Annotated in this window: 108 protein-coding genes, 1 pseudogene and 1 riboswitch (2 of these 110 cut by a window edge); of the genes and pseudogenes, 30 read left to right on the top strand and 79 right to left on the bottom strand. The window is 72.2% G+C overall.

Features of this window, described 5'->3' with window-relative positions; translation table 11 throughout:
• Positions 1-1,278 carry the 3' portion of a DUF5691 domain-containing protein gene (locus ACFYWG_RS16950; protein ID WP_389201972.1) on the top strand. It extends 417 nt beyond the left edge of the window, so the window shows 1,278 of its 1,695 coding nt (coding positions 418-1,695); its start codon lies off the left edge, out of view; it ends in the stop codon at positions 1,276-1,278.
• Between the two features lie 167 nt (positions 1,279-1,445).
• Here ACFYWG_RS16950 and ACFYWG_RS16945 read toward each other — a convergent pair whose 3' ends face one another.
• The gene (locus ACFYWG_RS16945; RefSeq protein WP_376334600.1) at positions 1,446-1,862 is read right to left on the bottom strand and encodes a cobalamin B12-binding domain-containing protein; all 417 of its coding nucleotides are present in this window, start codon (positions 1,860-1,862) and stop codon (positions 1,446-1,448) included.
• 635 nt (positions 1,863-2,497) lie between these two features.
• Between ACFYWG_RS16945 and ACFYWG_RS16940 the strand changes: the two genes are divergently transcribed.
• Both ACFYWG_RS16940 and ACFYWG_RS16935 read left to right on the top strand, forming a co-directional pair.
• Complete coding sequence (locus ACFYWG_RS16940; protein ID WP_389202746.1) at positions 2,498-3,475, top strand: esterase/lipase family protein; 978 nt, start codon at positions 2,498-2,500, stop codon at positions 3,473-3,475.
• Positions 3,476-3,694: 219 nt separating this feature from the next.
• The gene (locus ACFYWG_RS16935) at positions 3,695-5,284 is read left to right on the top strand and encodes a M23 family metallopeptidase (RefSeq protein WP_385421539.1); all 1,590 of its coding nucleotides are present in this window, start codon (positions 3,695-3,697) and stop codon (positions 5,282-5,284) included.
• 106 nt (positions 5,285-5,390) lie between these two features.
• Here ACFYWG_RS16935 and pcrA read toward each other — a convergent pair whose 3' ends face one another.
• On the bottom strand, positions 5,391-7,874 hold the full coding sequence (gene pcrA / locus ACFYWG_RS16930; RefSeq protein ID WP_376334604.1) for a DNA helicase PcrA: 2,484 nt from the start codon (positions 7,872-7,874) through the stop codon (positions 5,391-5,393).
• Between the two features lie 314 nt (positions 7,875-8,188).
• Positions 8,189-8,363, top strand: a riboswitch (cyclic di-AMP (ydaO/yuaA leader).
• 7 nt (positions 8,364-8,370) lie between these two features.
• On the opposite strand from pcrA, the gene ACFYWG_RS16925 reads away from it, so the two are divergent.
• Both ACFYWG_RS16925 and ACFYWG_RS16920 read left to right on the top strand, forming a co-directional pair.
• Positions 8,371-9,555, top strand: a complete 1,185-nt coding sequence (locus ACFYWG_RS16925; RefSeq protein WP_389201969.1) for an NlpC/P60 family protein — start codon at positions 8,371-8,373, stop codon at positions 9,553-9,555.
• Between the two features lie 77 nt (positions 9,556-9,632).
• A complete protein-coding gene (locus tag ACFYWG_RS16920; RefSeq protein ID WP_376334608.1) occupies positions 9,633-10,574 on the top strand; it encodes a hypothetical protein in 942 nt (313 codons plus the stop codon).
• Here ACFYWG_RS16920 and ACFYWG_RS16915 read toward each other — a convergent pair.
• Positions 10,552-10,905, bottom strand: coding sequence for a hypothetical protein (locus ACFYWG_RS16915; protein WP_383507957.1), 354 nt, complete (start codon positions 10,903-10,905; stop codon positions 10,552-10,554). The genes ACFYWG_RS16920 and ACFYWG_RS16915 overlap by 23 nt on opposite strands.
• 421 nt (positions 10,906-11,326) lie before the next feature.
• Between ACFYWG_RS16915 and ACFYWG_RS16910 the strand changes: the two genes are divergently transcribed.
• Positions 11,327-12,385, top strand: a complete 1,059-nt coding sequence (locus ACFYWG_RS16910) for an NlpC/P60 family protein (protein WP_389201966.1) — start codon at positions 11,327-11,329, stop codon at positions 12,383-12,385.
• A 28-nt stretch (positions 12,386-12,413) separates the two neighbouring features.
• Here ACFYWG_RS16910 and ACFYWG_RS16905 read toward each other — a convergent pair whose 3' ends face one another.
• Together ACFYWG_RS16905 and ACFYWG_RS16900 are read right to left on the bottom strand one after the other, a co-directional pair.
• Positions 12,414-13,148 carry a LuxR C-terminal-related transcriptional regulator gene (locus tag ACFYWG_RS16905; RefSeq protein WP_383507963.1) on the bottom strand — a complete coding sequence of 245 codons (735 nt, stop codon included), beginning with the start codon at positions 13,146-13,148 and terminating at the stop codon, positions 12,414-12,416.
• On the bottom strand, positions 13,145-14,437 hold the full coding sequence (locus ACFYWG_RS16900; protein ID WP_383507966.1) for a PspC domain-containing protein: 1,293 nt from the start codon (positions 14,435-14,437) through the stop codon (positions 13,145-13,147). The genes ACFYWG_RS16905 and ACFYWG_RS16900 overlap by 4 nt, the downstream gene beginning before the upstream one ends.
• 199 nt (positions 14,438-14,636) lie before the next feature.
• On the opposite strand from ACFYWG_RS16900, the gene ACFYWG_RS16895 reads away from it, so the two are divergent.
• Together ACFYWG_RS16895 and ACFYWG_RS16890 are read left to right on the top strand one after the other, a co-directional pair.
• Complete coding sequence (locus tag ACFYWG_RS16895) at positions 14,637-16,049, top strand: PspC domain-containing protein (protein ID WP_383507969.1); 1,413 nt, start codon at positions 14,637-14,639, stop codon at positions 16,047-16,049.
• Positions 16,036-16,257, top strand: a complete 222-nt coding sequence (locus tag ACFYWG_RS16890) for a hypothetical protein (RefSeq protein ID WP_376334860.1) — start codon at positions 16,036-16,038, stop codon at positions 16,255-16,257. The genes ACFYWG_RS16895 and ACFYWG_RS16890 overlap by 14 nt, the downstream gene beginning before the upstream one ends.
• A 38-nt stretch (positions 16,258-16,295) precedes the next feature.
• Here ACFYWG_RS16890 and ACFYWG_RS16885 read toward each other — a convergent pair whose 3' ends face one another.
• The 3 genes from ACFYWG_RS16885 to ACFYWG_RS16875 form a co-directional block, all read right to left on the bottom strand.
• Positions 16,296-16,829 (bottom strand): DoxX family protein, encoded by a 534-nt coding sequence (locus tag ACFYWG_RS16885; protein WP_383507972.1) that lies wholly within the window; start codon positions 16,827-16,829, stop codon positions 16,296-16,298.
• 155 nt (positions 16,830-16,984) lie between these two features.
• Positions 16,985-18,325: a hypothetical protein gene (locus ACFYWG_RS16880; protein WP_389201963.1), complete on the bottom strand. Its 1,341-nt coding sequence runs from the start codon at positions 18,323-18,325 to the stop codon at positions 16,985-16,987.
• 204 nt (positions 18,326-18,529) lie between these two features.
• Entirely contained in the window at positions 18,530-19,333 is an 804-nt protein-coding gene (locus ACFYWG_RS16875; protein ID WP_385421550.1) for a class II aldolase/adducin family protein, read from the bottom strand.
• 164 nt (positions 19,334-19,497) lie between these two features.
• On the opposite strand from ACFYWG_RS16875, the gene ACFYWG_RS16870 reads away from it, so the two are divergent.
• The gene (locus ACFYWG_RS16870; protein ID WP_389201961.1) at positions 19,498-20,124 is read left to right on the top strand and encodes a hypothetical protein; all 627 of its coding nucleotides are present in this window, start codon (positions 19,498-19,500) and stop codon (positions 20,122-20,124) included.
• Between the two features lie 41 nt (positions 20,125-20,165).
• Entirely contained in the window at positions 20,166-20,690 is a 525-nt protein-coding gene (locus ACFYWG_RS16865) for a pyridoxamine 5'-phosphate oxidase family protein (protein WP_389201959.1), read from the top strand.
• A gap of 24 nt (positions 20,691-20,714) precedes the next feature.
• Here ACFYWG_RS16865 and guaA read toward each other — a convergent pair whose 3' ends face one another.
• The gene (guaA, locus tag ACFYWG_RS16860) at positions 20,715-22,295 is read right to left on the bottom strand and encodes a glutamine-hydrolyzing GMP synthase (RefSeq protein ID WP_383507987.1); all 1,581 of its coding nucleotides are present in this window, start codon (positions 22,293-22,295) and stop codon (positions 20,715-20,717) included.
• Between the two features lie 342 nt (positions 22,296-22,637).
• On the opposite strand from guaA, the gene ACFYWG_RS16855 reads away from it, so the two are divergent.
• Positions 22,638-22,919: a chorismate mutase gene (locus ACFYWG_RS16855; RefSeq protein ID WP_376334871.1), complete on the top strand. Its 282-nt coding sequence runs from the start codon at positions 22,638-22,640 to the stop codon at positions 22,917-22,919.
• A 545-nt stretch (positions 22,920-23,464) separates the two neighbouring features.
• Here the strand turns inward: ACFYWG_RS16855 and ACFYWG_RS16850 are convergent.
• Positions 23,465-24,598: a hypothetical protein gene (locus ACFYWG_RS16850; protein ID WP_383509077.1), complete on the bottom strand. Its 1,134-nt coding sequence runs from the start codon at positions 24,596-24,598 to the stop codon at positions 23,465-23,467.
• A 214-nt stretch (positions 24,599-24,812) separates the two neighbouring features.
• Between ACFYWG_RS16850 and ACFYWG_RS16845 the strand changes: the two genes are divergently transcribed.
• A complete protein-coding gene (locus tag ACFYWG_RS16845) occupies positions 24,813-25,796 on the top strand; it encodes an LAETG motif-containing sortase-dependent surface protein (protein ID WP_385421559.1) in 984 nt (327 codons plus the stop codon).
• 125 nt (positions 25,797-25,921) lie between these two features.
• On the opposite strand, the gene ACFYWG_RS16840 is transcribed toward ACFYWG_RS16845, so the two are convergent.
• The 8 genes from ACFYWG_RS16840 to ACFYWG_RS16805 form a co-directional block, all read right to left on the bottom strand.
• Positions 25,922-27,709 carry a GMC family oxidoreductase N-terminal domain-containing protein gene (locus tag ACFYWG_RS16840; protein ID WP_385421561.1) on the bottom strand — a complete coding sequence of 596 codons (1,788 nt, stop codon included), beginning with the start codon at positions 27,707-27,709 and terminating at the stop codon, positions 25,922-25,924.
• Positions 27,710-27,779: 70 nt separating this feature from the next.
• Positions 27,780-29,417 (bottom strand): succinic semialdehyde dehydrogenase, encoded by a 1,638-nt coding sequence (locus ACFYWG_RS16835; protein ID WP_385421563.1) that lies wholly within the window; start codon positions 29,415-29,417, stop codon positions 27,780-27,782.
• Positions 29,418-29,553: 136 nt separating this feature from the next.
• A complete protein-coding gene (locus tag ACFYWG_RS16830; protein ID WP_389201954.1) occupies positions 29,554-31,425 on the bottom strand; it encodes a serine/threonine-protein kinase in 1,872 nt (623 codons plus the stop codon).
• A 72-nt stretch (positions 31,426-31,497) separates the two neighbouring features.
• Positions 31,498-33,156: a serine/threonine-protein kinase gene (locus ACFYWG_RS16825; protein WP_389201952.1), complete on the bottom strand. Its 1,659-nt coding sequence runs from the start codon at positions 33,154-33,156 to the stop codon at positions 31,498-31,500.
• 128 nt (positions 33,157-33,284) lie between these two features.
• The gene (locus ACFYWG_RS16820; RefSeq protein ID WP_389201950.1) at positions 33,285-34,466 is read right to left on the bottom strand and encodes a serine/threonine-protein kinase; all 1,182 of its coding nucleotides are present in this window, start codon (positions 34,464-34,466) and stop codon (positions 33,285-33,287) included.
• A 127-nt stretch (positions 34,467-34,593) separates the two neighbouring features.
• Positions 34,594-36,513, bottom strand: a complete 1,920-nt coding sequence (locus ACFYWG_RS16815; protein WP_389202744.1) for a serine/threonine-protein kinase — start codon at positions 36,511-36,513, stop codon at positions 34,594-34,596.
• A gap of 171 nt (positions 36,514-36,684) precedes the next feature.
• Positions 36,685-39,216 carry a protein kinase gene (locus ACFYWG_RS16810; protein WP_383509058.1) on the bottom strand — a complete coding sequence of 844 codons (2,532 nt, stop codon included), beginning with the start codon at positions 39,214-39,216 and terminating at the stop codon, positions 36,685-36,687.
• Between the two features lie 153 nt (positions 39,217-39,369).
• Positions 39,370-41,412, bottom strand: a complete 2,043-nt coding sequence (locus ACFYWG_RS16805) for a protein kinase (RefSeq protein ID WP_389201947.1) — start codon at positions 41,410-41,412, stop codon at positions 39,370-39,372.
• A gap of 172 nt (positions 41,413-41,584) precedes the next feature.
• Here ACFYWG_RS16805 and ACFYWG_RS16800 point away from each other — a divergent pair, with 172 nt between their 5' ends.
• On the top strand, positions 41,585-42,628 hold the full coding sequence (locus ACFYWG_RS16800) for a serine hydrolase domain-containing protein (protein WP_389201945.1): 1,044 nt from the start codon (positions 41,585-41,587) through the stop codon (positions 42,626-42,628).
• 330 nt (positions 42,629-42,958) lie between these two features.
• On the opposite strand, the gene ACFYWG_RS16795 is transcribed toward ACFYWG_RS16800, so the two are convergent.
• On the bottom strand, positions 42,959-44,665 hold the full coding sequence (locus tag ACFYWG_RS16795) for a glycerol-3-phosphate dehydrogenase/oxidase (protein ID WP_376329376.1): 1,707 nt from the start codon (positions 44,663-44,665) through the stop codon (positions 42,959-42,961).
• Between the two features lie 279 nt (positions 44,666-44,944).
• On the opposite strand from ACFYWG_RS16795, the gene ACFYWG_RS16790 reads away from it, so the two are divergent.
• Positions 44,945-46,153: a nucleotide sugar dehydrogenase gene (locus tag ACFYWG_RS16790; RefSeq protein WP_389201943.1), complete on the top strand. Its 1,209-nt coding sequence runs from the start codon at positions 44,945-44,947 to the stop codon at positions 46,151-46,153.
• 543 nt (positions 46,154-46,696) lie between these two features.
• Here the strand turns inward: ACFYWG_RS16790 and ACFYWG_RS16785 are convergent.
• The 4 genes from ACFYWG_RS16785 to ACFYWG_RS16770 form a co-directional block, all read right to left on the bottom strand.
• The gene (locus ACFYWG_RS16785; protein ID WP_376329371.1) at positions 46,697-47,821 is read right to left on the bottom strand and encodes a GuaB3 family IMP dehydrogenase-related protein; all 1,125 of its coding nucleotides are present in this window, start codon (positions 47,819-47,821) and stop codon (positions 46,697-46,699) included.
• Positions 47,822-47,928: 107 nt separating this feature from the next.
• Positions 47,929-49,431, bottom strand: coding sequence for an IMP dehydrogenase (gene guaB, locus ACFYWG_RS16780; RefSeq protein WP_389201941.1), 1,503 nt, complete (start codon positions 49,429-49,431; stop codon positions 47,929-47,931).
• Between the two features lie 152 nt (positions 49,432-49,583).
• Positions 49,584-50,171, bottom strand: a complete 588-nt coding sequence (locus tag ACFYWG_RS16775; RefSeq protein ID WP_376329365.1) for a sigma-70 family RNA polymerase sigma factor — start codon at positions 50,169-50,171, stop codon at positions 49,584-49,586.
• Positions 50,172-50,805: 634 nt separating this feature from the next.
• Positions 50,806-51,417 (bottom strand): response regulator transcription factor, encoded by a 612-nt coding sequence (locus tag ACFYWG_RS16770; RefSeq protein ID WP_003948568.1) that lies wholly within the window; start codon positions 51,415-51,417, stop codon positions 50,806-50,808.
• 380 nt (positions 51,418-51,797) lie between these two features.
• Between ACFYWG_RS16770 and ACFYWG_RS16765 the strand changes: the two genes are divergently transcribed.
• Complete coding sequence (locus ACFYWG_RS16765; RefSeq protein WP_184849078.1) at positions 51,798-52,127, top strand: WhiB family transcriptional regulator; 330 nt, start codon at positions 51,798-51,800, stop codon at positions 52,125-52,127.
• A gap of 128 nt (positions 52,128-52,255) precedes the next feature.
• Here the strand turns inward: ACFYWG_RS16765 and ACFYWG_RS16760 are convergent, their stop codons facing one another.
• Positions 52,256-53,152: a LysR family transcriptional regulator gene (locus tag ACFYWG_RS16760; RefSeq protein ID WP_376329361.1), complete on the bottom strand. Its 897-nt coding sequence runs from the start codon at positions 53,150-53,152 to the stop codon at positions 52,256-52,258.
• An 80-nt stretch (positions 53,153-53,232) separates the two neighbouring features.
• Between ACFYWG_RS16760 and ACFYWG_RS16755 the strand changes: the two genes are divergently transcribed.
• From ACFYWG_RS16755 to ACFYWG_RS16745, 3 genes are all read left to right on the top strand, one after another.
• Positions 53,233-53,901, top strand: a complete 669-nt coding sequence (locus tag ACFYWG_RS16755) for an MOSC domain-containing protein (protein WP_389201937.1) — start codon at positions 53,233-53,235, stop codon at positions 53,899-53,901.
• Positions 53,902-53,995: 94 nt separating this feature from the next.
• Positions 53,996-54,769 carry an SDR family NAD(P)-dependent oxidoreductase gene (locus ACFYWG_RS16750; protein WP_385419832.1) on the top strand — a complete coding sequence of 258 codons (774 nt, stop codon included), beginning with the start codon at positions 53,996-53,998 and terminating at the stop codon, positions 54,767-54,769.
• Positions 54,770-54,907: 138 nt separating this feature from the next.
• Positions 54,908-55,615, top strand: coding sequence for an ester cyclase (locus ACFYWG_RS16745; protein ID WP_389201935.1), 708 nt, complete (start codon positions 54,908-54,910; stop codon positions 55,613-55,615).
• 72 nt (positions 55,616-55,687) lie between these two features.
• Here the strand turns inward: ACFYWG_RS16745 and groL are convergent, their stop codons facing one another.
• From groL to ACFYWG_RS16725, 4 genes are all read right to left on the bottom strand, one after another.
• Positions 55,688-57,313, bottom strand: a complete 1,626-nt coding sequence (gene groL / locus ACFYWG_RS16740; protein ID WP_376329350.1) for a chaperonin GroEL — start codon at positions 57,311-57,313, stop codon at positions 55,688-55,690.
• A 116-nt stretch (positions 57,314-57,429) separates the two neighbouring features.
• The gene (gene groES, locus ACFYWG_RS16735) at positions 57,430-57,738 is read right to left on the bottom strand and encodes a co-chaperone GroES (protein WP_053135717.1); all 309 of its coding nucleotides are present in this window, start codon (positions 57,736-57,738) and stop codon (positions 57,430-57,432) included.
• Positions 57,739-57,907: 169 nt separating this feature from the next.
• On the bottom strand, positions 57,908-58,750 hold the full coding sequence (locus ACFYWG_RS16730) for a polysaccharide deacetylase family protein (RefSeq protein ID WP_389201932.1): 843 nt from the start codon (positions 58,748-58,750) through the stop codon (positions 57,908-57,910).
• Positions 58,747-59,673, bottom strand: coding sequence for a polysaccharide deacetylase family protein (locus ACFYWG_RS16725; protein WP_389202742.1), 927 nt, complete (start codon positions 59,671-59,673; stop codon positions 58,747-58,749). The genes ACFYWG_RS16730 and ACFYWG_RS16725 overlap by 4 nt, the downstream gene beginning before the upstream one ends.
• Positions 59,674-59,851: 178 nt before the next feature.
• On the opposite strand from ACFYWG_RS16725, the gene ACFYWG_RS16720 reads away from it, so the two are divergent.
• A complete protein-coding gene (locus tag ACFYWG_RS16720; RefSeq protein ID WP_389201930.1) occupies positions 59,852-61,030 on the top strand; it encodes a methyltransferase domain-containing protein in 1,179 nt (392 codons plus the stop codon).
• A 3-nt stretch (positions 61,031-61,033) separates the two neighbouring features.
• On the opposite strand, the gene ACFYWG_RS16715 is transcribed toward ACFYWG_RS16720, so the two are convergent.
• The 4 genes from ACFYWG_RS16715 to ACFYWG_RS16700 form a co-directional block, all read right to left on the bottom strand.
• Positions 61,034-62,311 carry an RNA polymerase sigma factor gene (locus ACFYWG_RS16715; RefSeq protein ID WP_389201928.1) on the bottom strand — a complete coding sequence of 426 codons (1,278 nt, stop codon included), beginning with the start codon at positions 62,309-62,311 and terminating at the stop codon, positions 61,034-61,036.
• 46 nt (positions 62,312-62,357) lie between these two features.
• Positions 62,358-62,714, bottom strand: a complete 357-nt coding sequence (locus ACFYWG_RS16710) for a YciI family protein (RefSeq protein WP_376329340.1) — start codon at positions 62,712-62,714, stop codon at positions 62,358-62,360.
• Between the two features lie 128 nt (positions 62,715-62,842).
• A complete protein-coding gene (locus ACFYWG_RS16705) occupies positions 62,843-63,889 on the bottom strand; it encodes an LCP family protein (RefSeq protein ID WP_389201926.1) in 1,047 nt (348 codons plus the stop codon).
• A 147-nt stretch (positions 63,890-64,036) separates the two neighbouring features.
• Positions 64,037-65,119, bottom strand: a complete 1,083-nt coding sequence (locus ACFYWG_RS16700; RefSeq protein WP_376329334.1) for a LacI family DNA-binding transcriptional regulator — start codon at positions 65,117-65,119, stop codon at positions 64,037-64,039.
• A 185-nt stretch (positions 65,120-65,304) separates the two neighbouring features.
• On the opposite strand from ACFYWG_RS16700, the gene ACFYWG_RS16695 reads away from it, so the two are divergent.
• Positions 65,305-67,611 carry a glycoside hydrolase family 3 N-terminal domain-containing protein gene (locus ACFYWG_RS16695; protein ID WP_389201923.1) on the top strand — a complete coding sequence of 769 codons (2,307 nt, stop codon included), beginning with the start codon at positions 65,305-65,307 and terminating at the stop codon, positions 67,609-67,611.
• Between the two features lie 89 nt (positions 67,612-67,700).
• Here the strand turns inward: ACFYWG_RS16695 and ACFYWG_RS16690 are convergent, their stop codons facing one another.
• From ACFYWG_RS16690 to tsaB, 4 genes are read right to left on the bottom strand one after another with little or no spacing between them, the layout of a single operon-like run.
• Positions 67,701-67,958: a hypothetical protein gene (locus tag ACFYWG_RS16690; protein WP_376329329.1), complete on the bottom strand. Its 258-nt coding sequence runs from the start codon at positions 67,956-67,958 to the stop codon at positions 67,701-67,703.
• A complete protein-coding gene (gene tsaD, locus ACFYWG_RS16685; protein ID WP_376329327.1) occupies positions 67,955-69,052 on the bottom strand; it encodes a tRNA (adenosine(37)-N6)-threonylcarbamoyltransferase complex transferase subunit TsaD in 1,098 nt (365 codons plus the stop codon). Before tsaD ends, ACFYWG_RS16690 begins: the two co-directional genes overlap by 4 nt.
• Complete coding sequence (gene rimI / locus ACFYWG_RS16680) at positions 69,045-69,518, bottom strand: ribosomal protein S18-alanine N-acetyltransferase (RefSeq protein ID WP_383500950.1); 474 nt, start codon at positions 69,516-69,518, stop codon at positions 69,045-69,047. Before rimI ends, tsaD begins: the two co-directional genes overlap by 8 nt.
• 29 nt (positions 69,519-69,547) lie before the next feature.
• Positions 69,548-70,201 (bottom strand): tRNA (adenosine(37)-N6)-threonylcarbamoyltransferase complex dimerization subunit type 1 TsaB, encoded by a 654-nt coding sequence (gene tsaB / locus ACFYWG_RS16675; RefSeq protein WP_389201920.1) that lies wholly within the window; start codon positions 70,199-70,201, stop codon positions 69,548-69,550.
• A 113-nt stretch (positions 70,202-70,314) separates the two neighbouring features.
• Here tsaB and ACFYWG_RS16670 point away from each other — a divergent pair, with 113 nt between their 5' ends.
• On the top strand, positions 70,315-70,878 hold the full coding sequence (locus ACFYWG_RS16670; protein ID WP_389201918.1) for a hypothetical protein: 564 nt from the start codon (positions 70,315-70,317) through the stop codon (positions 70,876-70,878).
• A 122-nt stretch (positions 70,879-71,000) separates the two neighbouring features.
• Here the strand turns inward: ACFYWG_RS16670 and ACFYWG_RS16665 are convergent, their stop codons facing one another.
• The 5 genes from ACFYWG_RS16665 to ACFYWG_RS16645 all read right to left on the bottom strand — a co-directional run bounded on the left by ACFYWG_RS16665 (position 71,001) and on the right by ACFYWG_RS16645 (position 76,391).
• Entirely contained in the window at positions 71,001-71,168 is a 168-nt protein-coding gene (locus tag ACFYWG_RS16665; RefSeq protein WP_376329319.1) for a hypothetical protein, read from the bottom strand.
• A 164-nt stretch (positions 71,169-71,332) separates the two neighbouring features.
• Positions 71,333-71,851, bottom strand: coding sequence for a tRNA (adenosine(37)-N6)-threonylcarbamoyltransferase complex ATPase subunit type 1 TsaE (gene tsaE / locus ACFYWG_RS16660; RefSeq protein WP_376329316.1), 519 nt, complete (start codon positions 71,849-71,851; stop codon positions 71,333-71,335).
• Entirely contained in the window at positions 71,820-73,076 is a 1,257-nt protein-coding gene (locus ACFYWG_RS16655; RefSeq protein WP_389201915.1) for an alpha/beta fold hydrolase, read from the bottom strand. Before ACFYWG_RS16655 ends, tsaE begins: the two co-directional genes overlap by 32 nt.
• 171 nt (positions 73,077-73,247) lie before the next feature.
• A complete protein-coding gene (alr, locus tag ACFYWG_RS16650) occupies positions 73,248-74,417 on the bottom strand; it encodes an alanine racemase (RefSeq protein ID WP_376329310.1) in 1,170 nt (389 codons plus the stop codon).
• Between the two features lie 534 nt (positions 74,418-74,951).
• Positions 74,952-76,391, bottom strand: a complete 1,440-nt coding sequence (locus ACFYWG_RS16645) for an NAD(P)H-hydrate dehydratase (protein WP_383500870.1) — start codon at positions 76,389-76,391, stop codon at positions 74,952-74,954.
• A gap of 145 nt (positions 76,392-76,536) precedes the next feature.
• On the opposite strand from ACFYWG_RS16645, the gene ACFYWG_RS16640 reads away from it, so the two are divergent.
• Positions 76,537-76,809: a hypothetical protein gene (locus tag ACFYWG_RS16640; protein ID WP_383500873.1), complete on the top strand. Its 273-nt coding sequence runs from the start codon at positions 76,537-76,539 to the stop codon at positions 76,807-76,809.
• Between the two features lie 12 nt (positions 76,810-76,821).
• Here the strand turns inward: ACFYWG_RS16640 and ACFYWG_RS16635 are convergent, their stop codons facing one another.
• A complete protein-coding gene (locus ACFYWG_RS16635) occupies positions 76,822-77,193 on the bottom strand; it encodes a holo-ACP synthase (RefSeq protein ID WP_376329301.1) in 372 nt (123 codons plus the stop codon).
• A 240-nt stretch (positions 77,194-77,433) separates the two neighbouring features.
• Entirely contained in the window at positions 77,434-79,281 is a 1,848-nt protein-coding gene (glmS, locus tag ACFYWG_RS16630) for a glutamine--fructose-6-phosphate transaminase (isomerizing) (RefSeq protein ID WP_383500876.1), read from the bottom strand.
• A gap of 479 nt (positions 79,282-79,760) precedes the next feature.
• On the opposite strand from glmS, the gene ACFYWG_RS16625 reads away from it, so the two are divergent.
• The 6 genes and pseudogenes from ACFYWG_RS16625 to ACFYWG_RS16600 all read left to right on the top strand — a co-directional run bounded on the left by ACFYWG_RS16625 (position 79,761) and on the right by ACFYWG_RS16600 (position 88,287).
• Positions 79,761-84,719 carry an RICIN domain-containing protein gene (locus ACFYWG_RS16625; RefSeq protein WP_389201911.1) on the top strand — a complete coding sequence of 1,653 codons (4,959 nt, stop codon included), beginning with the start codon at positions 79,761-79,763 and terminating at the stop codon, positions 84,717-84,719.
• 2 nt (positions 84,720-84,721) lie between these two features.
• Positions 84,722-85,387 carry a hypothetical protein gene (locus tag ACFYWG_RS16620; protein ID WP_383500882.1) on the top strand — a complete coding sequence of 222 codons (666 nt, stop codon included), beginning with the start codon at positions 84,722-84,724 and terminating at the stop codon, positions 85,385-85,387.
• 44 nt (positions 85,388-85,431) lie between these two features.
• Positions 85,432-85,575: pseudogene (locus ACFYWG_RS16615) on the top strand (hypothetical protein); the annotation flags it as partial.
• Positions 85,576-85,808: 233 nt separating this feature from the next.
• Complete coding sequence (locus tag ACFYWG_RS16610; protein WP_389201909.1) at positions 85,809-86,147, top strand: hypothetical protein; 339 nt, start codon at positions 85,809-85,811, stop codon at positions 86,145-86,147.
• A gap of 190 nt (positions 86,148-86,337) precedes the next feature.
• Positions 86,338-87,306 carry a type I pantothenate kinase gene (coaA, locus tag ACFYWG_RS16605; RefSeq protein WP_376329289.1) on the top strand — a complete coding sequence of 323 codons (969 nt, stop codon included), beginning with the start codon at positions 86,338-86,340 and terminating at the stop codon, positions 87,304-87,306.
• A 48-nt stretch (positions 87,307-87,354) separates the two neighbouring features.
• On the top strand, positions 87,355-88,287 hold the full coding sequence (locus tag ACFYWG_RS16600; protein WP_385419849.1) for a DUF389 domain-containing protein: 933 nt from the start codon (positions 87,355-87,357) through the stop codon (positions 88,285-88,287).
• 144 nt (positions 88,288-88,431) lie between these two features.
• Here the strand turns inward: ACFYWG_RS16600 and glmM are convergent, their stop codons facing one another.
• The 3 genes from glmM to rplM all read right to left on the bottom strand — a co-directional run bounded on the left by glmM (position 88,432) and on the right by rplM (position 90,954).
• Positions 88,432-89,790, bottom strand: coding sequence for a phosphoglucosamine mutase (gene glmM / locus ACFYWG_RS16595; RefSeq protein ID WP_383500891.1), 1,359 nt, complete (start codon positions 89,788-89,790; stop codon positions 88,432-88,434).
• A 165-nt stretch (positions 89,791-89,955) separates the two neighbouring features.
• A complete protein-coding gene (gene rpsI, locus ACFYWG_RS16590; RefSeq protein WP_389201906.1) occupies positions 89,956-90,468 on the bottom strand; it encodes a 30S ribosomal protein S9 in 513 nt (170 codons plus the stop codon).
• Positions 90,469-90,510: 42 nt separating this feature from the next.
• Positions 90,511-90,954 carry a 50S ribosomal protein L13 gene (gene rplM, locus ACFYWG_RS16585; protein ID WP_010036634.1) on the bottom strand — a complete coding sequence of 148 codons (444 nt, stop codon included), beginning with the start codon at positions 90,952-90,954 and terminating at the stop codon, positions 90,511-90,513.
• A 618-nt stretch (positions 90,955-91,572) separates the two neighbouring features.
• On the opposite strand from rplM, the gene ACFYWG_RS16580 reads away from it, so the two are divergent.
• Positions 91,573-92,442: a hypothetical protein gene (locus tag ACFYWG_RS16580; protein ID WP_389201903.1), complete on the top strand. Its 870-nt coding sequence runs from the start codon at positions 91,573-91,575 to the stop codon at positions 92,440-92,442.
• A gap of 8 nt (positions 92,443-92,450) precedes the next feature.
• Here the strand turns inward: ACFYWG_RS16580 and truA are convergent, their stop codons facing one another.
• From truA to ACFYWG_RS16415, 33 genes are all read right to left on the bottom strand, one after another.
• Positions 92,451-93,305 carry a tRNA pseudouridine(38-40) synthase TruA gene (gene truA / locus ACFYWG_RS16575; RefSeq protein WP_383500900.1) on the bottom strand — a complete coding sequence of 285 codons (855 nt, stop codon included), beginning with the start codon at positions 93,303-93,305 and terminating at the stop codon, positions 92,451-92,453.
• A gap of 140 nt (positions 93,306-93,445) precedes the next feature.
• Positions 93,446-93,937, bottom strand: coding sequence for a 50S ribosomal protein L17 (rplQ, locus tag ACFYWG_RS16570; RefSeq protein ID WP_376329276.1), 492 nt, complete (start codon positions 93,935-93,937; stop codon positions 93,446-93,448).
• Positions 93,938-94,101: 164 nt separating this feature from the next.
• Positions 94,102-95,124 carry a DNA-directed RNA polymerase subunit alpha gene (locus ACFYWG_RS16565; RefSeq protein ID WP_003966937.1) on the bottom strand — a complete coding sequence of 341 codons (1,023 nt, stop codon included), beginning with the start codon at positions 95,122-95,124 and terminating at the stop codon, positions 94,102-94,104.
• A gap of 151 nt (positions 95,125-95,275) precedes the next feature.
• Positions 95,276-95,680, bottom strand: coding sequence for a 30S ribosomal protein S11 (rpsK, locus tag ACFYWG_RS16560; protein WP_003956432.1), 405 nt, complete (start codon positions 95,678-95,680; stop codon positions 95,276-95,278).
• A gap of 64 nt (positions 95,681-95,744) precedes the next feature.
• A complete protein-coding gene (rpsM, locus tag ACFYWG_RS16555; RefSeq protein ID WP_004984507.1) occupies positions 95,745-96,125 on the bottom strand; it encodes a 30S ribosomal protein S13 in 381 nt (126 codons plus the stop codon).
• A gap of 193 nt (positions 96,126-96,318) precedes the next feature.
• Entirely contained in the window at positions 96,319-96,432 is a 114-nt protein-coding gene (gene rpmJ / locus ACFYWG_RS16550; RefSeq protein ID WP_003974245.1) for a 50S ribosomal protein L36, read from the bottom strand.
• A 68-nt stretch (positions 96,433-96,500) separates the two neighbouring features.
• Entirely contained in the window at positions 96,501-96,722 is a 222-nt protein-coding gene (gene infA, locus ACFYWG_RS16545; protein WP_003948620.1) for a translation initiation factor IF-1, read from the bottom strand.
• 241 nt (positions 96,723-96,963) lie between these two features.
• On the bottom strand, positions 96,964-97,800 hold the full coding sequence (gene map / locus ACFYWG_RS16540; protein ID WP_376329273.1) for a type I methionyl aminopeptidase: 837 nt from the start codon (positions 97,798-97,800) through the stop codon (positions 96,964-96,966).
• Between the two features lie 132 nt (positions 97,801-97,932).
• Positions 97,933-98,595 carry an adenylate kinase gene (locus ACFYWG_RS16535; protein ID WP_376329270.1) on the bottom strand — a complete coding sequence of 221 codons (663 nt, stop codon included), beginning with the start codon at positions 98,593-98,595 and terminating at the stop codon, positions 97,933-97,935.
• Positions 98,595-99,908, bottom strand: coding sequence for a preprotein translocase subunit SecY (gene secY, locus ACFYWG_RS16530; protein ID WP_376329267.1), 1,314 nt, complete (start codon positions 99,906-99,908; stop codon positions 98,595-98,597). The genes ACFYWG_RS16535 and secY overlap by 1 nt, the downstream gene beginning before the upstream one ends.
• A 235-nt stretch (positions 99,909-100,143) precedes the next feature.
• Positions 100,144-100,599: a 50S ribosomal protein L15 gene (gene rplO / locus ACFYWG_RS16525; RefSeq protein WP_030233862.1), complete on the bottom strand. Its 456-nt coding sequence runs from the start codon at positions 100,597-100,599 to the stop codon at positions 100,144-100,146.
• Between the two features lie 2 nt (positions 100,600-100,601).
• Positions 100,602-100,784: a 50S ribosomal protein L30 gene (gene rpmD, locus ACFYWG_RS16520; protein WP_003974250.1), complete on the bottom strand. Its 183-nt coding sequence runs from the start codon at positions 100,782-100,784 to the stop codon at positions 100,602-100,604.
• A 2-nt stretch (positions 100,785-100,786) separates the two neighbouring features.
• Positions 100,787-101,392 carry a 30S ribosomal protein S5 gene (gene rpsE, locus ACFYWG_RS16515; RefSeq protein ID WP_030860989.1) on the bottom strand — a complete coding sequence of 202 codons (606 nt, stop codon included), beginning with the start codon at positions 101,390-101,392 and terminating at the stop codon, positions 100,787-100,789.
• A 43-nt stretch (positions 101,393-101,435) separates the two neighbouring features.
• Positions 101,436-101,819, bottom strand: coding sequence for a 50S ribosomal protein L18 (rplR, locus tag ACFYWG_RS16510; RefSeq protein ID WP_010036704.1), 384 nt, complete (start codon positions 101,817-101,819; stop codon positions 101,436-101,438).
• A gap of 3 nt (positions 101,820-101,822) precedes the next feature.
• Positions 101,823-102,362 carry a 50S ribosomal protein L6 gene (rplF, locus tag ACFYWG_RS16505; RefSeq protein ID WP_383500906.1) on the bottom strand — a complete coding sequence of 180 codons (540 nt, stop codon included), beginning with the start codon at positions 102,360-102,362 and terminating at the stop codon, positions 101,823-101,825.
• 24 nt (positions 102,363-102,386) lie between these two features.
• Positions 102,387-102,785 carry a 30S ribosomal protein S8 gene (gene rpsH, locus ACFYWG_RS16500; protein ID WP_015658459.1) on the bottom strand — a complete coding sequence of 133 codons (399 nt, stop codon included), beginning with the start codon at positions 102,783-102,785 and terminating at the stop codon, positions 102,387-102,389.
• A gap of 213 nt (positions 102,786-102,998) precedes the next feature.
• The gene (locus ACFYWG_RS16495) at positions 102,999-103,184 is read right to left on the bottom strand and encodes a type Z 30S ribosomal protein S14 (RefSeq protein WP_003956452.1); all 186 of its coding nucleotides are present in this window, start codon (positions 103,182-103,184) and stop codon (positions 102,999-103,001) included.
• A 5-nt stretch (positions 103,185-103,189) separates the two neighbouring features.
• Positions 103,190-103,747, bottom strand: a complete 558-nt coding sequence (rplE, locus tag ACFYWG_RS16490) for a 50S ribosomal protein L5 (RefSeq protein WP_333932834.1) — start codon at positions 103,745-103,747, stop codon at positions 103,190-103,192.
• Positions 103,747-104,070 carry a 50S ribosomal protein L24 gene (rplX, locus tag ACFYWG_RS16485; protein WP_003992365.1) on the bottom strand — a complete coding sequence of 108 codons (324 nt, stop codon included), beginning with the start codon at positions 104,068-104,070 and terminating at the stop codon, positions 103,747-103,749. Before rplX ends, rplE begins: the two co-directional genes overlap by 1 nt.
• 2 nt (positions 104,071-104,072) lie before the next feature.
• On the bottom strand, positions 104,073-104,441 hold the full coding sequence (rplN, locus tag ACFYWG_RS16480) for a 50S ribosomal protein L14 (protein ID WP_003998823.1): 369 nt from the start codon (positions 104,439-104,441) through the stop codon (positions 104,073-104,075).
• A 102-nt stretch (positions 104,442-104,543) separates the two neighbouring features.
• A complete protein-coding gene (gene rpsQ, locus ACFYWG_RS16475; protein ID WP_010036717.1) occupies positions 104,544-104,831 on the bottom strand; it encodes a 30S ribosomal protein S17 in 288 nt (95 codons plus the stop codon).
• A complete protein-coding gene (gene rpmC, locus ACFYWG_RS16470) occupies positions 104,831-105,055 on the bottom strand; it encodes a 50S ribosomal protein L29 (RefSeq protein WP_010036720.1) in 225 nt (74 codons plus the stop codon). The genes rpsQ and rpmC overlap by 1 nt, the downstream gene beginning before the upstream one ends.
• On the bottom strand, positions 105,055-105,474 hold the full coding sequence (gene rplP, locus ACFYWG_RS16465) for a 50S ribosomal protein L16 (RefSeq protein WP_004984526.1): 420 nt from the start codon (positions 105,472-105,474) through the stop codon (positions 105,055-105,057). Before rplP ends, rpmC begins: the two co-directional genes overlap by 1 nt.
• A 5-nt stretch (positions 105,475-105,479) precedes the next feature.
• A complete protein-coding gene (rpsC, locus tag ACFYWG_RS16460; protein ID WP_369195975.1) occupies positions 105,480-106,301 on the bottom strand; it encodes a 30S ribosomal protein S3 in 822 nt (273 codons plus the stop codon).
• Positions 106,301-106,648, bottom strand: a complete 348-nt coding sequence (rplV, locus tag ACFYWG_RS16455) for a 50S ribosomal protein L22 (protein ID WP_033308966.1) — start codon at positions 106,646-106,648, stop codon at positions 106,301-106,303. Before rplV ends, rpsC begins: the two co-directional genes overlap by 1 nt.
• A 44-nt stretch (positions 106,649-106,692) precedes the next feature.
• Positions 106,693-106,974, bottom strand: a complete 282-nt coding sequence (gene rpsS / locus ACFYWG_RS16450; RefSeq protein ID WP_053759516.1) for a 30S ribosomal protein S19 — start codon at positions 106,972-106,974, stop codon at positions 106,693-106,695.
• Between the two features lie 12 nt (positions 106,975-106,986).
• Complete coding sequence (gene rplB / locus ACFYWG_RS16445) at positions 106,987-107,823, bottom strand: 50S ribosomal protein L2 (protein WP_369195974.1); 837 nt, start codon at positions 107,821-107,823, stop codon at positions 106,987-106,989.
• 38 nt (positions 107,824-107,861) lie between these two features.
• On the bottom strand, positions 107,862-108,281 hold the full coding sequence (gene rplW, locus ACFYWG_RS16440) for a 50S ribosomal protein L23 (RefSeq protein ID WP_333932837.1): 420 nt from the start codon (positions 108,279-108,281) through the stop codon (positions 107,862-107,864).
• Positions 108,281-108,949, bottom strand: coding sequence for a 50S ribosomal protein L4 (gene rplD, locus ACFYWG_RS16435; RefSeq protein ID WP_376329256.1), 669 nt, complete (start codon positions 108,947-108,949; stop codon positions 108,281-108,283). The genes rplW and rplD overlap by 1 nt, the downstream gene beginning before the upstream one ends.
• Before the next feature lie 7 nt (positions 108,950-108,956).
• Positions 108,957-109,601, bottom strand: a complete 645-nt coding sequence (gene rplC / locus ACFYWG_RS16430) for a 50S ribosomal protein L3 (RefSeq protein ID WP_010036739.1) — start codon at positions 109,599-109,601, stop codon at positions 108,957-108,959.
• A gap of 17 nt (positions 109,602-109,618) precedes the next feature.
• A complete protein-coding gene (gene rpsJ, locus ACFYWG_RS16425) occupies positions 109,619-109,927 on the bottom strand; it encodes a 30S ribosomal protein S10 (RefSeq protein WP_003948644.1) in 309 nt (102 codons plus the stop codon).
• A 450-nt stretch (positions 109,928-110,377) separates the two neighbouring features.
• The gene (locus tag ACFYWG_RS16420; protein ID WP_389201892.1) at positions 110,378-110,584 is read right to left on the bottom strand and encodes a DUF397 domain-containing protein; all 207 of its coding nucleotides are present in this window, start codon (positions 110,582-110,584) and stop codon (positions 110,378-110,380) included.
• Complete coding sequence (locus ACFYWG_RS16415) at positions 110,581-111,459, bottom strand: helix-turn-helix domain-containing protein (protein ID WP_383500919.1); 879 nt, start codon at positions 111,457-111,459, stop codon at positions 110,581-110,583. The genes ACFYWG_RS16420 and ACFYWG_RS16415 overlap by 4 nt, the downstream gene beginning before the upstream one ends.
• 153 nt (positions 111,460-111,612) lie before the next feature.
• Here ACFYWG_RS16415 and ACFYWG_RS16410 point away from each other — a divergent pair, with 153 nt between their 5' ends.
• Positions 111,613-111,759: the 5' portion of an ATP-binding protein gene (locus ACFYWG_RS16410; RefSeq protein ID WP_389201890.1), read on the top strand. It continues 318 nt past the right edge of the window; 147 of the gene's 465 nt are visible here — the first part of the coding sequence; it begins with the start codon at positions 111,613-111,615; its stop codon lies beyond the right edge, outside the window.

The following is a 111,759-nucleotide window of genomic DNA, read 5'->3' as shown; positions in this document are numbered from 1 at the left end:
CGGGGCCGGACGGATCTGCGTCCGGCGGCACTGGAGTTCGCCGGGCCGCGGGCCCTGTGGCTGGCGCGGCTGAACCCGGACTGGCGCTTCGCCCTGCGCTCGACGCCGGGCGGCGGAGCGGCGCTGCCGCACCTCGACGACGGCGAGGGGATCGAGCAGTTGTGGCAGGAGGGCCTGTTCGCCGAACGGGTCGCGCTGCTGTCGGCGCTGCGCTCCCGTGTCCCGGCCGCCGCCCGCGAGTTGCTCGCGACGACCTGGACGACCGAACGGGCCGAGGACCGGCTGATGTTCCTCGACTCCCTGCGCGCGGGCCTCGGTCCGGACGACGAGCCGTTCCTGGAGCAGGCCCTGGCCGACCGCAGCCGCAACGTCCGGGCGACGGCGGCGGAGCTGCTGTCGTCGCTGCCCGGTTCGGCGCTGGCCGCACGGATGGCGGTCCGGGCGGCGGCGTGCGTGGCCATCGACCACGCGCAGACGGCGGTGACCGCCCAGCCACCCACCGACAGCGCCGGACTCCCCGTCGCGGAGGCGCAGCAGCACGGGCCGGCGGCGGGACCATCGATCGTCGTTGAGGCGCCGCACGAGTGCGACTCCGGTATGGAGCGGGACGGTGTGGTGGCCAAGGCGCCCGCGGGACGGGGTGAACGGTCGTGGTGGTTCGGTCAGTTGGTGGAGGCGGCACCGCTGGGGATCTGGCCGGGGAGGCTCGGCGGCCGGACCCCCGCGGAGATCGTGGCGCTGCCCGTGGCGGACGGCTGGCAGGGCGAACTGCACGCGGCGTGGTGCCGGGCCGCGGTACGTCAGGCGGACGCCGAGTGGTCGCGGGCACTGCTCGGCGAGCCCACCGCTCCGGAGGCCGGCGGCCCCGGCGCGGTGTCCCTGGCCGAACGCGCCAAGCTGCTCGACACGCTGGGCGCCGGCGAACGGGCGGCGTGGGTGGCCGGCTTCATCGCCACGCACGGCCTGTCCGAGGCGTTCCAACTGCTCGGCGTGTGCGCGGTGCCGTGGGCTCCTCCGCTCGGCCGGGCGGTGGTGGACGCGCTCAACATCGCTCGGGACGCGGGGAGTTATCCATGGAGCTTCAGCGGAGTGATGGGACTGGCCGAACGCTGCCTGGACCCGTCCGAGGCGAGCCGCCTCGACGCGCTGCTGGCCGTGCCGGACGAAGCGGAGAACGCCTCCCCCGGGGCCGGCGGCTACTGGGCGGAGGCCTTCCAGCGCCTGGTCACGACCCTGCGCCTGCGCGCGGCCATGACGGAGGAACTGCTGACGCCCTAAGACCCGGGGCCCTGACGAAGAGCACCACGGCCGACCGCCCGGGCCGGGCCGTCGGCGTCTCTGCCGACTCCGGAGTCGAGACCGCCACACGCCGCACTGATACATGTCGGACCTGCACACGCCGGACCGGCGCACGCCGCCCGAACCGTGGCCCGGCCGCCGGAGATCTACGCTCCGGCAGGCTGGCGGACGTTCGTGCGAACCCAGTCGACGATCGACTGCGTGGTCGCGCCGGGCGTGAAGATCTCCGCGACACCCTTCTCCTTCAGCGGGGGGATGTCCGCCTCGGGGATGATCCCGCCGCCGAAGACCAGGATGTCCTCGGCGTCCCGCTCCTTGAGCAGGTCGATCACCGCCGCGAAGAGCGTGTTGTGGGCGCCCGAGAGGATGGAGAGCCCGATCGCGTCGGCGTCCTCCTGGATCGCCGTGCCGACGATCTGCTCCGGGGTCTGGTGGAGGCCCGTGTAGATGACCTCCATACCGGCGTCGCGCAGGGCCCGCGCGATCACCTTGGCCCCGCGATCGTGGCCGTCGAGCCCCGGCTTGGCCACCACCACGCGGATCGGACCGGCTGCCACACCCATCACTGCCTCCATGAAGCGACTACATCCATCCGTACCGACAAGTACCGCACAGATCCCCCGCGCGGTACACGCCGAACACACCGCTCGGGCCGCCGCCCACCGCACCTGCTGCGGCGCCACGGCACGGACGCCCCGCCCCGAACCGTCCGGGCAAGTGAACGAACGTTATCTCCAGGATCCCGCAACCGGCAGTTTCGCGGTGCAGACCGAGGGGGAAATCACATGGTGGGACAAGCGCAAGGGGAGCCGCCAGGAGGTCGCCCGACCGCACGCCACCCACGAGACCCGGCGGCGGTACGGCCACTTCGGCGAAGGCACACAGGGCCGGCACGACACGCAGGGCACGCACCGCGCAGCAGCGAGAAGCCTCGTCACCCCACCGATCGGGGACCTCGTCGCACCAACGGCGTCACTCACGCCGCATGCCGCGCGGCGTTCCCGCAGCCCACTGGGCTCACACCGCTCGGGCGGTCGTCGCCGGCCGTCTTCACGGCTGCTTTCCATGAGGGCACACGGGGGGCGGAGCCGCCCTCGGGCGTGCCGACAGGAGGTCGGCCGTGAAGGTCACCGGAATCGCCGGGATCAGCGCAGTCACTGGGGTCAGCGCGCTCGCAGCCGTCGGCCGGATCGGCGGAATGGCCCTGCCCTTCCTGCCTGCCGGCCGAGGCCCGCTGCCGAATGAGCCCACCGAGGCGAACGAGGCACAGGAGGCGAACGAGCCGGCTCAGCTCCCCGGCAGACCAGGACCGCCCGGCCTGCCGAAGCTGCCGGAACTGCCCGGGCTCCCCGGGCTGTCCGGGCTCCCGGGGCTGTCCGCCGCCCTGCTGAAGGCCACCGTCCTGGAGCTGGCGATCCTGGCCGGGCACCTCCTGCTCTACCCCTCCGGCATCACCCAGGAGCGACGCCCCCGGGTCCCGGCCCCCGCCGCCGAAGGGACCACCCGGCTCCCCGCGGAGGCGAAGCCGCCCGTGGTCCTGCTGCACGGCTTCGTCGACAACCGGTCGGTCTTCGTCCTGCTGCGCCGCAACCTCGCCCGGCACGGCAGACAGCGGATCGAGTCCCTCAACTACTCGCCGCTGACCTGCGACATACGACTGGCGGCCGAGCGGTTCGGCCGGCACGTCGAGGAGGTTTGCGAACGGACCGGGGCCGAGCGGGTCGACGTCGTGGGGCACAGCCTCGGAGGGCTGATCGCGCGGTACTACGTGCAGCGACTCGGCGGCGACACGCGGGTGCGGACCCTCGTCACGCTCGGCACGCCGCATGCGGGCACCCGTGTGGCGCGCTGGGCGGACGCGCACCCCATCGTGCGCCAGATGCGCCCCGGCTCACCGGTGCTCGAGGAGCTCACAAGGCCCGCCCCTGACTGCCGTACGCACTTCGTCGGCTTCTGGAGCGACCTCGATCATGTGATGGTCCCGCCGGAGACGGCCCGCGTCGACCATCCCGATCTGTCGGTGCACAACGTGCGGGTGACCGGCATCGGCCATCTCGCCCTGCCCGTGCACCCCGCGGTCGCCGACGCGATCCGGGAGGTTCTCGACACGGCGCTCCCGGGCGAACCGTCCGCGGACGGGCCCGAGGGGCGGGCCGGCGGTCTGACGGTGGCCTGAAACTCGTCATACAGCCGCCACAGGACTGCGCATCCCCGATCAGCTTCGAACAAACCTCGAACACAAGGCCAAACTCGCGCCCGCAGTCCGCCAAAACACGGCCGAATGCCCGTTTCCTGCGCGCGTGAAACCTGCGGAAGATTGTCGTGCCCGCGTACCGCCGGGTACAGTCGCCGCACTGCTCTGGCAGCCCCTGTTGTCGAGGCGAAAGAGAAGTTGGTGAACGACCGTCACCCGTCGGGGACCATGGCCCCGGCTCCGGCTTCCGACGCCGACTCGGCGCACTACGCGTCGTACGGCACCCAGGAAGCCCCGTACGGCGACTTCACCACGTACGGCGACCACACCGCCACCGGTTTTCCCGGGGCCGACGCGGGTCTCGACGCCTCCGCCCATGCCGCTTCGAGCTTCGCCACGGACCCCCTCTTCGGTGACATGCCGGGCAACGGCCACGGCACGGGTGCGTACGACTCCGGCCAGTGGTCCACGAGTACCCCCGAGAACGCGAACTATGACGCCTACGCGGCCCAGCATCACGCCGCCTACGACACCGGCGTCTACGACACGACCTCCTGGACGACCGGCGGGCAGCCGATGTCGGCGATCCCCTCGCCGACCCAGGCCCCGGACGCCACGGGCCAGTGGGACAGCGGTGCCTGGCTCCAGCCGGACCAGTCGGGCAACGGGGCCGGCCACACGCAGCAGTGGGACTGGGGCACGCAGACCTTCGACACCGGCGCCTACGACGCCACGCAGTGGAACTCCGACGGCTCGGTGGCCCCGGCCGGCGACGGCTACGAGCAGCCTGCCGAAACCTTCGAGCAGCACGAGCAGTCGCAGTTCGAGGGGCACGAGCCGACGCAGTTCGACGAGTCGGAGCAGGTGCCGTTCGACCAGCTCGAGACCGCGACGTTCGAGCACGTCGGCTACGACGACCCCGCGGGTCACGGCCCCGCCGCCGACGGCGACGAGACGGCCTCGATCGGTGAACTGCCCGCCGTGGGACCGCTTCTGGACGGCCAGGAAGAGGTCGTGCCCACCGGTTCCCGGGCGGCCTCGCGGGCCGGGTCCCGCTCCCGCCGCCGTACGCCGCCGAAGCGTTCGGCACTGCTGACCGTCGCGGTGCCCTCGGCGTGCGTGATGGGTGTCGCGGGGATCGCGGCCGCGTCGGTGGGCACCTTGACCGAGGACAGCGCTGCCGAGGCGCACACCACGGCCGCCGACGTGCAGCCGGTGAAGCCGGCCGCGGCCAACAACAAGCTGGACACGCAGCTGCAGAGCCTCGCCGCGGGCGCCGACGACTTCGCCGACCGGGCCAGCCGTACGCAGGAGCGCATCGACCTCAAGGCCCAGCAGGTCGCCGAGAAGAAGCGGGCGGCGGAGGAGGCGGCCCGCAAGGAGCGGCTGCGCCCCAAGTTCGCCCTGCCGGTCTCCCAGCACGGACTGAGCGCCTACTACGGCCAGTCGGGCATCAACTGGATGTCCCTGCACACCGGCATCGACTTCCCCGTCGCGTACGGCACGACCGTGATGGCCGCGACCGACGGCACCGTGCGCACGCAGTGGAACAGCGCCTACGGCAACATGATGATCGTGACCGCGAAGGACGGCACGGAGACGTGGTACTGCCACCTCTCCACCTACACCGTCCCCTCGGGTACGGCCGTGAAGGCCGGCGACCCGATCGCGCGCTCCGGCAACTCGGGCAACTCCACCGGTCCGCACCTGCACTTCGAGGTGCGCCCGGGCGGCGGCTCGGCGATCGACCCGTTGCCCTGGCTGCGCAGCCACGGCATCAACCCGGGCTAGCCACCCGGCACTCACCGGCACCGCCGAGGCTCCCGCACGCCGTGCGAACGGGAGCCTCGAAATCAGGCACTCCCCCGGAGAAGCCCCCGGGGAGTCCTCAGCAGGGTCAGAGCTTCTCCACCGGCGCGTAGCGCAGCAGCAGTCGCTTGGGCTTGGTGTCGCCGAAGTCGATCGTCGCCTCGGCGTTGGCGCCCGTGCCCTTGACCCCGACGACCGTGCCGAGCCCGAACTGGTCGTGGGTGACGCGGTCCCCGACGGCCAGCGCCACCACCGGCTTCTCGGCGGTGCGGCGCGTGGCGAAGCCGGACGCGCCGGAGGCCGAGGAGCGCGAGCGGGACGAGGACAGGGAGGCCGCGACCGCGGACACCGGCCCGGAGGACGCGGGCGCGATCGCTCCCGTGCGCTTCCATTCCACGTGGGCCGGCGGGATCTCCTCCAGGAAGCGGGAGGGCGGGTTGTACGACGGCTGACCCCAGGCGCTGCGCAGCGTGGACCGGGTCAGGTACAGCCGCTCCCGGGCGCGCGTGATGCCGACGTAGGCCAGGCGGCGCTCCTCCTCCAGCTCCTTGGCCTCCCCCAGGGCGCGCATGTGGGGGAAGACGCCGTCCTCCATGCCGGTGAGGAAGACGACCGGGAACTCCAGGCCCTTGGCGGTGTGCAGGGTCATCAGCGTGATGACGCCGTCGCCGTCCTCCTCGTCGGGGATCTGGTCGGAGTCGGCGACCAGGGCGACCTGTTCGAGGAAGTCGGACAGCGTGCCGCCGGTCTCCGCGTCCTCGCCGCGCTCCTGCTCGAACTCCATGGCGACGGCGGCGAGTTCCTGGAGGTTCTCGATGCGGGTCTCGTCCTGCGGGTCGGTGGAGGCCTGCAGTTCGGCGAGGTAGCCGGTGCGCTCCAGCACGGCCTCCAGGACGGTGGCCGGCCCGGCGCCGGACTCCACGATCGTGCGGAGGTCCTCCATCAGCGTGTTGAACCGCTTGACGGCGTTGGTGGAGCGCGCGGCCATGCCGTACGCCTCGTCGACGCGCTTGAGCGCCTGCGGGAAGCTGATCTTCTCGCGCTGGGCGAGGGCGTCGATCATCGCCTCGGCGCGGTCGCCGATGCCCCGCTTGGGCACGTTGAGGATCCGGCGCAGCGGCACCGAGTCCTCGGGGTTGGACAGCACGCGCAGGTAGGCCAGGACGTCCCGGACCTCCTTGCGCTCGTAGAAGCGGACGCCGCCGACGACCTTGTAGGGCAGGCCGACGCGGATGAAGACCTCTTCGAAGACACGGGACTGGGCGTTGGTGCGGTAGAACACCGCGACGTCGCCCGCCTTGGCCTCGCCCGCGTCGGTGAGGCGGTCTATCTCGTCGGCGACGAACTGGGCCTCGTCGTGCTCGGTGTCGGCGACGTAGCCGGTGATGCGGGCGCCGGTGCCCGCGTTGGTCCACAGGTTCTTCGGGCGGCGGGACTCGTTGCGCTCGATGACGGCGTTGGCCGCGGACAGGATGGTCTGCGTGGAGCGGTAGTTCTGCTCGAGCAGGATCGTCGTGGCGTCCGGGTAGTCCTCCTCGAACTGGAGGATGTTGCGGATGGTCGCGCCGCGGAAGGCGTAGATCGACTGGTCGGCGTCGCCGACCACGCACAGCTCGGCGGGCGGGACCTCGGCCTCGGGCGGTACGTCGACGGGGTGCTCGGAGGTGCCGACCAGCTCGCGGACCAGGGCGTACTGCGCGTGGTTGGTGTCCTGGTACTCGTCGACCAGGACGTGCCGGAAGCGGCGGCGGTAGTGCTCGGCGACGTCCGGGAAGGCGCGCAGCAGGTTGACCGTCGTCATGATCAGGTCGTCGAAGTCGAGGGCGTTCGCCTCGCGCAGGCGCGACTGGTACATCGCGTAGGCCTGGGCGAGCGTCTTCTCGAAGCCGTCGGTCGCCTGGGCGGCGAAGTCCTCCTCGTCGATCAGCTCGTTCTTCAGGTTGCTGATCTTGGCGCTGAAGGACTTGGGCGGGTAGCGCTTGGGGTCGAGGTCCAGGTCGCGGCAGACCAGGGCCATGAGGCGCTTGGAGTCGGCGGCGTCGTAGATCGAGAAGGAGGAGGTGAAGCCGAGCTTCTTGCTCTCGCGGCGGAGGATGCGCACGCACGCGCTGTGGAAGGTCATGACCCACATGGCGTTGGCGCGCGGGCCGACGAGCTGCTCGACGCGCTCCTTCATCTCGCCGGCGGCCTTGTTGGTGAAGGTGATCGCGAGGATCTGGCCCGGGTGCACGTTCCGCTCGGCGAGCAGGTGGGCGATGCGGTGCGTGAGCACGCGGGTCTTGCCGGATCCGGCGCCGGCGACGATGAGCAGCGGGGAGCCGGCGTGGACCACGGCGGCGCGCTGGTTGTCGTTCAGCCCTTCCAGCAGCGCGGCGGCGTCGATCACCGGACGGGGGGCGCCGTCCCGGTAGTGGGTGTCCCGGTCCGGCGGCACGTCGAACTTCCCGCCGAACAGATCGTCCGGAAGCGGCTCCGGAGCGTGATCGTCCTCGGGCGGCGGCGGGGGCTCGTCCGCGGGGCCGCGCTGGGCCTGGAGGTCCGCCAGGAAGCTGTCGTCAAAGAGGCTGCTCATCGCTCTCCGAGTCTAGGGCGCCCCACTGACAGCCCGCCGCCACCCCGAGAACATCACCCCGGACCACGGCCGCCAGGGCCGGGCGGATGGCTCGTTGTCACCCAGCAGGACCGCATGATCACGGTCCGCTATGTCCGCAACAATTCCGGACAACTGGCGACCAAACCGCCGCGATCATTCACTCCGGGCAACGCTTCCGGGAAAGGTCACGAAAATGTATCGGGCATATCACCCATCAACCTTCACAGGGGCCACACGAGTTGGCTACCGTGCGATCAGGCCGCACGACCCTCTCCGGCGAACGTCGCCGGGCCGCGCGGCCTCCGCCGAGTCCGGTGTGCCGCAGCGGCAGCCGGAGCCGGGGACCCAACCGAGAACCCCGGGGTGAATCGGCCCGCCTCCGCATCCGGAGAAGGCCGTAGGGCAACCCTTCCGAACCACCCGCCCGAACCCGACAGCTAACCCGGTAGGCGGACGATGGAAGGAGTCGCCTCCCTTGGCGTCGCACCGCAAGTCGCGTCCCACCGGTTCGCGCGTGGCAGGCATACGGACCCCCGCCCTGGCAACGGCGGCCCTCACCTCCGTGGCCCTGCTGTCCCAGTCGGCCGATGCCGCACCCGAGGCCGACGACAAGCCCAGCCTCGAAGAAGTCGAGAAGAAGGTCGACGACCTGTACCGCCAGGCCGAGTCGGCGACCGACAAGTACAACGCGGCCAAGGAGAAGACCGCGAAGCAGCGCAAGCGCGTCGACACCCTCCTCGACGACGTCGCGCAGCGCGCCCAGAAGCTGAACGATGCGCGCGACAAGCTCGGCTCCTACGCCTCCGCCCAGTACCGCACGGGGGCCGCCGCCCCGGAGACGGCGACGTTCCTGCTCGCGGACAGCCCGCAGGACTACTTCGACCAGACCCAGCTGATGGACCGGATGACCGGCCGCCAGAAGGAAGCGGTCGACGACTTCGTCACGCAGCAGTCCGAGACGATGACCAAGCGCCGGGAGGCGACCGAGAGCCTCGAGAAGCTCACCGACGCGCAGGGCGACCTGAAGGCGGCCAAGGCGACCGTCCAGCGCAAGCTGGCCGACGCCCGCACGCTGATGTCGCGGCTGACCGCCGAGGAGAAGGCGCGGCTCGCGGCGATCGAGCAGGAGAAGCAGGAGGAGGCCGACCGCCGGGCCGCCGAGCTGGCCCGGCAGCAGGCCGCGCGGGAGCAGGCCGCGCAGGAGCGGGCGCAGCGCGAGGAGGCCACGCGGCAGGAGAGCGCTTCGCCGTCGGCGGACTCCGGCTCGTCCACCACGACGGCTCCGACGGACTCCTCGTACGCCACCAAGGCGGACAAGGCCCTCGCCTTCGCGCGCGCCCAGATCGGCAAGCCGTACGTCTGGGGGGCCGTCGGTCCGGGCTCCTACGACTGCTCCGGCCTGACCCAGGCCGCGTGGAAGGCCGCGGGCGTCGATCTGCCGCGCACGACGTACGACCAGGTCCGCGCCGGCACCACCGTCCCGGTGTCGCAGGCGCGGCCGGGCGATCTGGTCTTCTTCTACGACGACATCACGCACGTCGGGCTGTACATCGGCAACGGCATGATGATCCACGCGCCCAAGCCCGGCACCTACGTACGCGAGGAGTCGATCTACTACGACGGCGAGTCGGCCGTCCACAGCGTGGTGCGGCCCGCCTGAGCGGACGCGGGCGTTTTTGAGGGGCACGCGCGCGTGCCCCTCACCTCCCGCGCGGGTTGCTCTCTAGCATCGGCGCTATGTCCGGTCCCTCCCCGTTTGCCACCTGGTGGGCGACGTATGCGCTGGCGACCGGCACCGTGTCGGTCGGTCTCGACTCCGCGGGTCACGCGGTCCTCTCCCGGGTCGTCCTCGCCCTGGCCTGCGGCGCCTGGCTGGTGTCGGCGGTGAGCCTGCTGCAGCGGGCGCGCGGTGCGTGGCGCAGCGAGGTGCCCGCCGTCTTCACCACGGCGGCGGCCGCCGCCGTCCTCGGCACCGGTTTCACAGCCGCGGGCCTGCCGGCCGTGGCCTGGGCACTGCTGGCGCTGTCCGCGCTGCTCTGGGCGGTGCTGCTGGCCGTGGAGGTCGGGGGGCGGCGCGGGACGGTGTTCCTGCGGTGTGTTGCCACCCAGTGCCTCGCCGTGCTGGCCGCCGCCCTGGCCGCGGCCGAGTCGCTGGCCTGGCCGGCCCACGCGGCCCTGGTGCTGCTGTGGCTGGGGCTCGCGCTGTACGGCTTCGCCCTGTTCCGTTTCCAGCCCCGGCAGGTGGAGGAGGGACGCGGGGACCACTGGTTCGCCGAAGGCGCGCTCGCGGTCTCGGCGCTGGCCGGGGCGTACCTGCTGTCGGCCGACAGCTCCCGCCTCTACCTGTGGAACCAGGACGACGGCGACGCCCTGCGCAACACCGCCGTCACCCTGCTCGTCCTGGCGGCGGTGTGCTGTGTCGCGCTGCTGGTCGCCGAGCTGTTCTGGCCCCGGCACCACTACGACGCGCGGCGCTGGGCCACTGTGTTCTGCGGGGCCGTGACGGCGGCGGCCACGCTGGAGGTCGCCGCGGCGCTCGACGTGGGCTGGCTCGCCGGTGCCGGCGAGGCGCTGGTGTGGGTGGCCGTGGCCGCCTGGCTCGCCTGCACCGCCTGGGCCGCCGCCGCGGCCCGGGCCGCGGCGCGGTCCTCCCGGGTCAGGTCCAGAGCACGGCGATGAAGACGTTGGCCGTGGTGAGCAGTCCGACCAGGCCGAACAGGCCCTTGTCCACCTTCTCCTCGTCGCGCTTGACGTAGACCAGGCCCAGGATCACGACCAGCAGCGCCAGCTTCACGCCGATCTTGACGTTGTTCACGGACTGGTCGTCGGCCTGGTTGAGGCCCACCAGGACGATGCCGGTGACCAGCATGGTCAGGGCGCCGTGCAGCATCGCGGGCGTGAAGCGGGCCGTACCCTCGCCCATCGCCTTCATCTGGGTGAGGAAGCCGCCCAGGAGCGAGGCGATGCCGATGATGTGCAGGCCGACGAAGAGGTGGATGAGTACGTCCATGGGGCCGGAGCCTAACCAGGGCCCCACGGCCGCCCGTCACCGGCCCGGTGACGCATATATGGGCCCCATGGCACTCGGCCGCCCCCGCCCGCCCATGATCCGGGGCTCCGGTCATCACACTGAGTGAAGGGAGGGGCGCCGCGGCGGGATCTTGGTCGCATACGGTCACCACCGGTCCTCCGCGGACAGTTCCGCACACCCGCCACGGGAGCCGCACGCGCACCTCTACGGTCCTTCAGCAGGTGACCGGCTCCCCACCGCCGCCCGGGCCAGGGGCGGCAGTCGGACACCACCGCCGAGAAGGTCCGGCGGCGGCCCGTTCTCCCCTGTGCGGGCCGCCGCCGGACGCGCAGGCCGCCCGTCCGCTCCCCCGGCGGCCGCAGACCCCCGCCGGCGGTCGAGGAAAGGACGTGGCCCCCAGGTGGCAGCGCACCGAAAGCCCCGACTACGCCCCACGGCCGGCGGCAGAGCCCGTACGGCCGCCACGATCGCCCTCGCCTCCGCGGCGACGGCGACGGGCTTCGACGGGACCGGGCACGCCGACCCGCAGCCCGCCCCCGGCCAGGTCAGGGCCGAGGTGGCCGAGCTCTACCGGCAGGCGGAGGCCGCCACCGAGAAGTACAACGGCGCGAAGGAGAAGGCCGACGCGGCCCGGCAGCGGCTGAAGGCCCTGCAGGACCGGGCGGCCCGCTCGCAGGAACGGCTGGACGAGGCCCGGCAGGCCCTCGGTGCGACCGCCGCGGCGCAGTACCGCTCCGGTGGCCTCGACCCCGCGATGCAGCTCGTCCTGTCCGACGACCCCGACCGCTATCTGGAGAACGCCGAGTTCGTCGAGCGGGCCGGCGACCGGCAGGGCGCCGCCGTCCGCCGCGTGCGCAGCCGGCTGCGCGAGATCGAGCAGCTGCGCGGGGCCGCGCGCGTCGAGCTGACGTCCCTGAGGGCACGGCAGGCGGAGCTGCAGCGGCACAGGAGGACGGTCACCGGCAAGCTGGGCTCCGCGCGGCAGCTGCTAGCCCGGCTGACCCCGCAGGAACGTTCCCGGATGAGCGGATCATCGGACCGCGCCACCCGCTCGGCGGGCGCCCGCGCCACGCTCGCGGCCCCCGGCTCGGCCACGGCCCGGGCCCCCGGCCCCCGCGCGGCCGCCGCCGTCTCCTACGCCTACGCCAAGCTCGGCAGCCCGTACGTCTGGGGCGCGACCGGCCCGAACGCCTTCGACTGCTCCGGCCTCGTCCAGGCCGCCTACCGCTCGGCCGGTGTCTCCCTGCCGCGCACCACCTACGCCCAGATCGCCGCCGGGCGCCGGGTCTCCCGCTCGGAACTCCTCCCCGGGGACCTGGTGTTCTTTTACGCCGGGATCAGCCACGTCGGCATCTACGTCGGCAACGGGCGGATGATCCACGCCCCGAACCCGTCGGCGCCGGTCCGCGTGGCGCCGCTCGACGAGATGCCCTTCGCGGGGGCGACACGGGTGGTCTGAGCCGGCGCACCCACCCCGGCCGGCGCACTCACACCAGCCGGCGGGCCGTCGCCCAGCGGGTCAGCTCGTGCCGGTTGGACAGCTGGAGCTTGCGCAGGACCGCCGAGACGTGGGACTCGACCGTCTTCACCGAGATGTACAGCTGCTTGGCGATCTCCTTGTAGGCGTATCCCCGGGCGATGAGCCGCAGCACCTCGCGCTCGCGCTGGGTGAGGCGGTCCAGGTCCTCGTCGACGGGCGGCGCGTCGGTGGAGGCGAAGGCGTCCAGCACGAAACCGGCGAGCCGCGGCGAGAAGACGGCGTCGCCCTCCTGGACGCGGAAGATCGAGTCCACCAGGTCGGTGCCCGTGATGGTCTTGGTGACATAACCCCGGGCGCCGCCGCGGATCACGCCGATCACGTCCTCCGCCGCGTCCGAGACGGACAGCGCGAGGAACCGCACCGGCTGCTCGGTGGCCGCCATCAGCGGGGCGCAGCGGCGCAGCACCTCCACCCCGCCGCCGCCCGGGAGGTGCACGTCCAGGAGCACGACCTCGGGCCGGGTGGCGGTGATGACCGTGACCGCCTGGTCGACGTCCGCGGCCTCGCCGACGACCTCGACTCCGGTCTGCGCGGTCTGCCCGATCTCCGCCTGGACGCCGGTGCGGAACATGCGGTGGTCGTCGACGAGGACCACGCGCACGTGACGCCCGGGGCCGCCGCCCGGCTCCGCGGCCGCCCGGTCGTCTCCCGCGGTGCCGTTCGCCTCGGTCGGGTCGCTCATGACGTCTTCTCCGCCCTCTCCATCTCCAGCTCGACCTCCGTGCCGCCGTCCGGCACCGCGCGCAGCCGCGCCGTCCCGCCGTTGCGCTCCATGCGGCCGATGATCGATTCTCTGACACCCATCCGGTCGGCGGGTATCGAGTCGAGGTCGAAGCCCGGACCGCGGTCCCGGACGGACACGAAGACCGTCGTCCCCTCGACCTCGGCGTAGACCTGCACGGCCCCGCCCTCGCCACCGTACTTGGCGGCGTTCACCATCGCTTCGCGCGCGGCCTGCATCTGCGCGGCGATCCGCTCGTCGAGCGGGCAGTCGCCGACCACCACGACCTCCAGGGGCACGCCGTGCTTGTCCTCCACCTCGGCCGCGTTGCGCCGCACGGCGTCGGCCAGGGTGGTGGGCTCGTCGGCCTCGTCCTTGCCGGTGCCCTCGGGTCTGTACAGCCAGGTCCGCAGGTCGCGCTCCTGGGCCCGGGCGAGGCGCCGCACCTCGCCCGGGTTCTCCGCGTTGCGCTGGATCAAGGTGAGGGTGTGCAGCACCGAGTCGTGCACATGGGCGGCGACCTCCGCGCGCTCCTGGGCGCGGATGCGCATCAGCCGCTCCTCGGACAGGTCCTGCGTCATCCGCACCAGGTAGGGCCCGGCCAGCAGCGTGATCCCGACGAGGACGGCGAGGGCGGCCTGCAGGACGGAGCCGAGGTGGGCGGCGGAGCCCTGCAGCACGACGATGCCGGAGACACCGGCCGTCACCAGCAGCACACCGCCCACCGAGCGCAGCAGGGTGACGGTGCGCCTGCGGCGGCCGACCTCCGCCCAGCGGGCCCGGCGGGCGTTGTCCGCCTGCCGCCACACCAGGGCGACACCGGCGCCGACGAGCACCGTCGGCCACAGGTAGACCCGGGCCCCGCCGCTGAGGTTCACGTTGCCCACGAAGACCAGGGCCACCACGACCATGAGAAGCAGCGCCACGATCTGGCCCTTGTCGGGCCGGCGGGCGACCAGTCTGCGCCGGCCGTCGGACGAGGTCTCCGCGGCGACGAACGACGGCGGCTTCTGCGCCTCGACGCCGCCGACGCCGAGCGGGACGAAGAACCAGAACGCGGCGTACAGCAGCGCGCCGAGGCCGTCGGCCATGAACAGCCCGACGAAGACGAGCCGGACCCAGACCACGGGCAGCCCGAGGTGCCCGGCGAGCCCCCGCGCGACACCACCGAGCCAGCGTCCGTCGCTGCTGCGGTAGAGCTTGCGCGGCGGCCGCGGTTCGGCGAGAGGGGCTGCTGCGGCGTCCGACATGCCACTGATGGTCACACGCGCGGGTGTCGGGAGCATCAGGGTCGGCCCCGGAGACTCCCCTGATCTCCGCCGGGCCGCCTCGCCCACCTCCGCCGTGCCCGCCGCGCACACCTCCCGCACCCGTCTCAGGGCCGATATCAGGGTCGGACCAGGGTCGATCCGGCTGCCTCTGCGGCGGCGCGCCCGTCACCATGGACCCATGACCGATCACGAGCACGCCGCGACGGGTCCGGGACCCGGCCCCGGCCCGCGCCCCGCCCCGGGCGACGGGCCGCGGGGTGCCGCGCCCGCCGCGGACCCCGGTGCGCCGGGCCCCGCCGGTCCGCACGCGCCGGGCGGGCCGGCCGACCGGTTCCGGCGCGACCGCCGGTACAAGACCCTGGCCGGTGTCTGCGCCGGGCTCGGACGGCACTACGACATGGACCCGGTGATCTTCCGCATCACCCTCGCGGTGCTCTCCGCCACCGGCGGCCTCGGCCTGATCTTCTACGGCTTCGCCTGGCTGTTCGTCCCCTACGACGACGAGGACGAGAACGAGGTGCGCAAGCTGCTCACCGGCCGGGTCGACGGACAGGCCCTGGCGGCGGTGCTGTTCGCGCTGGTCGGCTGCGGAGTGTTCCTGACCATGCTGAAGAACGGCGGGGTGCTGACCTTCGCCGTCGTCCTCGCGCTGCTGCTGGCGGGCGCCGGCTACTGGTCGCGCCAGCGCGGGGCGCCCGACCCCGACCCGCTGGCCGCGCAGGCCGTCGCGGACGCCCCTCCCGAGCCCCAGGCCCCGCCGGTCGCCTCCTCGCCGTCGTGGTGGCGCGACCCGATCGTCAAGGACGGCACCCACATCGGCGGTACGGGCTACCTGTGGGGGCCGCGCGACACGCGTGACCTGGACATCGCGGCGGCCGTGAACGTCGGCCGGAGCACCCCGGGGCCCGGGGCGCGCCCGGACGCCCCCGCCCCGCTGCCCCGGCGGCCCCGGCCCCGCGGCCCGCGCCCGATCGGCGGCTGGGTCTTCCTGCTGGCCCTGCTCGCCGGCGCCCTGGGCACGAGCCTGACCTGGGACGGCCATCCGCTCGGCACCAGCCTGCAGACGGGCCTGTCGTGCGCGCTGGCGGTGCTGGGCCTGGGCATCGCCGTCAGCGCCTTCCTCGGCCGGACGGGGGCGGGCTCGATCCTGCTGGCGATCGTCACCGCCGGTCTGCTCGCCGCCTCGGCGGCCCTGCCCAAGGACATCGGCACGCACTGGTCGCGCACCACCTGGCAGCCCGCCACGGTGGCGGACGTGCGGCCGCACTACGAACTGGGCACCGGCGTCGGCACCCTGGACCTCACGCGGCTGGACCTGACCGGGAAGCAGACCGTGACCGTGCGGGCGGAGGTCGGGGTGGGCCGGGTGAAGGTGATCGTGCCGCGGGACGTGACCGTGCGGCTGAACGCCGAGGTGGGGATCGGGGACCTGCAACTGCCCGGCGACGACCCCAAGGACGTGGACGTCCAGCCGGGGCGGCACCAGGAGACGACCCTCTCCCCCGCCGCGGGAGTGAAGCGGTCCGGAACCGTCGACCTGGACCTCCAGGTCGGCATGGGACAGGCGGAGGTGGCCCGTGCTGCGGCATGAGATCAGGCCCGGCAGGCTGTGCGCGGGCACCGTCCTCACGGCGACCGGCGTGCTGTACGCGGGGGACGCGGGCGGCGCGTGGGAGATCCCCTGGTTCGTCGCCCTGCCCCTCGTCGCGGGCGGACTGTTCCTCGCGGGCGCGGTGGCGTTCGTGGCCGGCCGGGCACGGCGGCGCCGGCAGGCGGGCGGTGCGGGCGCGGAGGCCTGACGGGCCGGGCTCCCGGGCTCCCGGGCTCCCGGGCTCAGCTACCTGTACCCTCCGCCGCGCTGCCGCCGCCTCGCCCGCAGGGCGGCGTCCACGGACAGCAGGGGCGCGCCCGCCAGCACCAGCGGGATCCAGGCCATGAGGTAGACCAGGTCGTTGCCGTAGTAGTACGGGTCGGAGGCCCAGCTGACGGTGAGCCACAGGCTGAGGGAGATCAGCGCGCCGCCGAGCGCGGCGACCCGGGCCAGCAGGCCGAGCAGGGTGCCGATGCCGACGGCCAGCTCCCCGAGGGCGATCGCGTAGCCGAAGCCGACCGGGCTCTCGAGGGAGAGGTCGACCAGGGCGGGGACGGCGGCGGAGTCGCGCACGGCGCGCATCATGTCGCCGATCGAGCCGGGGCCGGAGTCCTGCAGGAAGGCGCTGTCGGTGAGTTTGTCCAGGCCGGCGTAGACGAAGGTGACGCCGAGGAACAGGCGCAGGGGCAGCAGCGCGTAGCGGGCGGCTGCGTCCCGCCGGCCCCCTCCCTCGCCGAAGTGCGGGCCGTGGTGCGTGTCCGTTCGCATACCGTGCGTCATCGCTGCTGGCCGCCTCTCGCCCGCCGGTGCCGAGCCCCTCGACAGACGATACGTACGACGATCCGGCCGCGCTCAACCCCGCGTGGCCGGATTTTTCCGCGACCGCAGAAGCAAGGGGCAGCGGCCCGCCCGCCCCTCGCCGGCCCGCGGCGGGGTCACTCCGTCACGTCGATGGCGTAGCGGTTCGTCTCCACGCCCGCCGCCGTGACGACCTGCACCTCCACCCGGCCCGGTTCGACCTCCGCGGGCACCGGCACGGTCAGGAGCGTGTCGGTCGGATTGCGGAAGCCGCCCGGCACCGGCACCAGGGGGACGTGGACGTGCACGGCGCCCACCCGTACGACCATCCGGGCCAGCCGGGCGGCGCCCTGCGCCCCCGGCGGCACGAATCCGGCGCCCCGGATCTCGATGTCGTCCCCCGTGCGGATCGGGCCGTCCAGGTCGCCCGCCTCCCGGGCGCGGACCACGGAGGAGACGACGGGTCTGCCGCCCTCGGCGTACTTCCCGGCCAGGTACGTCGCCGCCGACACGAGCACGACCACCGCCAGGCCCCACGGCAGGTCGGGCAGCTGGTCGGGGCGCCTGGCCAGCCGTACCGCGGCGAAGACCAGGGCGACCGCGCTGATCACGACGTACTGCAGGTCGGTGAAGGCGCCCCGGCCGGCGTCGTCGGTCAGCAGGTCGGCCGCGCGCGGCCGGTCGGCGCGGACCTTCTGCAGCCGTTGCCCCAGCACCCGCAGCCCGACCACGCGCCGCACGAGCACGGCGACCCCGCACACCACGGCGAGGACGGTCACGACCCCGGCGCCGCGGGCCAGGTCCAGCCCGGCGATCAGCGCGTCCCGCTCCGCGTGCCGGGAGGCCGCCGCGAGTCGCCCGGCGAGCACGAGCACCGCGTAGGCCGTGAACAGCACCCACGCGGCGGCGACGGTCCGGGAGGTGGAGAGCCGGTTGTCCTCGCCGATGACGGGGGCGAGGACACCGCCCCTGGCGCGGTGGAACCACGACGCGGCCGTCAGCGCCGCGGCCACCACCAGCGCGGCGGCCAGCCCGGCCGTGCGGGCCGGCGTCCAGCCCGCGCCGACCGCGGTGAGGGCCTGCGTGAGCAGCAGCGCCACGACGGCCGCCCCGACCACGGCGGTGGTGCGGCGCCACAGGCCCGCCAGCCACGCCTGCCCCTCGGCCCGTCCCCGCTCGGCCACCAGCTCCGCGGACTGGGCGAGTTCCTCGGACACCCACTGGCGCGAGGCCGACGCCGAGTGGGCGACCGCGGCCGGCAGCCCCCGTCCGGCCGCGAACTCGTCCCGTGTGGTCAGGAAGGCGGCGACGGCCCTCCGGTGCCCCTCGCGCGCCCCGTGCGGGCAGTCCCCGCAGGCGCACCCGCCGCCATGGGCGGTCCCGGGCCCGCCCGGGCCCCCGGCTGTGTGAGAACCGGCGTACGCACCCGCGTACCCGCCCGTGTCCGGGCCGCCCTGCCTCGCCCCTTGCACCGCCACGCCCGACGCCCGCCTTCCCGCGATCCCGCCACCGCCGGCCTTCCGGACCCCGGAAACACCGCTGTGCAACTGCCCTGCGACGAGAGCGAATTGTGCCCTACACCACCCGGTCCGCGCCGGTTCAGTCCGATCACACGGGTGAAGTTCGGCGTACGGTGTTGACCCCGGCCGCGCGCGGCGCGTATGCGGACGTCGCCCGGCGCGTCAGTCCAGCAGGTCCGGTTCGCTGCGGCTGATGTCGCGCCACATCGGCTGGTAGTTGATCCACGCCACGAGGTCGCCGCCGAGCTGCTCGCGGGTGGCCACCGCCATGCGGTGGTCGATGCGCACCGGGCGCCCGGCCGCCTTCGCGGTCAGCTGCACCTGGCAGGAGCGCTCCATCGACACGAACCACCAGGCCGCCGCGTCCACCGAGTCGCCGACGGTCAGCAGCCCGTGGTTGCGCAGCACCAGCGCCTTGCGGGAGCCGAGCGCGGCGGCGATGCGGCGCCCCTCCTCGGCGTCGACCGCGACGCCCGTGTAGGAGTCGTACAGCGTGTGATCCTCGTAGAAGGCGCAGCTCTCCTGGGTGAGGGGCTCCAGCAGCTCGCCCAGGGCCGCCAGGGCCCGGCCGTGCACCGAGTGGCAGTGGGCGACGGCGACCACGTCGGGCCGGGCCGCGTGCACCTGGGCGTGCACGGTGAACGCCGCCTGGTTGACGTGGTAGCGGCCCTCGACGACCTGGCCGTCCTCGTTGGCCAGCACCAGGTCGCCCACGGTGACGTGCCGGAACGGCATGCCGAACGGGTTGACCCAGAAGCAGTCGCTGTACTCCGGGTCGCGTGCGGTGATGTGCCCGGAGACACCGTCCTCGTAGCCGAGCCGCCCGAAGAGCCGCAGGGCGCCCGCGAGCCGTTCCTTGCGGTGCCGGCGTTCGTCCTCGACCGATTCGTGCATCGGCGGCATCGAGAACTGGAGCCGGTCCGTGGGAACCGGCCGGGGCGGGGTGGACCCGGGCGTCCCGTGCATGTGTCCTCCAGCACTGCGTTGGTTCACGGGGCGCGAAGTTACCGCCGGCCGGTCCGGGGCGACAGCTCTGTTCCGTAAAGAACCGGAGGGCAACCCTTGGGGCGGTTGAGGGGTCTGGTGTGCGGAATCAGCAGTGCAGCAGCGCTTTTCAGCCAGGAGTGACCTTGAGCCTCGCCGACCGCCAGATCGCGGCCCTCATGCGGCAGATCGCGACCCAGGACATGATCGAGATAATCCACCCGTTCGCCGAGTGGCGGACGTTCGGCGCGCTCACCTACATCGCGGAGTGCTACGGCTTCCGGTACGCCGGCGTGCGCCTGGTCGGCAAGCAGAAGATGGCGCACATCCAGCTGGTCCGGGACACCGACCCCGCGGCGCAGCAGCGCGCGGCGGTCTGCCGGGCGGCCTTCCCCGACCCCGGCCCCGGGCGTCCGGCGCCGGGCATGCACCTCGGTTCGCTCACCCCGGTCCCCGAGGCGCAGGCGGACGTCGACCTGGTCACCACGCTCATCCGGTACGACGCGGCCGGCGCCGCCGCCGACCGCAGGCAGCTGCTGGCCATGGCCTGGGCGGGACCCGCGCTGTTCCTGCTGCTGGCCGTGGTGACCGGCAAGTACGCCGTCCTCCTCCCGCTCGCCGTGCTGACCCCGGCGTTCCTGCTGGGCGCGCTGCGGATCAACACGGTCCGGCGCGCGAAGCTGGCCGAGCGGCTGGTGGCCGCCGGGTGCACGCCCGTACGGGACGAGGCGGGGCGGGAGCGGTTCGTGCGCCCGGTGCGGCACGCGGCGTAACCGGACAGAAGGTGTCGGGTTTCGGCGGCACACTCGGCTGCATGAGCCGTACCGAACAGCCGCCGCGGCCGCCGCACCGCACCCACCGCACCCGTGCGGCGAACTGGGCCGCCTTCGCCGCCGCCGAGCCCGCCCTCGCCCGGACGGTCGAGGAGCGCTTCGCCGCCCACACCCACCACGTCCTCGCCACCCTGCGCAAGGACGGTTCGCCGCGCACCAGCGGCCTGGAGGTCCGCTTCCTGAACGGCGAGCTGTGGCTCGGCATGATGCCCGGATCGCTGAAGGCCCTCGACCTGCGCCGCGACCCGCGCTTCGCGCTCCAGGCCAACCCGGGCGAGGGCACGGGCATGGGCGGCGGCGACGTCCGGATCAGCGGACGGGCGGTCGAGGTGGGCGACGGGGAGGCGAAGGCCGGATACGTCGAAGAGGTGGAACCGCCGGAGCCGTTCCACCTCTTCCGCACCGAGCTGACGGAGGTCGTGCGCACCTGCGTCGAGGACGACACGTACCTGGTCGTCCAGACGTGGAAGCCCGGCGAGCCCCTGCGCCTGATCAAGCGAACCTAGGGCCTGATCAGGCGCGCCCGGGGCCTACTCCCACTCGATGGTGCCCGGCGGCTTCGACGTGACGTCGAGCACGACGCGGTTGACGTCCCTGACCTCGTTGGTGATCCGCGTGGAGATCCGGGCGAGGACCTCGTACGGCAGGCGCGACCAGTCGGCCGTCATGGCGTCCTCGGAGGAGACGGGGCGCAGCACGATCGGGTGGCCGTAGGTGCGGCCGTCGCCCTGGACGCCGACGCTGCGGACGTCCGCGAGCAGGACCACCGGGCACTGCCAGATGTCCCGGTCGAGGCCGGCCGCCGTGAGCTCCTCGCGGGCGATGGCGTCGGCCTCGCGCAGCAGGTCCAGGCGCTCCTTGGTGACCTCGCCGACGATGCGGATGCCGAGGCCGGGGCCGGGGAACGGCTGGCGCTGGACGATCTCCTCCGGCAGGCCGAGCTCCTGGCCGACCATGCGGACCTCGTCCTTGAACAGCTTGCGCAGCGGCTCGATCAGCTGGAACTCGAGGTCCTCGGGCAGGCCGCCCACGTTGTGGTGGGACTTGATGTTCGCGGTGCCGGTGCCGCCGCCGGACTCGACGACGTCCGGGTAGAGGGTGCCCTGGACCAGGAACTCCACGGCCGGGCCCTCGTCGGCGATGATCTCGGCCTGGGCCTGCTCGAAGACCCGGATGAACTCGCGGCCGATGATCTTCCGCTTCTCCTCGGGGTCGGACACTCCGGCCAGCGCCTTGAGGAAGCGCTCCTCGGCGTCCACGACCTTCAGCTGCACGCCGGTCGCGGCGACGAAGTCCTTCTCGACCTGCTCGGTCTCGCCCTTGCGCATCAGGCCGTGGTCGACGTACACGCAGGTCAGCTGGGAGCCGATGGCCTTCTGCACGAGGGCCGCGGCGACCGCGGAGTCGACACCGCCGGACAGGCCGCAGATGGCGCGCTTGTCGCCGACCTGCTCGCGGATCGCCTCGACCTGCTCCTCGATCACGTTGCCCGTGGTCCAGGACGGGGTGAGGCCCGCGCCCCGGTAGAGGAAGTGCTCCAGCACCTGCTGCCCGTGCGTGGAGTGCATCACCTCAGGGTGGTACTGGACGCCGTAGAGCTTCTTCTCGTCGTTCTCGAAGGCGGCGACCGGGACGACGTCCGTGGAGGCCGTGACGGAGAAGCCCTCGGGGGCGGCGGAGCAGGCGTCGCCGTGCGACATCCAGACGGCCTGTTCGGCGGGGGTGCCCTCGAAGAGGGTGGAGGAGACCTTGGACACGTGCAGGTCGGTGCGGCCGTACTCACGGGCGCCGGTGTTGTCGACGGTGCCGCCGAGGGTCTGCGCCATCAGCTGGAAGCCGTAGCACATGCCGAAGACGGGGACGCCGGCCTCGAAGAGCGCGCCGTCGAGTTGCGGAGCGCCCTCCTCGTAGACCGACGAGGGGCCGCCGGACAGGATGATCGCCGCGGGGTTCTTGGCGAGGATCTCCTGGACCGGCATGGTGCTCGGCACGATCTCGCTGTAGACCCGCGCCTCGCGGACGCGACGGGCGATGAGCTGGGCGTACTGCGCGCCGAAGTCGACGACCAGAACGGTGTCGGCGGCGCTGGCAGCGGGAGACGCTGATGACACGAGGTGCCTTCCGGCGGTGGGGCGGGGGTCTTGTGCCACCTGATTCTACCGAGGTGCTCGCGTACGGTGTCCCGCCCGCGGGCCGTCCCGGTTCCCGGCCCGGCATCTCACCATGCGAACCCGTTTGGCCGCCGCCGGGTGCGCGGGCATACTGGCGGCATGCTCACGCACCCGACCTTCCGCTTTACCTATGGCATCCGGCCCGCCGGCTGCCACGGTCGTGCTGCTTGAGCAACTGACAAGCGACTTCCCAGGCGCCCCGGGCCGACAAGGCCCGGGGCGCCTGTCGTCGTCCGGGCCCTGTCGCCCCGGGGCGGCCCCCGACGACGAGGAGCCCCCTCCATGACCGCCACCGACGTGACCGGCGCCCGTACCCCCGAGGCCGCCGACGTGATCACCGGCGCCCGGGAGCGCATCGACGCGCTCGACGACCGGATCATCGGCCTCATCCAGGAACGGGTGGCCGTCTCCTCCGTGATCCAGCAGGCCCGGATCTCCTCGGGCGGCCGGCGGGTGAACCTCTCCCGCGAGATGGAGGTCCTCGGCCACTACCGGCAGGCGCTGGGCAAGCCGGGCACGGCCCTCGCGATGACGCTGCTGGAGCTGTGCCGCGGCAAGATCTGAATCCGCGTTCTGGGGACAGACGTGCGCATGGCTCTCACCCGTACGGCGCGTGACCGGGTTCCGCCCGGCGTCGTTGGTCCCGGTGTCCGCGCCAGCCAGGCGCGGGCCCGAAAGAACCACGCGTGGCTCACTGGGGCGATGAGACGCACGGATCGTGCCGTGCGTCGTGGGACCTCGCCCCAGGGAAGTGACCGGACGGCAGGGGACAGCAGCCCGGTCACCCAAGAGAACGGCCGGCTCCGGGGACGCCCGGGGCCGGCCGACGGACCTTGCACCTTGCACCTTGCACCTTGCACAAGCCTGTGCCGAGCCGTTGCGGGCACCGCGTTGCTCCAGCACGATGCGTCCACGTCCCGGCGCGGACCAGCGCGTTGCCCCACTGCCACAGGCCGAGACCAGCGGCGCCACCCCCCGGCGCCGCTTCCGGGCACCGGCGCTGCCCTGACGCCGGTGCTGACGAGAGGAAGGGCCCCGCGGCCCCACCCCGCGGGGCCCTTCGCCCTGTCCCCCTCGGTTCTGTCCCTCGCCAACCGCGCCCCCTCACCTCAGGTGCGGGTCACCGTCCCGCAGGCGCTGCCGGGGTCGAGGGGCCGGCTCCGGTCGTACGGGTCGACCGCGGGCCCGCTCGGCGCCGCGCCCGCCGTGGTGGTCGAGGGGAACTCCGGGTGCAGGTAGCCGTCGTGGACGTCGCAGGAGGAGTTGCCGATCTCCTGGTCGTACTTCAGCAGCAGCAGCCGGCCCGGGGTGACCCGGTAGCGGGCCGGATCGGGGAGTTCGACGTCGAGGACGCGGCGCACGATGGTCCGGGCGACCTCGGTGCGGCCGTCCGCCCGGACGACGGGGTAGACGAAGGTGTAGTCGGCGTGCACCGCCACTCCCCCGTGCCGGCCCTTCCCGGTCGTCATGCGGCCGCGGGTCTTGACCACGTCACCGGCGGGCCGCACCTCGCGGGGGTCGAAGCGGCTGAACAGGGTCACCGGGTCGTCCTCGGCGCTCGGGGAGCGCAGGGCGGTGTTCAGGTCGTCGAACAACTCCGGCTGCTCGGGGTCGAGGACGGCGAAGGCGGCCTCGGGCCGGCCTCCGCGGACCGTCCTGGCATCGAGGTTGGTCCCCACCAGCAGCTTCCTGGTCAGTTTCAGGGCCTGTTCCACGCGGGCCGCGGAGACCGCGCCCACGGCCTTCGCCTCGGGCAGCACGATGCCGGCCTCGCCGTCGGCCCAGCGCAGGGCCGGGGAACCGGCGAACGGCTCGTCCAGCGTGGGCCGTCGCGCGTCCGCCGCACCGGGTGCGGCGCTGGGCGCAGCCGTCTCGGCGGGCAGCGGCGCGGACCGGGCGGCGGGGGAGCCCCCGGTGCCGAAGGGGTCCCCCGGCAGCAGCGACGGCTTGAGGGCGACCAGTGCCACGGCCGCGGCCACGAGCACGCCGGTGACCGCCCACAGCGTGCGGCGCCGGCCCGCACGCCGGCCGGCTCCCGGGTCCGGCCCGGTGCGCCACCCGGGAGGCGTCTCGCCCCGGGCGTCCTGCTCGCGCAGCCTCCCGGCCACCCGGCGCGCCCGCGCGGACGGCTCCTTCGGGGCGGAGGAACGGATGTCCCGCTCGGTGTCGCGGGCGAACTGCTCCCAGACGTCGTCGGGGATCTCCGGGTCCGGCGACCGGTCGTCGGACGGCTTCTCAGACACGAGCCCAAGATCTAATCGGGTGAGCAGCGGCTTCACAAGACAGTGCCGCCTGTGACGCAGCGCACATAAGAATTTCGTGAGGACCCGCACAACCATTCACAGGCTCCACGAATCAAACCTGGCGAACCAAGGGCCACTCCCGCGCCCCACACGCGGAGGCCTCCCCCAACGTTCGTACCGCAGCCCGCGGTACGCCGGACTCTCCGAGGTCTTCATGAAGCTTCGCCGCGCCATGGCAGCAGCGGCCGCAACCGCGGTCATAGCCCCGGTGGCACTGCTCGCGGCACCGGCCGCCTACGCGTCCGACGAAACCACGCCCACGCCGAGCGCCTCGGTGAGCGAGTCCGCTCCCGAGACGTCCGCCTCGCCGTCGGCCACCGAGTCCAAGCCCGCCGAGACCACCCCGGCTCCGAGCACGTCCGCGAGCTCCTCCGCTCCGGAGACGTCCACCTCGCCGAGCGCGTCCACGAGCGCCTCCTCCCCGGCCCCGAGCACCTCCGCGCCGGAGCAGTCGGAGTCCCCCGAGCCCGAGCCCTCGGTGTGCGAGGACACCAAGGTCGACGTCAGCATCTCCGGCCTGCCCGGCAAGATCGCCGCGGGCAGCGGCTGGCACAAGTTCTCCCTGAACGTGCTGAACGACTCCGACTCCACGCTGAACGACCTCGACTTCTTCGCCGGGGCCTCCCCCGACGAGTTCGGCGAGGAACTGTTCACCAGCAAGCAGGTCCAGCTCCAGGCCTGGGACCCGGACGCCGAGGTCTGGACCGACCTGAACGAGGGCGGCTTCGCGGTCGGTTACGTCGGCTACACCGACGAGCTGAAGCCCGGCTACGAGGTCGACATCCCGCTGCGCCTCAACGTCAGCAAGTCCGCCCCGGTCGGCGCCGGCTTCTCGCTCGGCGCGACGATCTACGGTGACGACGACGCCGAGTGCACCGGCTTCGGCGACGTGTCGTACAAGTTCCAGATCGTCTCCGCCGGTACGGACACCGACGGCACCAAGCCGCAGGAAGGCGGCAAGGCGCCCGTCACCGACGAGAAGCCGAGCGGCACCACGCCGGAGGTCACCGGCAGCCTCGCCGAGACCGGCTCCAGCTCCGCCCTGCCGATGATCAGCCTCGTCGGCGGTGCCGCGGTCGTCGCCGGTGCCGGTGCGATCTTCGTCGTCCGTCGCCGCAAGGCCGGCGCGGAGGCGTAATCCGCAGCGGCCGCCGCGCCGCAAGCGAACGGAAGAGTGACCTGCGCTCGGAGGGGGGTGCAGGTCCCTCTTCCGTTGCCGCCGCGCCGGCCGGGCCCCGGGCTGCCGCCCGGCGCCCGGTGGCCTCACTTCTTGGGCGGCACCGCCGGCATCCCCAGGAACGGCAGCCGCAGCGCGCCGAACGCCTCCGCCGGGACCGCCGGGGACGTGGGTGCGACCGGCTGCAGCCGCGTGTACGCCGCGCCCTGCTCGGGACGAGGGTCGGGCTCGCCCTTGTTGGGCCAGAACGACATCGCCCGTTCCGCCTGCGCGGTGATGGTCAGGGACGGGTTGACGCCCAGGTTGGCGGAGACCGCGGCGCCGTCGACCACGGAGATGCCGGCGTGCCCGTACAGGCGGTGGTAGGGGTCGATCACGCCGGTCTCGGGCGAGTCGCCGATGGGGCAGCCGCCCAGGAAGTGGGCCGTGAGCGGCGTGCCCATCAGTTCGCCGACGTTGGAGCCGGCGAAACCGTTGATCTCGGCGGCCAGGGCCGAGGCGCCCTCGGTCGCCGCCTTGATCTGCTTGGGGTTGGGGGATCCGTGGCCCTGGCGGGCGGTGAGCAGCCCGCGGCCGACACCCGACGGCTTCAGGTACGTCGTCAGGGAGTTGTCGAGCGACTGCATCACCAGGCCGATGATGGTCCGCTCCGACCAGCGGCGGTTGGACAGCGAACGCAGGGTCTGCAGCGGATGCCGGGCCGCGTGGGCGACGAAGCCGAGCACCCGCGAGGTGCCCGAGTTCCGCCCGGCGTAGGGCACTTGGAGGATGGACAGGCTGCCCATCGAGTTGGAGCCCTTGCCGTAGCGGACCGGTTCGATGTGGGTGCTGGCGTCCGGGTGGATCGAGGACGTGATGGCGACGCCGCGGGTGAAGTCGGCGCGGGGCGCGCCGTGGGCCTTGCGGTAGCGCCGGTCGTCGGTCTGCGCGCCGACCAGGGCCTCGGAGTTGGTGCGGGTGAGTTCGCCCAGCCGGGCCGACAGGCGGGGCAGCCGGCCGTCGGCCTTCATGCGGTGCAGCAGGGTCTGGGTGCCGTAGGTTCCGGCGGCGAGGACGACCTTGCGGGCGGTGTAGGTGCGGCCCTTCGCCTTGCGGCCGCCGTCGGTGGGCAGGGTGGCGACGGCGTAGCCGCCCCGCGAGTCGTCGGTGACGGACACGACCGTCGTCAGGGGGTGGACGACCGCTCCGGCCTTCTCGGCGAGGTGCAGGTAGTTCTCGTTGAGGGTGTTCTTCGCGCCATGCCGGCAGCCGGTCATGCACTCGCCGCACTCCGCGCACGCCTTGCGGGACGGGCCCGCGCCGCCGAAGTACGGGTCGGGCACCTCCTCGCCCGGCTTCGCCTTCACCGTGCCGTCCGCGTCCTCGCCGTCGCCGAAGAAGACGCCGACCGGGGCGAGGTGGAAGGTGTCGCCGCAGCCCATCTTCTCCGCCGCCGCCTTCAGGTGCACGTCGGACGGTGTCATGGTGGGGTTGAGGCGGACGCCCAGCATCCGGCGGGCCTGGTCGTAGTAGGGCGCGAGTTCGTCCTGCCAGTCGGTGATGTCACGCCACTGGGGGTCCTCGAAGAACGGCGCCGGCGGCACGTAGAGCGTGTTGGCGTAGTTGAGCGAGCCGCCGCCGACGCCCGCTCCCGCCAGCACCATGACGTTGCCCAGCAGGTGGATGCGCTGGATGCCGTACATGCCGAGCCGGGGGGCCCAGAGGTAGTTCTTCAGGTCCCAGGAGTTCCGGGGCAGGGTCTCGCGGGTGAAGCGGCGGCCGGCCTCCAGGACGCCCACGCGGTAGCCCTTCTCGGTGAGGCGCAGGGCGGTCACGGAGCCGCCGAAGCCGGAACCGACCACGATGACGTCGTAGTCGTAAGCGTCCTGAGGCACGTGTTCTCCTCGTCGAGTGTCGCGTGCGGGCCGTCGGGGTGGAGCGCGCGGCTGCCCGCGCGCGGGGGCGTCAGCGCAGGCGCAGCGCCTTCATCAGGCGCAGGCTCCGGCTCATGAACCGGGCGTACGCCTCGTCGTCCATGCCCAGCGAGGGGGCCATGGGCAGCACCCGCTGGTGGGCGACCGTCTGGGCCTCGGTGTACTTGAGGATGCCCTCGGAGCCGTGGCGGCGGCCGAGTCCGGAGTCCTTCATGCCGCCCATGGGCGACTGGACGCTGCCGTAGGCGGGCGCGTAGCCCTCGTTGATGTTGACCGTGCCGGTGCGCAGGCGGGCGGCGACCTCCCGGCCGCGGCGGGCGTTCTTCGTCCAGACCGAGGAGTTCAGGCCGTACGCCGTGGCGTTGGCGCGCTCGATCGCCTCGTCCTCGTCCGTGAAGCGGTAGACCGAGACGACCGGCCCGAAGGTCTCCTCGGCGCACACGGACATGTCCGCGGCGACGCCGTCGAGGATCGTCGGCTCGAAGAAGTAGGGGCCGATGTCGGGGCGCGCCACACCGCCCGCGAGGACCTGGGCGCCCTTGGCGACGGCCTCCTCGACGTGCCGGGTGACGGTCTCCAGCTGGCGTTCGCCGACCAGGGACCCCATGTCGGCGCCGTACGCCAGCGATGTGCCCAGGCGCATGGCCCTGGTGCGGGCGGCGAACCGCTCCAGGAAGGCGTCCGCGATCGACTCGTGGACGTAGAGCCGCTCGATGGAGATGCAGAGCTGGCCCGCCGAGGAGAAGCAGGCACGCACGGCTCCGGCCGCGGCCTTCTCGATGTCGGCGTCCTCCAGGACCAGCATGGCGTTCTTGCCGCCGAGTTCGAGGGAGACGCCGACCAGCCGGGCGGCGGCGCCCCGGGCGACCTCGCGGCCGGTGCGGGTGGAGCCCGTGAAGGAGACGTAGTCGGCGTGGCGGACGACCTCGGGGCCGACGACCGGGCCGTCGCCGAGGACGACCTGGAAGACGTCGGCGGGCAGTCCGGCCTCGATCAGCAGGTCGCGGGCCCACAGGGCGGTCAGGCAGGTCTCGGTGTCCGGCTTCATGACCACCGCGTTGCCCGCGGCGAACGCCGGGAGCGCGTCGCCGACCGACAGTTCCAACGGGTAGTTCCAGGGGGCGATCTGGCCGACGACCCCGCGCGGGTGGCGCAGCTCGGTGACCTTGGTGAGGGTCGGCACGGCACCGGTGTGCCGCTTGGGCCCGAGGTAGGCGGGGGCCTTGCGGCCGTAGTGCCGGGCGGCGACCGCGACGGCCTGGACCTCCTCGTGGGCGTGCAGCCGGGCCTTGCCGGTCTCCAGCTGGATCAGGTCGAGCACCTCGGCCTGACGCTCCAGCACCAGGTCGTGGAAGCGGAGCAGGACGGCGGCGCGCCGGCGTACCGGGATCCGCGCCCACACGGCCTGGGCGGCCCGGGCCACCGCGAAGGCCTGCGCCACGTCCTCGGGCGTCGACTCGGGCAGGTCGGCGAGCTTCTCGCCGGTGAAGGGCGTGTGGTTGGCCGTCCGGCCCGAACCGGCCACACCCTTGGTGAGCTGGGCGACCAGCTCGGGGGTGACCACGTCGGCGGCGGTGCGGGCGCCCTCCGGAGCGGGGGCGAGGGGGTTCGTGCCGGCCTGAGCCGTGCCGGTCTCCGCCGTCGTCTCGGCGGCCTGCGCGTCCGTCATGAGCCGCAGGGTATGCCGCGGCGGAGCCTTTGGGTACCCGTCGGTAATACGGCTTCACCGACTGCACACACGCTGCCAGTGACTGCTGGCAACAAACGCCCTGATCAGGGCCTCGGCGGCGGCCGGCGGCGATTTCTCAGTCCTGTGCGAACTCGAGGCCGTCCCGGGCCCCCTCGAACACCCCGGTGCCCTCCCGCTCCTCCGGTGTGCCCCGGGCCATGTCGACGCGCAGCTCGTACAGGCGGTCGCCGCCGGTGCGGACCAGGAGCCGCAGGAGGCGCCGAGGGGTTCCGTCCCTGGTGTAGGCGGTGTCGGCGAGCACGGCGTCGTGACCCTGGACGCGGGTGGGGCGGTACTCGGTGTGCACCCGGCCGCCGATGGCGACTTCGCCCTTGCGGGCCTCGTCGAGCGGGGAGCCGGGTGACCGGTCCCAGCGCAGGAGCCGCACCCGGACGCCGCCGCCGCGCCCGTCGCCGTAGAGGACCGCGCGGGGTTGGTCGCCTGTGCTGCCGGTGCGGTCCAGCGCGCGGTAGTGGCCCGGGAGCCGGAGCACGGCCGCGAGGCCCCGCTCGCGGTGCGGGATCCAGTCGGCGGCGGGGGCGGTGCGGGCGTCCGGCCCGTCGGCCTGCCCGCCGCCGGCGCCCACGTCGGCGCTCGCGTCGGCGCTCGCTCTGCCGTTGCCGTTGCCGTTGCCGGTGTTGCGGGTTTCCGCGCCGGTGCCGGTGTGGCTGGTCTCCGCGCTGGTGGTGCCGGTGTTGCCGGTCTCCGCGCTGCTGGTGCCGGTGAGTTGCGTGGCCGTTCCGATACCGCCGGCGAGCAGCGCGCCGAGGAGGGCGAGTTGGGCGGGGCGGAGGAGGCCGGCCCGTCTCGGCGGCCCGGGCGAGTGCGCTGCGGGGACGGCGGCCGGTGCTTCCACGGCCGCGTCGCCCGCCGGCGCTTGCTCCGGCGTGGGGTCCGTGAGGGATTCCGCGGCAGGGGCGCCGGTCGGTGTCGGCTGCTCGGCGGCGGACGGGCCCGCGATGGCGGCCAGGTGCTCGGCGGCCTCTGCTGCGGCCGGCGGGCCCGCGACGGCGGCCAGGTGCTCGGCGGCCTCTGCTGCGGCCGGCGGGCCCGCGACGGCGGCCAGGTGCTCGGCGGCCTCTTCGGCGTCCGGCCGCTCGTCGGGGTCCGTGCGCAGCAGCCGGGATATGAGCGGTCCGAGCGGCCCGGCCCGCTCCGGTGCGGGCGGCCGGGACTCCAGGACCGCGGCGCGGGTCGCCTCGGGGGTGTCGCGGCGGAACGGGGAGGAGCCCTCGACGGCCGTGTGCAGCAGGGCGCCCAGGGACCACAGGTCCGAGGCGGGACCGGCACCGCGTCCCGACATCCGCTCCGGGGCGACGAACTCCGGTGCGGCGCCGGACTCCCCGCCTCCTGCGGCGTGTTCCCCCGGGTGCGGCTGGCCGATGCCGAAGTCGGTGAGGACGACCCGGCCGTCCGGGCCGAGCAGGACGTTGGCCGGTTTCACGTCCCGGTGCACGATGCCGACGGAGTGCGCGGCGTGCAGCGCGCCGAGGACGGCGAGGCCGATCCGGGCCGCTTCCCCCGGTGCGAGCGGGCCGCGGCGCAGTCGCTCGTGCAGGGGCTCGCCCCGCACCGACTCCATGACGATCCAGGGCAGCCCGTCGAGCATCTCGGTGGCGTCGAGCTCGTCGGGCCCTTTGGGCCCCGGGGGTTCGTCGCGCGGCTCCGGTTCGACGACCACCTCGTGGATGGTGACGGCGGCGGGGTGGTCCACCCGGGCGGCGGCCCGGGCCTCGCGGTGCAGCCGGTGGGCGGCCCGCCGGTGGTCCGCGTCGTCGGGGTCTCCGGGCAACCGGGGCTGCCGCACCGCGACTTCACGCCGGGCGAGCTCGTCGTGGGCCCGCCAGACGGTGCCGGTCGCGCCGGAGCCGATGCGCTCGATCAGCCGGTACCGTCCGCCGACCAGCCGGCCCCGGGCGTCGTCCGCACCGCCCCCGTCGTTGCTCATGCCCCATCAGTACCGCGCGGGCCCGGGACTTGTCGACGCGGGGAGGCCGACGGGTGCCCAAGAGGCCTCGGTTCAGGTCCCGTTGAGGTCCAGGTTCTCGATCGCCTCGCCCGCAACCTGTCGGCCCCGGTCGGTGAAGTCGCCCTTGCCGGGATAGCCGACGGTGAGCTTGTACATGTCGCCGCCGGTGGTGCGGTAGTAGAAGATCCGCAGCTCCACGGGGCGGGGGTCCTGCGTGTCGTCGGTGACGTAGACGACGGTGTTCTCGGCGGCCTTCCTGCCCCGGTAGGTGGTGGTGACCGGGTTCGTCCGCTCCGGGTTCTCCGGCATGTCCAGGTCGTAGTCGCCGCTCTTCTTGAACTTGCTGTCGTCGTCGTACATCTCGGCGGCCGCGGAGCCCGCGATGGCGCCGGCGGTGTCCTCCGCCTTCTTGTAGAGGCGGAGGCCGATCCAGATGCTGCCGCTCCAGTCGGTGTACCTGACCCAGTGCTCGTCGTCGGACTCCCCGTCGGGCACGGTCCGCTGGTAGTCCTGCGGCACTGCCACCCCCGCGCCGAGCGCCTTCTCCTGGCGGATCTTCCACCCGTCGGGCAGGGGCCCGGCGAACGGGTCGGCGACCACCAGGTACGCCGTGACCGCGGCGGCGACGACCGCCGCGCCGAGGCCGATCCAGCCCGTGCGGCCGATGCGCGCGCCCCGGCGTCCGTCGGCCGGTCCGGTGACCCGGAGGGGTTGGGTGGGCTGCGGGGCGGGCGGCTCGGCGGCCGCCCGCAGCAGGGCCCGCACCCGGGCGGCGTCCGGGCGGTGGGCCGGGTCCTTCTGCAGCAGCCCGCCGATGGCCTCGGCGAGCGGGCCGGTGGCCGAGGCGGGCGGCGCGGGCGTGGCGTGGAGGACGGACTGGAGGGTGGCGGGCGTGTTGCTGCGGCGGAACGGCGAGACGCCCTCGGTGGCCGCGTAGAGCACCACGCCGAGCGACCACAGGTCACTGGCCGGCCCCGGGCGCTGGCCGAGCACCCGCTCCGGGGCGATGTACTCGGGCGAGCCCACGAAGCCGCCGGTGTCGGTCAGGTTGGTCTCGCCCTCGATCTGGGCGATGCCGAAGTCGGTGAGCACGACCCGCTCGTGACGGCCGAGCAGGACGTTGTCCGGCTTCACGTCCCGGTGCAGGATGCCGGCGGCGTGCGCGGCCTCCAGGGCGCCGAGCACCTCCAGGCCGATCCGGGCGGCCTCGCGCGCGGACAGGGTGCCCTCCTGGAGCGCGTCGCCCAGCGAGCGGCCCCGCACCAGCTCCATGACGATCCACGGTCTGCCGTCCACCACGGCCACGTCGTGCACGTCGACGACGGCCGGGTGGTCGAGCCGGGCCGCGGCGCGGGCCTCGCGGCGCATCCGCTCGAAGGCGTTGGCGCGTTCGCGCTCGGGAAGGTGCTCCGGGACCCTCGGTTCCTTGACCGCGACCTCCCGCTCCACCGTCTCGTCCTGGGCCCGCCACACCGTGCCCATGCCGCCGTGGCCGAGCTTGCCGAGCAGCCGGTAACGGCCGGCGATGAGCCGCCCCGCGCCGGGTTCCTCCGCCGGGTCGGCGGGCTGCCGGGGCGGTACAGGACCGGCGGGCGGCGCGGCCGGTGCCGCGTACGGATTGCCCGGCACCGGCGCCTGCGGGTTCGGCGGTTGCAGAACGAAACTCGTCGGCTCGTCGGCCCCGGAGCGGGCTCCCCCGTTGTTGCTCATGGGTCCATCCATATCGCGCCGGGCACTTCCGTATCCACCAGGGGCGGCCGCCGGTCACTAACCCGTGACGTCGGGGGCGCGGCCGGCGGTCCGGGTTCCGCAGACGTGCGGAGCCCGGCAGCCGGCGCTCAGGGGGCGGCGGTGGGCGCGTGGCTGCCCGTCGGGGAGGCGGATCCGGTCGCGGGGGTGCGCGGCGCCGAACTCGTCGGCAGGGGGCCGCCCTCCCCGTCCCCGTCGCTGCGCAGCAAGGCGGCGGCGGAGACACCGACCCCGGCCATCGCCGCGACCAGCACCGCGGCGACGAGCACCCGCCGGGTGGGCTGCCGCAGGAACGGCTCCTCCCGCGTCTCCTCCCGCGGTTCGGACCCCGGCGCCCCCGCCGCCGCCGGTGACGGCGGAGCGGTCGCGTCGGCAGACCGGCCGCCGGGGACGACCCGCAGCACCGGCGCGTACCCGGGCGGGGGCGCGGCCGGTGTGCGTCCCGTCGTCAGGAAGGCACGCAGCATCCGCTCCGCCCGGTCCGCGTCCAGCCGCCGGTCCGGGTCGCGCTCCAGCAGACCGTGCACGACGGGCAGGAGCGGTCCGGCCTCGGCGGGCGGGCGGATGTCACCGACCACCACCGCGTGCAGGACGCCGCCCAGCGAGTCCCGGTGGAACGGCGACTCCCCGCTCAGCGCCGCGCACAGCAGCGCGCCCAGCGACCACAGGTCGGACTCCGGCCCCGTCCTGACGCCCGACATCCGCTCGGGGGCGGTGTACTCGGGCGAGCCGACGAACGAGCCGTTCTCGGTGAGCGTCGGGGCTCCCTGGACCTGCGCGATGCCGAAGTCGGTCAGGACGACCCGGTCGGTACCGGCCTCCAGCAGCACATTGTCCGGTTTGAGATCCCGGTGCAGCACCCCTGAGGCGTGCGCCGCGCGCAGCGCGCCGAGCAGGTCGACACCGATGCGCGCGGCCTCGGCGGCGTCCACCGGGCCCTGGCCGGCGAGCCGGTCCGCCAGCGTGCCGCCCTCGACCAGCTCCATGACGATGTAGGGCCGCTCGTCGTCCTCGACGACATCGTGGACGACGATGATGTGCGGGTGGCTCAACTGGGCGACGGCCCTGGCCTCGCGCAGCGTACGGTCCCGCTGGCGGCGGGCCTCCGCCGCCGACAGGGTGTCGTCGTAGGGGAGTTCCTTGACGGCCACGCTCCGGCCGAGCAACCGGTCGGTCGCCCGCCAGACCACGCCCATGCCTCCGCGCCCGAGCTTCTCCTCGAGCCGGTAACGGCCCGCGATGACACGCCTGCTGTGCCCCTCGGTCCCCATACGGCCATCATGCCCCAACGGACGGAACCGCTCCGGGACGCCGGAACGGGGGTGGCCGAAACAGGCGGCACCGGCCGGCGCCCGCCGGTTGTGAGGCGGTCTCCGGCTGCCAGGCGGTCTCCGGCTGTCAGGCGGTCTTCTCCTGCCAGCTCTGCAGGATCGAGGTGAACTGCTGGCGCACGACGGCCCAGTCGGCCGCCGGCGCCGACATGTAGAGGGCGTACTCCGTGCCGTCCCGGGCCACGTACGTCTGCTCGACGGCCCGGCGGGGGCCGGGGAACTTGATGTCCTTGGCCAGCGCCGTCCAGGTGTACTCCCAGAGGGCGCCTTCCCGGTCGCGGTAGACGTTGCGCTCCAGCCGGACCCTCGTGTAGTCGACCAGCCGCTGCAACTGCTGTTCCAGGTCGAGCTGGTGGGCGTAGGGGTCGGCGAAGTCCGGGGACGGGTCGACGGCGATCCGGACGAAGTGCCGTCCGTCGTCGGGCGTGTAGTCGATCTGCTTGATCTCGCCCTGCGTTCCGAACGGCTTGCGCTTCCAGCCCTCGGGCAGGTACAGGCTGAAACCGGCGGGGTCGTCGTGCCGGGTCCAGCCCTCCGGGACGGATCCCCCGGGCTTCGACGTGCCGCCGGTGTCCGGCGAACCGGAGGCGCCGGTGGCCTCGCGGCCCCGGTCCCACTGCTGGAGCACGACCGCGGTGCCGCCGCCGATGATGGCCGCGAGCGCGACGACGAGGGCGAGCGTACGCAGCCGGCGCCGCCGCCCACCGCCGAAGCCCGGCCGGTCGGACGCCTGGCTTCCGGACGTCTGCGGGCCCGTCGCTGCCGAGCCCGTCGCGGTCGGGCCCGTCGCGGTCGGGCCCGTCGCGGTCCGGCCGATGGTCGCCGAACCCGTACCGGGAGCACCCGTGGTGTGGTGGCCCGCTGTGTGCGCACCGGCCATGTGCCCACCCACCATGGGCCCACCGGCCATGTACGTACCGGTCGTCGGCGTCCGGCCGGTCGTGGGGCCGGTCTGCGGGGGCAGCGGTGCCCGGGCGTGCGGAAGCGACCCGGTGGAACCGGCCGGCGCACCGCCCGCGCCGGCACCGCCCGCGCCGGCACCGCCCGGTCCCGCGCCCGCCGGGCCCCTGCCGCCGTGTCCGCCGTGTCCGCCGTGTCCGCTGTGGGCCTCCCGGTACGGCGTCCCCGTCCCGCCGTACTGCGTCGGCACGTACGCCTGCGCCCCGCTCGGCCGGCGTCCCTCCGCGGCCTCGGCGAGCATCTGCTCCGCCTCGGGCAGCGGGGGCCTGGCGGCCGGGTCCTTGCGCAGCAGGGCGGTGATGACGGGCGCGAGCGCGTCGGCGTGGCGGAGTTCTGCGGCCTCCTCCTCGACCACGGCCTGCATCGTCGTCAGCGGTGTGGTCCGGCGGAACGGCGAGCGGCCCTCGACCGCCGTGTAGAGCGTCGCGCCGAGCCCCCACAGGTCCGAGGCGGGCCCCGGATCCTGTCCGCGCACGCGCTCCGGCGCCAGGTAGTCGACGGAGCCGACGACCTCGCCGGTGCGGGTGATCGTCGTGTCGCCCTCGATCTGGGCGATGCCGAAGTCGGTGAGCAGGACGCGTCCGTCGCGGCCGAGGAGGACGTTGCCCGGCTTGACGTCGCGGTGCAGGACACCGGCGGTGTGCGCGGCGCGCAGGGCCCGCAGCACCCACAGGCCGATGCGTGCCGCCTCGCGCGGTGCGACGCGGCCGTCCTCCTTGACGGCGTCGGCCAGGGAGCGGCCCTCGACCAGCTCCATCACGATCCAGGGGCGTCCGTCGTGCTCCAGCACGTCGTGCACGGTGACGACCGCGGTGTGGCTGATCCGGGCCGCCGCCCTGGCCTCGGCGCGGGTGCGCGCCAGCAGGATCGCCTGCTCGCTCTCGGAGACGTAGAGCGCGGCCGTCAGTTCCTTGATGGCGACCGACCGGTGCAGCACCTCGTCGTGTGCCCGCCACACCCGGCCCATGCCGCCACTGCCGATGGTGTCGGTCAGCCGGTAACGGCCCGCGACGAGCCGGCCCTGCATCTGATTCACGTTGCCCCGCAATGGTCTTGACAGGGTCAGCGTAAGGACCGCCCGATCCGCAGGGAACAAGCGGGGTACCACGGTGACCGCACTGTGACGGTTGCCGGCTCTTGTGACGGTGAGTGACCTGCGTGGTCGGAGTGCCGCCCGGGCGGCGGGCCGGTCAGCGGGTCACTTCGTCACCCGGTACGTCGCCGCCGCCTGCTCGAAGAGCCGGGTCACCTCGTCCCGCTCCGACTCGGGCCCGCGCACCTGCACCACGTGGTACCGCCCGTCGACCAGCATCGCGAGGTTGCGCACGTACAGCTCCTGCCCGCCGTTGCCCGTCCAGGTGAACTGCCCCTCCGCCATGGTCCGTCCGCCCACGTCGATCCGCTTCAGCCCGGTGGAGGTGGCCCAGCTGGAGTCCCGGTAGGGCTGCAACTCGCGCTCCCGCTCGCGCTGGTAGGCCATCGGGTCGCTGCCGTACTCCGACGCGCTGTCCCGGCCCGGCACGACGAGGAGCCGGAAGTCGCCCTTGGCGTAGACGACCTGGCCGTCGCCGTTGCGCGGAGTGCGGTCCCAGCCCTCGGCGACGGCGACCTGGAAACCGGACGGGTCCTTGCGCAGGGTGAAGCCGTCGGCGGCGCCGGGGCCGGTGGTCTGGGTCTCGCTGGAGCCGGTCGACGTCGACGGGCTCTCCCCCGCCCCGGGCGAGGTCTGGTCGGGCCGGGGCTCGCTGCTCGCGTCCGGCTCCGGCGCCCGGCCGGCCTCGCCGGCGGCACCGGTACGGTCCGTGCCCCGGCCCTGCTCGGTGTCCGACTTGGGCATGAACAGCATGGCGTAGGCGATCGCCGCGGCCATCGCGAGCAGGACCAGCAGGAGCAGGGTGCGGCCGAGGCGGTGCGGTGAGCGGTTCTGCGTCCGGGCCCGCTTGTGCCGCCCGTGAGGGGCCGGGAGCCCGGCCCGGCGCCTGCGCACCAGCTCGCCCCGGCGGCGTACGACGGGCAGCCGGCCGGCGTCGACGGGCGGCGCCGGGACGACGTGCACACCGGCCTCCGGCTCGGGCGCCGACCGCACCAGGGAGCGCAGCCAGCCGCGCAGCTCCTCGAAGTCCAGCCGCTCGGTGGGGTCCTGACGCAGCAGTGACTCCACCACGGGCCGCAGCGGCCCGCACTCCTCGGCGTACGCGGGCGGCTCCGCGCACACCATCTGCACCAGTTCGGCCGTCGACTCCTCCGGGTAGGGCGCATGGCCCTGCACGGCCCGGAAGAGCAGCGCGCCGAGCGCCCACAGGTCGGTCGCCGGGCCGATCGGGGGTGCCAGCTGCCAGTTCTCGTGCACGGGCCCGGCCTGCTCCGGTGCCCAGCGCTCCGTCACCGGCCCGACCACCGCCATCCGGGCCTGCCGCGCCCGCTCGGCGGCCAGTGCCGTGGCGGGGCCGCGCCGGGGGGCGGGTGTGTCGGCGACGAGGTCGTCCCAGCGGGTGGACTCGCCCGGGGCGGCGGGGCCGGGCACCGGGGACAGCGCGGCCTGGTCCCGTCCGGGCGGGGCGGCCGTGCCGCGGGGCGTCGCGCCGTGCCAGGCGGTGCCGGTGCGCGGGTTGCCGCCCACGCCGTAGGGGTCCGCGATCCGCCCCGGAGGTGACGCGCCGGGAGCGCCGCCCTGCCCGGGGACGTACGCCGACGGCCCCGCCCCGCCGCCGAACGGCGACGGTCCGGTGCTGTACGGCGCCGTCTCGCCCTCGGGGGCGGGCCGGGCTCCGGGGAGGGCCGCCCGCTCGCCCTGCTGGGCCTCCTGCACGCGTGCCGCGGCCCGGGCGCCGGCCCGGTAGGCCGCGATGGCCCCGGCGCGGGCCGCCCTGGGGTCCGCGCCGTCCTGCTCCGCCCTGCGCGCGGGCACGACCGAGCCACCGCCCGGCCGGTCGTCGCCCCCGGCCGGGGGCAGTCCCCGGGACTCGCGGGCCTCTATGGCCGCCCTGCGCGCGGCCTCGGGGTCACCCGGGTCGCCGGGTCGGGCCGGCCCGGAACCGCCGGGTCCGACGACGCCGTCGACCGCTTCCGCGCCGCCGCTGCGCTGTCCGGGCTCCCCGAGGGCCGCTTCCGGCACCGGGTCGTAGCCGCACAGCGCCTCCTCCGCGGCGCCCACGGCCAGCCCGGTCAGCATGACCCGGCCGTCGTCGCAGACCAGGACCGTGCGCGCGGTGATGTTCCGGTGGACCCAGCCGTGCGCGTGCAGCACCCGCAGCGCCGTGAGGACGTCGGAGGCCACCTCGGCCGCCCGGTACGGCGTCAGCGGCTTCTCGGCGAGCAGCGCGGCCAGCGGGCGCGCCTCCACCAGCTCGCTGACGACCCAGAGCGAACCGCCCTCGGCGAACACGTCGAAGACCTGGTCGAGCCGGGGATGGTCGGGGATGGCCGCCGCCGCCTGGGCCGCTTCGACCGCGCGCCGCACCACCGGGTCGGCGGGCCGCCGGCCGCCACGGGTGCCGGTCCGCGCCCCGGGCCGCCTCCCCGCGCCGTCACGCGCGGTGAACCCGTCGGGCAGCCCTTCCGCGTCGAGGACTTCGGCCTCGACGACCTCCGGCAACGGCACCTGCCGGACCAGCACTTCCTGCCCGCTGTAGGTGTCGAAGGCCCGGGTCTCGGTGAGTTCGTACTCGTCGGAGGGCGGCAGCGGCAGGCGGTAGCGGTCGGCGAGCACCCGGCCCGCGTAGTCGTCCACGTTGCCTCCCCCGGCAGCCCGGTCGGTCACATCCGTTCGCCCCACGGTCCGTTCCGGCTGCGCACGGTCCGCAAACATTTACGATACGTGCCACAGGCAACCCGCAGCGTGGGGATGCCAGATCTGCCTCCCCATTCCCGGGGCGGCTCATGCTCAGGACTTGGGTTCGAAGCTCGTGGTCAGCGTCCGCCAGGTGTCCTTGCGCAGCTTGCCGTCCCAGTCGGCCGCCTTGGCCGTGTACATCAGCGCGTACCCCTGCCGGTCGTCGACGACGAAGCCGCGGTCGATCGTCCGGTACGTCGTACCGCTCTCCGAGTAGGTGAACTCCCAGTCGGCCGCGTTCCAGCCGCGGTAGTCCACCTTCTCTATGCGGATCTTGTCGTACTGGGCGCGCTGCATGTAGCGCTCCTGGTTGCGCCAGTCCGCCACCGGGTCGCCCTTGGGCGTGGACGTCCAGGCGATGAGCAGCTTCTGCCCCCCGGGGCCGGTGAACCGGTCCCCGGCGGCACCCGTCGTGGTGTACTTCCAGCCCTTCGGCAGGCCGATGGAGTACCCCTGGTTCCCCTGGTGCTCGGCGACCGCCGTGCCGCCCTTGCCGGAGCCGCCCGAGCCGGAGCCGCTGCCCGACGAGTCGTCGGCCTTGCCGTCCGTCTTGTCGTCGTCCGTGCCGCCGGACCCCGGCTTCGAGGAGGCGGGCCCGGTCTGCTCACCGTCCGTGCCGGTGCCGCCCTTGTCGTCCCCCTTGGTGTCGGCACTGCCCGGCGCGCTCGCGGCGGGCTTGCCCCCGCGGTCGCCGGACGCCCCGTCGGAGCCCTTGTCGTCACCGCCGACGATGATGGCGACCACGGCCGCGACCACCGCCAGCGCCACGACCGCGGCGATGATCACCAGGGTGCGCCGCGGCACCACGTCGGTGAGCGGCGCCCTGGGCGGCGCGGGCCGTGCCGGCAGGTCCGGCGGCGGCATCACGGGCCAGCCCGAACTCCGGCCGCCGGACGCCGGCTTCGTGCCCTGCTCGCCGCCTCCCGCGTCGGCCCCCGCACCGGACTTCTCCAGGGACGGGCCGGACGCCGCGCCCCCGGCCCGGGCCGAACCGGAACCGCTGTCCGACGCCGAGGAGGCGGCCGCCTCCCCGGACGTGGCGGTGACGGCGGCGGCCGGTCCCGCCGCGGCCTTGCGCACGGAACGCAGCGCCCCTCGCAGCCGCTCCCCGGCCTCCTCGCCCCGCTTGCTGCCCGCTGCGGCCGCACTCCCCTTGCGCGAGGAGCGCTCGGGCTGGGCGGGCAGCGGAACGACCTTCGTCGCGTCCATCGGCTCGGGCTCGGACGTGTCGGGCGCCCGCAGGACCGAGTTGAGCATCGCCCGCGCGCCCGCGTCGTCGAGCCGCTGGGCCGGGTCCTTGGTGAGCAGCCCGTGGATGACGTCCTTCAGCGGGCCGGCGTTCTTCGGCTCCTCCAGCGGCTCGGTCATCACGGCCGTGAGGGTCGCTATGGCGGACCCCTTGTCGTACGGCGGGTTGCCCTCGACCGCCGCGTACAGCAGTCCGCCGAGCGACCACAGGTCGGCCGCCGGGCCGGGCTTGTGCCCGCGGGCGCGCTCCGGGGAGATGTAGGAGGGCGCGCCGACGAGCATGCCGGTCGAGGTGATGGACGGGTCGCCCTCGACCTGCGCGATACCGAAGTCGGTGAGGACGACCCGGCCGTCCTCGGAGATCAGCACGTTCGACGGCTTCACGTCGCGGTGCAGGATGCCCTCGCGGTGCGCCGAGCGCAGCACGTCGAGGACCGCGAGCCCCACCTCGGCGGCCCGCTTCGGCTCCAGCAGGCCGTCCTCCCGGATGACCTCGGCGAGCGACTTGCCCTCGACCAGCTCCATCACGATCCAGGGCCGGTCGTCCTCCTGGACGACGTCGTAGACCGTCACGGCGCTGTTGTTGCGGATCCTTGCGATCGCCTTGGCCTCGCGCAAGGTCCGGGTGATCAGCCGCCGCTTCTCCTCCTCGTCGATGCTCGACGGGAAGCGCAGTTCCTTGACGGCGACCGTCCGGCCGAGGGTTTCGTCCTCGGCCCGCCACACGGTGCCCATGCCGCCGCGGCCGAGCACGTTGCCCAGCCGGTAGCGCCCCGCGAGGAGACGCTCCCTGTTGTCCTGACGAGTGTCCTGACGAGATGTGCCCGCCCGCTCCGCCTCCGACATGCGTCCCCTCATACAACCCGCCCTGACAGAGCCTCCATTGTCCCTCACCCGACAAGTGCCCCGTGCCCAGGGGCCCAGTGCTTCCTTCTCGGGTGCCCGCCCGGCGTGCACCCGCGTGCGGCACCGCGCACGCCGCCTTGCATGATGGGCCCCCGAGCAGTGAGGAGCCCGTATGCCGCCGTTCCGGACCTGGCCGGCCCTGCCGGTGGCCGCCGCGCTGTTCGCGCTGCTCCCGGCCGACTCCTCAGCCCTTCCGGCCCCGCGCACGGACTCGGTGCTGCCGCTGCTGGTGACCCGGGGCGGAGCACCGGCCGCCGCCCTGCTCGCCCAGGAGGGCGATGCCACCCGCTATGCCCGGGCCGGGACCGGAATAGACCGCTCCGACCACTTCCGCGCCGGCAGTGTCACCAAGACGTTCGTGGCCACGGTCGTCCTGCAACTGGCCGCCGAGCACCGCCTGTCGCTGTCCGACCCGGTGGAGCAGCACCTGCCCGGACTGGTGCGGGGAGAGGGCAACGACGGCCGCGCGCTGACCCTGCGCTCCCTGCTCACCCACACCAGCGGCCTGTACGACTTCACCGCGGACACCGGCGGAACGATCCCCCTCACGCCTCGTCAGGCCGTACGCATCGCCCTCACCCACCCTCCGGCCGAACGCGGCCGCTTCTCCTACTCGAACACCAACTACGTCCTGCTCGGCCTGGTCGTCGAGCAGGTCACCGGCCGGTCCTACGCCGCCGAGACCGAGCGCCGCATCCTCACCCCGCTGCGCCTGACGGGCACCTCCTTCCCGGGATCCCGCTCCTACCTGCCCGCCCCGCACGGCCGGGCCTACGCGGCCGACGGAAGCGACGTCACCGAACTCGACCCGCGGGCGGCCGGAGCCGCGGGCGAGATCGTGACCACGCTCGCCGACCTGAACCGCTTCTACGCGGCCCTGCTGGGCGGCCGGCTGCTGCCCCCGCGCCTGCTGCGCGAGATGCTCGACACCCGCGCCGCACATGGCGTGTACGGCATGGGCCTGGTGCCCGAGAGGCTCCCCTGCGGCCTCACGGTGTGGGGACACAACGGGCACATATCCGGAAGCTACGTGCGCACCGCAGCCACCGCCGACGGCCGGCGTGTCCTCACCTTCCGCGTGAACACCGACGCGTTGACCGATCCCGGCCTCGAACCCGCGATGCTCGCGGCCGAGTTCTGCCCCCGCACCTGGTAGAACGACCGGGCCCCGAACGGAGATCCCACCCCCCGACACTCGTTCGGGTGATGTGAAGGAGACCCGCCGCCCCCGAGCCGGACCCGGGCGATGCCCGTGACGGCACTCGGCGCAGGCGCCGGACACCGAGGCCCCGGCCCCCGGCCCCCGACCCCTGATGCCCGACACTCGGCGCCCGACGCCCGACACCCGACACCCGATGCCCGGCGCCCGACACTCGGCGCGCTCTGCGACCACCGATCCGCGCCCTGCGCCCTGCACTCTGCGCCCTGCGCCGTGCGCCGTGCGCCGTGCGCCCTGCCGTCTGCGCTGTCTCCGCCCCCGACGTCCCTACAGCGGCACGATGTCCGGCGCGCCGAGGCGGGCCGCGTCCGCCGTGAGGTCGTCGGGCTGGCGCTGCGACTCGCGCTCGGCCTCCACCCGCTTCTCGTAGTGCTGCACCTCGCGCTCGATCTGGTCCTTGTCCCAGCCGAGGACGGGCGCCATCAGCTCGGCGGCGGCACGGGCGCTGAGCGTCCCCCGGTCGAAGGTCTCGATCGAGATGCGCGTCCGCCGCGTCAGCACGTCGTCCAGGTGCCGCGCGCCCTCGTGCGAGGCCGCGTAGACGATCTCGGCGCGCAGGTAGTCGTCCGCCGCCGGCAGCGGCTCACCCAGGGACGGGTCCTCGGCGATCAGGTCGAGCAGTTCCTCGGTCAGGGCCCCGTACCGGTTGAGCAGGTGCTCCACGCGCACCACGTGCAGTCCGGTGCGGGCCGCGATCCGCGCCCGCGCGTTCCACAGCGCCCGGTAGCCCTCCGCGCCCAGCAGCGGCACCTCCTCGGTGACGCACTCGGCGACCCGCATGTCCAGCCCGTGCACCGCCGCGTCCACCGCGTCCTTGGCCATGACCCGGTAGGTGGTGTACTTGCCGCCCGCCACGACGACCAGTCCCGGCACCGGGTGCGCCACGGTGTGCTCGCGCGACAGCTTGCTCGTGGCGTCCGACTCGCCCGCGAGCAGCGGCCGCAGCCCCGCGTACACGCCCTCGACGTCGTCCCGGGTGAGCGGCACCGCGAGCACCGAGTTCACGTGCTCCAGCAGGTAGTCGATGTCCGCGCTGGAGGCGGCCGGGTGGGCCTTGTCGAGGTCCCAGTCGGTGTCCGTGGTGCCGACGATCCAGTGCCGGCCCCAGGGGATGACGAAGAGCACGGACTTCTCGGTGCGCAGGATCAGCCCGGTCGTGGAGTGGATGCGGTCGCGCGGCACGACGAGGTGGATGCCCTTGGAGGCGCGGACGTGGAACTGCCCGCGTTCGCCGACCATCGCCTGGGTGTCGTCCGTCCACACGCCGGTCGCGTTGACGACCTGCTTGGCGCGGATCTCGTACTCGCCGCCCCCTTCGACGTCCTGCACCCTGGCGCCGACGACCCGCTCGCCCTCGCGCAGGAAGCCCGTCACCCGGGCGCGGTTGGCCGCCTTGGCGCCGTACGCCACCGCCGTGCGCACCAAGGTGGCCACGTAGCGGGCGTCGTCCATCTGTGCGTCGTAGTACTGCAGTGCCCCGACCAGGGCGTCCTTCTTCAAGCAGGGGGCCACGCGCAGGGCGTGAGAGCGCGTCAGGTGACGGTGCATCGGCAGGCCGCGCCCGTGCCCGCGGGCCATCGACATGGCGTCGTACATCGCCACGCCCGAGCCGGCGTAGAGCCGCTCCCAGCCCTTGTGCTGCAGCGGGTACAGGAACGGCACGGGCTTCACCAGGTGCGGGGCGAGCCGCTCCAGCAGCAGGCCGCGCTCCTTCAGCGCCTCCCTGACCAGTGCGAAGTCGAGCATCTCCAGGTACCGCAGGCCGCCGTGGATCAGTTTGCTGGACCGGCTGGAGGTGCCGGAGGCCCAGTCCCGGGCCTCCACCAGCCCCGTGGACAGGCCTCTGGTGACCGCGTCGAGGGCGGTGCCCGCACCGACCACGCCTGCGCCCACGACCAGCACGTCCAGCTCGCGCTCGGCCATAGATGCGAGGGACTCGACGCGCTGCGCCGGTCCGAGTGTCGCTGTCCTCACCGCTGCCTCCCGCGTTCATCGGTCACGCCGGCCGCATCCGACCCGTCGGGCACGGCCCCGTCCGTACCCCCATGCCCAAATTCTGACGGGCTTGCCCGACTTCAGCCACCACGTGTCCTCAGCCTGTGGACAACGCCCGCGGAACACTCACCGAAACTCGGCCGACCAATCCCGCATAACGGTCATATTTACTCCTAGTCTGACATTGCGCTCGCCCGTCCTGTCCACAGGGCTTGCGCACCTGTCCCACTTCGGCTATCGGGAAGGACGGCCATAGCCATGCCCGCAGATCTCGCCGTGATCGGACCCGGCCCGTACGGCCTGCCCCTGGCTCAGGCCGCCGTCGCCGCCGGCATCCCCACCATCGGCTACCGGACGGGCCCCGACGCCGGCTCGCTCAGCCCCGCGGAGCTGCGCCGGCTGCTCTCGGGGGGCTTCCGGCCCATCACCGACCCCGCCGAGCTCGGCCGGGTACGCACCGCGGTCCTGTGCGTGCCGACGCCGCCCGGGGCGGACGGCGGGTTCGACCTCAGCCGGCTGGAGGCGGCCGCGCGCACCCTGGCCGCGCACCTGCGCCCGCACACCACGGTGATCCTGGAGTCCCCGGTGCACCCCGGCACGACGGAGGACGTCCTGCGCCCGCTGCTCGAAGAGGGGTCCGGACTGCGCGCGGGACGGGACTTCCACCTGGCCTACTCCCCCAGCCGCGTCGACCCGGGCAACCGGGACGCCACCCCCGCCACCACCCCCCGGGTGATCGGCGGCCTCACTCCGGCCTGCACCGAATCGGCCGCCGCCTTCTACGGACGGCTGACCGACAAGGTGGTACGCGCGCGTGGCACCCGTGAGGCGGAGGCCGTCCACCTGCTGGAGTCCAACTACCGGCACGTGAACATCGCCCTCGTCAACGAGATGGCAGTCCTCTGCCACGACCTGGGCGTGGACCTGTGGGACGTCGTCCGCTGCGCGGAGACCAAGCCGTTCGGCTTCCAGGCCTTCCGCCCCGGCCCGGGCGTCGGCGGCCACTCCGTCCCCCAGGACCTGACCGCCCTCGGCGGTCGCGGACTGCGCATGGTGGAACTGGCCCGGCAGGTCAACGACCGCATGCCCGGCTACGTCGTCCAGCGCGCCGCCGCCCTCCTCAACGAGCACGGCAAGTCGGCCCGGGGCGCCCGTGTGCTCCTCCTCGGCGTCACGTACAAGCCCGACCTCGCCGACCTCCAGGGCACCCCGGCCCGGGAGATCGCCCAGCGCCTGCGTGAACTGGGCGCGGCGGTCAGCTACCACGACCCCTACGTGCCCGCCTGGAGCGTCCAGGACCACCCGGTGCCGCGCGCGGACTCCCTCTACGAGGCGGCAGCGGACGCGGACCTGACCATCCTGCTCCAGCAGCACCGGACGTACGACCTCCAGGGCCTGTCGGTGAAGGCCCAGCTCCTGCTGGACACGCGGGGGGCGACCCCGACGGGGGCGGCGCACCGGTTGTGAAGGGGGGCGCGCGGGGTGCGACAGCCGGGAGACTGCTGGCCTGCGGCACCCGGCCCGGGTACCGTACGAAAACAGACGGAGCCCACCGCAGCGGCCACTGCGGCAGGCTCCTGGATGGATCACGGAGTGTCCGCCCCTAGTTCTTGTGGGGACGGCCGCTCACCATTAGAAGATCCGCAAGATCCACCTCCTCCGGCACTGCACCGTCCGAAGACGGAGTCGGTCCCAGCGGGTGGGCATGCGGTGACGTCCCATGGGCGCCCCCTTCCACGACGCCGCCCAGTGGCCCGGTGAACGGCTCGTCGGTGTCGGGCCGGGCCCCGAGGGCGGGGTCCGGACCGTGTCCTTGGAAGGGGGCACCCAGAAGAACCGGGGCGCCGATCACGGACACTATCGGCCCGCCGCTGCCCCTCACCGCCTCGAACGGCCCGAAGGCAACCGTGCGCCCCCCTGCGACGCCAAGCGCCCCGGCCGAGGCGTCCGGACATGCGAAAGGGCCCGGCCACTCCCCGAGTGGCCGGGCCCTTTCGGTGCGTGAGCGGGTTACCGGCGGTGCTGCGAGTCCGCCACCGTGACCTCGACGCGCTGGAACTCCTTGAGCTCGCTGTAGCCGGTCGTGGCCATCGCGCGGCGCAGGGCGCCGAAGAGGTTCATCGAGCCGTCGGGCGTGTGGGACGGGCCCGTGAGGATCTCCTCGAGCGTGCCGACCGTGCCGAGGGCGACCTTCTTGCCGCGCGGCAGCTCCTCGTTCACCGCCTCCATGCCCCAGTGGTGGCCCTTGCCCGGCGCGTCGGTGGCCCGGGCCAGCGGGGAGCCCATCATGACCGAGTCCGCGCCGCAGGCGATCGCCTTGGGCAGGTCGCCGGACCAGCCGACACCGCCGTCGGCGATCACGTGCACGTAGCGGCCGCCCGACTCGTCCATGTAGTCGCGGCGGGCCGCGGCCACGTCGGCGACCGCCGTCGCCATGGGGACCTGGATGCCGAGCACGTTGCGCGTGGTGTGCGCGGCGCCGCCGCCGAAGCCGACCAGCACACCGGCCGCGCCGGTGCGCATCAGGTGCAGGGCCGCCGTGTACGTGGCGCAGCCGCCGACGATCACCGGCACGTCCAGCTCGTAGATGAACTGCTTCAGGTTCAGCGGCTCGTGCGCGCCGGAGACGTGCTCGGCGGAGACCGTCGTACCGCGGATGACGAAGATGTCCACGCCCGCGTCCACGACCGCCTTGGAGAACTGGGCGGTGCGCTGCGGGGAGAGCGCGGCGGCGGTGACGACGCCGGAGTCGCGCACCTCCTTGATGCGCTGCCCGATCAGCTCCTCCTTGATGGGGGCCGCGTAGATCTCCTGCAGGCGCCGGGTCGCGGTCTCCGCGTCGAGGCCGGTGATCTCGTCGAGCAGCGGCTGTGGGTCCTCGTAGCGCGTCCACAGGCCCTCGAGGTTCAGCACGCCCAGGCCGCCCAGCTCGCCGATGCGGATGGCGCTGGCCGGGGAGACGACCGAGTCCATGGGGGCGGCCAGGAACGGCAGCTCGAAGCGGTAGGCGTCGATCTGCCAGGCGATCGAGACCTCCTTCGGGTCCCGGGTACGGCGGCTGGGGACGACGGCGATGTCGTCGAAGGCGTACGCCCGGCGGCCGCGCTTGCCGCGCCCGATCTCGATCTCAGTCACGTCTGTGGCCTTTCCCTGATGCGTTGCAGCGTCTTCCAGTATCGCCGACCGGCACGACGAGGGCGGCCCCGGATGCTTCCGGGGCCGCCCTCGCGGACGTCTGCCGTCTACTTGCGGCTGTAGTTCGGCGCCTCGACGGTCATCTGGATGTCGTGCGGGTGGCTCTCCTTGAGACCCGCCGACGTGATGCGGACGAAGCGGCCCTTGGACTCCATCTCCTCGATGGTGGCGGCGCCCACGTAGCCCATGGTCTGGCGCAGACCGCCGACGAGCTGGTGCAGCACGTTGGCCAGCGGGCCGCGGTAGGGCACCTGGCCCTCGATGCCCTCGGGCACGAGCTTGTCGTCGGAGGCGACCTCGGCCTGGAAGTAGCGGTCCTTGGAGTACGACCTGCCCTGGCCGCGGGACTGCATCGCGCCGAGCGAGCCCATGCCCCGGTACGACTTGAACTGCTTGCCGTTGATGAACTGCAGCTCGCCGGGGGACTCCTCGCAGCCGGCGAGGAGGCTGCCCAGCATGACCGTGTCGGCGCCGGCGGCGAGCGCCTTGCCGATGTCGCCCGAGTACTGCAGGCCGCCGTCGCCGATCAGCGGCACACCGGCCGGGCGCGCGGCGAGGGACGCCTCGTAGATGGCGGTGACCTGCGGGACGCCGATGCCGGCGACCACGCGGGTGGTGCAGATGGAGCCGGGGCCCACGCCGACCTTGATGCCGTCGACACCGGCGTCGATCAGGGCCTGGGCGCCGTCGCGCGTGGCCACGTTGCCGCCGATCACGTCGACGCCGACACTCGACTTGATCTTCGACATCCAGCTGAGGGCGTTGCTGTTGTGGCCGTGCGAGGTGTCGACGACCAGGAAGTCCACACCGGCGGCGGCCAGCGCCTGGGCGCGCTCCAGCGCCTCGGGGCTGGCGCCCACGGCGGCGCCGACGATCAGCCGGCCCTCGGCGTCCTTGGCCGCGTTCGGGTACTGCTCGGCCTTGACGAAGTCCTTGACGGTGATGAGGCCCTTGAGGACACCGGCGTCGTCGACCAGCGGCAGCTTCTCGATCTTGTGGCGGCGCAGCAGCTCCATGGCGTCCGGGCCGGAGATGCCGACCTTGCCGGTCACCAGGGGCATCGGCGTCATGACCTCGCGCACCTGGCGGGAGCGGTCGGACTCGAAGGCCATGTCGCGGTTGGTGACGATGCCGAGCAGCTTGCCGTTGCCGTCGGTGACGGGGACGCCGCTGATGCGGAACTTGGCGCACAGGGCGTCGGCCTCGGCGAGCGTGGCGTCCGGGTGCACCGTGATCGGGTCGGTGACCATCCCGGACTCGGACCGCTTCACCAGGTCAACCTGGTTGACCTGGTCCTCGATGGACAGGTTGCGGTGCAGTACGCCGACGCCGCCCTGGCGGGCCATCGCGATCGCCATGCGCGACTCGGTGACCTTGTCCATGGCGGCGGACAGCAGCGGGATGTTCACGCGGACGTTGCGCGAGATGCGGGACGAGGTGTCGACCGCGTTGGGGAGCACTTCCGATGCACCCGGCAGCAGCAGCACGTCGTCGTAGGTCAGCCCGAGTGTCGCGAATTTACCGGGCACTCCGTCGACGTTGGCAGTCATGACACCTTCCCCAAATGGCCTTGATCGGTGCGGATGTCCATGCTAACGGGCAGCGGGGCTGTCTCATTCCACGGTTCCACCCTGCTCCGGGCTTCGTATGTTCGTACGGAGACTGTGCGCCGCCGGTTCAATCTCGCGGCAGTTCGGCGGGACTACTGCTCGGCCAGCGCGCGCAGCCGGCTCAGCGCCCGGTGCTGCGCCACCCGCACGGCGCCGGGTGACATTCCCAACATCTGGCCGGTCTCCTCGGCCGTGAGGCCCACCGCGATGCGCAGCAGCAGCAGCTCGCGCTGGTTCTCGGGCAGGTTGGCCAGCAGCTTCTTGGCCCATTCCGCGTCACTGCTGAGCAGGGCGCGCTCCTCCGGACCGAGGGAGTCGTCCGGGCGCTCGGGCATCTCGTCGGAGGGCACGGCCGTCGAGCCGGGGTGGCGCATCGCGGCGCGCTGCAAGTCGGCGACCTTGTGGGCGGCGATGGCGAAGACGAAGGCCTCGAAGGGGCGCCCGGTGTCCCGGTAGCGGGGCAGGGCGAGGAGGACCGCCACGCAGACCTCCTGGGCGAGGTCCTCCACGAAGTGCCGCGCGTCGCCCGGCAGCCGCGACAGCCGGGTGCGGCAGTAGCGCAGGGCGAGCGGGTGGACGTGGGCGAGCAGGTCGTGCGTGGCCTGCTGGTCGCCGTCGACGGCACGGTGGACGAGCGCACCGATCGCCCCTTGGGCATGGGCCGCCTCGTCGTCACACATCGGTCCATGGTGCCCTGCGGCGGCCGGGTCCGCGGCACCGCGCCCGTTGTTGTGCACCGAAGCGTTATGAGCAGGTGCGCCGGAACTCATCCCTTGCGCCCTCCCCTTCCGCTCGACCGACTCGTCCCCGAGGAACTCCACACCCTCAAGGATGCGGCATCCGCGGCGAAACAAGCAGCGGGCTCCCGGCCGACGTCCGGCCCACCGGTGCCGACCTGGTGTTCCCTGCCCGCAGCGCGACCGCGGCGACCTGTGCGGTCACCGGCGGGGCCTGCCGTTCGGATCATCCGGGGGACGTGCGTCGCCCGCTGCCGGCTGCCCGGGCCGCGGCCCGGGTCGGACCGGGCGACCGGGCCCCGTCCGGCAGCGGCGTCGACGGCCGGCTCCCGCCTGCGCGGGCCGGGCCTGCACGGCACCGTCCTGTGCGAGTCCGGCCCCTGCGGGTCGGGTCCGTACGAGACCGGCACCAGCGGGTCGGGTCCGTTCGCGGCCGGCCCCTGCGGGTCGGGCCTGCGCGGGTGCGGCCCGTGCGGGGGCATCCGCGTGCCCCCGCTGCGCGGCCGGCGCGGGGAACCCGTCACCGGTGCTGACGCGATGACGCCGGTTCTCTGCGGCCTGATCCGAACGGCAGGCCCTAGCGCACCAGACCCCACCGGAAGCCGAGCGCCACGGCGTGGGCACGGTCCGAGGCACCGAGCTTCTTGAACAGGCGCCGGGCGTGGGTCTTGACGGTGTCCTCGGAGAGGAACAGCTCGCGCCCGATCTCCGCGTTGGAGCGGCCGTGGCTCATGCCCTCCAGGACCTGGATCTCACGGGCCGTGAGCGTGGGCGCGGCGCCCATCTCGGCCGAGCGCAGCCGGCGCGGGGCCAGCCGCCAGGTCGGGTCGGCCAGGGCCTGGGTCACCGTCGCGCGCAACTCGGCGCGGGAGGCGTCCTTGTGCAGATAGCCGCGGGCGCCGGCGGCGACCGCGAGGGCCACGCCGTCCAGGTCCTCGGCGACGGTGAGCATGATGATCCGCGCACCGGGGTCGGCGGACAGCAGCCGCCGCACCGTCTCGACGCCGCCCAGTCCGGGCATGCGTACGTCCATCAGAATCAGGTCCGAGCGGTCGGCCCCCCAGCGGCGGAGGACTTCCTCGCCGTTGGCCGCCGTCGTCACGCGCTCTACGCCGGGCACGGTCGCGACCGCACGGCGGAGCGCCTCTCGGGCAAGCGGGGAGTCGTCGCAGACGAGAACGGAAGTCATGGCCGCCCTCCGCAGCTGATGCGCGTCACCTTGAGCCTCCAGGCTGGTACGAAATCGTCACCTGTGCGGTCGACCGTCTCGGACACTCGCCCGAGCCCTTGTTCCTTCAACCGCCTCGCACTCTCAACGACGGTCACTCGAAAGAGTTACGGGGGCGGCTGCCATCTTCGGCACTCTACGTGAGGGGGCGGACACGGTGCAGACATGCGCAGCAGACCCGCGAACTTTCATCACAACCTATGCCCCATTCAGACCCATTTCTTCCGCTTTGCCAGTGTCTGGAGCTAGATTCGCAATGAGTCATATTTTCATCTCCTTAGATCGTAGTTGTACGGTCGTAGACACCGGATCCGCCCAGAACGGCTACAAGGGGTCACGCAATGGCAGATTTCTCCCGCCTTCCCGGACCGAACGCGGACCTGTGGGACTGGCAGCTGCTGGCTGCCTGCCGAGGGGTGGACAGCTCGCTCTTCTTCCACCCGGAGGGCGAACGCGGCGCGGCCCGGAGTGCTCGCGAGAACTCGGCCAAAGAGGTCTGCATGAGGTGCCCCGTACGCGCGGAGTGCGCCGCTCACGCCCTGGCGGTGCGTGAGCCGTACGGCGTGTGGGGCGGGCTGACCGAGGACGAGCGCGAAGAACTCATGGGGCGGGCGCGCAACCGGCTGGTGTCGGCGTCGGCATCGGGCGGGCACACCGTCTCGAACAACTGAAGGAACCTTTCTGCTCCCCGGCACGCGCATGCGTGCCGTTGCCTTTCACCCGCGCGGGTCCGCGCCGCGGGCGCGGGCCTCGACGCGTGCGGACACCGGACGCGGACGCGGAAAGACGCCGGACGGTGTCAGCGGCGGGCGGCCCGGGCCAGCTGGTCGAGGGTCGCCGCCACCGCCGGGACCTGGGCGAGGTCCGGCAGGGTCAGCGCGACGATCTCCCGGCGCACCGCCGGCTCCAGCCGTACGGTCCGCACCCCCCGGGGCCGTACCGACTCGACGGCCAGCTGGGGCAGGACCGCCACGCCGAGACCGGCGCCGACGAGGCCGACCACGGCCGGGTAGTCGTCGGTGGCGAAGTCGATGCGCGGGGTGAAGCCGGCCGCCGCGCACACCTCGGTCAACTGGCCGCGGCAGCGCGGGCACCCGGCGATCCAGGGCTCCTCGGCGAGTTCGCCGATGGCGACGGACTGCGCCCGCGCGAGCCGGTGCCCTTCCGGCACGAGCGCCACGAGCCGGTCCGACAGCAGCGGCCGTACGACGAGGTCGTCCCACTCCTCCGCCCCCGCGGCGCCCTCGTAGCGGAAGGCGAGGGCCACGTCGCAGTCGCCCTCGCGCAGCAGGCCGACGGACGCCGGGGGTTCGGCCTCCTCCAGGGAGACACGGGTGCCGGGGTGCGCCGCGCGCAGGGCGGCCAGGGCCGTGGGGACGAGCGTGGAGCTGCCGCTGGGGAAGGAGACGAGCCGGACCCGGCCCGCGCGCAGCCCCGCGATGGCGGCGACCTCCTCCTCCGCGGCCGTCAGCCCCGAGAGGATGCCGGCCGCGTGCCGCACCAGGGCCTCGCCCGCCTGGGTCAGGCGCATCTCCCGGCCGGTGCGGATCAGCAGCGGGGTGCCGACGGAGGTCTCCAGGGCCTTCATCTGCTGGCTGACGGCGGGCTGCGTGCAGCCCAGCTCGCGCCCGGCGGCGGAGAAGGAGCCGGTGGCGGCGACGGCGCGCAGGACGCGCAGGTGGCGGGCTTCGATCACCCTTCCAGGATAAGGGGTGCTTTGAGCGCGGCACGAATAATGCGTCGACGCTTTGGGGTCCCGTCGCCTAGCGTGCGCGCATGGAGCTTCTGTCAGTGAACCTGGGCCGCGCGAAGGCCGTGACGTACACCGACAACCCCGAGGGGGTCACGGGGATCGACAAGCGGCCGGTGGACGGCCCGGTGCGGGTGTCCGCGCCCGGGCCGAAGGGGGTCGGCGGGAGCGGGCTGGCCGGGGACGCCGTGTGCAAGCTGCAGCATCACGGCGGCGACGACCAGGCCGTGTACGCGATGGCCCGCGAGGACCTGGACGAGTGGGAGCGCGAGCTGGGCCGGACGCTGGCGCACGGCGCGTTCGGCGAGAACCTCACCACCCGGGGCCTGGACGTCTCCGGTGCGCTGATCGGCGAGCGCTGGCGGATCGGGCCCGAGGTGGTGCTGGAGATCACCTCCGGGCGGATCCCGTGCCGTACGTTCCAGGGCCACCTGGACGAGAAGGGCTGGGTGAAGCGGTTCACGCGGCGCGGTGCGCCCGGGGCCTATCTGCGGGTGATCGTGCCCGGGGAGATCCGTGCGGGCGACGCCGTGGAGGTCGTGCACCGGCCCGGTCACGACGTCACCGTGGCGCTGGCGTTCCGGGCGTCGACGACCGAGCGGGCGCTGCTGCCCCGGCTGCTCGCGGCGGGTGCGGCGCTGCACCCGGAGCTGCTGGCGGCGGCCCGCGAGTACCGGGAGGTGTCCGGCGCCTGACCGCGGCTCACCACGCCGGTCTGCACCGGTCCTTCACCACGGACGGCCCTGCGGGCAAGCGGACGCACGAGATCCGGGTCACTACGCTTCTGCCATGACAACGGCTCTGATTACGGGATCGACGGCAGGCATCGGGGCCGCGTTCGCGCGGCGACTGGCGGCCGACGGGCACAACCTGGTCCTGGTGGCCCGGGACACCAAGCGCCTCCGGGAGCAGGCGACCGAGCTGCACGACCGGCACGGCATCGAGGCGGAGGTGCTGACGGCCGACCTGGCGGAGGACCGGGGCATCGAAGCGGTCGCCGACCGCCTGCGCGACCGCAAGAGCCCCGTCGACCTGCTGGTCAACAACGCCGGCTTCGGCAACAAGGGCCGCTTCCTGGAGGTGTCCATGGCCGACGAGCTGCGGATGCTGAAGGTGCACTGCGAGGCGGTGCTGCGGCTGACCGCGGCGGCGACGGAGGCCATGCGGGAGCGGGGCCGCGGCGGTGTCGTCAATGTCGCCTCGGTCGCGGCCTTCGTCCCGCGCGGGACGTACGGCGCCTCCAAGGCCTGGGTCGTGCAGTTCACGCAGGGGGCGGCGCGGGACCTGGCCGGCAGCGGGGTGCGGCTGATGGCGCTGTGCCCCGGGTTCGTCCGCACCGAGTTCCACGAGCGGGCCGGCATGGGCACGGACAACATCCCCGGCTGGATGTGGCTCGACGCGGACAAGCTGGTGGCGGCCGCGCTGCACGACCTCGCCCGCGGCAAGACCCTGTCCGTCCCGGATCCGCGCTACAAGGCCCTGATGGGCGCGGCGAAGCTGGTGCCGCGGGGGATGCTGGGAGCGGTCTCGTCCCGGACGGGGCGCAAGTACGGGCCGCAGTGACGGAGGTACGGGCCGCAGTGACGTACGGACCAGTGCCGTCACCGCGGTGACGGCCGTCCGGCCGGGAGGCGGCCGGGCGGTCCGCAGAGGGAGAATGGTGCTGTTCAGCCGGATCCCCGGGGGGCCGGAGGCGAGGTCATGACCTTCGTACAGCTCATCGAATGCAGGACCAGTCGGCTCGACGAGATGAACCGGCTGATGGACAGGTGGGTCGAACAGACCCGGGGGAAGCGGACGGCGACGCACAGCGTGGTGGCGAAGGACAGGTCCGACGCCTCGCACATCGTCGAGATCGTGGAGTTCCCCTCCTACGAGGACGCGATGCGCAACTCCGGACTTCCGGAGACCGACCGGATCTTCCAGGACATGGTGGCCCTGTGCGAGGAGGAGCCGACGTTCACCGACCTCGACGTCGTACGGGACGAGCAGCTGAACGCGGCGACCGCGCGGCGGTTCTTCGAGATCGCGCCCGGGGAGGGCGACGCGCCGCCGATGAACGACGTGTTCACCGAGGACTACCACGACCACGATCCGGCCAACGTGCAGGACGTCGTCGGGCTCGACGCGGTGCGGCGCGAAGTGAAGGCGTGGCAGGGCGGGTTCGCCTTCTCGTTCACGATCGAGGACCAGATGGCGCAGGGCGACCGGGTGTGCACCCGGTGGACCTTCCACGGCCGGCACACGGGCGAGTTCCTCGGCATCCCGCCGACCGGCAAGGACGTCACCATGACCGGGACGACCGTCCACCGCTGCGCACCGGACGGGAAGATCGCCGAGGGCTGGTGGCAGTACGACCGGCTGGGGCTGATGCAGCAGCTCGGGGCGCTGGACCCGCTGGAGCTGTGAGCGGGCCCGCGGATGCGGGAAGCCCCCGTCCCGCGGGCGGCGGGGCGGGGGCTTCCGGCGGAGGTCGGTGCCTCAGTGGGCGTGGCCGTGGCCGTGGCCCGCGGCGGCCGGCTCCTCCTCTTCCTTCTTCTCGACGACCAGGGTCTCGGTCGTGAGGAGGAGGGAGGCGATGGAGGCGGCGTTCTCCAGGGCGGAGCGGGTGACCTTGACCGGGTCGATGACGCCGGCCTTGATCAGATCGCCGTACTCGCCGGTGGCGGCGTTGTAACCGCTGCCCTTCTCGAGCTCGGCGACCTTGGAGACGATGACGTAGCCCTCGAGGCCGGCGTTCTCGGCGATCCAGCGCAGCGGCTCGACGGCGGCCTTGCGGACCACGGAGACACCGGTGGCCTCGTCGCCGGTCTTGTCGAGGTTGCCCTCGAGGACCTTGACGGCGTGGACCAGCGCGGAGCCACCACCGGAGACGATGCCCTCCTCGACCGCGGCGCGGGTCGCGGAGATGGCGTCCTCCAGACGGTGCTTGCGCTCCTTGAGCTCGACCTCGGTGGCGGCACCCACGCGGATGACGCACACGCCGCCGGCCAGCTTCGCGAGGCGCTCCTGGAGCTTCTCGCGGTCCCAGTCGGAGTCCGTGGTCTCGATCTCGGCCTTGATCTGGGCGACGCGGCCCTGCACGTCTTCCTTGTTGCCGGCACCGTCGACGACCGTGGTGTCGTCCTTGGTGACGGTGACGCGGCGGGCGGAGCCGAGGACGTCCAGGCCGACCTGGTCGAGCTTGAGGCCGACCTCCTCGGAGACGACCGTGGCGCCGGTGAGGACGGCCATGTCCTGCAGCATCGCCTTGCGGCGGTCGCCGAAGCCCGGGGCCTTGACGGCGACGGCGTTGAACGTGCCGCGGATCTTGTTCACGACCAGGGTCGACAGGGCCTCGCCCTCGACGTCCTCGGCGATGATCAGCAGCGGCTTGGAGGCGTTGGCCTGGATGACCTTCTCCAGCAGCGGCAGCAGGTCCGCGATGGCGGAGATCTTGCCCTGCGTGATGAGGATGTACGGGTCGTCCAGGACGGCTTCCATGCGCTCCTGGTCCGTCACGAAGTACGGCGACAGGTAGCCCTTGTCGAAGGCCATGCCCTCGGTGAAGTCCAGCTCCAGACCGAAGGTGTTGGACTCCTCGACGGTGATGACACCGTCCTTGCCGACCTTGTCCATCGCCTCGGCGATGAGCTCGCCGACCTGCTGGTCCTGGGCGGACAGCGCGGCGACGGCGGCGATGTCGGACTTCTCGTCGATCGGGCGGGCCGAGGCGAGCAGGTCGTCGGAGACGGCCTTGACGGCGGCGTCGATGCCCTTCTTGAGGGCGGCCGGGGAGGCACCGGCGGCGACGTTCTTCAGGCCCTCGCGCACGAGCGCCTGGGCGAGCACGGTCGCGGTGGTCGTACCGTCACCCGCGATGTCGTTGGTCTTGGTCGCCACCTCCTTGACCAGCTGGGCACCGAGGTTCTCGTACGGGTCCTCGATCTCGACCTCGCGGGCGATCGTGACACCGTCGTTGGTGATGGTGGGGGCGCCGAACTTCTTGTCGATGACGACGTTGCGGCCCTTGGGGCCGATCGTCACCTTGACCGTGTCGGCAAGCTTGTTGACGCCGCGCTCGAGGGCGCGACGGGCGTCCTCGTCGAACTTCAGGATCTTCGCCATGGGAGCGTGAGCCCTCTTCCGGAATCTGGGATAACGGCAACTGCGCCCCGGGCGCCCGGCTTATTGGCGATCGCGGGGGCCAGGGGCGCAGTTCAAAGCAAGGTGCTTCGGGTGAATTACTTCTCGATGATCGCGAGCACGTCGCGGGCCGAGAGGACGAGGTACTCCTCGCCGTTGTACTTCACCTCGGTGCCGCCGTACTTGCTGTAGAGCACGACGTCGCCGACGGAGACGTCGAGCGGAAGACGGTTGCCGTCCTCGAAGCGGCCCGGGCCCACGGCCAGGACGACGCCCTCCTGGGGCTTCTCCTTGGCGGTGTCCGGGATGACCAGGCCAGAGGCGGTGGTCTGCTCGGCGTCGAGCGGCTGGACCACGATGCGGTCCTCGAGCGGCTTGATGGCAACCTTGGAGCTGGTGGTCGTCACGATCCGACCTCCCCCTTCGGAGATCTCACGGGGTTAACTGTCTGAGGTGGCGACCAGGTGGATCCGTCGTCGCGGGTGCCGGACCTGCCCGTCGCTGTGTTGGCACTCTCCTAGGGGGAGTGCCAGAGCCGAGACTATGACTGCGATTAGCACTCGGTCAAGCGGACTGCTAATTGCCCGCGGCGCGTCGGCCGGGTGCCCGCTCCGGCGCGCTCGCCGACGCCGCCTCCGGCGTGTTCTCCGATGCCGCCTCAGGTGCGCTCTCCGGAGCCGTCTCCGGCACGTTCTCCACGTGGTCCTCCAGTCGCCCCACCCTCAGCCCCCGCGTGTCGATCTCGCGCAGCAGGCGCCGCGTGCGCTCGGCGAGCGTCAGGGAGTCGGTGTCGCCGGACGGCAGCGAGACGATGTCGCCCGGCCGCAGCCGCGGCTCGCCCCGGCGGTAGTCCAGCTCCCCGTCGCCGTCCAGGGACACGCGCCAGAGGACGACCGCCCGGATGCCGCAGTCGGCGGCGGCGCGCAGGGTCGTCGTGTCGTAGGTGCCGTAGGGCGGCCGGAAGAGCCGGGGGCGGACGCCGAAGCGGGAGTGCAGCTTGTGCTGCTGGCCGCAGATCTCCGCGCGCTGGCCCGCGTAGGGCAGTCCGCGCAGGGCGGGGTGGTCCAGGGTGTGGTTCTGCAGGGAGGCGCCGACCGCGCGCAGCCGGGCGAAGTGGGCGTAGCCGGGGCCCACGACGCTGTCGGTGAGGAACAGGCTGACGGGGAGACGCCGTTCGCGGACGAGGCCGACGAAGAGGGGGTCGCGTTCGGCGCCGTCGTCGTAGGTGAGGAAGACGACCGGTTCCCGGGTGGGGACGTGGTCGACGACGGGCGGCAGGTGACCCCGGCCCTCGGCGGAGGGGTGGCCCGTCGCCGGGGCGCGGCCGTCGGCGTCGCCCGGGTGCTCCTCCGGCGACGCGGCGCAGGCGGCCAGCAGGGCCAGGCCCGCGCACAGCGTGCCGGCGGCCCGCCGCCTCACAGGTAGTCCTCCAGCCGCCCCACGGCGTACCCCTCGGCCGTGACCTTGTTCAGGAAGCGGCGGATCATGTCGGGCATCGTGCCCTTCCACTCGTCCCGGCCCCGGAAGTGCGTGAGCACGATGTCCCCCGGGCGCAGGTCGCGGTCCGCCTCGCGGTACTCCCAGTGGTCGGCGAAGACCTCCTCGCTCCACAGGGGCACGGACGTGATGCCGCAGTCCTTGGCGGCGCGCAGGGTCGCCCGGTCGTAACTGCCGTAGGGCGGGCGGAAGAGGGTGGGGCGCTTGCCGAAGCGCTGTTCGACGTAGCGCTGCATGCCGCAGATCTCGCGCTTCTGCGCGCGGTAGGACATGCCGCGCAGGTTGGGGTGGTGCAGGGTGTGGTTGTTCAGGACCACTCCCTCGGCCTGCATTTGGCGGAAGTAGCGGGGGTCGTCCTCGACCAGGTAGCCGCTGAGGAACGCGGTGTAGGGCACGCCCAGTTCGCGGGTCATCCGCAGGAACGAGGGGTCCTTCTCGGCGCCGTCGTCGATGGTGAGGAAGACGACCTTGTCTCGCGTGGGGACGCGGGTGAACACGGGGGGCAGGTCCAGTTCCCGGTGGCCGTCCACCTCGAAGCCCTTGCGGGTCTTGATGCTGGGCTTGCGCTCGGGGGCCGGGGGCGCGGACAGCGGGACGGCGCGCAGTCCCCAGCGGCGGGCGGCGGCGACCCGGGCGGTGTGCGCGGTGCGCAGCTTGGCGGCGTAGGAGTCCAGGGCGCGGGCCGGGGGTGCCTCCAGGGGCTGCTGGCCGCCGGCCGGGGCGACGCCGGTGCCGTCGCCGCCCTGCGCGCAGCCGGAGGCGATGGCGGCCAGGGCGAGCACCGCGAGGCCGATCCGCACCCCGCCGAATGCCCGGCTTTTGTCATTTTGTACGACTGCTCGCATGGTGCCGGATCCTCGCAGCCCGCCCGGGCGAACCGGCCCCGACACCGCGACCGCTCCCCCACGGTCCACCGACTGGCCCACATCGGCCGCGATGCCGGACCAGTGCCGGACGGCCGCGGGGACGGACTCCTCCCGCTCCTCCTGCTCCTCCCGCTCCTCCCGGCGACGTCGTCCGGTCGTGGTCGACAATGATCCGGTGAACGACCTCGCTCCCCTCCTCACCCCCGAAGGCCGCGCCCTCCTCGACGAGGTGCGTGACACCGACCCGGCACAGGAGCTGGCGGTGGCGACCCGGCTGCGCCGTGACCACCCGGCCGAACTGGTGTCGGCCGCGCTCGGGCAGGCGCGGCTGCGGCAGCGCGCGGCGGTGAAGTTCGGCGCGGAGGACGCCGGGCGGATGTTCTTCACGCCCAACGGGGTGGAGCAGTCGACCCGGGCGAGCGTGGCCGCCTACCGGGCCGGGCGGATGGCCGCCCTGGGCGTGGCCTCGGTCGCCGACCTGTGCTGCGGCATCGGCGGCGACGCGATCGCGCTGGCCCGGGCCGGGATCCGGGTCCTCGCCGTGGACCGGGACCCGCTCACGGCCGCGGCGGCCCGCGCCAACGCCGAGGCGCTGGACCTGGCCCACCTGATCGAGGTGCGCGAGGCCGACGTCACGGAGGTGGACACCACCGGGTACGACGCCGTCTTCGCCGACCCGGCCCGGCGCGGCGGCCGGGGCCGGATCTTCGACCCCGAGGCCTACTCGCCGCCGCTGTCCTGGGCGGTGGCCGCCGCGCGCCGGGCACCGCGCGCGGCGCTGAAGGTCGCCCCGGGCATCCCGCACGAGGCGGTCCCGCAGGACGCCGAGGCCGAGTGGATCTCGGACGGCGGGGACGTGAAGGAGGCGGTGCTGTGGTTCGGCACCGCCGCGGGCGCCGTGCGGGCCACCCTGCTGCCGGGGCCGCGCAGCCTGCTCTCGCGCGGCCTGCCCGATCCGGACGTCCGCCCGCCCGGCCGCTACCTCTACGAGCCCGACGGCGCGGTCATCCGCGCCCACCTGGTCGCCGAGGTGGCCGAGCAGGTCGGCGGCGGACTGCTCGACGCGACCATCGCCTACGTCACGGCCGACGCCCTGCACCCGACCCGGTACGCGACCGCCTACGAGATCACCGACCACCTGCCCTTCAACGTCAAGAAGCTCAAGGCCCTGCTGCGGGAACGGCAGGTGGGCACGCTCACGGTGAAGAAGCGGGGCTCGGCGGTGGAGCCGGAGGAGCTGCGCCGCAAGGTCAAGCCGCAGGGTCCGCACGCCGCGACGGTGTTCCTGACCAGGGTCGCCGGGGCCCCGGCCATGCTGCTGGGGCACCCGGCCTGACGGTCAGCCCTGCTCGGCGGCCCGGCGCAGCAGCAGGTCCCGCTCCCGTTGGTTGCGCGCGAGGGAGGCCGCCCGCTCGAACTCGGTGCGGGCCTCGGCCCGGCGGCCGAGGCGGCTCAGGAGGTCGCCGCGGACGCTGGGCAGCAGGTGGTAGCCGCGCAGGGCCGGGTCGGCGGACAGGGCGTCGACCAGCGGCAGGGCGGCGCCGGGCCCTTCGGACATCGAGACGGCCACCGCCCGGTTCAGCTCCACGACCGGTGACGGGGACCGGGCGGCGAGCAGGCCGTAGAGGGTGGCGATGCGCGCCCAGTCGGTCTCCTCGTAGGTGGGGGCGTGCGCGTGGCAGGCGGCGATGGCGGCCTGGAGGAGGTACGGGCCCGGGGCGCCGGAGGCGGTGGCCTCCGCCCGGCCCAGTGCGGCGACGCCGCGGGCGATCAGCATGCGGTTCCAGCGGGAGCGGTTCTGGTCCTGGAGCAGGACGGGTTCGCCGGAGGGGGCCGTGCGGGCCGCCGTGCGGGACGCCTGGAACTCCAGGAGTGCGGCCAGTCCGTGCACCTCGCTCTCCTTCGGCATCAGCCCGGCGAGCACCCGGGCCAGCCGCAGGGCGTCCTCGCACAGGGACGGGCGCAGCCAGTCGTCGCCGGCCGTGGCGGCGTACCCCTCGTTGAAGATCAGGTAGATGACGTCGAGGACCGAGCCGAGGCGGGCCTCGCGGTCGGCTCCGCGGGGCACCTCGAAGGCGATGTTCTTCGTGGCCAGGGTGCGTTTGGCGCGGACGACGCGCTGGGCGACGGTCGGCTCGGGGACGAGGAACGCCCGGGCGATCTCCGCCGTGGTCAGTCCGCCCAGCAGACGCAGGGTGAGGGCGGTGCGGGCCTCGGTGGACAACATCGGGTGGCAGGCGGTGAAGACCAGGCGCAGCAGGTCGTCGTCGATGTCGTCGGGGTCGGCGGGCTCCTCGGGCGGGGCCGCGTCCGGTTGGGCCCGGCCGATCTCGGCCAGCTTCCGGGCGTAGTTCTCCCGGCGGCGGACCAGGTCGACGGCGCGGTTGCGGGCCGCCGCCATGAGCCAGGCGCCCGGGTTTGCGGGGATCCCGTCGCGGGGCCACTGCTCCAGGGCGGCCACCAGGGCGTCCTGTGCGAGTTCCTCGGCGATGCCGACGTCGCGGACGACGCGGGTGACGCCGGCGATGATCCGGGGCGACTCCATGCGGAAGACGGTCTCGACGGTCTCGGCGGCCTCGCGGCGGGGCGCCGGGGAGGGGGTGGGCGACACGGTCACGACCCACCATCAGACACCCCCGGCGCCGCCCGGCCAAGCGGGAGCGTCAGCCCTCGGCGATCTGCCGGACCTCCGCCGTGATGGTCCAGTAGTCCTCGTGGGTGGCCAGGAACCGCTTGGTCCACTCGACGGCCTCGGCCTTGTCCTTGCACTGGCTGATCGAGTAGCCGCCGATGACCTCCTTGGTCTCGGTGAACGGCCCGTCGATGACGGACATCCGCCCGCCCTCCCAGGTCACCCGGGTGCCGTCGGAGGTGGGGGTGAGCCCGGCCGTGTCCAGCATGACGCCGGCCCGGGTGATCTCCTCCAGCAGCTTGCCCATGCGCTCCTGCAGTTCGGGGCTCGGGCCCTCGGCGGGGGCGTTCTTCTCGTCGATGCGGATCAGGGTGAGAAAGCGCGGCACGGTGACTCCTCGGGTCGTGCGGAGCGGGTCCTGTGCCCGCTCTCACCCCTGCGTCGAACGGCCGACGCGTGGATCGACACCCGCGGCGCACACACCCGAAGATTTTCAGGTGGGCGGAATTTCGCAGGTCAGCGCAGTGACTGCCACAGTTTCCCGGCCTCCGGCTCGTCCGCGACCACCCGGTTGGGGTCCGAGGGCGCCGGCACCACGGGCATCGTGACCGTGCGGACCGCGCCCGCCGACAGGCCTTGCAGGCTCCGGCCGAGCCGGGTCAGCTCGGCCAGGGAGTCCAGGCCGGTGTCCGTGGTCAGGCCCGCGGTCACCGTGTCGGCGACCCGGTAGAGCCTGGCCGGGTCGGTGAGCAGGTCCTGGACGGTGATCTGCTCCAGCAGGGCCTTCACCAGCTTCTGCTGCAGGCCGATGCGGCCGAGGTCGCTGCCGTCGCCTATGCCGTGCCGGGTGCGGGCCAGGGCCAGGGCGCGGTCGCCGTCCAGGTGGTGGGTGCCGGCCTTCAGTCGAAGGTGGCTGTCGTCGTCGGAGATGTCCTCCTCGGTGGTGACGGTGACGCCGCCGAGTGCGTCGACCAGCCGGGCGAACCCGGAGAAGTCGAGCTCCAGGTAGTGGTCCATCCGCACGTTCGTCATCGCCTCGACGGTCTTCACCGCGCACACCGGACCGCCCACCTCGTAGGCGCTGTTGAACATCGAGCCGTACGCCACCGCCGTCGACCCGCCGGACGGGGTCGGGCAGGAGGGGCGGGTGACCAGGGTGTCGCGCGGGATGCTGACCACCGTCGCGGCGGTCCGCCCGGCGTCGAGGTGGACGACCATCGCCGTGTCGGAGCGGGCACCGGTGCTGTCGCCGCCGCCGAGCCGCCGGTTCTCCGCGCCGCTGCGCGAGTCCGAGCCCAGGACGAGGATGTTGAGCGCCTCACCGGGCAGTGCGGAATCCGCGGGCGCGGGCGCGCCGAGCGGTCTGGGCGGGCGGTCGTCACCGAGTGCGCGGTCGATGTCGACACCGGTGATGTTGTGGTCGAGGTGCCAGTAGGCCCAGCCCGCCGCCGCGGCGCCCAGCACGAGCGCTCCTGCCAGGACCAGGGCCGCGGTCCTGGGCACCTGCGAGCGCCGGCGCGGCGCGTCGCCCTCCCCGTCGCGTTCCGTCACGCCCAGGAACATAAGTCCGAATAATGTCGGCCAGGTAGCGCGGGTCGCGCTTTCTTGGGAAATTCTCAGATTCGATGGTCGGACCGCTCGGACCGCGAAGACCATTCGAAAGTTTCGGCCTGGTCTTCGACTTGCTTCGACGGCCGGCCGGCCGTCACGTCATCCGCCGGACCGGGGCGCCGCCGCGGTGCTGCTGCGCACCACCAGGCTCGTCGCCAGCTCCACCCGGGTGGCCGCGGCGGCCTCCGCGTCCCGCCCGAGGTCGAGGACGAGCCGGGCGGCGGCTTCGGCCATCTCCGTCAGCGGCTGCCGCACCGTCGTCAGCGGCGGCCCCACCCAGCGCGCCACCGGCAGGTCGTCGAAGCCGACGACGCTCAGGTCCTCCGGGATGCGCAGGCCCAGCTCGCGGGCGGCCTCGTAGAGCCCGAGCGCCTGCAGGTCGTTCCCGGCGAAGACGGCGGTCGGCCGGTCCGGTCGGCCCAGCAGCTCCAGGCCCCTGCGGTAGCCGGTCTCGTGGTGGAAGTCCCCGGCCGCGATCAGGGACGGGTCCACCGGGAGCCCGGCCGTCTCCAGGGCGGCCCGGTAGCCGTCCACCCGGGCGCGGCTGCACATCATCTGCGACGGGCCGCTGATCGCCCCGATCCTGCGGTGCCCGAGATCGACCAGGTGCCGGGTGGCCGCGAGGCCGCCCTGCCAGTTGGTCGCGCCGATCGACGGCACGTCGGCGCCGGGGTCGCCGGCCGGGTCCATCACCACGAAGGGGATGGACCGGCTGGTCAGCAGGGCCCGCTGCGACGCGTCGAGCCCGGACAGCACCAGGACCACACCGTGCGGCCGGCGGGCCGCGACCTGGTCGGCCCAGCTCCGCCCCGGGGTGAGCCGGCCGGCGCTCTCCGACAGCACGACACTGAGCCCGGCGTCCCGGGCCACGTTCTCCACGCCCCGGATGACCTCCATCGCCCAAGCGCTCTCCAGCTCGTGGAAGACCAGGTCGAGCAGCGGGGAGCGGGTCGCCTCGGCCCTCCGGCGCCGGTAGCCGTGCACCCGCAGCAGCTCCTCGACCCGGGCCCGGGTCGCCGCGGCGACGTCGGTGCGGCCGTTCAGCACTTTCGAAACAGTCGGTGCCGAGACGCCGGCCTCGCGCGCGATCTCGGCGAGCGTCGCGGTCTGCGCGGTGCGGCCCCGCGTCCGGTTCTGCGTCCGGGTTTGCGTCCGGCCTTCAACGGGCTCCGGGGAAGTCATGGCGGCGATCGTATCCCTGCGGCACCTCTTGACGAAGCCCTCGGAGCGCCATAGGTTCCCGGAACATTCGATGCACAGCTCGAAACATTCGCAGTCGCGGGTGCGGGAGAGGTCGGCACAGCACCGTTCACGCGCTCGTGAGCACCGCTCGTCAGAGGGCCGTCCGTCCACCCGACAGGAGCTTCATGACCACCGCGCCCTGGCGTGACCCCGCCCTGCCCGCCGCAGCCCGCGTCGACGACCTGCTCTCCCGGATGACCCTTCAGGAGAAGACCGCCCAGCTGTACGGCGTGTGGGTGGGCGCCGAGACGGACGGCGAGGGGGTCGCGCCGCACCAGCACGACATGACCGTCGCCTACGACTGGGACGAGCTGATCACCCACGGCCTCGGCCAGCTCACGCGCCCGTTCGGCACCGCCCCCGTCGACCCGGTGCTCGGCGCGCGGGCGCTGGCCCGCGCGCAGCGGCGGATCGCCGCGGCCGGGCGGTTCGGCATCCCGGCGCTCGCGCACGAGGAGTGCCTGGCCGGCTTCACCGCCTGGCGGGCCACGGCCTACCCGGTCCCGCTCGCCTGGGGCGCCGCCTGGGATCCGCCGCTGGTCGAGGAGATGGCCCGGCGCATCGGCGAGGACCTGCGCTCGGTCGGTGTCCACCAGGGTCTCGCGCCCGTGCTGGACGTCGTCCGCGATCCGCGCTGGGGCCGGGTGGAGGAGACCATCGGCGAGGACCCGTACCTGGTCGGCACGGTCGGCGCGGCCTACGTGCGGGGGCTGGAGTCGGCGGGGGTCGTCGCCACGCTCAAGCACTTCGCCGGGTACGCCTCCTCGGCCGGCGCCCGCAACCTCGCCCCGGTCCGGGCGGGCCTGCGCGAGTTCGCGGACGTCACCCTGCCGCCGTTCGAGATGGCCCTGCGCGAGGGCGGGGCCCGCTCGGTGATGGCCGCCTACACCGAGACCGACGGCCTCCCGGCCTCCGCCGACCCCGGGTTGCTCACCCGGCTGCTGCGCGAGGAGTGGGGGTTCACCGGCACGGTCGTCGCCGACTACTTCGGCATCGGCTTCCTGCAGACCCTGCACCGGGTCGCCGGCAGCCCGGCCGAGGCGGCCCACGCGGCCCTCGCGGCCGGCATCGACGTCGAACTGCCCACCCTGAAGTGCTACGGCCCGCCGCTGCTGGAGGCCGTCCGCTCCGGCCGCGTCCCCGAGGAACTGGTCGACCGCGCGGCCCGCCGCGTCCTGCTCCAGAAGTGCGAACTGGGCCTGCTGGACGCGGACTGGACCCCCGAGCCGGACGGCCCGGTGAGCCTGGATCCGCCGGTCAACCGGGCCCTGGCCCGACGGCTGGCCGAGGAGTCCGTCGTCCTGCTCGACAACCCAGGCGGGCTGCTCCCGCTGGCCTCCGGCACCCGGATCGCGGTCGTCGGCCCCCGGGCGGCCGACGCCCTGGCCATGCTGGGCTGCTACTCCTTCCCCTCGCACGTCCTCACCCACCACCCGGGCGTGCCGACGGGCATCGAGATCCCGACCGTCCTGGAGGCGCTGCGCGCGGAACTGCCGGACGCCAAGGTCACGTTCGCGCAGGGCTGCGACGTGAGCGACCCGGACCCGTCGGGCTTCGAGGAGGCCGTCGCCCGCACCGCCGAGGCCGACGTGTGCGTGGCGGTGCTCGGCGACCGGGCGGGCCTGTTCGGACGCGGCACCTCCGGCGAGGGCTGCGACGCCACGGACCTGGCCCTGCCGGGCGCCCAGGGCGACCTGCTGGACGCGCTCCTGGCCACCGGCGTCCCGGTCGTGCTGGTGCTGCTGTCCGGCCGCCCCTACGCGCTGGGCCGCTGGCACGGCCGGCTGGGGGCCGTCGTCCAGGCGTTCTTCCCGGGCGAGGAGGGCGGCCCGGCCGTCGCGGGCGTCCTGTCGGGCCGGGTGAACCCCTCCGGCCGGCTGCCCGTCAGCGTGCCCAGGGAGCCCGGCGGCCAGCCCTGGACCTACCTCCAGCCGCCCCTCGGCCTCGCGGGCGAGGTCAGCAACCTGGACCCGACCCCGCTGTACGCCTTCGGCCACGGCCGCTCCTACACGCGGTTCGCCTGGGAGGACGTGGCCGGCGGCGAGGAGGAGATCGGCACGGACGGCGCCTGCGACCTGTCCGTGACGGTCCGCAACACCGGCGAGCGGGAGGGGGCGGAGGTCGTGCAGCTGTACCTGCACGATCCGGTGGCCTCGGTGACCCGGCCCGACGTCCGGCTCGTCGGCTACCGGCGGGTGGCGCTCGCGGCGGGAGAGGCGGCCCGGGTGACGTTCCGCTTCCACACGGACCTGTCGGCGTTCACCGACCGCACGGGCCGCAGGGTGGTCGAACCGGGCGCCCTGGAACTGCGGCTGGCCGCGTCCAGCGCCGACGTGCACCACACGGCCCGGCTCACCCTGACCGGCCCGGTCCGGGTCACCGGGGCGGACCGCCGGCTGTGCTGCCCGACGGAGGTGTCGCCCGTGCGGTGAGCCCCGTGCCGTGAGCCCCGTGCCGTGAGCCCCGAGACGTGAGCCCGTGCAGTGAGCCCCGTGCGGACGGCCGCCCGGCGGCTCCCCGGTCAGCCTCCGTCGACCGACTCGAACCGCCACCGGTGCACGGCCCGCGTGACCAGATCGCGGTCCGGCTCGGGCAGTTCGGGCAGGTCGGCGTCGTACGGGGCGTCCCACCAGGTGATGACCAGGACCCGGTCCTGGGGGGCGCGCAGGGTCTCGCGGCGCAGCGGCTCGCGGGGCAGTTCCTGGGCGCGGGCCCAGCCGAGCAGGTCCTCGCCCCGCCCGGGCACGGCCCGCGCCTCCCACATCAGGGCGACCGTCACGAGTAGAGGTTCTCCTTGCTCACCTCGTGCACGTGGTCGTGATCGTGGCCGTGGCCCGGGACGTGCGGTTCGGTCACCGGCAGCGAGGAGTCGGCGGACAGGTCCCAGCTCGACGCGGCGCGGTTGCGGGCGACCATCTCGGCGCCGAGGGCGGCGACCATCGCGCCGTTGTCCGTGCACAGCTTCGGCCGCGGCACCCGCAGCCGGATCCCGGCCGCCTCGCAGCGCTCCTGGGCGAGCGCGCGCAGCCGGGAGTTGGCGGCCACGCCGCCGCCGATCATCAGGTGGTCGACGCCCTCGTCCTTGCACGCCCGGACGGCCTTGCGGGTCAGCACGTCCACGACCGCCTCCTGGAAGGACGCCGACACGTCCCGCACCGGCACCTCCTCGCCCGCCGCGCGCCTGGCCTCGATCCAGCGGGCCACGGCCGTCTTCAGCCCGGAGAAGGAGAAGTCGTAGGCCGGGTCGCGGGGGCCGGTCAGGCCGCGCGGGAAGGCGATCGCGTCCGGGTCGCCCTCCTTGGCGTACCGGTCGATGACCGGGCCGCCCGGGAAGCCGAGGTTCAGCACCCGGGCGATCTTGTCGAAGGCCTCGCCGGCGGCGTCGTCGATCGTGGCGCCCATGGGGCGGACGTCGGAGGTGATGTCCGAGGACAGCAGCAGCGAGGAGTGCCCGCCGGAGACCAGCAGCGCCATCGTCGGCTCGGGCAGCGGGCCGTGCTCCAGCTGGTCCACGCAGATGTGCGAGGCGAGGTGGTTCACGCCGTACAGCGGCTTGCCCAGGGCGTACGCGTACGCCTTCGCCGCCGAGACGCCGACCAGCAGCGCGCCGGCCAGGCCGGGGCCCGCGGTGACGGCGATGCCGTCGAGGTCGCGGGCGCTGACGCCGGCCTCCTTCAGCGCGCGGTCGATGGTGGGGACCATCGCCTCCAGGTGGGCCCGGCTCGCGACCTCGGGGACGACCCCGCCGAAGCGGGCGTGCTCGTCGACGCTGGAGGCGACCGCGTCGGCCAGCAGGGTGGTGCCGCGCACGATGCCGACGCCGGTCTCGTCGCAGGAGGTCTCGATTCCCAGTACGAGGGGTTCGTCAGCCATTGATCTCGGTTCCTTGTGCGGAGTTCTCGGGGGCGGTCAGGCGCATCACCAGGGCGTCCACGTTCCCCGGCTGGTAGTAGCCGCGCCGGACGCCGATGGGTTCGAAGCCGAAGCGCTCGTACAGCTTCTGCGCGCGGACGTTGTCCACGCGGCACTCCAGCAGGATCTCGGCGCACTCGAAGGCGGTGGCCGCGCGCAGCAGTTCGGCGAGCAGCCGGGCGCCGAGACCGGTGCCCCACCGCTCGCGTGCGACGGCGATGGTCTGCACGTCGGCCTGGTCACCGGTGGCGACGAGTCCGGCGTACCCGACGATCCGGGAGCCGCTCTCGGCGACCACGTACCGGCGGTTGGCCTCCGGGCCGCGGGCGTGGGCCAGTTCGGACCAGAACATGCCCCGGGACCAGGCGTCCTCGGGGAACAGGTCCCGCTCCAGCTCCAGCACGGCGTCGATGTCCCACCAGCGCATCTCGCGCAGCGCGCACGTCTCGGCTTCGGTCACTTGGGGGTGACCACCTTGTAGTTCTTGGGGACCTGGGCGTCGGGGCGGCGCAGGTACAGCGGCCGCGGCGCGGGCAGTTCCTCGCCCGCGACGAGCCGCTCGGCGGCCAGCCGGGCCAGGGCGGCGGCCGTCACGTGCTCGGGTTCGTGCGCCTGGGGGAAGGTGTCCGGGTAGAGCAGCGCGCCGGCGCCCACCGCGGGCAGGCCCTCGACCTGGGCGGCGATGTCGGCGGGCCGGTCGACGGCCGGGTCGGTGAGGCGGGTGCGCGAGTCGGCGTAGCGGGCCCAGTACACCTCCTTGCGGCGGGCGTCGGTGGCGACCACGAAGGGTCCCTCCAGGTCGGCGGCGTAGGCGAGGCCGTCCAGCGTGCACACGCCGTGGACGGGGACGCCGAGCGCGAGCCCGAAGGTGTCCGCGGTCATCAGACCGACCCGGAGCCCGGTGTAGGGGCCGGGGCCGATCCCGGCGACGATGCCGGTGACCGCGTCGAGCGTCAGCCCGGCCTCGGTGAGCACGCGGTCGATCGCCGGCAGCAGCAGTTCCCCGTGCCGCCGGGCGTCGACCTGACTGGACGAGGCGATGACGTCCTCGCCGTCGTGCAGCGCGACGGTGACAGCGGGTGTGGCGGTATCCAGAGCGAGCAAGAGCACGCAAACAGCCTACGGCTCCCCGGGCCCCGTGTCGGACGTACCTGCCGGGCCGTCACCTGCTGCTACCGTCACCTACCGTCACGACAGCGACGTACGACGTGAGGTGGGCGCCGGTGGCAGCCAGCAGCTCGGGAATCGTGGCCGCGCTCACCGCCGCGGCGCTCGCCACGGTCGGTTACCTCGCCCACCAGGCGGCCGAGGCGCTCCCGGCCGGCGCGGCCCGGGCCGCGGTGGCGGGCACGGCACCGGCCGCCGGCACGTCGAAGGCGCCGCGGGCCGGGCAGGACCCCACCGCCCTGCCGCCGCGGTCCGGCGAGGGCGCGCGGGTCGTGTACTCGCTGCGCCGCGACCGGGTGTGGCTGGTGGGGGCGAACGGCGAGGTGTCGCGCACGTTCGAGGTCGATCCGAGCGCGGTCGACCCGGCCCCGGGCCGCTACGCGGTGACGTCCCGCTCGGGCACGGTGACCGGCTCGGACGGCATCCCGGTCGAGCACGTCGTGCGCTTCACCAGCGTGAACGGCGTGGTCGTCGGCTTCAGTGCGGCCGTGGACGAGGCGAAGGCCGCCGCGGCGCCCCCACCGAAGGTGCGCACGGGCGGCATCCGCGAGTCGCGCGCGGACGGGTCGGCGATGTGGACGTTCGCGACGATCGGCCGCACGGTCGTGGTCGTCCGCTAGGCACCGCTCCCGCCGGGCACCGCCACCGCTCGGTACCGCTCCCGCTCGGTACCGGTCGTGCTCGGTACCGGTCGTGCGCACGGCGGACCGGCCGGAGCAAGCACGCGGACCGGACGGACGGGCTACGCGGCTTCCCGGCGGTCGTCCGCGGGCTCGGAGAACCCGGGTTCCGGAGCCCGCGGCGGTGTGGAGATCAGCGCCGCCGCCTCGCCGGCCGCCAGCAGGTCGCGCATGGACACCCCGGCGACCGCGAACGGCAGAGGCCGCCCCTTGCTCTCTGTAGCCGACATGGACGCCTCCTGAAGCGCCGGGGGCGGAAGTTAGGTAGACCTAACTACGAGCTGGGTACCATGTGACCACGCCCGGGACGCCGAGCGCAACATCTTGCCGACGTCATGTCGGAACCCTCACCCAGGGCGCGCACCCGCCCGCCGGACCGTGCGGCGCGCGGTGGCTAGGCGGCGAGCACGCTCAGGTCGGCCGAGGCCCAGCGTTCCCCCACACCGGTGACGGTCAGCTGCCGTACCTCGTCGGTCGTGTCGCCCACCGCGCGGTGGATGACGACCTGGAGGCGGTCCTCGGTCAGCTCCTCGACCTTGCCCTCGCCCCACTCGACGACGACCACGGACTCGGGCAGCGACACGTCGAGGTCCAGGTCCTCCATCTCGTCCAGCCCGCCGGAGAGCCGGTAGGCGTCGACGTGGACGAGGGGCGGGCCGTCGCCCAGTGAGGGGTGCACGCGGGCGATGACGAAGGTCGGGGAGGTGACGGCCCCGCGCACGCCGAGCCCCTCGCCCAGCCCCCGGGTCAGCGTCGTCTTGCCCGCCCCGAGCTCCCCGCTCAGCATCACCAGGTCGCCCGCGCGCAGCAGTTTCGCGAGCCGGCGGCCCAGCTCACGCATCTGCTCGGGGGACGTGACGACGGTCTGGACGGACCCGGGCTCAGCCGGGTTGTGCGGTGCTGGTGCTTCCATAGCCCTTCACGGTAGCCCCTGCGGGCACGGCGCCCGTGCGGGTGAGCAGGTCGGCGAGGCGGTCGGTGACCACTTCCGGGTGCTCCAGCATCACCAGGTGCCCGGCGTCCGGCACCAGCACCAGTTCCGCGTCCGGCAGCAGGTCGGCGATGGCCTCGCTGTGCTCACTGGGCGTGACCAGGTCCTGCACGCCGGCCAGCACGAGCACCGGCAGGTCCGTGAAGCGGGCCAGCGCCGCGGTCTTGTCGTGGTCGTTGAACGCCGGGTAGTACTCGGCGACCACGTCGATCGGGGTGCTCTCGATCATCCGCTCTGCGAACCGGGCCACGGCCGGGTCGACGTCCCGGGAGGCGAACGAGTACCGCTTGATGACCCCGGCGAAGAGGTCCGCGGTGGCCCGGCGCCCCTTCTCCACCAGCTCGGCCCGCTGCCCCAGCGCCTTCAGCACCCCGGGCAGCACCCGCCGCACCACATTCACGCCGGCCACCGGAAGCCCGTAGTTGACCTCGCCGAGCCGGCCCGACGACGTCCCCACGAAGGCGACCCCGACGACCCGCTCGCGGATCAGCTCCGGGTACCGGTCGGCCAGCGCCATGACCGTCATCCCGCCCATGGAGTGCCCGACCAGCACGATCGGCCCCTCGGGCACGGCCGCGTCGATCACGGCCTTCAGGTCGCCGCCGAGCTGCTCGATGGTGACCGGCTCGCCGTCCCGGCTCTGCGCGACGCCGCGCCCGGACCGGCCGTGGCTGCGCTGGTCCCAGTGCACGGTCCGCACCACGCCCCGCAGGGCGGCCCGCTGGAAGTGCCAGGAGTCCTGGCTCAGGCAGTAGCCGTGGCTGAAGACGACGGTGACGGGGGCGGGGGCCTTGCGGCCGAAGAGCCTGCGGCGGCGCGGGCCGGCGGCCGGTGCGGCGTCGGGGTCGACGTCGTCGACCTCGTAGTAGAGCTCGGTGCCGTCGTCGGCGAACGCCTTGCCGGGCATCCCGCGCAGCGAGCCGTACGGCCCCGCCGAGTCCAGGGCGAGACGGGCCTTCTGCCGTATCCCGCGGCCGACCGTCATCCGCTCCAGGGCGACTCCGGCGGCCGCGCCCGTGGCCACCACGCCTATCGCGACGCCGGCGATGCCGGTCGCCCGGCGCCAGCCTCCCGCCGCCCCCGCGGCGGAGGCCGCGACGGCCGCGGAGGCGACGTCCACGACGGCCTCCGCACTGCTCTCGCTCACGTACCGCTCCTCTTCGCCGGGCCGCTTCGGATGGCGCGCGCTGCCGGTGGCTCGCCGTGCCGGTGGTGCCTTCGGTTGCCTGTGGTGTTCTCGGTGTCTGTCTGGTGACGCTTCTGGTTCTCGTGGTGCAGCGGTGGCTGTCGTTCGGCGGGTGACGGACTCCTCTGCGAGTTACCCGTCCTGTTCCTCATTCACATAGACGCGTGGAACGCGCGTTCCGATCCGGGTCACGATCTCGTAGGCGATGGTTCCGGCCGCCTGGGCCCAGTCCTCGGCGGTGGGCTCCCCGCGGTCCCCGGGGCCGAAGAGGATCGCCTCGGCGCCCGGGGCGGGCTCGTCGCCGCCCAGGTCGACGACGAACTGGTCCATGGCGACCCGCCCGGCGACCGTGCGCCACTTGCCCTCGACCAGGACGGGGCCGGCCGAGGAGGCGTGGCGCGGGACGCCGTCCGCGTATCCGAGCGGGACGAGCCCGAGGGTGGTCTCGCCGGGGGTGACGTAGTGATGGCCGTAGCTGACGCCGTGCCCGCCCGGGACGCGCTTGACCAGGGCCATCGAGGCGGACAGCGTCATGACCGGGCGCAGCCCGAAGTCGGCCGGGACGCCCAGTTCGGGGCTGGGCGAGATGCCGTAGGTGGCGATGCCGGTGCGCACCAGGTCGAAGTGGCTGCCGGGCAGGGTGAGCGTGGCCGGCGAGTTGGCGATGTGCCGCACCTCGGGGCGTACGCCCTGCGCCTCGGCGTAGGCGACCATCTCCCGGAACAGGCCGAGCTGGGCGGCGATGGAGGGGTGCCCGGGCTCGTCGGCGCAGGCGAAGTGGGACCACAGTCCCGTGACGCGCAGCAGCCCCTCGGCCTCGGCCCGCCGTGCCTCGCGCACGAGTGCGGCCCAGTCGTCCCCGGGCTGGCAGCCGTTGCGGCCGAGCCCGGTGTCGGCCTTGAGCTGCACGCGGGCGGGCCGGTCGGCGTGCCGGGCGGCCTCGGTGACCTCCCGCAGGGCCCACATGCCGCTGACGGACACGTCGAGATCGGCCTCGACGGCCTCGCGCCAGGGCCCGCCCGGCGTCCACAGCCAGCACATGATCCGGCCCGGCAGCCCGGCGGCGCGCAGGGCGAGGGCCTCCTCCGGGGTGGCGGTGCCCAGCCAGGTCGCCCCGGCGGCGAGGGCGGCACGGGCGCACGGCACAGCCCCGTGGCCGTACGCCTCGGACTTCACCACGGTCATCACGGCCGCGCCGGGCGCGTGGGCACGCAGGGCGCGCACATTGGCCCGCAGGGCGGCCAGATCGATCTCGGCACGGGCCCGCAGGGGCGCGGTCCGGGGGGCTGTTCTCTCGCTCATCGCGCCCAGTGTCTCAGAGCCCCCCGCACCCCCGACGGCAGCGGCCCGCCCACGGAACCAAGATCACCACGACGCCGCGCGCCCCCGGGTCCCCGGCCTGAGCGGGGACGGCCCTGGCTTGTCACCGAACCCGGGCCCCAGGGTGCCGTCGCGGCCGGACGACGCATCAGGCGTGCCGCGTGGACGCCGGGGTGCCCGCGGGCCGCCGCCGGGTGTGTGTGCAGCGGTCACGCGCCACGACGCCGGGCGGCCTCCGGGCCGGCGCCCCAGGGACCTGGCCTGAGCCGGGAGGGGCAAAGCGGGACGGACGACGCCGGAAGCCTGCCGCATGCACCCCGGGACACCCACGGGCCTGGGTGCAGCGGTCTCGCCACCGCAACCGATCCCCGGGCGCCGGACGCCGGGCGGTCCGGGTCCCGCAGTCGGCGGCCGACGCCGGCGGCAGGGCGAGGAGCGCGCGGCTCCGGCCGGCACCCATGCCACGCCCCCGCCCCCGCCCCGACGCCGGCGTCGGACGTCCGCCCCGCGTCCCGGTCAGCCCCTCACGTTGCGCCAGGCCTCCGGGATCGTGTCGGCCACGTCGTGCGCTCCCACCGGTGCCCCGTCCGCCGCCAGCCGTCCGGCCAGGCCGTGCACGTACGCCCCGGCACTCGCCGCGTCCCTCGCCGTCAGGCCCGCCGCCAGCAGCGATCCGGCCAGGCCGGACAGCACGTCCCCGCTCCCGGCGGTGGCCAGCCAGCCCGTCCCGGTCGCGTTCACCCGTACCGGCCCGCCCCCGGCGTCGGCCACCAGCGTGGTGGAGCCCTTGAGCAGCACGGTCGCCCCGTAGCGTCGGGCCAGCTCCCGCACCGCGCCCAGCCGTCCCTCCTCGACCTCCCGGCGCTCCACACCGAGCAGGGCCGCCGCCTCCCCGGCATGCGGGGTCATCAGGGTCGGCGCCCGGCGCTCCCGTACGGCCCCGGCGTCCGCGAGCCGCAGTCCGTCCGCGTCGATCAGTACCGGCACGTCCGCCGCCAGCACCTCCGCCACCGTCGCCGCGTCGTCCCCGGCCCCGGGCCCGACCACCCAGGCCTGCACCCGCCCCGCGTGCTTCGGCCCCCGGTCCGACACGAGCGTCTCGGGGAACCGCGCGAGGACCGCGTCCCCGGCCGGCCCGACGTACCGCACCGCCCCGGCCCCGCCGCGCAACGCCCCCGAGACGGCCAGCACCGCGGCCCCCGGGTAGCGCGCCGACCCGGCGGCGATCCCGACGACACCCCGGCGGTACTTGTCGCTCTCGGCCCCCGGCACCGGCAGCAGCCGCGCCACGTCCGCGTGCTGCAACGCCTCCAGCTCCGGCTCGGCCGGTAGCTCCAGCCCGATGTCGACCAGCCGCACCGAACCCGCGTACGCGCGCGCCGGGTCGATCAGCAGCCCGGGCTTGTGCGTCCCGAACGTCACCGTCAGGTCGGCCCGGACCGCCACGCCCCGCACCTCCCCCGTGGCGACGTCCACGCCGCTCGGCAGGTCGACGGCGACGACGGCGCCGCGCGAGCGCAGCGCCGCGGCCGCCAGCGGCACCGCCTCCGGCCGCAGCCCGCCCGTGCCGCCGATCCCCACGATGCCGTCGACGACCAGATCGGCCCGTTCGACCAGTTCCTCGGCCCGTGCCGAGCCGTCGGCCGCCACCGTCCGCCCCCCGGCCCGCCGCAGGGCCGCCAGCCCCGCCGCGTGCGCCCGGCCGGGCGCGAGCAGCACCGCCGTGACGCCTGCTCCGCGCCGGGCCAGCCGGGCCCCGGCGAACAGCGCGTCACCCCCGTTGTCCCCGCTGCCGACCAGCAGCACGATCCGGCTCCCGTACACCCGGCCCAGCAGGTCGGCGCAGGCCGCGGCGAGCCCGGCGGCGGCGCGTTGCATCAGCGCCCCCTCCGGCAGCCGCGCCATCAGCTGCCGTTCGGCGTTCCTGACCGTCTCCACGCTGTACGCAGTACGCATGCGGTCGAGTTTCCCGCACACCCCCCTGGCCACTCCCCGCCCGCCCCGCGCACGCGTCCGTGTCGGGCCGATTGACGCAGGGCCGTCCCCCAGGCGTATGCTCGAACCGGGTTTTGAACTCGTTCAAAAAAGGGGGAAGCGAGACATGACCAGCTCGACAGCGCCCGGTGACACCGACAGCCCCGCCACCGCCCTGGGCCCCACGGCCCTGGTCCTCGGCGCCTTCGCGGCCGTGGGCACGTGGTTCCTCCTCGTCCCCTGGACCGTCCTGGCGGGCGGGCTCGCGGTGACGTTCGGGCTGATGGGCCTGCACCACGCCCGCACGGGCACGGGCCGCCCGTGGCCCGCGGCAGCCGGTACGGCACTGGGCGCGGCGGGCCTCCTCGGGACGGTCGTGCTGCTCTGGGGGATGTCGTAGGAGGCGAGGGGCTCACCCCTCGGCGATCACCACGGCCGAGGCGACGCCCGCGTCGTGACTGAGCGACACATGCCAGGAGCGCACGCCCAGTTCGGCGGCGCGGGCCGCGACCGTTCCGCTCACCCGCAACCGGGGCCGGCCGCTGTCCTCGACGACCACCTCGGCGTCGGTCCACAGCAGTCCGGCCGGCGCGCCGAGCGCTTTGGCGAGGGCCTCCTTGGCGGCGAAGCGCGCCGCGAGGGAGGCCGCGCCGCGACGCTCCCCGCTGGGCAGCAGCAACTCCTGCTCGACGAAGAGCCGCTGGGCCAGCGCGGGCGTGCGCTCCAGGGACGCCGCGAACCGGTCGATCTCGGCAACGTCGATGCCGACCCCGATGATGCTCATGCGCAGCACCCTACGGTCCGCCCGGTCACCCGGGCGCCGCCGCACCGGCCGGGCCGGACGCGCCGGCGTCCGCCCCGCGCCGGAGAAGTCGGCGACGGCCCTCGGTGTCCGCGGCACGGGCAAGCGCGGCGGCGTCCGCGGCGACGCCAAGGCCCGCCAGGGCGGAGGAAGGGGGCGGGACGAACGGCGCAGCCCGCCCGCCGCCCTCACCCCTGCTCGCGCCGTTACTCCACTACTCCACTACTCCACCGTCACGGACTTCGCCAGGTTGCGCGGCTGGTCCACCTCGTTGCCCCGGGCCGTCGCCAGCTCGCAGGCGAACACCTGCAACGGGACCGTCGTCACGAGCGGTTGCAGCAGGGTCGGCGTGACCGGGACGCTGATGAGGTGGTCCGCGTACGGCACCACCGCCTCGTCGCCCTCCTCGGCGATCACGATGGTGCGCGCGCCCCGGGCGCGGATCTCCTGGATGTTGGACACGATCTTGTCGTGCAGCACCGACCGCCCGCGCGGCGACGGCACGACCACGACCACCGGCAGGTCCTCCTCGATCAGCGCGATCGGCCCGTGCTTCAGCTCCCCGGCCGCGAAGCCCTCGGCGTGCATGTACGCCAGCTCCTTGAGCTTCAGCGCGCCCTCCAGCGCCACCGGGTAGCCCACGTGGCGCCCGAGGAACAGCACCGTGTTCTTCGAGGCCAGCGTGCGGGCCAGCTCGCGCACCGGCTCCATGGTCCCGAGCACCCGCTCGACCGCACCGGAGATGGAGGACAGGTCGCGGATCACCGCCCGGATCTCGTCGCCCCACTTGGTGCCGCGCACCTGGCCGAGGTAGAGGGCGACCAGGTAGCAGGCGACGAGCTGGGTCAGGAACGCCTTCGTCGAGGCGACGGCCACCTCCGGCCCGGCGTGCGTGTACAGCACCGCGTCGGACTCGCGCGGGATCGTCGAGCCGTTGGTGTTGCAGATCGCCAGCACCTTGGAGCCCTGCTCGCGGGCGTGCCGCAGCGCCATGAGGGTGTCCATGGTCTCGCCGGACTGGGAGATGGCGACGACCAGGGTCTGGGCGTCCAGGATCGGGTCCCGGTAGCGGAACTCGCTGGCGAGCTCCACCTCGCACGGGATCCGCGTCCAGTGCTCGATGGCGTACTTGGCGATCATCCCGGCGTGGAAGGCCGTGCCGCAGGCCACGATGACGACCTTGTCGATCTCGCGCAGCACCCGCGGCGGGATCCGCACCTCGTCCAGCGTGAGCGAACCGGAGCCGTCGATGCGGCCCAGCAGCGTGTCGGCGACCGCCTTGGGCTGCTCGGCGATCTCCTTGAGCATGAAGTAGTCGTAGCCGCCCTTCTCGGCGGCCGAGGCGTCCCAGTCGACGTGGTACGAGCGCACCTCGGCGGGGTGGCCGTCGAAGCCCGTGACCACCACGCCGTCCCGGCGCAGCTCCACGACCTGGTCCTGCCCCAGCTCGATCGCGGAGCGGGTGTGCTCGATGAACGCGGCGACGTCCGAGGCGAGGAAGGCCTCGCCCTCGCCGACCCCGACGACCAGGGGCGAGTTGCGCCGCGCGCCCACCACCACGTCGGGCTCGTCCGCGTGCACGGCGACCAGCGTGAACGCCCCTTCCAGCCGCCGGCACACCAGCCGCATCGCCTCGGCGAGGTCCGCGCAGGAGGAGAACTCCTCGGCGAGCAGGTGCGCCACGACCTCGGTGTCCGTCTCGGAGGACAGCTCGTGACCGCGCTCCTGCAGTTCGGCCCGCAGCGCGGCGAAGTTCTCGATGATGCCGTTGTGCACGACCGCGACGCGTCCCGCGTTGTCGATGTGCGGATGCGCGTTCTCGTCGGTCGGACCGCCGTGAGTGGCCCAACGGGTGTGCCCGATGCCCGTCGGCCCCGCCGGCAGCGGCCTGCCGTCCAGCTCCTTCTCCAGGTTCAGCAGCTTCCCGGCCTTCTTGGCCGTCGCCAGCCCGCCGTCGGCCAGCACGGCGACCCCGGCGGAGTCGTAACCCCGGTACTCCAGCCGCCTGAGCCCGGCCATCACGACCTCGAGCGCGGACTGCGGCCCCACGTATCCCACGATTCCACACATGGGCGGCAGCTTAGGCTCGATCCGGGGGCGGAACAGGGCTTTGCGTGCCCGATTTCGGAAATCGATCGGCGATCCGGGACGCCACACCGTGGGGTGACTATCGGTCAATCCTGAAGGGCGCGGCCTGTCGCCCCGGGTGACGCCCTCCACAGGGAGCACACAAAAACTCCGCAACTGCGAGGCTCGGGGCCACTGATGAGCACCTCGGCGCCACAGGCGGTTTCGCGCCACCGCCCCGGCACCACAGATCGCCCCTGCCTCAACTCATCCAACTATGCCTATAGTTGCGCCGCGCCAGTTCGAATCTGACCCATTCGGACCGCGCATGACCATACGGCGACCGGGGGAACGACGTCGCCGCAGCGGGGGCCCGGCAAGCGCAGCGTCCAGACCCCGTACCCGTGTGTCCCGCGTCGGGCGGCTTCGGCCGCCTCCGGCACCGACGGCGCATCCCGGTCCCGACACCGCCAGTCGAAGGGATGCGCGCCTTGCGCTCCAGACCCCCCAGGGCTTCGAGCCCACCCCGCAGACCACACCTCCGGCCCGTTCGGTTCCTCGGCCGCCTGGTGCCCGTCACCGTCGCCGCCTCGATCGTCGCGGGCCTGGCCGCGGCGCCGGACCCGTTCGACCGGCCGACCGCGAGGGACGCCGCCCCGGTGGCCGACTCGTACGACTGGAACGAGGACACCGCCGCGGAACGACTGCGTCAGGACCAGTGCCTGATGACGGACGTCCTGCGGCTCGGAGGGCCGGCCATGGCCACCGTCGCGCAGGACGGCCTCAACCAGCCACCGGACAAGCTGCACGCCCTGGCCGACCGGCAGCACTGGGAGCAGACCCCGCTCGCCGTGGCCTACGGAAAGGACCGGGACTCCGCCGGCAAGGAGCTGACGTCGATCCACGCCCTGCGGGACGGCTGGCAGAAGCCGCTCGCGGGGCTGACCAACCCGGCCGGTTTCACCGTCACCGGTTTCGCGTGGCCGCCCGGCAGCAAGGACGGTGAGGACGACTTCTACGCCCAGACCGGCCTGACCAAGTGGATCGCCGACCGGTTCTGGAAGAACGACGCCGATTTCTACGAGGACTCCACGCCGAAGGCCGACGACAAGACCGTCAAGGCGGTCAAGGACATCGGCACGCCTCTGTACGGCCAGGACCCGGATCCCGCGCTCCCCTCCGACGAGTGGAACCGGGCACTCGCCGAGCGGGACGCGTTCACGCACCTGTCCGACTGGTCCCTGGAACCCACGGGAGCGGACAACGCCCGGCTCTTCCTCGCCTCCGGCGGCTTTCCCCGCACCGCCCCGCAGCCCGGCACGGCCGAGTTCCGCATCGCGGTCGAGGACCTGAAGTCCCGATTCGCGGCGTGCGCATGGCGTGACCCGATCGACCCCGGCAAGGTGCTGGGCGGCCTCACGGGCACCGCCGCGACCGAGTGGCAGCAGGAGATCTCCTCGCAGGCCACGCAGCGGAACCAGATCCTCGACGCCAACGAGGACGCCACCAAGGCCCTGGCCGGTGGTGCCAAGGCCCTGGGCGAGCTGCTCGGCCACTCGTGGATCGCCGACCGTCTCGCACGCTGGCAGGACTACTGGTCACCGGGCGGCGTCGGCGCGATCGGCGACAAGCCGGCCGTCATCGAGGTGCAGGCGGCCAAGGGCAAGTGCCTCGACGTCGAAGGCGCGAAGAAGGACAACGGCACGCCGGTCCAGATCTACACCTGCAACGGCTCAGCGGCACAGAAGTGGCAGCTCCACGGTGACGACGCGGGCCTCCACCTGCGTAACGTCAACTCCCAGAAGTGTCTGGACGTGTCGGGCAACAACTCCGCCGACGGCACGAAGATCCAGATCTGGACGTGCAGCAGTTCCCCGGCGCAGACCTGGGAGTACAACGTCCGCGCGACCACCGGCCTGAGGAACACAGGTACGCGCAAGTGCGTGGACTTCGGCAAGTTCGACAACAGCCAGAACGCACGGCTGTGGACGTGCACCGACACCGACCCGCAGAAGTTCGTCGTCAAGCCGAGCGGCAGCAGCGGGACGGTTCCGCCGAAGGCTCAGTTCGACAAGGCCAAGAAGGGGGTGGCTGACGCCCAGGCGGATGCCAAGGCACAGCTCACCGTCCTCAAGGCGCAGGCCGCGGCGGCGAAGAAGGCAGCCACCACCAGCGACACCGCCGAGCAGGCCGCCTACACGATCGCGGACGGCAACGGCGCCCCGCGGGGCCGCGGTCTGCTGGTGGGTCAGCAGAAGGCGCAGGTCACCAAGGGCGCGGCGGCGGCCCTGGAAGCGCTGGTGAAGGCCGGCGAGACCGCCGAGGCGGCCACCCGCGCCTCCGCGGGGGACAGCGCGACCATCGCGCAGCGCGCGCTGGCGCAGGCGGCCCAGTCGAAGGCCGAGTTCCGCAAGGCCGCCGCGGCGATGGCCGAGTCGCAGGCGAAGGCCGCCGCGGACGCGGCGAAGGTGCACCGCGACAACGCCAAGAAGGACAAGGAGACGGCGGAGGCCAAGCTCGCCGACGCGGTGAAGGCCGAGGGACAGGCCAAGGCGGCCGCCGCCGAGGCCCACGCCAAGCGCCTGGCGGCCGAGGCCGAGGAGAAGACGGCCGAGGCGGAGAAGAAGACGGCGGCGGCCAAGCAGGCCGAGGCCGCCCAGCACAGGAAGAACGCCGAATCCGAGGCCACCAAGGCCAAGGACGCCAAGGACAAGGCGGAGACGGCCGAGGGCACGGCGGTCGAGAAGAAGAACGCGGCGGTCAAGGCCCGCGACAAGGCGCGCGACCTGCGCGACGACGCGTGGGACGCCGAGCAGAAGGCCGACGCCGCCCGCGCCAAGGCGGACGCGAAGGAGGCGTACGCCCAGGCGCACGAGTCCGACAGCAACGCCCAGGAGGCCCGGGCGGCGGCCGACGCGGCGGACAAGCACGCCACGGACGCCGAGACCGCTGCCGGCAAGGCCCGCTCCGAAGCGGACGCCGCGACCAAGGCGGCGGCGGACGCGGACGCTGCGGCCACCCGGGCGGAGGCGGCGGCCAAGCGCTCCCGCGCCCACGCCGATGCCGCGCAGGCCGCGAAGCTGAAGTCGGACGCCGCGGTGAAGACCGCGACGAGCGCCGCCGCCGACGCCATCAAGGCCTCGCAGCACGCCTCCGCCGAGGCCAGGACGGCCGTGGAGATGGCCGACGAGGCGGAGAAGCAGGCCAAGACGGCCAAGTCCCAGGCGGACCAGGCGAACAAGGAAGCCGGCAAGGCCCTGGCCGCCGCCGCGAAGGCCGCGGGCTTCGCGCACGTCACCGCCCAGGCCGCCGTCGACGCCGGCAAGGCCGCCGCGCAGGTCGCCAAGCCGGCCAACGACGCGATCCAGCTCGGCTCCCCGTACGTCGACAAGGACTCGGCCGCCGGGCTGGTGGTCCTGACGGGCCAGGCGTCGAAGTCGATCGCCGAACGGCAGCAGTCCGTCGCCGACGCCCACGCCAAGAACGCGGCGGCGGAGGCCTCCGCGGCCAAGAACCTCGCCGACCAGGCGCAGGGCGACGCGAAGGCCGCCTACCAGCACGCGGCCAACGCGGCCGGGCACGCCGCCACCGCGCGCACCTACGCCAAGGAGGCCCTCGGCTACGCCGCGGACGCCGCCAAGGCCGCGTCCAAGGCAGCCGCGTCCCTGGCCCGCACCGTCGAGTACAACCGCAAGGCCACCGAGGACGCCGAAGCCGCCGACAAGGCGGCCGGCCGTGCCGAGAACCACGCCAAGGACGCCCGCGACTCGGCGGACCAGGCGGCCCTCGACGCCGAAGCCGCCCGCACGGCCGCCTCGGAAGCCGAACAGGCGGCCAAGGACGCCCGAGCAGCAGCCGACCGCGCCGACACGGCGGCCACGGAGGCCGAGGAGGCGGCGAAGGACGCCCAGAAGTACGCCGAAGAGGCACAGGCGGCAGCGGAGTCGGCGGAACGCAAGCAGGCGAACCAGCAGGTCTCCAGCGGCGCCGGAACCGGCATCGGCGGCACCTGGTACGTCGTCGACGAGGACACCGTCGAGGTCACCGACGCCGAGCAGAAGAACGACTGTGTCATCCAGATCGGCTTCGAGGGCTGCACCGTCACCTTCAAGGTCACGTTCAACGTGACGGTCGACTTCTTCCTGTGCACCGACCCCGATGTGCCGGCCACCGCTTCCGGCTGTCCCGCCTCGAACACCGTGCTCCTCGAGAGGAAGCCCTTCACCGGTCTCCACAAGGACGTGACCCGGTCGTTCAGCAAGCTGGACCTCATCCAGCAGACCGTCGTCTACAAGCTCCTCAAGGCCGTTCTCGTTCAGGACTTCGTCGACTGCTGGCACGGCAGCGCCAGTGGTTGTGCCTGGGCCGCGAGCAACTTCATCCCCGGTAAGGCTTTCGGCAAGCTCGCAGAAGCGATCGACGCGCTGAATGCCGCCATGCACACCGGAGTCGGAGTACGTGACGCCTTCAAGGCGCTGCGAACGCTCGATCTGGACCCTGCGACTCTCTCCAGGATCGAGAGCACGATCAACGGCTACGAGGACGTGGTCACGGCCTGCAGGATCAACAGCTTCCCCGGCGGCACCCGGGTGCTGATGGCTGATGGCTCCCGTAAGCCGATCCGCGACGTACGCGTCGGTGACCTCGTTCTCGCCGAGGAGCAGGAGTCCCGCCGGCCGGTCCCCGAGCCGGTGCTCGATGTGTTCGAACACGCCACCCGAAGCCTGGTGGACATCCACGTCGCCGGCGGAAGGCTGACGAGCACCGCGGGTCATCGCTTCTGGACCGAGCAGCGCGGCTGGACGCAGGTGTCCGACCTGCGCCCAGGTGACCGGCTGCGCACGCCGGACGGCGAACTCCTCACGGTCACCGGCCTCCGCCACCGGACGGGCCTCGCTCCCCGCCAGGTGTACGACCTGACGGTCGACGGCGCACACACCTTCTTCGTCGGCACAGGACAGGCACGGCAACGGGACGTTCTCGTCCACAACTGCACGAACATCATCGCCGACGAAGGGCTCGAGGAGGCTCATACGCTGCGTGACCACGTGCGTCCCAACGACAGGGCCATGGCGGAGAAGGCTGAGAAGTCGAAGAACGGAATCGCCACTCGGTGGACCAGTGAAGCGATTGCGGCGGAGGCCGTCGACAAGGCCATGACCGCATGGGTCAAGCAGGCCGGCAAGGCGGACGAGCTCGAGTCCTGGAAGATTCAGCAAGCGCAGAGGATCGGAAAGAAGATCGGCTTCGTCCCGGACCGCGACCTGAAGACGATCAGGTGGACAGTCCGGGACATGGGTGACTCACTCGGTCAGAAGTGGGTGAGAAACGGTCCCCAGGGAGTGGCCGCCGGTACGACCGTGATCCTCAAGCTGAAGTACGTGGGCAAGCAGCACAAGCCCAGCAAGTACGTCGTCTACACCGCCTACCTGGAGAGCTGACGATGAAGGACGAGACCGGGCTGTCCTGGGTGGCCGCGCAGTGCGACGACCTGGAGGACCTTCCCGTGGAGGAACTCGACTGCCTCGCCGAGCACGGGCCCGTCGCGGCCATGCTGCTGGTTGCCGAGCGGTCGGTGACGGCTCTGTCTCGTCCGGCAGCCCTACGGCTGGGGCAGGACATACGGCTGTTGTTGGAGTCCTCGCTTTCGGACGCGACGATCCGCACGGTATGGCTCGGCGCCACTGACCAGGTCTTCGACCCGGTCAAGGGCGGCTCCACCGCCCGTGCATGGCTGCGGCAGATGGAACAGGCCTGGCTCGAGGCCGAGCGCCGCGACATTCCCGGGTTCGTCCCGGATCCGGTCGCGCAGGAGACGGACAAGGAGGTGCAGCAGGGCGTGCTCCGAGCCATCGGGAGGGTCTCCGGCGACCTGGCCACCACCGTCGGAAATCGGGTCTACCCACTCCCGTTGCCGAACCTCGTCCCGGCCCTGGAACAGGTGACCGTCCATGCGGATGCCGATCTCGGATACAGGATGGTCCTGCGCGCCTTGAAGGCGAGTCAGTTGCCTGTCGACGACCGGACGGTCGACGTGCTGGTCACGCTCGGGAACCGACTGGGCCACGCGCGGTCCCTGGTGACAGAGGACCTCAATCACCAGCCGTGACGGCGGCGTGACCTGCGGAGGGAGGGGGAGCACCTCCTCCCTCCGTGCCGCCCGCTCCACGTCCTGAAGCGCGGGCGGTCGCCGTCAGGGCAACGACGAACGGAGTCGAGAGGGCGCTGGACAATCCCTCGGTGAAGCTCAGCATCTCACTGGACGGTGCCCCGGACGCGAAGACCGCGGCGGAAGCCCTGGACGCTGCGCCTGAAGGTGCTTCTCGGCCGCCGGGACTTCGACGCCGTCGACTGGTACTTCGCCAAGCCCGGTGACAAGGCGCCGAGCCTCGTCAAGGACATGCCGAAGCCGGACTGGGCCCAGTGACCCGAAGATCCCGAGGACAGGAAGAATCGAGAGATTGCCGGATTTCGCAAGTAAGGGACGCCTGTTCCGAGTGGTCAGCTTCGCGGCGTCACACAGGCAGCTGTTGCTGCGCAGCGACGCCACCGCCGTCGACGGAACGGACACCCGGGTCGAGGTGTACTTCGGCCATGTGGAGCTCATGCTCCTCAAGCCCATCTACCCGAAGGGGATCCATGTCCGGCCGGCGTCGGAGGCGGAGTTCGCGACGCTGAAGGAGCGGCATGACCTCCAAGCGGGGGACGCGGGCTTCACCTGGATGATCGAACCGGACGGAGACAGCTTCGTCCTGTCGGCCAACCCCTCCTGGCGAGAAGCGGCCCGCACGTTCGAGGACCCGTCCCTGTTCGACTTCGGCCAGCCCTGGCCTCCGGACTTCCCCATCGAGTACGGCAGCGTCGACTGACACAAGGAGAGCGCTGGGGGCGCCCCCTCCCACAAGGGGCGCCCCCACTGCCGTACACGCCCTCAAGTCCGCGAGAACGTCGGCCGGGCCGTGTGCACCGACTGCGGAACTTGCGCCGGGGTGACACACCCCACCTCCCAGCGTGTTCAAACAGCGTTAACAATGGACTGTGATCTCTCCGGTCTCCCCGATGCCCCGGAGCGCCCACCGGCCCCGTCCGGAGGCGACTCCCTACGTCGATCTCACCCGAGCCGAGTGGAGCGCGCTGCGTGACAAGACGCCGCTGCCGCTCACGGCCGAGGAGGTCGAGAAGCTGCGCGGTCTCGGCGATGTCATCGACCTCGACGAGGTCCGGGACATCTACCTGCCGCTGTCCCGGCTCCTCAACCTCTACGTCGGTGCCACGGACGGCCTGCGCGGGGCGCTGAACACCTTCCTCGGCGAGAAGGGCTCCCAGGCGGGCACCCCGTTCGTCATAGGAGTCGCCGGATCGGTCGCCGTCGGCAAGTCCACCGTCGCCCGCCTGCTGCAGGCCCTGCTCTCCCGCTGGCCCGAGCACCCCCGCGTCGAGCTGGTCACCACCGACGGCTTCCTGCTGCCCACCAAGGAGCTCCAGGCCCGCGGCCTGATGTCCCGCAAGGGCTTCCCCGAGTCGTACGACCGCCGCGCCCTGACCCGGTTCGTCGCCGACATCAAGGCCGGCAAGGACGAGGTCACCGCGCCCGTCTACTCCCACCTGATCTACGACATCGTCCCCGACGAGCGCCTCACCGTGCGCCGCCCGGACATCCTGATCGTCGAGGGCCTGAACGTCCTCCAGCCCGCCCTGCCCGGCAAGGACGGCCGAACCCGTGTCGGCCTCGCCGACTACTTCGACTTCAGCGTCTACGTCGACGCCCGCGTCGAGGACATCGAGCACTGGTACCTCAACCGCTTCCGCAAGCTGCGCGGGACGGCGTTCCAGAACCCGTCCTCCTACTTCCGCAAGTACACGCAGGTCTCGGAGGAGGAGGCCCTGGACTACGCGCGGACGATGTGGCGCACGATCAACCGGCCCAATCTGGTGGAGAACATCGCTCCGACCCGCGGTCGTGCCACCCTCGTTCTGCGCAAGGGCCCGGACCACACGGTGCAGCGGCTCAGCCTGCGCAAACTGTGACCTCTGCGCAAAGCGCGTCCTCCGGGGAAGGGTGGCTGCATGGGAGCCATGCTGCATCTGCGCCTGATCTCGCCGTCCGACCGGACCGGTGAGGTGCTCAGGCTGGTCGAAGGGACGGTCGGCACCGCCCATCTCGTCGTCCTGCCCGACGCCGCCCGCGATCCCTCCGGGGACGTCGTGATGTGCGACGTGGCGCGGGAGGCGGGCGACGAGCTGCTGGCCGGGCTGCGGAGGCTGGGCATCGACACCAGCGGTTCCATCGCCGTCGAGTCGATCGACCTGTCGCTTTCCGACCGCGCCGACCGCGCCGAGGCCGACGCCCCCGGCGAGGGCGCGGACGCCGTGCTGTGGGAGCAGCTGACCGAGGCCACCCACGAGGAGTCGACCCTCTCCGCCACCTACCTGGCCTTCATCACGCTCGCCACGATGATCGCGGCCTGCGGTGTGGTCCTGGACAACGCGATCCTGATCGTCGGCGCGATGGCGGTCGGCCCCGAGTTCGGCCCCCTCGCCGGCATCAGCACGGCGATCGTCCGCCGCCGCCCGCGCCTGGCCCTGCGCTCACTGATCGCGCTGCTGGTCGGTTTCGTGGCGGCGATGGCCGTGACGGTCGGCTTCAGTCTGTTCATGGACGCCGTGGGCCTGTTCAGCGAGGCCCAGCTGGAGGCGGACCGCCCCAACACGGGCTTCATCTACGCCCCCGACTGGTTCTCCTTCGTCGTGGCGGTCCTGGCCGGGATCGCCGGCACGCTGTCGCTGACCTCGGCGAAGTCGGGCGCCCTGGTGGGCGTGGCCATCTCGGTGACCACGATCCCGGCGGCGGCGAACGCGGCGGTGGCGCTGAGCTACGGCGACATGTCCCAGACCCGGGGCTCCTCGGAGCAGCTCCTGCTGAACCTGCTGGGCATCATCGTCGCCGGCACGCTCACCCTGCTGATCCAGAAGGGCCTGTGGTCCCGGCAGCACAGGACCGTGCCGTAGGGACACCGCTCCCAGGGACCCGCCCCCCAGCGGCAACGCGAAGGGGCGCGGGGAACTGCGCGACAAGCCACGACGGACCGCGAGCCCGCGGGCGACGGCAGCCCTCACCCGAACCCGTCCGGCCCGCGAGCACCGGGGCGGCGACTACCCCAGCGCCGACTTCACCACATCGGCCAGCCGCCCCGCCACGGAGCGCGCCTGCTCGATGTCGGCCGCCTCGACCATCACCCGTACCAGCGGCTCCGTCCCCGACGGCCGCAGCAGCACCCGCCCGGTCGACCCCAGCTCCCGCTCCGCGTCGGAGACGGCGGCCGACAGCTCCGCCGAGGTCTTCACCCGGGACCGGTCGACGTCCGGCACATTGATCAGCACCTGCGGCAGCCGCTCCATGACGGAGGCCAGCTCCCGCAGGGGGCGACCGCTGCCGGCGACCCGGGCCGCCAGCATCAGCCCGGTCAGCGTGCCGTCACCGGTCGTCGCGTGGTCGAGGATGATCACGTGCCCGGACTGCTCGCCGCCGAGGGCGAACCCGTGCTCCTTCATCTCCTCCAGCACGTACCGGTCACCGACGGCCGTCTGCACCAGCCGGATGCCCTCGCGCTCCATCGCCAGCTTGAAGCCCAGGTTGGACATGACGGTCGCCACGACGGTCTCGGAGCGCAGCGTGGACCGCTCCCGCATCGCCAGCGCGAGCACGGCGAGGATCTGGTCCCCGTCCACCTCCTCGCCGGTGTGGTCCACGGCGAGGCACCGGTCGGCGTCGCCGTCGTGCGCGATGCCCAGGTCCGCCCCGTGCTCGACGACGGCGGCCTTGAGCTTGTCGAGGTGCGTCGAACCGCACCCGTCGTTGATGTTGAGGCCGTCCGGCTCGGCCCCGATGGTGACGACCTCGGCGCCGGCCCGCTGGAACGCCTCCGGCGAGACCCGGGCGGCGGCGCCGTGCGCCTCGTCCAGGACGACCTTCAGCCCTTCCAGGCGGTTCGGCAGGACACCCAGCAGGTGCTCGACGTACCGGTCGAAGCCCTCGCCGTACTCGCGCACCCGGCCCACCCCGGCGCCGGTCGGCCGGTCCCAGGGGGCGCCGGTGCGGTGCTCCTCGTAGACGGACTCGATCCGGTCCTCCAGCTCGTCGGCGAGCTTGTGCCCGCCGCGGGCGAAGAACTTGATGCCGTTGTCGGGCATGGCGTTGTGGCTCGCGGAGAGCATCACCCCGAGGTCGGCGCCGAGCTCCCCGGTCAGGAACGCCACTGCGGGCGTCGGCAGCACACCGACGCGCAGGACGTCCACACCGGCGCTGGCGAGACCCGCGACCACGGCGGCCTCCAGGAACTCCCCGGACGCGCGCGGGTCACGCCCGACGACAGCGGTGGGCCGGTGCCCCTCGAACGTGCCCGCCTCGGCCAGTACGTGCGCCGCGGCCACGGACAGGCCCAGGGCCATCTCCGCCGTCAGATCCGCGTTGGCGACACCGCGCACGCCGTCCGTGCCGAAGAGTCGTCCCACAGTGGTGTCCTCCGTAGTGCTGAAGGGAATGCGGCTCACATTCCCGCGTACCTTCCCCGAGACTGTCCGGGACCGGTAGGGGTTGTGTAAACGAACCGCCCCGGCAGCACAACCGTGCCGCCGGGGCGATCGAGGCGAAGCCAGTCGCGAGGACGGGCGTCGCGTTTAGCGCTTGCTGTACTGCGGAGCCTTGCGGGCCTTCTTCAGACCGGCCTTCTTGCGCTCGACCGCACGGTCGTCGCGGCGGAGGAAGCCGGCCTTCTTCAGCGGGCCGCGGTTGTTGTCGACGTCGGCCTCGTTCAGGGCGCGGGCGACACCGAGACGGAGGGCACCGGCCTGGCCGGAGACACCGCCACCGGCGATGCGGGCGATGACGTCGTAGCGGCCCTCGAGCTCGAGGACCTTGAACGGCTCGTTGACTTCCTGCTGGTGCACCTTGTTCGGGAAGTAGTCCTCGAGGGTGCGACCGTTGATCTTCCACTTGCCGGTGCCCGGGACGATCCGGACGCGGGCGATGGCGTTCTTGCGGCGGCCCAGGCCGGCGGCCGGCTGGGGCTCACCGAAACGGGACGCGAGGGACTCGGAGGTGTACTCGCCCTCGACGGGGACGTCCGACTCCGTGGTGTAGCTGTCGATGTCAAGCTCTTCGAGCGGCTGCTCGGCAGTGGTCTCGGCCACGATTCTCCTCAGATTCTCTTCAGTCTTAGGGGGTGGCCGGACTTACTGCGCGACCTGGGTGATCTCGTACGGCTGCGGCTGCTGCGCGCCGTGCGGGTGCTGGTCACCCTTGTAGACCTTCAGCTTCGAGAGCATCTGACGGCCCAGCGTGTTCTTGGGGAGCATGCCCTTGACGGCCTTCTCGATGGCCTTCTCGGGGTTCTTGTCGAGCAGCTCGTCGTAGCGGACGGAGCGCAGACCACCCGGGTAGCCGGAGTGGCGGTACGCCATCTTCTGGGTCCGCTTGTTGCCGGACAGGTGCACCTTGTCCGCGTTGATGATGATGACGAAGTCACCAGCGTCGACGTGGGGGGCGTAGATCGGCTTGTGCTTGCCGCGCAGGAGCGTCGCGGCGGTGGTGGCGAGACGGCCCAGGACAACGTCCTGAGCGTCGATGACGTGCCACTGGCGCGTCACATCGCCGGGCTTGGGGCTGTACGTACGCACGGTTCGTAGCCTTCGCTTCGAGTGAATGGTCCATAACTGGTCACCGAAACGATCACGACAGCCTGGACCGCACTGCGGCGACGCATACCGCGTACGTGGGGTCGCTGGTCATCGGCCCGGTGGACCGGTGTAAGGGCCCGTCCCGTGAGAATGAGCAAGCCAATACACAACGAACAAGCAGAATACCGGTGCACTCCACAAGGGTCAAAACGCGGCCCTCACCGCGCCCCCACGCTCCCCCGGACGCTCCTCGTCCGTGCACAGCGCGACACACACGGTCACCGCCCGTCTCACCGTCCGGCGGCGCACCGGACGTGCGTACGGGACCACCGGGGAGAGCGGGACATCGACCCCCACGGCGGGACACCACCCCGCCGCGGAGCGGCCCCCCGCGCGGCCGGCGCAGCGCCCGCACCGCTCCCACCACGACCGATGGCCACACCCCTGCGCCGAGCGACGTCCACGACGGCAGGCAGGCCGGCAGCGGCACGGCCGGCAGCAGCCGCCCCAACCACCCGCAGATGTCGTGTTTGCCCCTGCGCCCGGCCCCGACGCCAGGCGCTGCGCGGCCGGTCCGGGCGGACCAGCACACCCCATGTCCCGTCTAAGATGCGGCCCATGAGCATTGGGCAGGGGGGACCTCAGTCCCAGTGGGACCCTTGGAAACCGCAGTCGCAGCAGCCCTGGAACGCCGGGGGCGGCCAGTCCCCCGACTGGGCGGCGCTCGCCGAGGCCTCGGAGGCCCGTAACAAACGCCGCCGCCTGCTGCTGATCGGCGGTGGCGCGCTCGCCACCGTCGCGATCGGCACGGCCGTCGCGGTGGCCGTGGTCTCGGCCGACGGCGACGACCGGGCGAACAGCCCGGCCTCCCTGCCGTCGGCGGACATCCCCAGCGGCACGTCCTCGGCCCCGTCGTTCGCCCCGACCAGCGCCCCGCCCCCGCTGGATCCCAAGGAGTTCATCGCCAGCGCCAAGAAGGACAAGGCGCCGCTCAGCCCGGAGACGCTCTTCCCCGGCACCCAGCTGACGATGGGCGAGACCGTCTACAAGAAGGGCCCCACCGCCGACACGAGGAACTGCGCCTCGGCCGCGGGCGGCACCCTCCCCAAGGCCCTCACCGCCAACGGCTGCACGCGCCTGATACGCGTGACCTACGTCAAGGACGGCATCGCCGTGACGATGGGCGTGGCGGTCTTCGACACCGAGGCGCAGGCGCTCAAGGCCAAGGACCAGGCCGACAAGAAGAGCTTCGTCAAGTCGCTGTCGGGCGGCGGCGTGAAGGGCTTCTGCGAGTCCGCCATCTGCAACACGACGACCAACTCCTACGGCCGGTACGCCTACTTCGCCAACTCGGGCTTCGCCGACGGCAAGGACGTCACCACCAAGGACACCGCGGTGTTCCGCACCAGCGACGACCTGCAGCAGTTCACGTTCAATCAGATCCGCCGCCGCGGCGAGGCCCAGGCGTCGGCCGCGGCGAACGAGTAGCCGGGGGCTCAGCAGCACCCGGCCGTCGGCAGCGACCGCTTGTTGCGCGCCTCCTTGCTGCGCGCGGCGAGCAACTCGTCGGCCGGGTAGCCGACTTCCTCCAGGGTCAGCCCGTGCGGCCGGACCACGTGCACGGCCGAGTCGCGCACGCCGGCCGCCAGCACCTTGCCCGGCCAGTCGGCCGGCCGGTGCCCGTCACCGACGAACAGCAGCGCGCCGATGAGCGAGCGCACCATGTTGTGGCAGAACGCGTCGGCGCGCACGGTCGCGGTGACGATGCCGTCCTCCCCCCGCACCAGGCTCAGTTCCTGAAGGGTGCGGATGGTGGTGGCGCCCTCGCGCTTCTTGCAGTACGCGGCGAAGTCGTGCTCGCCGAGCAGTCCGCGCGCGGCCTCGTTCATGGCGTCCACGTCCAACGGCCAGTCGTGCCACAGCACATGGTTGCGCAGCAGCGGGTCGACACCGCCGGGGTTGTCGGTGACCCGGTAGGCATAGCGCCGCCAGATCGCCGAGAAGCGGGCATTGAACCCCGCGGGCGCCTCGCGCAGGGCCCAGACCCGGACGTCCCGGGGCAGCCGCCCGGCGAGCCGCTTGAGCAGCTTCTGGTGGTGCTCGGCCCACACCTCGCGCGGCAGATCGACGTGGGCGACCTGCCCGCGCGCGTGCACGCCGGCGTCGGTGCGTCCGGCGACGGTCAGTTCGTAGGTCTGCGCCGACCGCGTCACGGTCCGCAGGGCGTCCTCGATCTCGCCCTGCACGGTCCGCCGTCCCCCGGCCTGCTTGGCCCACCCGGAGAACTCGCTCCCGTCATAGGAGAGATCCAGCCGCACCCGGACGAACCCGGCCTCTACTTCGTCACTCACCCCGAGATCCTCTCACCACCGAAAAAAAGCGGGCCCGCCCCTCGAAAGGAACGGACCCGCAACGCCCTTGAGGGGCGCGGGGAACTGCGCGAAGAGCCACGACGAAGCCGCAGCCGCCGACGCACAGCCCCGGCAGACGCTTACGCGTCCTTGGACTCCTCGGCGGGAGCCTCGTCGGCCTTGGTCGTGTCGACCTGGGCCTCGGCAGCCTCGTTGTCCTTCGCGGCACGCTTGGTGGCGGCCTCGGCCTCGCCGGTCGCCTCCTGCGCCACCGTCAGACCCTCGACCAGCTCGATGACGGCCATGGGCGCGTTGTCGCCACGGCGGTTACCGATCTTGGTGATGCGGGTGTAGCCACCCGGACGGTTCTCGTAGCGCGGGCCGATCTCGGTGAAGAGCGTGTGGACGATGCTCTTGTCCGTGATGACCTGGAGCACCTGACGGCGGTTGTGAAGGTCGCCCTTCTTCGCCTTGGTGACCAGACGCTCGGCGTACGGCCGCAGACGACGGGCCTTCGCCTCGGTGGTGGTGATCCGACCGTGCTCGAAGAGCGACTTCGCGAGGTTCGCGAGCATCAGCTTCTCGTGCGCGGCGCTGCCGCCCAGACGGGCACCCTTGGTGGGCTTCGGCATGGTGTTTCTCCTAGGTGTCTGCCCCGGCCGTGTCAGGTACCGGGGTCAGTATCTGAGCAGACGGTTGCCTGTCAGAGATCCGGGAGCCGCCCCGAAGGGGCGCTCCCGGAAGGGGCGCGGGGAACTGCGCGACAAGCCGCAGCGCACCCGCACCCGAAAACCGATCAGTACTGCTCGGTCTCCACGAACCCGGCGTCCGCGTCGTCGTCGGCGCCGAAGGCGTCGGCGGCGGCGGTCGGGTCGAATCCGGGCGGGCTGTCCTTGAGGGCCAGGCCCATGCCGGCCAGCTTCGCCTTGACCTCGTCGATGGACTTCGCACCGAAGTTGCGGATGTCCAGCAGGTCCGCCTCGGAGCGGGCGACGAGCTCACCCACGGAGTGGATGCCCTCGCGCTTGAGGCAGTTGTACGACCGAACGGTGAGCTCCAGCTCCTCGATCGGCAGCGCCAGGTCGGCGGCCAGGGCGGCGTCCGTGGGGGACGGGCCCATGTCGATGCCCTCGGCGTCGATGTTCAGCTCGCGGGCGAGACCGAACAGCTCGACCAGGGTCTTGCCGGCCGACGCCATGGCGTCACGCGGGCGCATGGCCTGCTTGGTCTCGACGTCGACGATCAGCTTGTCGAAGTCGGTCCGCTGCTCGACACGCGTGGCCTCGACCTTGTACGTGACCTTGAGCACCGGCGAGTAGATCGAGTCGACCGGGATCCGGCCGATCTCCTGGCCGACCTGCTTGTTCTGCACGGCGGAGACGTAGCCGCGGCCGCGCTCGACCGTGAGCTCCATCTCCAGCTTGCCCTTGCCGTTGAGCGTGGCGAGGACGAGGTCGGGGTTGTGCACCTCGACACCGGCCGGGGGCGCGATGTCGGCGGCGGTGACCAGACCCGGGCCCTGCTTGCGCAGGTACATCACGACCGGCTCGTCGTGCTCCGAGGAGACGACCAGCTGCTTGATGTTGAGGATCAGGTCGGTGACGTCCTCCTTGACGCCCGGCACGGTGGTGAACTCGTGCAGCACGCCGTCGATGCGGATGGACGTGACCGCCGCACCCGGGATCGAGGACAGGAGGGTCCGGCGCAGGGAGTTGCCGAGGGTGTAACCGAAGCCCGGCTCCAGCGGCTCGATCACGAACCGGGAGCGGAACTCGTCGACGACCTCTTCGGTCAACGAGGGACGCTGAGCGATCAGCATGTGTGGATCAGATCCTTCTTTCGTGGACGCCCGCTATATGACGCCCGACGGAGACCGCACCGGGAAAAGTGCGGGTACTGCAAGGGTACGGGCGATACGGCCCTTTTACGGAGCCGTACCGCCCGGAAACCGTGAACCCGAAGGCGACGCGTCAGACGCGGCGGCGCTTCGGCGGACGGCAGCCGTTGTGCGGGGTCGGGGTGACGTCCTGGATGGAGCCGACCTCGAGGCCCGTGGCCTGCAGGGAGCGGATCGCGGTCTCACGACCGGAACCCGGGCCCTTCACGAACACGTCGACCTTGCGCATGCCGTGCTCCTGGGCGCGGCGGGCAGCCGACTCGGCGGCCATCTGCGCGGCGAACGGCGTGGACTTCCGGGAGCCCTTGAAGCCGACGTGGCCGGCGGAGGCCCAGGAGATCACGTTGCCGGACGGGTCCGTGATCGAGACGATCGTGTTGTTGAACGTGCTCTTGATGTGCGCGTGGCCGTGAGCGACGTTCTTCTTTTCCTTGCGGCGCACCTTCTTGGCAGCGCCCTGACGACCCTTGGGGGGCATCTATAACTCCTACGGGAGGTGGTCGGTCCTACAGCGAAGACCGTGGACAGGCGTCCGCTGTGGACTACTTCTTGCCCGGCTTCTTCTTGCCGGCGATGGCGCGACGCGGGCCCTTGCGGGTACGCGCGTTGGTGCTGGTGCGCTGACCGCGGACGGGCAGACCACGACGGTGACGCAGACCCTGGTAGGTGCCGATCTCGACCTTGCGGCGGATGTCGGCCTGGATCTCGCGACGGAGGTCACCCTCGGTCTTGATGTTGTTGTCGACGTACTCGCGGATCGCGACGAGCTGCTCCTCGGAGAGGTCGCGAACGCGGGTGTTCGGGTCGACGCCGGTGGCGGCCAGCGTCTGCTGCGAGAGGGTCCGGCCGATGCCGAACACGTAGGTGAGGGCGATCTCCACGCGCTTTTCGCGCGGGATGTCAACACCGGAAACGCGTGCCATTCAATGGCTCCAGTTACTTGACGGAGGTCTTCCGCAGGAACCGGCTCCCAGCCGCCGTACTAGGTACGAACTGGGTCCCCGGCCTCCGACCGGGGGTGTCAGACGGAACTGGTCCGCCTGGGCCCTGCGTATGAACATATTCAGCTTGCGTCGCGCGAATCTCTGCGAGGAATGCAGAGGGATCGGTCGTGCGTCAGCCCTGGCGCTGCTTGTGGCGCGGGTTGTCGCAGATGACCATGACCCGGCCGTGACGGCGGATCACCCTGCACTTGTCGCAGATCTTCTTGACGCTCGGCTTGACCTTCATGGGTGTGAGGTTCTCCGGGTCAGTGCCGGCGGTCCCGTCGCCCGGGGGCGGCGGGGCACAGGCAAGATCTACTTGTAGCGGTAGACGATCCGGCCACGCGTGAGGTCGTACGGAGACAGCTCCACCACGACCCGGTCGTCAGGGAGGATGCGGATGTAGTGCATGCGCATCTTGCCGCTGATGTGTGCCAGGACCTGGTGGCCGTTCTGGAGCTCGACCTTGAACATGGCGTTCGGAAGAGACTCGACGACAGTGCCCTCGATCTCGATGGCACCTTGCTTCTTGGCCACGCTTCGCCCTTCGAATCGACTACCTTGATCGACTCCGTGCGGAGCGCATGAGGACATGCGGGTACACAAGAGCCGACGAGTCAGTCTACGTCAGGCCCCTCGGAAACACGAATCGAGAGAGTCTGCCCCACCGGACAGCTCTTTAAGCGCCCCTTCAGGGGCGCGGGGAAGTGCGCGAACGACCACGTCGCATCCGCAGCCGGCCGACGGCGACCGGGCCGTCCACCCCGGGGGGCTGCGCTCAGGCCAGCGGATCGGGCGCCGCGGTGATCCCCAGCTCGGCGAGCTTGGCCTTGCCCCCGTCGGGAGACGTCAGCACGAGCGGCCCCTCCTCCGTCAGCGCCACCGAGTGCTCCCAGTGGGACGACCACGTACCGTCCGTCGTGATGACGGTCCAGTCGTCCTGGAGGACCTCCGTCCGCGGCGTCCCCAGGGACACCATCGGCTCGATCGCGAGGCAGAAGCCGGGCACCAGCTTCGGGCCCTTGCCGCGCCGCCGGTCGACGTAGTTCAGCAGGTGCGGGTCCATGTGCATCTCGGTGCCGATGCCGTGGCCGCCGTAATCCTCGATGATCCCGTACTTGCCGCCGCCCGGCTTGGGCTGGCGGCGGATGTACGTCTCGATGGCACGGGAGATGTCGACCAGCCGGTTGCCCTGCTTCATGGCCGCGATGCCGGCCCACATCGACTCCTCCGTCACCCGGGAGAGCTCGATCAGCTCCGGGGAGTGGCCGGAGCCCACGAAGGCCGTGAAGGCGGCGTCGCCGTGCCAGCCGTCGATGATCGCGCCGCAGTCGATGGAGATGACGTCCCCGTCCTTGAGCACCACGTCGTCGGACGGGATGCCGTGGACGACGACCTCGTTCACCGAGGTGCAGATGGTCGCCGGGAAACCGCCGTAGCCGAGGAAGTTCGGCTTGGCGTTGTGCTCGGCGAGGACCTTGCGGGCGACCTGGTCCAGATCCTTGGTGGTGGCCCCCGGCACGGCGGCCTCACGGGTCGCCGCGTGGATGGCGGCGACGACCAGCCCCGCCTCACGCATCTTGGCGATCTGCTCGGGGCTCTTGATCTGCACCATGGGGGCTGGGCCTTTCTGGACCTACGGCGGCTGTCGGACGCCTTCAACGATACGGGGCCGCGCGACCGGCCCGCTCACGCAGCGGCCGCGGCTCCCTGGGGGGAACCGCGGCCGTGGCTGCGCGGGAACGACCTACTGGTCGCCCTCGCCACGCTTGAGCGCCTCCATGGCGCGCGCGGTGACGTCCTCCACCTTGCCGAGCGCGGAGATCGTGACCACCAGGCCCTGGGCCTTGTAGTAGTCGATGATCGGCTCGGTCTGCGTGTGGTAGACCTCCAGGCGCGTGCGGACCGTCTCCTCGGAGTCGTCGTCGCGCTGGTACAGCTCGCCGCCGCAGACGTCGCAGACGCCGTCCTTGGCCGGCTGCTTGTACGTCACGTGGAAGACGTGCGAGGAGTCGTTGCGGCAGATGCGCCGGCCGGCGATCCGCTTGACGACCTCGTCCTCGGGGACCTCGAGGTCGAGCACCGCGTCGAGCTGCATGCTCTCGCGCTCGAGCAGCTCGTCGAGCGCCTCGGCCTGCGAGACGTTGCGCGGGAAGCCGTCCAGCAGGAAGCCGTTCTCGGCGTCCGGCTGCTCCATGCGGTCCTTCGCCATCGCGATGGTGACCTCGTCGGGGACGAGATTGCCCGCGTCCATGTAGGACTTCGCCAGCTTGCCGAGCTCCGTCTGCCGGCTGATGTTGGCGCGGAACAGGTCGCCCGTGGAGATGTGCGGGATCGACAGGTTCTTGGCCAGGAACGCGGCCTGCGTTCCCTTACCGGCACCCGGCGGCCCGACGAGGACGATTCGCATCAGCGGAGGAACCCTTCGTAATTGCGCTGCTGGAGCTGGCTCTCGATCTGCTTCACCGTCTCGAGTCCGACACCCACGATGATCAGGATGCTGGTCCCGCCGAAGGGGAAGTTCTGGTTTGCCCCGAAACCGGCCAACGCCATCGTCGGCACGAGAGCGATCAGTCCCAAGTACAGCGAACCCGGCCAGGTGATCCGGTTGAGCACGTAGGACAGGTACTCAGCGGTCGGTCGGCCAGCCCGGATGCCCGGGATGAAGCCACCATACTTCTTCATGTTGTCCGCGACTTCCTCGGGGTTGAACGAGATGGCCACGTAGAAGAACGCGAAGAAGATGATCAGAAGGAAGTAGAGAACCATGTGCATCGGAGCGTCCGGCAGCGCGAGGTTCTTCTCGATCCAGACCTTCCAGTCGGAGCTTCCTCCGGCGAACTGCGCGATCAGCGCCGGGATGTAGAGCAGCGACGAGGCGAAGATCACAGGGATGATGCCGGCCTGGTTGACCTTCAGCGGAATGTACGTCGAGGTGCCGCCGTAGGACCGGCGGCCGATCATGCGCTTCGCGTACTGGACGGGGATGCGGCGCTGGGCCTGCTCGACGAAGACCACCAGGGCGATCACGACGAGGCCGACCAGGATGACGGTCGCGAACTCGATCCAGCCGCCGGCCAGCGAGCCCTCCTGCTTGATGGCCCACAGGGCGGACGGGAAGGTGGCGGCGATCGAGATGAACATGAGGATCGACATGCCGTTGCCGATGCCGCGGTCGGTGATGAGCTCACCGAGCCACATCACGGTGGCCGTACCGGCCGTCATCGTGATGACCATGGTGATGGTGACGAAGACCGACTGGTCCGGGACGATCTGGCTGGCCACGGGGCAGCCCGAGAACAGGGCGCCGCTGCGGGCGGTGGCGACGAGGCCGGTGCCCTGCAGGACGGCGAGGGCGATCGTCAGATAGCGCGTGTACTGCGTGATCTTCGCCGTACCGGCCTGGCCCTCCTTCTTGAGGGCTTCCAGGCGCGGGATCACCACGGTCAGCAGCTGCAGGATGATGCTCGCCGTGATGTACGGCATGATGCCCAGGGCGAAGATCGTGATCTGCAGCAGCGCGCCGCCGCTGAACATGTTGACAAGCCCGAAGAGACCCTGGTTGGCCTCGGCGTTGTCGATACAGGTCTGGACGTTCCGGTAGTCGACGCCTGGGATCGGGATGTGCGTACCGACCCGGTAGACCACGATGATGCCGAGCGTGAAGAGCAGCTTCTTGCGCAGGTCGGGCGTCTTGAACGCCCGGGCGAACGCGGTGAGCACGGTGCCTCCTGCGACCCCCGCGCAACTGCGTCAAGGGTGACGGTCTTGAGGTTCGACGAATAGGTAACGGTCAACTGCCGCTCGGAGTGCCGGAAGTGCAGCACCCCGTGTGAAGAGGGCAGTGCAGGCCACCTTACCGGCGGGACTGCCGCCCTTGGAACGACCAACCGGGGATACCCCATATGTGGGGTATCCCCGGTCGGGATCGTTCAGGTCATCGAGACGCCTGTGGAGTTCAGACGAGCTCGGTGACGGTACCGCCGGCGGCGGTGATCTTCTCCTTGGCGGAGCCGGAGACGGCGTCGACCGTCACCTGCAGCGCCACGGAGACCTCGCCCTGGCCGAGCACCTTGACGAGCGCGTTCTTGCGAACGGCACCCTTGGCGACCAGACCCTCGACGGTGACCTCGCCACCCTCGGGGTACAGCGCGGCCAGCTTGTCGAGGTTCACGACCTGGTACTCGGTCTTGAACGGGTTCTTGAAGCCCTTCAGCTTCGGGAGACGCATGTGGAGGGGCATCTGGCCACCCTCGAAGCGCTCCGGAACCTGGTAACGGGCCTTCGTGCCCTTGGTACCACGACCGGCCGTCTTACCCTTCGACGCCTCACCACGACCGACACGGGTCTTGGCGGTCTTGGCGCCCGGGGCGGGACGGAGGTTGTGGATCTTGAGCGGGTTCTGCTCCGCCATGATCAGTCGACCTCCTCGACCGTCACGAGGTGGCGGACGGTGTGCACCATGCCGCGGAACTCGGGGCGGTCCTCCTTGACGACCTGCGTGTTGATGCCCTTGAGACCAAGGGAGCGCAGGGTGTCACGGTGGTTCTGCTTGCTGCCGATGTAGGACTTGACCTGCGTGATCTTGAGCTGCGCCATGATCACACACCCGCCCCGGCACGCGCACGCAGCAGAGCCGCGGGGGCGACGTCCTCCAGGGGCAGACCACGGCGGGCCGCGATCTCCTCGGGACGCTGCAGGCCCTTGAGGGCCGCCACGGTCGCGTGCACGATGTTGATCGCGTTGTCGGAGCCGAGCGACTTCGACAGCACGTCGTGGATACCGGCGCACTCGAGCACGGCACGCACCGGACCACCGGCGATCACACCGGTACCGGGCGACGCGGGCTTGAGCAGCACGACGCCGGCAGCCTTCTCACCCTGGATGGGGTGCGGGATGGTGCCCTGGATGCGGGGGACCTTGAAGAAGTGCTTCTTGGCCTCCTCAACGCCCTTGGCGATGGCGGCCGGCACCTCCTTGGCCTTGCCGTATCCGACACCCACGGTGCCGTCACCGTCGCCCACCACGACCAGCGCGGTGAAGCTGAAGCGACGACCACCCTTCACAACCTTGGCGACGCGGTTGATCGCGACGACGCGCTCAACGTACGCGGTCTTCTCGGCGGCAGCTGCGCCGCCGTCACGGCCCTTCCGGTCCCGCCGCTCGCCGCCACCGGCACCGCCACCGCGGCGCTGGGGTCCAGCCATTGGAATTACCTCTCTCTGTCTCCGCTAGCTACGGAACCAGGACTCAGAACTTGAGTCCGGCCTCGCGGGCGGCGTCCGCCAGGGCGGCGATGCGCCCCGCGTACTGGTTACCACCACGGTCGAACACGACGGCCTCGACACCGGCGGCCTTGGCACGCTCGGCGACCAGGGCGCCGACCTGCTTGGCCTGCGCGGACTTGTCGCCCTCGCCACCGCGGATCGAGCTGTCCAGGGTGGACGCCGACGCCAGGGTGTGGCCCTTCAGGTCGTCGATCACCTGCGCCACGATGTGGCGGTTGGAGCGGGTCACGACCAGACGGGGACGCTCCGCCGTACCGTTGATCCGCTTGCGGATCCGGATGTGACGGCGCTTGATCGCGGCGCGCTTGTAGGCGTCGCCCTTCAGGATCTTCTGCCCGTATGCCATGGCTTACTTACCCGCCTTTCCGACCTTGCGGCGGATGACTTCGCCCTCGTACTTGACGCCCTTGGCCTTGTACGGGTCAGGCTTGCGCAGCTTGCGGATGTTGGCCGCAACCTCGCCGACCTTCTGCTTGTCGATGCCCTCGACCGAGAAACGGGTCGGGGTCTCCACCTTGAAGGTGATGCCCTCGGGCGCCTCGACGGTGATCGGGTGGCTGTAGCCGAGCGCGAACTCGAGGTTCGAACCCTTGGCCGTCACGCGGTAACCGACACCGCTGATCTCGAGCTTCTTCACGTAACCCTGGGTCACGCCGGTGATCATGTTCGCCACCAGCGTGCGGGACAGGCCGTGGAGGGCCTTGCTCTGACGCTCGTCGTTGGGGCGGGTGACGTTGAGAACGCCGTCCTCACCCTTGGCGATGTCGATCGGCGCGACAACGGTGTGGGTCAGCGAGCCCTTGGGGCCCTTGACCGAGACCGTACGGCCGTCGATGGTGACGTCCACGCCGGCGGGAACCGTGATGGGGAGCTTGCCAATGCGCGACATAGCTGTTTCCTCCGTTCCCTTCCGCTACCAGACGTAGGCGAGGACTTCCCCACCCACGCCCTTCTTGCCGGCCTGCTTGTCGGTGAGGAGCCCGTGCGACGTGGAGATGATGGCCACGCCGAGGCCGCCCAGCACCTTGGGCAGGTTGGTGGACTTCGCGTACACCCGGAGACCGGGCTTGGAGATCCGCTTGATGCCCGCGATGGAGCGCTCACGGTTGGGGCCGAACTTCAGCTCCAGGACGAGGTTCTTGCCGACCTCGGCGTCCTCGACCTTCCAGCCCGTGATGAAGCCCTCCTGCTGGAGGATCTCCGCGATGTGCGACTTGATCTTCGAGTGCGGCATCGCCACGGTGTCGTGGTATGCCGAGTTCGCGTTCCGCAGACGCGTAAGCATGTCTGCGATCGGATCAGTCATGGTCATGAATTGGCCTTCGGCCTCTCTCGCCGGGGTTTCCTGGTGCGCCATCCCTCTCCCCGATCCGAGACGGGACGGGTGCGGCGCGGTGGACCTACGGCGTAGTAAGTCGTAAGGGCGGCGGCAGACGCCCAACCCCACAAGCCTAAGGCATGCGGGCTGGGCGTCCTGCCGCCCCGGTTGCTTACCGAGAGTCCTGCTAATCCCTGATTGGGGGGATTACCAGGAGCTCTTGGTCACGCCCGGCAGCTCGCCACGGTGAGCCATCTCACGAAGGCACACGCGGCACAGGCCGAACTTGCGGTACACGGAGTGCGGACGACCGCAGCGCTGGCAGCGGGTGTACGCGCGCACGCCGAACTTGGGCTTGCGGGCAGCCTTCGCGATCAGAGCCTTCTTCGCCATCTCGCTCACGCCTCCTTGAAGGGGAAGCCGAGGTGACGAAGGAGCGCGCGGCCCTCAGCGTCGTTGGTCGCCGTGGTCACCACGGTGATGTCCATACCCCGGGTGCGGTCGATCTTGTCCTGGTCGATCTCGTGGAACATGACCTGCTCCGTGAGACCGAAGGTGTAGTTGCCACGGCCGTCGAACTGCTTGGGGGACAGGCCGCGGAAGTCGCGGATGCGCGGCAGCGCGAGCGACAGGGTGCGGTCCAGGAACTCCCACATGCGGTCGCCACGAAGCGTGACGTGGGCACCGATCGGCTGGCCCTCACGCAGCTTGAACTGCGCGATGGACTTGCGGGCCTTGGTGACGGCCGGCTTCTGACCGGTGATCGTGGTGAGGTCCTTGATGGCGCCCTCGATCAGCTTGGAGTCGCGGGCGGCGTCGCCCACACCCATGTTGACCACGATCTTGACGAGACCGGGGATCTGCATGACGTTCTCGTACTTGAACTCGTCACGCAGCTTGCCCGTGATCTCCTCACGGTACTTCTGCTTCAGACGCGGAGTGGTGGTGGTAGCCATCAGATGTCCTCACCCGTCCGCTTGGCAACGCGGATCTTGTTGCCCTCGTCGTCGAAGCGGTAACCGACGCGGGTCACGACCTTGTTGCCGTCCTTCTCCACGACCAGCTGGACGTTGGAGACGTGGATCGGCGCCTCGGTGGTGACGATGCCGCCGGCCTGCGAACCGCGAGCCGTCGGACCGGCCTTGGTGTGCTTCTTGACCCGGTTGACACCCTCGACCAGGACGCGGTCCTCGCGGGGGAAGGCCGCGATGACCTTGCCCTGCTTGCCCTTGTCCTTACCGGTGATGACCTGGACCAGGTCGCCCTTCTTGATCTTCATGCTCACAGCACCTCCGGCGCGAGGGAGATGATCTTCATGAACTTCTTCTCGCGCAGCTCACGGCCGACCGGGCCGAAGATACGGGTGCCACGAGGGTCGCCGTCGTTCTTCAGAATGACGGCGGCGTTCTCGTCGAAGCGGATGTACGAGCCGTCCGGACGGCGGCGCTCCTTGACGGTGCGAACGATGACCGCCTTGACGACGTCACCCTTCTTCACGTTGCCACCGGGGATCGCGTCCTTGACGGTGGCGACGATGACGTCACCGATACCCGCGTAGCGGCGACCGGAGCCACCGAGCACACGGATGCAAAGGATCTCCTTCGCACCAGTGTTGTCGGCGACACGCAGTCGCGACTCCTGCTGGATCACGTCTATCTCCTGATTGTCTGCCGGTTCCCGGGGCGGGCGCGCAACTTGCACACCCGCCCCGAGCCTGGCGGAACGATGCCTAGGGGGTCCCCCTAGGAGGGATTACTTGGCCTTCTCGAGGATCTCGACGACGCGCCAGCGCTTGGTCGCGGACAGCGGCCGGGTCTCCATGAGGAGGACGCGGTCGCCGACACCCGCGGCGTTCTGCTCGTCGTGGGCCTTGAGCTTGTTCGTACGACGGATGACCTTGCCGTACAGCGCGTGCTTGACGCGGTCCTCGACGGCGACGACGACGGTCTTGTCCATCTTGTCGCTGACGACCAGACCCTCACGGGTCTTGCGGAAACCGCGGTCCGTCTTGGTCTCTTCAGTCACGTTGCTCTCGCTCATCAGGCGCTCTCCACCGTCTCGATGCCCAGCTCGCGCTCACGCATCAGGGTGTAGATCCGCGCGATGTCCTTGCGGACGGCCTTGAGCCGACCGTGGTTCTCGAGCTGACCCGTCGCCGCCTGGAAGCGGAGGTTGAACAGCTCTTCCTTGGCCTCGCGGAGCTTGTTGAGAAGCTCCTCGTTGCCCAGCTCGCGCAGCTCCGACGCCTTGGTACCGGCCGACATCACGCTTCACCTGCCTCGCGCTTGACGATCTTGCACTTCATCGGCAGCTTGTGAGCCGCACGGGTCAGGGCCTCGCGCGCGATCTTCTCGTTGGGGTACGACAGCTCGAACATCACGCGTCCGGGCTTGACGTTGGCCACCCACCACTCCGGGGAACCCTTACCGGAACCCATGCGGGTCTCGGCCGGCTTCTTGGTGAGGGGGCGGTCCGGGTAGATGTTGATCCAGACCTTGCCACCACGCTTGATGTGACGCGTCATGGCGATACGAGCGGCCTCGATCTGACGGTTCGTCACGTACGCCGGGGTCAGCGCCTGGATGCCGTACTCGCCGAACGCAACCTGCGTGCCACCCTTGGACATGCCGTTGCGCTTGGGGTGGTGCTGCTTGCGGTGCTTGACCCTACGGGGGATCAGCATGACGGTCAGGCCTCCGTTCCGGTGCTCTCAGCCGGAGCGGCGGCGGGAGCCTCGGCCTTGGGGGCCTCGGCGCCGGCAGCCTGCTGCGGCTTGCGACCGCGCCGCTCGCCACCGCGGCCACCACGGGCCGGGCGGTCGTTGCCACCGCGTGCCGGGCGGTTGCCCGCACGGGCGGCGGCGTTCTCGGCGCGGACCTCGGCGATGTTCTTGACGTCGCCCTTGTAGATCCAGACCTTCACACCGATGCGGCCGAAGGTCGTCTTGGCCTCGAAGAAGCCGTAGTCCACGTTCGCGCGGAGCGTGTGCAGGGGCACGCGGCCCTCGCGGTAGAACTCCGAGCGGGACATCTCGGCGCCACCGAGGCGGCCACCGCACTGGATCTTGATGCCCTTGGCGCCGGCCTTCATCGCCGACTGCATGCTCTTGCGCATGGCACGGCGGAAGGAGACGCGGGAGGAGAGCTGCTCGGCGACGGCCTGGGCAACCAGCTGAGCGTCGGTCTCGGGGTTCTTGACCTCGAGGATGTTCAGCTGGACCTGCTTGCCGGTGAGCTTCTCGAGGTCACCGCGGATGCGGTCGGCCTCGGCGCCGCGGCGGCCGATGACGATGCCCGGACGAGCGGTGTGGATGTCCACACGCACGCGGTCACGGGTGCGCTCGATCTCGACCTTGGAGATGCCGGCGCGCTCCATGCCGGACGTCATCATCCGACGGATGGCGACGTCTTCCTTGACGTAGTCCTTGTACAGCTTGTCGGCGTACCAACGCGACTTGAAGTCGGTCGTGACACCGAGCCGGAACCCGTGCGGGTTTACCTTCTGGCCCATTACCGGGTTCCTTCCTTGCTGCTGACGACCACGGTGATGTGGCTGGTCCGCTTGCGGATCCGGTAGGCACGGCCCTGGGCGCGCGGCCGGAACCGCTTCAGGGTCGGGCCCTCGTCGACGTAGGCCTCGGAGACGAAGAGGCTGTCGACATCGGTGTGGTCGTAGTTGTGCGCGGCGTTGGCGATGGCGCTGTCCAGCACCTTGCCGACCGGCTGGCTCGCGGCCTGCGGGGCGAAACGCAGGACCGCCTGAGCCTCCGTGGCGCTCATGCCACGGATGAGGTCCACCACGCGGCGGGCCTTCATGGGCGTGACGCGGATGTACCGCGCCTGGGCCCTGGCTTCCATGGTTGTCCCTTCAGTGTCTGTCATGGTCGATTGCACCCCGCCGACTAGCGGCGCTTCGACTTCCGGTCGTCCTTGACGTGGCCCCGGAAGGTGCGGGTCGGCGAGAACTCGCCGAGCTTGTGGCCGACCATCGACTCGGTGACAAACACCGGGATGTGGGTCTTGCCGTTGTGCACCGCGAGCGTGTGGCCGAGCATGGCCGGCACGATCATCGAGCGACGGGACCAGGTCTTGATGACGTTCTTGGTGCCCGCTTCGTTCTGGGCGTCCACCTTCTTCATCAGGTGGTCGTCGACGAAGGGCCCCTTCTTCAAGCTACGAGGCATCTCAACCCGTCCTTAGCGCTTCTTGTTCGTCTTGCGGCGGCGGACGATGTACTTGTTCGACGCCTTCTTGGGCGAACGAGTACGGCCTTCCTTCTTGCCCCACGGGGACACAGGGTGGCGACCACCGGAGGTCCGGCCCTCACCACCACCGTGCGGGTGGTCAACCGGGTTCATGACCACACCACGGACGGTCGGGCGAACGCCCAGCCACCGCTTACGGCCCGCCTTGCCCCAGTTGATGTTGCTCTGCTCGGCGTTGCCGACCTCGCCGATGGTGGCGCGGCAGCGGACGTCGACCAGGCGGATCTCACCGGACGGCATGCGCAGGTGGGCCATCTGGCCCTCCTTCGCGAGCAGCTGCACGGAGGCACCGGCGGAGCGGGCGAACTTGGCACCGCCACCGGGACGGAGCTCGATCGCGTGGATCGTGGTACCGACCGGGATGTTGCGGAGGGCCAGGTTGTTGCCCGGCTTGATGTCGGCCCCGGGACCGTTCTCGACGCGGTCACCCTGCTGCAGGTTGCGCGGGGCGAGGATGTAGCGCTTCTCGCCGTCGGCGTAGTGCAGCAGCGCGATGCGCGCGGTGCGGTTGGGGTCGTACTCGATGTGCGCGACCTTCGCCGGCACGCCGTCCTTGTCGTGACGACGGAAGTCGATCACGCGGTAGGCGCGCTTGTGGCCACCACCCTGGTGGCGGACGGTCACACGACCGGAGTTGTTACGGCCACCCTTGCTGTGCAGGGGGCGGACCAACGACTTCTCCGGCGTGGACCGCGTGACCTCGACGAAGTCGGCGACGCTGGAGCCGCGACGGCCCGGCGTAGTCGGCTTGTACTTGCGGATTCCCATTTCTCAGTCCTCGTCCGATATCGGACGATCCGACCCGCTTACGCGGTCGGACCGCCGAAGATGTCGATACGGTCGCCCTCGGCGAGGGTCACGATCGCGCGCTTGGTGGACGCACGCTGGCCGAAGCCGGTGCGGGTCCGCTTGCGCTTGCCCTGGCGGTTGATCGTGTTGACCCCGGTGACCTTGACCGAGAAGACCGCCTGGACGGCCTGCTTGATCTGGGTCTTGTTGGCGCTCGGGTCGACGATGAACGTGTACTTGCCCTCGTCGAGGAGCGCGTAGCTCTTCTCGGAGACGACCGGCTTGAGCAGCACGTCACGGGGGTCCGTGAAGGACTTGCTCAGCGGGGTCTCGACGGTGTTCTTGCCCTCGGTCGCGTGGCGACGCGCCTTGGCGACGCGAGCGGCCTTGGCCTTCTTCGCGGCCTTGGAGGCGATTGCGGGGTGACGGATGGCCATCAGACCTCGCTCCCTTCGGTGTCATTGTTCCGCTCGGCACGGGGGGTGCCGGACACGAAGGACTCGAAGGCGGCCTTGGTGAAGACCACGTCGTCCGAGACGAGAACGTCGTACGTGTTCAGCTGGCCCGGCTCCAGGATGTGGACCTGGGGCAGGTTGCGGGCGGACAGCCACGCGGCCTCGTCGGCGCGCTCGACGACCAGGAGCAGGTTCTTGCGCTCCGAGATCTTGCCGAACAGCGTCCGGGCGGCCTTCGTCGACGGGCTCTCGCCCTCGACGACGCCGGAGACGACGTGGATGCGGTTGTGGCGGGCCCGGTCGGTGAGGGCGTGACGCAGGGCGGCAGCCTTCATCTTCTTCGGGGTCCGCTGCGAGTAGTCACGCGGCACGGGACCGTGCACGACGCCACCACCGGCGAACTGCGGCGCGCGGGTCGAACCCTGACGGGCGCGACCGGTGCCCTTCTGGCGGTACGGCTTCTTGCCACCGCCGCGGACCTCGCCACGGGTCTTGGTCTTGTGCGTGCCCTGACGGGCAGCCGCGTTCTGCGCGACGACGACCTGGTGGATCAGCGGGATGCTGATCTTCTCCACGCCGAAGATCTCCGCGGGGAGCTCGACGCTACCGGTCTTCTCGCCGGCAGGCGAAAGAATGTCAACAGTGCTCATCGGTACCTCAGGCCCCCTTGGCCGCGGTGCGGACCAGGACGAGGCCGCCGTTCGGACCGGGAACCGCGCCCTTGATGAGCAGCAGACCCTTCTCCGCGTCAACGGCGTGGACGGTCAGGTTCTGGGTGGTGACCCGCTCGTTGCCCATGCGACCCGCCATGCGGAGGCCCTTGAACACACGGCCCGGGGTGGCGCAGCCACCGATGGAACCGGGAGAGCGGTGCTTGCGCTGGGTGCCGTGTCCGGCGCCGAGGCCACGGAAGTTGTGGCGCTTCATGACACCGGCGAAGCCCTTGCCCTTGCTCTTGCCGGTCACGTCGACCTTCACGCCGGCCTCGAACACCTCAGCGGTGATCTCCTGGCCCAGCGTGTACTCGGAGGCGTCCGCGGTGCGGATCTCGACGAGGTGGCGACGGGGGGTGACGTCGGCCTTGGCGAAGTGGCCCTTGAGGGGCTTGTTCACCTTGCGCGGGTCGATCTCGCCGAAAGCGATCTGGACGGACTCGTAGCCGTCGACATCGTTCGTACGGACCTGGGTGACGACGTTCGGGCCGGCCTTGACGACGGTGACCGGAACAACACGGTTGTTCGCGTCCCACACCTGCGTCATGCCGAGCTTCTCGCCCAGGATGCCCTTGATCTGCTTAGCCATCTCTCAGATCACCGGCCTCAGAGCTTGATCTCGATGTCGACACCGGCCGGGAGGTCGAGTCGCATCAGAGAGTCAACGGTCTTGGGGGTCGGGTCGAGGATGTCGATCAGGCGCTTGTGCGTGCGCATCTCGAAGTGCTCGCGCGAGTCCTTGTACTTGTGCGGCGACTTGATGACGCAGTACACGTTCTTCTCAGTGGGCAGCGGCACCGGGCCCGCGACCGACGCACCAGTGCGGGTCACCGTCTCGACGATCTTCTTCGCCGAGGAGTCGATGACCTCGTGGTCGTAGGCCTTGAGCCGGATGCGGATCTTCTGTCCCGCCATGGCTACTCAGTAGTCCTGTCTCTTCTCACGCTCTGGAACCCGGCGGATTCCTTCTGCTGCCTTCGTTTCTCCGACCCACGCGGTCGGGCGTGTCGCGCTCCCGCTGACACAGATGTCCCTTGTTCGAACATCCCTGCTGGGAATGCACACGGCCCTTGCGGAACCGCAGGCCGGGGGCGAAGGCCCACCGGGTGCCTGGCCGGTGCCGCGCATACACTTCCCGGAAGATTCCCGTACGTCCGCCCCAGCGCTGCCGTGAGGCAGTTAGGGCGACGAGTACTGTGGGACTCGCTTCCGGTCCTCCCGGCGGGAGGCGCGCAGCATCAACACTCGACCGAGCAACTCGGACAGTCTGCCATATGGGGCAGGCCCGGCGCTAATCGAGCCGGAGACACTACCCCGGGAGTGACGTAACTCAAACCGGCGGGCCGGGACGGTCCCCGTGCTTCGTCAGCGGCCGGGGTGCTCCAGGTGCGGAACCCCGGCCACGAACGCGCTCCAGGCCGCCCCGGAGAGCCCCAGCCGATCCCTCCGCGTGTGCTTGGAGTCCCGGACGTGGACGGTCCCGGGGGATATCGCCACCTCGACGCAGGAGTCGCCGTCAGGGCCACTGCTGTAGCTGCTCTTGAACCACGTCGGTTTGGCGTTGCCGTTCATGTCTCTCCCAGCAGTTGCTCGATGAAGGCCAGCGACTCGCGTGGCGGAAGGGCCTGCGCGCGGATGGTGCCGTAGCGCAGCTCCAGGATGCGGACCTGCTTCGCTTCCGTGCTCGGCCGGCCGCTGAAAGCCCCGTCGGAGCGTCCGACCGCGGTGCCGTCCCCGAACTTCAGCACCTCGATCCTGCCGTTCAGACCCGGGTGCGCCTCGCTGCCCGTCGGCATGACCTGGAGCCTGACGTGCCGCAACTCGCCCACCTCCAGCAGCCGTTCGAGCTGACGACGCCAGACCATTGTGCCCCCGACCGGCCGCCTCAGGGTGGCCTCCTCCTGGACGAAGCTGAGCGACGGGGCCGGTGATCGTTCGAAGACGGACTGCCGGGCCATACGAGCGGCCACCAGCCGCTCCACCTCGTCGGGTGAGTAGGCCGGCTGCCACGACTCGAACAGGGCCCGCGCATGGTCGGGGGTCTGCAACAGCCCGGCCACGCTGATGCACTCGTACACCCCGATCTCAACAGCCTGCTCCTCCAACTTGGCCAGTTCCCGCACCCTCTTGGGGTAGCGGACCCGCTTCACGTCCTCCCAGGTCGCCGCGATGAGCCCACCGGCCCCCAGCACCTCGTCGGCCCGGGCCAGATAGTCCTGGCGGGGGATCCGCTTGCCGCCCTCGATCTTGTAGACCATGTCCTCGCCGTACCCGACCGCCGTCCCGAACTCGGCGGCGCGCATCCCCACCCCTTCGCGCCGCAGCTTGAGCTGCCGCCCCACCGTGGCGATCACCGCGACACCCCACTCGTCGTCGGGGTCGACCTCCCACCCGGGCTCGTCCCCCTCACTCCTGAGCCGTCCCGCCTCCGCAGCCTCGGCCGTCATCCCGCACCCTTCCGTCGCACGACCCTGCCTCAGCGCCCTACCCGCAGGCCCGGTGCCGACAGAGCGGACACCGCCGGACAAGCTCCGGACAGTCACCGTACGCACCCGCTGAGTCACTGTTCACAGTAGGCGGCGACGGCCACGCTGAGAGCCGTGAAGCACAACTCCCCCCAAGCCCAACCCGGCACGCCCGTACGCCACTTCGGCCTCCGGCTCTCCCCCACACCGCGCGGCGCCCGCCTCGCCCGCCTGCTGGCGGCCGAGCAGCTGCGCTCCTGGGGGCTGCCGTCGGAGCGGGCG

Source organism: Streptomyces sp. NPDC003456, assembly GCF_042878735.1.
Lineage (GTDB): Bacteria > Actinomycetota > Actinomycetes > Streptomycetales > Streptomycetaceae > Streptomyces.
The sequence above is the reverse complement of the archived record's forward strand: the minus strand, read 5'-3'. Positions and strand labels throughout refer to the sequence as shown.

Excerpts from the sequence above, each read along its gene's own strand:
- ACFYWG_RS16945 (WP_376334600.1), bottom strand. The coding sequence starts at position 1,862 with ATGGGTGTGGCAGCCGGTCCGATCCGCGTGGTGGTGGCCAAGCCGGGG.
- ACFYWG_RS16940 (WP_389202746.1), top strand. The coding sequence starts at position 2,498 with ATGGCCCTGCCCTTCCTGCCTGCCGGCCGAGGCCCGCTGCCGAATGAG.
- pcrA (WP_376334604.1), bottom strand. The coding sequence starts at position 7,874 with ATGAGCAGCCTCTTTGACGACAGCTTCCTGGCGGACCTCCAGGCCCAG.
- ACFYWG_RS16920 (WP_376334608.1), top strand. The coding sequence starts at position 9,633 with ATGTCCGGTCCCTCCCCGTTTGCCACCTGGTGGGCGACGTATGCGCTG.
- ACFYWG_RS16915 (WP_383507957.1), bottom strand. The coding sequence starts at position 10,905 with ATGGACGTACTCATCCACCTCTTCGTCGGCCTGCACATCATCGGCATC.
- ACFYWG_RS16905 (WP_383507963.1), bottom strand. The coding sequence starts at position 13,148 with ATGAGCGACCCGACCGAGGCGAACGGCACCGCGGGAGACGACCGGGCG.
- ACFYWG_RS16900 (WP_383507966.1), bottom strand. The coding sequence starts at position 14,437 with ATGTCGGACGCCGCAGCAGCCCCTCTCGCCGAACCGCGGCCGCCGCGC.
- ACFYWG_RS16895 (WP_383507969.1), top strand. The coding sequence starts at position 14,637 with ATGACCGATCACGAGCACGCCGCGACGGGTCCGGGACCCGGCCCCGGC.
- ACFYWG_RS16885 (WP_383507972.1), bottom strand. The coding sequence starts at position 16,829 with ATGACGCACGGTATGCGAACGGACACGCACCACGGCCCGCACTTCGGC.
- ACFYWG_RS16875 (WP_385421550.1), bottom strand. The coding sequence starts at position 19,333 with ATGCACGGGACGCCCGGGTCCACCCCGCCCCGGCCGGTTCCCACGGAC.
- ACFYWG_RS16865 (WP_389201959.1), top strand. The coding sequence starts at position 20,166 with ATGAGCCGTACCGAACAGCCGCCGCGGCCGCCGCACCGCACCCACCGC.
- ACFYWG_RS16855 (WP_376334871.1), top strand. The coding sequence starts at position 22,638 with ATGACCGCCACCGACGTGACCGGCGCCCGTACCCCCGAGGCCGCCGAC.
- ACFYWG_RS16845 (WP_385421559.1), top strand. The coding sequence starts at position 24,813 with ATGAAGCTTCGCCGCGCCATGGCAGCAGCGGCCGCAACCGCGGTCATA.
- ACFYWG_RS16835 (WP_385421563.1), bottom strand. The coding sequence starts at position 29,417 with ATGACGGACGCGCAGGCCGCCGAGACGACGGCGGAGACCGGCACGGCT.
- ACFYWG_RS16830 (WP_389201954.1), bottom strand. The coding sequence starts at position 31,425 with ATGAGCAACGACGGGGGCGGTGCGGACGACGCCCGGGGCCGGCTGGTC.
- ACFYWG_RS16825 (WP_389201952.1), bottom strand. The coding sequence starts at position 33,156 with ATGAGCAACAACGGGGGAGCCCGCTCCGGGGCCGACGAGCCGACGAGT.
- ACFYWG_RS16820 (WP_389201950.1), bottom strand. The coding sequence starts at position 34,466 with ATGGGGACCGAGGGGCACAGCAGGCGTGTCATCGCGGGCCGTTACCGG.
- ACFYWG_RS16815 (WP_389202744.1), bottom strand. The coding sequence starts at position 36,513 with ATGCAGGGCCGGCTCGTCGCGGGCCGTTACCGGCTGACCGACACCATC.
- ACFYWG_RS16805 (WP_389201947.1), bottom strand. The coding sequence starts at position 41,412 with ATGTCGGAGGCGGAGCGGGCGGGCACATCTCGTCAGGACACTCGTCAG.
- ACFYWG_RS16800 (WP_389201945.1), top strand. The coding sequence starts at position 41,585 with ATGCCGCCGTTCCGGACCTGGCCGGCCCTGCCGGTGGCCGCCGCGCTG.
- ACFYWG_RS16790 (WP_389201943.1), top strand. The coding sequence starts at position 44,945 with ATGCCCGCAGATCTCGCCGTGATCGGACCCGGCCCGTACGGCCTGCCC.
- guaB (WP_389201941.1), bottom strand. The coding sequence starts at position 49,431 with ATGACTGCCAACGTCGACGGAGTGCCCGGTAAATTCGCGACACTCGGG.
- ACFYWG_RS16775 (WP_376329365.1), bottom strand. The coding sequence starts at position 50,171 with ATGTGTGACGACGAGGCGGCCCATGCCCAAGGGGCGATCGGTGCGCTC.
- ACFYWG_RS16770 (WP_003948568.1), bottom strand. The coding sequence starts at position 51,417 with ATGACTTCCGTTCTCGTCTGCGACGACTCCCCGCTTGCCCGAGAGGCG.
- ACFYWG_RS16765 (WP_184849078.1), top strand. The coding sequence starts at position 51,798 with ATGGCAGATTTCTCCCGCCTTCCCGGACCGAACGCGGACCTGTGGGAC.
- ACFYWG_RS16755 (WP_389201937.1), top strand. The coding sequence starts at position 53,233 with ATGGAGCTTCTGTCAGTGAACCTGGGCCGCGCGAAGGCCGTGACGTAC.
- ACFYWG_RS16750 (WP_385419832.1), top strand. The coding sequence starts at position 53,996 with ATGACAACGGCTCTGATTACGGGATCGACGGCAGGCATCGGGGCCGCG.
- ACFYWG_RS16745 (WP_389201935.1), top strand. The coding sequence starts at position 54,908 with ATGACCTTCGTACAGCTCATCGAATGCAGGACCAGTCGGCTCGACGAG.
- groL (WP_376329350.1), bottom strand. The coding sequence starts at position 57,313 with ATGGCGAAGATCCTGAAGTTCGACGAGGACGCCCGTCGCGCCCTCGAG.
- ACFYWG_RS16725 (WP_389202742.1), bottom strand. The coding sequence starts at position 59,673 with ATGCGAGCAGTCGTACAAAATGACAAAAGCCGGGCATTCGGCGGGGTG.
- ACFYWG_RS16705 (WP_389201926.1), bottom strand. The coding sequence starts at position 63,889 with ATGTTCCTGGGCGTGACGGAACGCGACGGGGAGGGCGACGCGCCGCGC.
- ACFYWG_RS16700 (WP_376329334.1), bottom strand. The coding sequence starts at position 65,119 with ATGACTTCCCCGGAGCCCGTTGAAGGCCGGACGCAAACCCGGACGCAG.
- ACFYWG_RS16695 (WP_389201923.1), top strand. The coding sequence starts at position 65,305 with ATGACCACCGCGCCCTGGCGTGACCCCGCCCTGCCCGCCGCAGCCCGC.
- tsaD (WP_376329327.1), bottom strand. The coding sequence starts at position 69,052 with ATGGCTGACGAACCCCTCGTACTGGGAATCGAGACCTCCTGCGACGAG.
- rimI (WP_383500950.1), bottom strand. The coding sequence starts at position 69,518 with ATGCGCTGGTGGGACATCGACGCCGTGCTGGAGCTGGAGCGGGACCTG.
- ACFYWG_RS16665 (WP_376329319.1), bottom strand. The coding sequence starts at position 71,168 with ATGTCGGCTACAGAGAGCAAGGGGCGGCCTCTGCCGTTCGCGGTCGCC.
- tsaE (WP_376329316.1), bottom strand. The coding sequence starts at position 71,851 with ATGGAAGCACCAGCACCGCACAACCCGGCTGAGCCCGGGTCCGTCCAG.
- alr (WP_376329310.1), bottom strand. The coding sequence starts at position 74,417 with ATGAGCGAGAGAACAGCCCCCCGGACCGCGCCCCTGCGGGCCCGTGCC.
- ACFYWG_RS16645 (WP_383500870.1), bottom strand. The coding sequence starts at position 76,391 with ATGCGTACTGCGTACAGCGTGGAGACGGTCAGGAACGCCGAACGGCAG.
- ACFYWG_RS16640 (WP_383500873.1), top strand. The coding sequence starts at position 76,537 with ATGACCAGCTCGACAGCGCCCGGTGACACCGACAGCCCCGCCACCGCC.
- ACFYWG_RS16635 (WP_376329301.1), bottom strand. The coding sequence starts at position 77,193 with ATGAGCATCATCGGGGTCGGCATCGACGTTGCCGAGATCGACCGGTTC.
- glmS (WP_383500876.1), bottom strand. The coding sequence starts at position 79,281 with ATGTGTGGAATCGTGGGATACGTGGGGCCGCAGTCCGCGCTCGAGGTC.
- ACFYWG_RS16625 (WP_389201911.1), top strand. The coding sequence starts at position 79,761 with ATGCGCGCCTTGCGCTCCAGACCCCCCAGGGCTTCGAGCCCACCCCGC.
- ACFYWG_RS16620 (WP_383500882.1), top strand. The coding sequence starts at position 84,722 with ATGAAGGACGAGACCGGGCTGTCCTGGGTGGCCGCGCAGTGCGACGAC.
- coaA (WP_376329289.1), top strand. The coding sequence starts at position 86,338 with ATGCCCCGGAGCGCCCACCGGCCCCGTCCGGAGGCGACTCCCTACGTC.
- ACFYWG_RS16600 (WP_385419849.1), top strand. The coding sequence starts at position 87,355 with ATGCTGCATCTGCGCCTGATCTCGCCGTCCGACCGGACCGGTGAGGTG.
- ACFYWG_RS16580 (WP_389201903.1), top strand. The coding sequence starts at position 91,573 with ATGAGCATTGGGCAGGGGGGACCTCAGTCCCAGTGGGACCCTTGGAAA.
- rplQ (WP_376329276.1), bottom strand. The coding sequence starts at position 93,937 with ATGCCGAAGCCCACCAAGGGTGCCCGTCTGGGCGGCAGCGCCGCGCAC.
- ACFYWG_RS16565 (WP_003966937.1), bottom strand. The coding sequence starts at position 95,124 with ATGCTGATCGCTCAGCGTCCCTCGTTGACCGAAGAGGTCGTCGACGAG.
- rpsK (WP_003956432.1), bottom strand. The coding sequence starts at position 95,680 with ATGCCCCCCAAGGGTCGTCAGGGCGCTGCCAAGAAGGTGCGCCGCAAG.
- rpsM (WP_004984507.1), bottom strand. The coding sequence starts at position 96,125 with ATGGCACGCGTTTCCGGTGTTGACATCCCGCGCGAAAAGCGCGTGGAG.
- rpmJ (WP_003974245.1), bottom strand. The coding sequence starts at position 96,432 with ATGAAGGTCAAGCCGAGCGTCAAGAAGATCTGCGACAAGTGCAGGGTG.
- map (WP_376329273.1), bottom strand. The coding sequence starts at position 97,800 with ATGGTGCAGATCAAGAGCCCCGAGCAGATCGCCAAGATGCGTGAGGCG.
- ACFYWG_RS16535 (WP_376329270.1), bottom strand. The coding sequence starts at position 98,595 with ATGCGAATCGTCCTCGTCGGGCCGCCGGGTGCCGGTAAGGGAACGCAG.
- rplO (WP_030233862.1), bottom strand. The coding sequence starts at position 100,599 with ATGGCGGAGCAGAACCCGCTCAAGATCCACAACCTCCGTCCCGCCCCG.
- rpmD (WP_003974250.1), bottom strand. The coding sequence starts at position 100,784 with ATGGCGCAGCTCAAGATCACGCAGGTCAAGTCCTACATCGGCAGCAAG.
- rpsE (WP_030860989.1), bottom strand. The coding sequence starts at position 101,392 with ATGGCTGGACCCCAGCGCCGCGGTGGCGGTGCCGGTGGCGGCGAGCGG.
- rplR (WP_010036704.1), bottom strand. The coding sequence starts at position 101,819 with ATGGCATACGGGCAGAAGATCCTGAAGGGCGACGCCTACAAGCGCGCC.
- rplF (WP_383500906.1), bottom strand. The coding sequence starts at position 102,362 with ATGTCGCGCATTGGCAAGCTCCCCATCACGGTTCCCGCCGGCGTGGAC.
- rpsH (WP_015658459.1), bottom strand. The coding sequence starts at position 102,785 with ATGACCATGACTGATCCGATCGCAGACATGCTTACGCGTCTGCGGAAC.
- ACFYWG_RS16495 (WP_003956452.1), bottom strand. The coding sequence starts at position 103,184 with ATGGCGAAGAAGGCTCTGATCGCGAAGGCTGCCCGCAAGCCCAAGTTC.
- rplE (WP_333932834.1), bottom strand. The coding sequence starts at position 103,747 with ATGGCTACCACCACCACTCCGCGTCTGAAGCAGAAGTACCGTGAGGAG.
- rplX (WP_003992365.1), bottom strand. The coding sequence starts at position 104,070 with ATGAAGATCAAGAAGGGCGACCTGGTCCAGGTCATCACCGGTAAGGAC.
- rpsQ (WP_010036717.1), bottom strand. The coding sequence starts at position 104,831 with ATGAGCGAGAGCAACGTGACTGAAGAGACCAAGACGGACCGCGGTTTC.
- rpmC (WP_010036720.1), bottom strand. The coding sequence starts at position 105,055 with ATGTCGGCCGGTACCAAGGCGTCGGAGCTGCGCGAGCTGGGCAACGAG.
- rplP (WP_004984526.1), bottom strand. The coding sequence starts at position 105,474 with ATGCTGATCCCCCGTAGGGTCAAGCACCGCAAGCAGCACCACCCCAAG.
- rpsC (WP_369195975.1), bottom strand. The coding sequence starts at position 106,301 with ATGGGCCAGAAGGTAAACCCGCACGGGTTCCGGCTCGGTGTCACGACC.
- rplV (WP_033308966.1), bottom strand. The coding sequence starts at position 106,648 with ATGGAAGCCAGGGCCCAGGCGCGGTACATCCGCGTCACGCCCATGAAG.
- rpsS (WP_053759516.1), bottom strand. The coding sequence starts at position 106,974 with ATGCCTCGTAGCTTGAAGAAGGGGCCCTTCGTCGACGACCACCTGATG.
- rplB (WP_369195974.1), bottom strand. The coding sequence starts at position 107,823 with ATGGGAATCCGCAAGTACAAGCCGACTACGCCGGGCCGTCGCGGCTCC.
- rplW (WP_333932837.1), bottom strand. The coding sequence starts at position 108,281 with ATGGCCATCCGTCACCCCGCAATCGCCTCCAAGGCCGCGAAGAAGGCC.
- rplD (WP_376329256.1), bottom strand. The coding sequence starts at position 108,949 with ATGAGCACTGTTGACATTCTTTCGCCTGCCGGCGAGAAGACCGGTAGC.
- rplC (WP_010036739.1), bottom strand. The coding sequence starts at position 109,601 with ATGGCTAAGCAGATCAAGGGCATCCTGGGCGAGAAGCTCGGCATGACG.
- rpsJ (WP_003948644.1), bottom strand. The coding sequence starts at position 109,927 with ATGGCGGGACAGAAGATCCGCATCCGGCTCAAGGCCTACGACCACGAG.
- ACFYWG_RS16420 (WP_389201892.1), bottom strand. The coding sequence starts at position 110,584 with ATGAACGGCAACGCCAAACCGACGTGGTTCAAGAGCAGCTACAGCAGT.
- ACFYWG_RS16415 (WP_383500919.1), bottom strand. The coding sequence starts at position 111,459 with ATGACGGCCGAGGCTGCGGAGGCGGGACGGCTCAGGAGTGAGGGGGAC.